The organism is Hymenobacter aquaticus, assembly GCF_004765605.1.
GTDB lineage: Bacteria > Bacteroidota > Bacteroidia > Cytophagales > Hymenobacteraceae > Hymenobacter > Hymenobacter aquaticus.
Genome location: NZ_SRLC01000001.1, coordinates 2,064,080 through 2,177,787 on the forward strand (window position 1 = coordinate 2,064,080; position 113,708 = coordinate 2,177,787).

Annotated in this window: 102 protein-coding genes, 2 tRNA genes and 1 pseudogene (2 of these 105 running past the window's edge); 80 read left to right on the forward strand and 25 right to left on the reverse strand. The window is 62.9% G+C overall.

What is annotated here, in order from left to right; genetic code table 11:
- Positions 1-229: the end of an ATP-binding protein gene (locus tag E5K00_RS08425; RefSeq protein WP_135462787.1), read on the forward strand. Its footprint begins 4,559 nt before the window's first position; 229 of the gene's 4,788 nt are visible here — the last part of the coding sequence; the start codon falls outside the window, past its left edge; it ends in the stop codon at positions 227-229.
- 12 nt (positions 230-241) lie between these two features.
- Here E5K00_RS08425 and E5K00_RS08430 read toward each other — a convergent pair whose 3' ends face one another.
- The 3 genes from E5K00_RS08430 to E5K00_RS08440 form a co-directional block, all read right to left on the reverse strand.
- Positions 242-5,227: a DUF3883 domain-containing protein gene (locus tag E5K00_RS08430; protein ID WP_135462788.1), complete on the reverse strand. Its 4,986-nt coding sequence runs from the start codon at positions 5,225-5,227 to the stop codon at positions 242-244.
- A gap of 272 nt (positions 5,228-5,499) precedes the next feature.
- Positions 5,500-6,624: an RES domain-containing protein gene (locus tag E5K00_RS08435; protein ID WP_135462789.1), complete on the reverse strand. Its 1,125-nt coding sequence runs from the start codon at positions 6,622-6,624 to the stop codon at positions 5,500-5,502.
- Positions 6,625-6,964: 340 nt separating this feature from the next.
- Positions 6,965-7,507 carry a helix-turn-helix domain-containing protein gene (locus E5K00_RS08440; RefSeq protein WP_135462790.1) on the reverse strand — a complete coding sequence of 181 codons (543 nt, stop codon included), beginning with the start codon at positions 7,505-7,507 and terminating at the stop codon, positions 6,965-6,967.
- A 504-nt stretch (positions 7,508-8,011) separates the two neighbouring features.
- Here E5K00_RS08440 and E5K00_RS08445 point away from each other — a divergent pair.
- Both E5K00_RS08445 and E5K00_RS08450 read left to right on the forward strand, forming a co-directional pair.
- Entirely contained in the window at positions 8,012-9,157 is a 1,146-nt protein-coding gene (locus E5K00_RS08445) for a recombinase family protein (RefSeq protein WP_135462791.1), read from the forward strand.
- Positions 9,158-9,172: 15 nt separating this feature from the next.
- Positions 9,173-9,610, forward strand: coding sequence for a hypothetical protein (locus tag E5K00_RS08450; protein ID WP_135462792.1), 438 nt, complete (start codon positions 9,173-9,175; stop codon positions 9,608-9,610).
- On the opposite strand, the gene E5K00_RS08455 is transcribed toward E5K00_RS08450, so the two are convergent.
- Positions 9,576-9,649, reverse strand: a tRNA-Ile gene (locus tag E5K00_RS08455). The two genes, E5K00_RS08450 and E5K00_RS08455, sit on opposite strands and share 35 nt — an antisense overlap.
- Positions 9,650-9,782: 133 nt before the next feature.
- On the opposite strand from E5K00_RS08455, the gene E5K00_RS08460 reads away from it, so the two are divergent.
- Genes E5K00_RS08460 through E5K00_RS08475 form a run of 4 tightly spaced genes read left to right on the forward strand, consistent with a single transcriptional unit; the run spans position 9,783 to position 12,880 of the window.
- Positions 9,783-10,436, forward strand: coding sequence for an HAD family hydrolase (locus tag E5K00_RS08460; protein ID WP_135462793.1), 654 nt, complete (start codon positions 9,783-9,785; stop codon positions 10,434-10,436).
- Positions 10,414-11,619 (forward strand): site-2 protease family protein, encoded by a 1,206-nt coding sequence (locus E5K00_RS08465; RefSeq protein WP_245328241.1) that lies wholly within the window; start codon positions 10,414-10,416, stop codon positions 11,617-11,619. Before E5K00_RS08460 ends, E5K00_RS08465 begins: the two co-directional genes overlap by 23 nt.
- Positions 11,620-11,650: 31 nt before the next feature.
- On the forward strand, positions 11,651-12,286 hold the full coding sequence (locus tag E5K00_RS08470; protein WP_135462794.1) for a hypothetical protein: 636 nt from the start codon (positions 11,651-11,653) through the stop codon (positions 12,284-12,286).
- A 12-nt stretch (positions 12,287-12,298) separates the two neighbouring features.
- Positions 12,299-12,880 (forward strand): hypothetical protein, encoded by a 582-nt coding sequence (locus E5K00_RS08475; protein WP_135462795.1) that lies wholly within the window; start codon positions 12,299-12,301, stop codon positions 12,878-12,880.
- 126 nt (positions 12,881-13,006) lie between these two features.
- Here E5K00_RS08475 and E5K00_RS08480 read toward each other — a convergent pair whose 3' ends face one another.
- A complete protein-coding gene (locus E5K00_RS08480) occupies positions 13,007-14,203 on the reverse strand; it encodes a phosphoglycerate kinase (protein ID WP_135462796.1) in 1,197 nt (398 codons plus the stop codon).
- Between the two features lie 542 nt (positions 14,204-14,745).
- Here E5K00_RS08480 and E5K00_RS08485 point away from each other — a divergent pair.
- The 11 genes from E5K00_RS08485 (at position 14,746) to E5K00_RS08535 (ending at position 26,609) form a co-directional block, all read left to right on the forward strand.
- Positions 14,746-17,538, forward strand: a complete 2,793-nt coding sequence (locus tag E5K00_RS08485; RefSeq protein WP_135462797.1) for a D-alanine--D-alanine ligase family protein — start codon at positions 14,746-14,748, stop codon at positions 17,536-17,538.
- 329 nt (positions 17,539-17,867) lie between these two features.
- Positions 17,868-18,653, forward strand: a complete 786-nt coding sequence (locus E5K00_RS08490) for a PASTA domain-containing protein (RefSeq protein ID WP_135462798.1) — start codon at positions 17,868-17,870, stop codon at positions 18,651-18,653.
- 166 nt (positions 18,654-18,819) lie between these two features.
- Complete coding sequence (locus E5K00_RS08495) at positions 18,820-20,709, forward strand: T9SS type A sorting domain-containing protein (RefSeq protein ID WP_135462799.1); 1,890 nt, start codon at positions 18,820-18,822, stop codon at positions 20,707-20,709.
- Positions 20,710-20,791: 82 nt separating this feature from the next.
- Positions 20,792-21,091 (forward strand): rhodanese-like domain-containing protein, encoded by a 300-nt coding sequence (locus tag E5K00_RS08500; RefSeq protein WP_135462800.1) that lies wholly within the window; start codon positions 20,792-20,794, stop codon positions 21,089-21,091.
- 172 nt (positions 21,092-21,263) lie between these two features.
- Positions 21,264-21,713, forward strand: coding sequence for a MarR family winged helix-turn-helix transcriptional regulator (locus E5K00_RS08505; RefSeq protein WP_135462801.1), 450 nt, complete (start codon positions 21,264-21,266; stop codon positions 21,711-21,713).
- Between the two features lie 41 nt (positions 21,714-21,754).
- Complete coding sequence (locus tag E5K00_RS08510; protein ID WP_210114287.1) at positions 21,755-22,189, forward strand: organic hydroperoxide resistance protein; 435 nt, start codon at positions 21,755-21,757, stop codon at positions 22,187-22,189.
- Positions 22,190-22,286: 97 nt separating this feature from the next.
- Positions 22,287-23,285 (forward strand): NADP-dependent oxidoreductase, encoded by a 999-nt coding sequence (locus E5K00_RS08515; RefSeq protein WP_135462802.1) that lies wholly within the window; start codon positions 22,287-22,289, stop codon positions 23,283-23,285.
- A 112-nt stretch (positions 23,286-23,397) separates the two neighbouring features.
- The gene (locus E5K00_RS08520; RefSeq protein WP_135462803.1) at positions 23,398-23,706 is read left to right on the forward strand and encodes a putative quinol monooxygenase; all 309 of its coding nucleotides are present in this window, start codon (positions 23,398-23,400) and stop codon (positions 23,704-23,706) included.
- 37 nt (positions 23,707-23,743) lie between these two features.
- The gene (locus E5K00_RS08525) at positions 23,744-24,424 is read left to right on the forward strand and encodes a type 1 glutamine amidotransferase domain-containing protein (RefSeq protein ID WP_135462804.1); all 681 of its coding nucleotides are present in this window, start codon (positions 23,744-23,746) and stop codon (positions 24,422-24,424) included.
- A 186-nt stretch (positions 24,425-24,610) separates the two neighbouring features.
- Entirely contained in the window at positions 24,611-25,606 is a 996-nt protein-coding gene (locus E5K00_RS08530) for an aldo/keto reductase (RefSeq protein WP_135462805.1), read from the forward strand.
- Positions 25,607-25,694: 88 nt separating this feature from the next.
- Positions 25,695-26,609 carry a helix-turn-helix domain-containing protein gene (locus E5K00_RS08535; RefSeq protein ID WP_135462806.1) on the forward strand — a complete coding sequence of 305 codons (915 nt, stop codon included), beginning with the start codon at positions 25,695-25,697 and terminating at the stop codon, positions 26,607-26,609.
- 68 nt (positions 26,610-26,677) lie between these two features.
- On the opposite strand, the gene E5K00_RS08540 is transcribed toward E5K00_RS08535, so the two are convergent.
- The 3 genes from E5K00_RS08540 to E5K00_RS08550 all read right to left on the reverse strand — a co-directional run bounded on the left by E5K00_RS08540 (position 26,678) and on the right by E5K00_RS08550 (position 30,716).
- Positions 26,678-28,600, reverse strand: coding sequence for a RecQ family ATP-dependent DNA helicase (locus E5K00_RS08540; protein ID WP_245328242.1), 1,923 nt, complete (start codon positions 28,598-28,600; stop codon positions 26,678-26,680).
- Positions 28,601-28,913: 313 nt separating this feature from the next.
- Positions 28,914-29,726, reverse strand: a complete 813-nt coding sequence (locus E5K00_RS08545; RefSeq protein WP_245328243.1) for a hypothetical protein — start codon at positions 29,724-29,726, stop codon at positions 28,914-28,916.
- Between the two features lie 333 nt (positions 29,727-30,059).
- Positions 30,060-30,716 carry an ABC transporter ATP-binding protein gene (locus E5K00_RS08550; RefSeq protein ID WP_135393791.1) on the reverse strand — a complete coding sequence of 219 codons (657 nt, stop codon included), beginning with the start codon at positions 30,714-30,716 and terminating at the stop codon, positions 30,060-30,062.
- Between the two features lie 172 nt (positions 30,717-30,888).
- Between E5K00_RS08550 and E5K00_RS08555 the strand changes: the two genes are divergently transcribed.
- The 3 genes from E5K00_RS08555 to E5K00_RS08565 all read left to right on the forward strand — a co-directional run bounded on the left by E5K00_RS08555 (position 30,889) and on the right by E5K00_RS08565 (position 34,536).
- On the forward strand, positions 30,889-32,037 hold the full coding sequence (locus E5K00_RS08555) for a glycoside hydrolase family 113 (protein WP_135462807.1): 1,149 nt from the start codon (positions 30,889-30,891) through the stop codon (positions 32,035-32,037).
- Between the two features lie 180 nt (positions 32,038-32,217).
- Entirely contained in the window at positions 32,218-33,417 is a 1,200-nt protein-coding gene (sucC, locus tag E5K00_RS08560; RefSeq protein ID WP_135462808.1) for an ADP-forming succinate--CoA ligase subunit beta, read from the forward strand.
- Positions 33,418-33,639: 222 nt separating this feature from the next.
- A complete protein-coding gene (locus E5K00_RS08565) occupies positions 33,640-34,536 on the forward strand; it encodes a transglutaminase-like domain-containing protein (protein WP_135462809.1) in 897 nt (298 codons plus the stop codon).
- 72 nt (positions 34,537-34,608) lie between these two features.
- Here the strand turns inward: E5K00_RS08565 and E5K00_RS08570 are convergent, their stop codons facing one another.
- Positions 34,609-35,058, reverse strand: a complete 450-nt coding sequence (locus E5K00_RS08570; protein ID WP_135462810.1) for an organic hydroperoxide resistance protein — start codon at positions 35,056-35,058, stop codon at positions 34,609-34,611.
- A gap of 177 nt (positions 35,059-35,235) precedes the next feature.
- Between E5K00_RS08570 and E5K00_RS08575 the strand changes: the two genes are divergently transcribed.
- The 11 genes and pseudogenes from E5K00_RS08575 to E5K00_RS08625 all read left to right on the forward strand — a co-directional run bounded on the left by E5K00_RS08575 (position 35,236) and on the right by E5K00_RS08625 (position 46,320).
- Positions 35,236-35,310 (forward strand) — tRNA-Arg (locus tag E5K00_RS08575).
- Positions 35,311-35,674: 364 nt separating this feature from the next.
- A complete protein-coding gene (locus E5K00_RS23320) occupies positions 35,675-35,947 on the forward strand; it encodes a transposase (RefSeq protein ID WP_167856806.1) in 273 nt (90 codons plus the stop codon).
- A 21-nt stretch (positions 35,948-35,968) separates the two neighbouring features.
- Positions 35,969-36,388 (forward strand): annotated as a pseudogene (locus tag E5K00_RS23325) (transposase); the annotation flags it as partial.
- Positions 36,389-36,973: 585 nt separating this feature from the next.
- On the forward strand, positions 36,974-37,459 hold the full coding sequence (locus E5K00_RS08590; RefSeq protein ID WP_135462812.1) for a hypothetical protein: 486 nt from the start codon (positions 36,974-36,976) through the stop codon (positions 37,457-37,459).
- Between the two features lie 311 nt (positions 37,460-37,770).
- The gene (locus E5K00_RS08595) at positions 37,771-38,715 is read left to right on the forward strand and encodes a heavy metal-binding domain-containing protein (protein ID WP_135462813.1); all 945 of its coding nucleotides are present in this window, start codon (positions 37,771-37,773) and stop codon (positions 38,713-38,715) included.
- A gap of 30 nt (positions 38,716-38,745) precedes the next feature.
- On the forward strand, positions 38,746-39,570 hold the full coding sequence (locus E5K00_RS08600; protein ID WP_135462814.1) for a DUF305 domain-containing protein: 825 nt from the start codon (positions 38,746-38,748) through the stop codon (positions 39,568-39,570).
- 88 nt (positions 39,571-39,658) lie between these two features.
- Complete coding sequence (locus tag E5K00_RS08605) at positions 39,659-40,903, forward strand: TolC family protein (protein ID WP_135462815.1); 1,245 nt, start codon at positions 39,659-39,661, stop codon at positions 40,901-40,903.
- Between the two features lie 9 nt (positions 40,904-40,912).
- The gene (locus E5K00_RS08610; RefSeq protein WP_135462816.1) at positions 40,913-41,533 is read left to right on the forward strand and encodes a hypothetical protein; all 621 of its coding nucleotides are present in this window, start codon (positions 40,913-40,915) and stop codon (positions 41,531-41,533) included.
- Positions 41,517-42,665, forward strand: coding sequence for an efflux RND transporter periplasmic adaptor subunit (locus E5K00_RS08615; RefSeq protein ID WP_135462817.1), 1,149 nt, complete (start codon positions 41,517-41,519; stop codon positions 42,663-42,665). Before E5K00_RS08610 ends, E5K00_RS08615 begins: the two co-directional genes overlap by 17 nt.
- 4 nt (positions 42,666-42,669) lie before the next feature.
- On the forward strand, positions 42,670-45,918 hold the full coding sequence (locus E5K00_RS08620; protein ID WP_135462818.1) for an efflux RND transporter permease subunit: 3,249 nt from the start codon (positions 42,670-42,672) through the stop codon (positions 45,916-45,918).
- 69 nt (positions 45,919-45,987) lie between these two features.
- A complete protein-coding gene (locus tag E5K00_RS08625) occupies positions 45,988-46,320 on the forward strand; it encodes a four-helix bundle copper-binding protein (protein ID WP_135462819.1) in 333 nt (110 codons plus the stop codon).
- A gap of 333 nt (positions 46,321-46,653) precedes the next feature.
- On the opposite strand, the gene E5K00_RS08630 is transcribed toward E5K00_RS08625, so the two are convergent.
- Together E5K00_RS08630 and E5K00_RS08635 are read right to left on the reverse strand one after the other, a co-directional pair.
- Positions 46,654-47,289 carry a DUF6134 family protein gene (locus tag E5K00_RS08630; protein WP_245328244.1) on the reverse strand — a complete coding sequence of 212 codons (636 nt, stop codon included), beginning with the start codon at positions 47,287-47,289 and terminating at the stop codon, positions 46,654-46,656.
- 38 nt (positions 47,290-47,327) lie between these two features.
- Positions 47,328-48,119 (reverse strand): DUF547 domain-containing protein, encoded by a 792-nt coding sequence (locus tag E5K00_RS08635; RefSeq protein WP_135462820.1) that lies wholly within the window; start codon positions 48,117-48,119, stop codon positions 47,328-47,330.
- A gap of 111 nt (positions 48,120-48,230) precedes the next feature.
- Between E5K00_RS08635 and E5K00_RS08640 the strand changes: the two genes are divergently transcribed.
- The 7 genes from E5K00_RS08640 (at position 48,231) to E5K00_RS08670 (ending at position 54,214) form a co-directional block, all read left to right on the forward strand.
- A complete protein-coding gene (locus tag E5K00_RS08640; RefSeq protein ID WP_135462821.1) occupies positions 48,231-49,316 on the forward strand; it encodes a BamA/TamA family outer membrane protein in 1,086 nt (361 codons plus the stop codon).
- A gap of 59 nt (positions 49,317-49,375) precedes the next feature.
- A complete protein-coding gene (locus E5K00_RS08645) occupies positions 49,376-50,068 on the forward strand; it encodes a TIGR04283 family arsenosugar biosynthesis glycosyltransferase (protein WP_135462822.1) in 693 nt (230 codons plus the stop codon).
- Positions 50,068-51,054, forward strand: coding sequence for an NAD-dependent epimerase/dehydratase family protein (locus tag E5K00_RS08650; RefSeq protein ID WP_135462823.1), 987 nt, complete (start codon positions 50,068-50,070; stop codon positions 51,052-51,054). The genes E5K00_RS08645 and E5K00_RS08650 overlap by 1 nt, the downstream gene beginning before the upstream one ends.
- Entirely contained in the window at positions 51,047-51,943 is an 897-nt protein-coding gene (locus tag E5K00_RS08655) for an SDR family oxidoreductase (RefSeq protein WP_135462824.1), read from the forward strand. Before E5K00_RS08650 ends, E5K00_RS08655 begins: the two co-directional genes overlap by 8 nt.
- Positions 51,944-52,013: 70 nt before the next feature.
- Positions 52,014-52,346 (forward strand): arsenosugar biosynthesis-associated peroxidase-like protein, encoded by a 333-nt coding sequence (locus E5K00_RS08660; protein WP_135462825.1) that lies wholly within the window; start codon positions 52,014-52,016, stop codon positions 52,344-52,346.
- Between the two features lie 46 nt (positions 52,347-52,392).
- Complete coding sequence (arsS, locus tag E5K00_RS08665) at positions 52,393-53,439, forward strand: arsenosugar biosynthesis radical SAM (seleno)protein ArsS (RefSeq protein ID WP_135463713.1); 1,047 nt, start codon at positions 52,393-52,395, stop codon at positions 53,437-53,439.
- Between the two features lie 364 nt (positions 53,440-53,803).
- Positions 53,804-54,214 (forward strand): hypothetical protein, encoded by a 411-nt coding sequence (locus E5K00_RS08670; protein ID WP_135462826.1) that lies wholly within the window; start codon positions 53,804-53,806, stop codon positions 54,212-54,214.
- A 174-nt stretch (positions 54,215-54,388) separates the two neighbouring features.
- Here E5K00_RS08670 and E5K00_RS08675 read toward each other — a convergent pair whose 3' ends face one another.
- The gene (locus tag E5K00_RS08675; RefSeq protein ID WP_135462827.1) at positions 54,389-55,657 is read right to left on the reverse strand and encodes a cation:proton antiporter; all 1,269 of its coding nucleotides are present in this window, start codon (positions 55,655-55,657) and stop codon (positions 54,389-54,391) included.
- Positions 55,658-55,898: 241 nt separating this feature from the next.
- Between E5K00_RS08675 and E5K00_RS08680 the strand changes: the two genes are divergently transcribed.
- Positions 55,899-57,269, forward strand: coding sequence for a DUF389 domain-containing protein (locus E5K00_RS08680; protein ID WP_135462828.1), 1,371 nt, complete (start codon positions 55,899-55,901; stop codon positions 57,267-57,269).
- Positions 57,270-57,272: 3 nt separating this feature from the next.
- Here E5K00_RS08680 and E5K00_RS08685 read toward each other — a convergent pair whose 3' ends face one another.
- Entirely contained in the window at positions 57,273-58,664 is a 1,392-nt protein-coding gene (locus E5K00_RS08685) for a chloride channel protein (RefSeq protein WP_135462829.1), read from the reverse strand.
- A 442-nt stretch (positions 58,665-59,106) separates the two neighbouring features.
- On the opposite strand from E5K00_RS08685, the gene E5K00_RS08690 reads away from it, so the two are divergent.
- The 15 genes from E5K00_RS08690 to E5K00_RS08760 all read left to right on the forward strand — a co-directional run bounded on the left by E5K00_RS08690 (position 59,107) and on the right by E5K00_RS08760 (position 74,478).
- Positions 59,107-59,379, forward strand: a complete 273-nt coding sequence (locus tag E5K00_RS08690) for a hypothetical protein (protein WP_135462830.1) — start codon at positions 59,107-59,109, stop codon at positions 59,377-59,379.
- A 68-nt stretch (positions 59,380-59,447) separates the two neighbouring features.
- Positions 59,448-60,125, forward strand: coding sequence for a response regulator (locus E5K00_RS08695; protein ID WP_135462831.1), 678 nt, complete (start codon positions 59,448-59,450; stop codon positions 60,123-60,125).
- Between the two features lie 4 nt (positions 60,126-60,129).
- Positions 60,130-61,497 (forward strand): HAMP domain-containing sensor histidine kinase, encoded by a 1,368-nt coding sequence (locus E5K00_RS08700; RefSeq protein WP_135462832.1) that lies wholly within the window; start codon positions 60,130-60,132, stop codon positions 61,495-61,497.
- Positions 61,498-61,570: 73 nt separating this feature from the next.
- On the forward strand, positions 61,571-61,813 hold the full coding sequence (locus E5K00_RS08705) for a hypothetical protein (protein WP_135462833.1): 243 nt from the start codon (positions 61,571-61,573) through the stop codon (positions 61,811-61,813).
- A gap of 167 nt (positions 61,814-61,980) precedes the next feature.
- Positions 61,981-62,325: a four-helix bundle copper-binding protein gene (locus E5K00_RS08710; protein ID WP_167856808.1), complete on the forward strand. Its 345-nt coding sequence runs from the start codon at positions 61,981-61,983 to the stop codon at positions 62,323-62,325.
- 136 nt (positions 62,326-62,461) lie between these two features.
- Positions 62,462-63,622, forward strand: a complete 1,161-nt coding sequence (locus E5K00_RS08715; RefSeq protein ID WP_135462835.1) for an efflux RND transporter periplasmic adaptor subunit — start codon at positions 62,462-62,464, stop codon at positions 63,620-63,622.
- A gap of 58 nt (positions 63,623-63,680) precedes the next feature.
- Positions 63,681-66,854 carry an efflux RND transporter permease subunit gene (locus E5K00_RS08720; protein ID WP_135462836.1) on the forward strand — a complete coding sequence of 1,058 codons (3,174 nt, stop codon included), beginning with the start codon at positions 63,681-63,683 and terminating at the stop codon, positions 66,852-66,854.
- Positions 66,855-66,863: 9 nt separating this feature from the next.
- The gene (locus E5K00_RS08725) at positions 66,864-68,333 is read left to right on the forward strand and encodes a TolC family protein (protein ID WP_135462837.1); all 1,470 of its coding nucleotides are present in this window, start codon (positions 66,864-66,866) and stop codon (positions 68,331-68,333) included.
- Positions 68,334-68,678: 345 nt separating this feature from the next.
- Complete coding sequence (locus tag E5K00_RS08730; RefSeq protein ID WP_135462838.1) at positions 68,679-69,056, forward strand: hypothetical protein; 378 nt, start codon at positions 68,679-68,681, stop codon at positions 69,054-69,056.
- A gap of 139 nt (positions 69,057-69,195) precedes the next feature.
- On the forward strand, positions 69,196-69,603 hold the full coding sequence (locus tag E5K00_RS08735) for a hypothetical protein (RefSeq protein WP_135462839.1): 408 nt from the start codon (positions 69,196-69,198) through the stop codon (positions 69,601-69,603).
- An 18-nt stretch (positions 69,604-69,621) separates the two neighbouring features.
- A complete protein-coding gene (locus tag E5K00_RS08740; RefSeq protein WP_135462840.1) occupies positions 69,622-70,605 on the forward strand; it encodes a hypothetical protein in 984 nt (327 codons plus the stop codon).
- Positions 70,606-70,637: 32 nt separating this feature from the next.
- Complete coding sequence (locus E5K00_RS08745) at positions 70,638-71,312, forward strand: response regulator transcription factor (protein WP_135462841.1); 675 nt, start codon at positions 70,638-70,640, stop codon at positions 71,310-71,312.
- A gap of 225 nt (positions 71,313-71,537) precedes the next feature.
- Positions 71,538-72,869 (forward strand): sensor histidine kinase, encoded by a 1,332-nt coding sequence (locus tag E5K00_RS08750; protein ID WP_135462842.1) that lies wholly within the window; start codon positions 71,538-71,540, stop codon positions 72,867-72,869.
- A 271-nt stretch (positions 72,870-73,140) separates the two neighbouring features.
- On the forward strand, positions 73,141-73,998 hold the full coding sequence (locus E5K00_RS08755; RefSeq protein ID WP_167856809.1) for a T9SS type A sorting domain-containing protein: 858 nt from the start codon (positions 73,141-73,143) through the stop codon (positions 73,996-73,998).
- Positions 73,999-74,085: 87 nt separating this feature from the next.
- Entirely contained in the window at positions 74,086-74,478 is a 393-nt protein-coding gene (locus tag E5K00_RS08760; RefSeq protein WP_135462844.1) for a hypothetical protein, read from the forward strand.
- Positions 74,479-74,604: 126 nt separating this feature from the next.
- On the opposite strand, the gene E5K00_RS08765 is transcribed toward E5K00_RS08760, so the two are convergent.
- Positions 74,605-74,991 carry a hypothetical protein gene (locus tag E5K00_RS08765; protein WP_135462845.1) on the reverse strand — a complete coding sequence of 129 codons (387 nt, stop codon included), beginning with the start codon at positions 74,989-74,991 and terminating at the stop codon, positions 74,605-74,607.
- 387 nt (positions 74,992-75,378) lie between these two features.
- Here E5K00_RS08765 and E5K00_RS23080 point away from each other — a divergent pair, with 387 nt between their 5' ends.
- From E5K00_RS23080 to E5K00_RS08780, 3 genes are all read left to right on the forward strand, one after another.
- Positions 75,379-76,101, forward strand: a complete 723-nt coding sequence (locus E5K00_RS23080; protein ID WP_245328245.1) for a fasciclin domain-containing protein — start codon at positions 75,379-75,381, stop codon at positions 76,099-76,101.
- 251 nt (positions 76,102-76,352) lie between these two features.
- Complete coding sequence (locus E5K00_RS08775; protein ID WP_167856810.1) at positions 76,353-78,629, forward strand: endonuclease; 2,277 nt, start codon at positions 76,353-76,355, stop codon at positions 78,627-78,629.
- A gap of 221 nt (positions 78,630-78,850) precedes the next feature.
- Entirely contained in the window at positions 78,851-79,267 is a 417-nt protein-coding gene (locus E5K00_RS08780) for a hypothetical protein (RefSeq protein WP_135462847.1), read from the forward strand.
- Between the two features lie 12 nt (positions 79,268-79,279).
- Here E5K00_RS08780 and E5K00_RS08785 read toward each other — a convergent pair whose 3' ends face one another.
- Complete coding sequence (locus E5K00_RS08785) at positions 79,280-79,558, reverse strand: GNAT family N-acetyltransferase (protein WP_135462848.1); 279 nt, start codon at positions 79,556-79,558, stop codon at positions 79,280-79,282.
- Positions 79,559-79,751: 193 nt separating this feature from the next.
- Here E5K00_RS08785 and E5K00_RS08790 point away from each other — a divergent pair, with 193 nt between their 5' ends.
- From E5K00_RS08790 to E5K00_RS08800, 3 genes are all read left to right on the forward strand, one after another.
- Positions 79,752-80,246 (forward strand): hypothetical protein, encoded by a 495-nt coding sequence (locus E5K00_RS08790; RefSeq protein WP_135462849.1) that lies wholly within the window; start codon positions 79,752-79,754, stop codon positions 80,244-80,246.
- An 18-nt stretch (positions 80,247-80,264) separates the two neighbouring features.
- Positions 80,265-80,543: a hypothetical protein gene (locus tag E5K00_RS08795; protein ID WP_135462850.1), complete on the forward strand. Its 279-nt coding sequence runs from the start codon at positions 80,265-80,267 to the stop codon at positions 80,541-80,543.
- 214 nt (positions 80,544-80,757) lie between these two features.
- Positions 80,758-81,576, forward strand: coding sequence for a universal stress protein (locus E5K00_RS08800; RefSeq protein ID WP_135462851.1), 819 nt, complete (start codon positions 80,758-80,760; stop codon positions 81,574-81,576).
- Between the two features lie 281 nt (positions 81,577-81,857).
- Here E5K00_RS08800 and E5K00_RS08805 read toward each other — a convergent pair whose 3' ends face one another.
- From E5K00_RS08805 to E5K00_RS08815, 3 genes are all read right to left on the reverse strand, one after another.
- A complete protein-coding gene (locus E5K00_RS08805) occupies positions 81,858-83,969 on the reverse strand; it encodes a TonB-dependent receptor (RefSeq protein ID WP_135462852.1) in 2,112 nt (703 codons plus the stop codon).
- Between the two features lie 376 nt (positions 83,970-84,345).
- Positions 84,346-84,765, reverse strand: a complete 420-nt coding sequence (locus E5K00_RS08810; protein WP_135462853.1) for a hypothetical protein — start codon at positions 84,763-84,765, stop codon at positions 84,346-84,348.
- Positions 84,766-84,905: 140 nt separating this feature from the next.
- A complete protein-coding gene (locus E5K00_RS08815) occupies positions 84,906-85,496 on the reverse strand; it encodes a helix-turn-helix domain-containing protein (protein WP_135462854.1) in 591 nt (196 codons plus the stop codon).
- Positions 85,497-85,783: 287 nt separating this feature from the next.
- On the opposite strand from E5K00_RS08815, the gene E5K00_RS08820 reads away from it, so the two are divergent.
- The 5 genes from E5K00_RS08820 to E5K00_RS08840 all read left to right on the forward strand — a co-directional run bounded on the left by E5K00_RS08820 (position 85,784) and on the right by E5K00_RS08840 (position 90,395).
- Positions 85,784-86,560 carry a DUF2490 domain-containing protein gene (locus tag E5K00_RS08820; protein WP_135462855.1) on the forward strand — a complete coding sequence of 259 codons (777 nt, stop codon included), beginning with the start codon at positions 85,784-85,786 and terminating at the stop codon, positions 86,558-86,560.
- 191 nt (positions 86,561-86,751) lie between these two features.
- A complete protein-coding gene (locus E5K00_RS08825; RefSeq protein WP_135462856.1) occupies positions 86,752-87,984 on the forward strand; it encodes a PQQ-dependent sugar dehydrogenase in 1,233 nt (410 codons plus the stop codon).
- A 171-nt stretch (positions 87,985-88,155) separates the two neighbouring features.
- The gene (locus E5K00_RS08830; RefSeq protein WP_135462857.1) at positions 88,156-88,872 is read left to right on the forward strand and encodes a hypothetical protein; all 717 of its coding nucleotides are present in this window, start codon (positions 88,156-88,158) and stop codon (positions 88,870-88,872) included.
- Between the two features lie 72 nt (positions 88,873-88,944).
- Positions 88,945-89,499 (forward strand): hypothetical protein, encoded by a 555-nt coding sequence (locus E5K00_RS08835; RefSeq protein WP_135462858.1) that lies wholly within the window; start codon positions 88,945-88,947, stop codon positions 89,497-89,499.
- Positions 89,500-90,026: 527 nt separating this feature from the next.
- On the forward strand, positions 90,027-90,395 hold the full coding sequence (locus E5K00_RS08840; RefSeq protein ID WP_135462859.1) for a VOC family protein: 369 nt from the start codon (positions 90,027-90,029) through the stop codon (positions 90,393-90,395).
- Between the two features lie 292 nt (positions 90,396-90,687).
- Here the strand turns inward: E5K00_RS08840 and E5K00_RS08845 are convergent, their stop codons facing one another.
- Positions 90,688-91,134 carry an energy transducer TonB gene (locus E5K00_RS08845; protein ID WP_167856811.1) on the reverse strand — a complete coding sequence of 149 codons (447 nt, stop codon included), beginning with the start codon at positions 91,132-91,134 and terminating at the stop codon, positions 90,688-90,690.
- Positions 91,135-91,321: 187 nt separating this feature from the next.
- Between E5K00_RS08845 and E5K00_RS08850 the strand changes: the two genes are divergently transcribed.
- The 7 genes from E5K00_RS08850 to E5K00_RS08880 all read left to right on the forward strand — a co-directional run bounded on the left by E5K00_RS08850 (position 91,322) and on the right by E5K00_RS08880 (position 96,072).
- Positions 91,322-91,627: a hypothetical protein gene (locus tag E5K00_RS08850; protein WP_135462861.1), complete on the forward strand. Its 306-nt coding sequence runs from the start codon at positions 91,322-91,324 to the stop codon at positions 91,625-91,627.
- 9 nt (positions 91,628-91,636) lie between these two features.
- Entirely contained in the window at positions 91,637-91,951 is a 315-nt protein-coding gene (gene bamE / locus E5K00_RS08855) for an outer membrane protein assembly factor BamE domain-containing protein (RefSeq protein WP_135462862.1), read from the forward strand.
- 196 nt (positions 91,952-92,147) lie between these two features.
- Complete coding sequence (locus E5K00_RS08860; RefSeq protein WP_135462863.1) at positions 92,148-93,089, forward strand: alpha/beta fold hydrolase; 942 nt, start codon at positions 92,148-92,150, stop codon at positions 93,087-93,089.
- Between the two features lie 88 nt (positions 93,090-93,177).
- The gene (locus E5K00_RS08865; protein WP_135462864.1) at positions 93,178-93,765 is read left to right on the forward strand and encodes a DUF7010 family protein; all 588 of its coding nucleotides are present in this window, start codon (positions 93,178-93,180) and stop codon (positions 93,763-93,765) included.
- A 44-nt stretch (positions 93,766-93,809) separates the two neighbouring features.
- Entirely contained in the window at positions 93,810-94,883 is a 1,074-nt protein-coding gene (locus tag E5K00_RS08870; protein ID WP_135462865.1) for a sensor histidine kinase, read from the forward strand.
- A gap of 38 nt (positions 94,884-94,921) precedes the next feature.
- On the forward strand, positions 94,922-95,659 hold the full coding sequence (locus tag E5K00_RS08875; RefSeq protein WP_135462866.1) for a LytR/AlgR family response regulator transcription factor: 738 nt from the start codon (positions 94,922-94,924) through the stop codon (positions 95,657-95,659).
- A gap of 149 nt (positions 95,660-95,808) precedes the next feature.
- Positions 95,809-96,072, forward strand: coding sequence for a hypothetical protein (locus E5K00_RS08880; protein ID WP_135462867.1), 264 nt, complete (start codon positions 95,809-95,811; stop codon positions 96,070-96,072).
- Positions 96,073-96,156: 84 nt separating this feature from the next.
- On the opposite strand, the gene paaN is transcribed toward E5K00_RS08880, so the two are convergent.
- Positions 96,157-97,827, reverse strand: a complete 1,671-nt coding sequence (gene paaN, locus E5K00_RS08885; protein ID WP_135462868.1) for a phenylacetic acid degradation protein PaaN — start codon at positions 97,825-97,827, stop codon at positions 96,157-96,159.
- 139 nt (positions 97,828-97,966) lie between these two features.
- Between paaN and E5K00_RS08890 the strand changes: the two genes are divergently transcribed.
- Positions 97,967-100,789 carry a S8 family peptidase gene (locus tag E5K00_RS08890; RefSeq protein WP_135462869.1) on the forward strand — a complete coding sequence of 941 codons (2,823 nt, stop codon included), beginning with the start codon at positions 97,967-97,969 and terminating at the stop codon, positions 100,787-100,789.
- Positions 100,790-100,919: 130 nt separating this feature from the next.
- On the opposite strand, the gene E5K00_RS08895 is transcribed toward E5K00_RS08890, so the two are convergent.
- Positions 100,920-101,195 carry a hypothetical protein gene (locus E5K00_RS08895; protein WP_167856812.1) on the reverse strand — a complete coding sequence of 92 codons (276 nt, stop codon included), beginning with the start codon at positions 101,193-101,195 and terminating at the stop codon, positions 100,920-100,922.
- 588 nt (positions 101,196-101,783) lie between these two features.
- On the opposite strand from E5K00_RS08895, the gene E5K00_RS08900 reads away from it, so the two are divergent.
- The 3 genes from E5K00_RS08900 to E5K00_RS08910 all read left to right on the forward strand — a co-directional run bounded on the left by E5K00_RS08900 (position 101,784) and on the right by E5K00_RS08910 (position 102,854).
- On the forward strand, positions 101,784-101,999 hold the full coding sequence (locus E5K00_RS08900; protein ID WP_135462871.1) for a hypothetical protein: 216 nt from the start codon (positions 101,784-101,786) through the stop codon (positions 101,997-101,999).
- A 152-nt stretch (positions 102,000-102,151) separates the two neighbouring features.
- Positions 102,152-102,556, forward strand: a complete 405-nt coding sequence (locus tag E5K00_RS08905) for a hypothetical protein (RefSeq protein WP_210114288.1) — start codon at positions 102,152-102,154, stop codon at positions 102,554-102,556.
- A gap of 22 nt (positions 102,557-102,578) precedes the next feature.
- Positions 102,579-102,854, forward strand: a complete 276-nt coding sequence (locus E5K00_RS08910; RefSeq protein ID WP_135462872.1) for a hypothetical protein — start codon at positions 102,579-102,581, stop codon at positions 102,852-102,854.
- Positions 102,855-103,034: 180 nt separating this feature from the next.
- Here E5K00_RS08910 and E5K00_RS08915 read toward each other — a convergent pair whose 3' ends face one another.
- Positions 103,035-105,893: an MSEP-CTERM sorting domain-containing protein gene (locus E5K00_RS08915; RefSeq protein WP_167856813.1), complete on the reverse strand. Its 2,859-nt coding sequence runs from the start codon at positions 105,891-105,893 to the stop codon at positions 103,035-103,037.
- A 144-nt stretch (positions 105,894-106,037) separates the two neighbouring features.
- Positions 106,038-108,317: an aconitate hydratase gene (locus E5K00_RS08920; RefSeq protein ID WP_135462874.1), complete on the reverse strand. Its 2,280-nt coding sequence runs from the start codon at positions 108,315-108,317 to the stop codon at positions 106,038-106,040.
- Positions 108,318-108,476: 159 nt separating this feature from the next.
- Here E5K00_RS08920 and E5K00_RS08925 point away from each other — a divergent pair, with 159 nt between their 5' ends.
- Complete coding sequence (locus E5K00_RS08925; RefSeq protein ID WP_135462875.1) at positions 108,477-109,808, forward strand: peroxiredoxin family protein; 1,332 nt, start codon at positions 108,477-108,479, stop codon at positions 109,806-109,808.
- 159 nt (positions 109,809-109,967) lie between these two features.
- On the opposite strand, the gene E5K00_RS08930 is transcribed toward E5K00_RS08925, so the two are convergent.
- Complete coding sequence (locus E5K00_RS08930; RefSeq protein WP_167856814.1) at positions 109,968-111,419, reverse strand: cytochrome P450; 1,452 nt, start codon at positions 111,417-111,419, stop codon at positions 109,968-109,970.
- Positions 111,420-111,583: 164 nt separating this feature from the next.
- On the opposite strand from E5K00_RS08930, the gene E5K00_RS08935 reads away from it, so the two are divergent.
- Positions 111,584-111,886: a hypothetical protein gene (locus E5K00_RS08935; protein WP_135462877.1), complete on the forward strand. Its 303-nt coding sequence runs from the start codon at positions 111,584-111,586 to the stop codon at positions 111,884-111,886.
- A gap of 424 nt (positions 111,887-112,310) precedes the next feature.
- Here the strand turns inward: E5K00_RS08935 and E5K00_RS08940 are convergent, their stop codons facing one another.
- The gene (locus tag E5K00_RS08940) at positions 112,311-113,291 is read right to left on the reverse strand and encodes a polyprenyl synthetase family protein (protein WP_135462878.1); all 981 of its coding nucleotides are present in this window, start codon (positions 113,289-113,291) and stop codon (positions 112,311-112,313) included.
- A 181-nt stretch (positions 113,292-113,472) separates the two neighbouring features.
- Here E5K00_RS08940 and E5K00_RS08945 point away from each other — a divergent pair, with 181 nt between their 5' ends.
- On the forward strand, positions 113,473-113,708 hold the start of the coding sequence (locus tag E5K00_RS08945; RefSeq protein WP_135462879.1) for an alpha/beta hydrolase family protein. The gene runs 649 nt beyond the window's last position; only the first 236 of its 885 coding nucleotides appear in the window; its start codon is at positions 113,473-113,475; its stop codon lies beyond the right edge, outside the window.

Genomic DNA, 113,708 nt, shown 5'->3' on the forward strand with positions numbered 1-113,708 from the left:
TGGGAAATTTGAACCGGAATTGATCTGGGACGAGGTGTTCGGCTACGTGCAGCGGCTTTTCGCGACCAGTAAGCCCTTGTCCGACGTCCCCGAGTTAACTCCCGGGTCAGAACAATTGGAAACTGTACTGGCAGAGTTAGTGGGCTTCCTAACTCGCTGGCCTCTGCCAGCAGTCAAACACGCAGCCCGTGCCCTGTTACCTACGCTAATGGATCGGCCCTCGGCTTAGCCTACACGGTTCTCATATAGCTTGACGAACTTCTTGAAAACGCACGCGGAAGGTGTCATGTTCAACAGTAAAACGAGGATTATGGAGAAAGCCTTGTCCTTGACTGTACACAAACGGATTACCTAAGCTCTCGTAACGCGGCCCCGTAGCCTCTTGAATGCCAGTAACCAGCAACACCTCGTAATTACCTGGGTGCTGCTCTCCAAACTGCACTTCGTTTTGCGACATGTAGAATTGTCGATTGCCGGCTACCGTGCTGGTTTTTACCTCCACGTAGTGCAGCCCCTGCTCATCTATGTACGTTAGGTCGTAGCCCAGGCCTTTTTGCCCGGGCAGGCGACCGAGTTTAACCGCATTCTCCGATTTAATTTCTACCAGGCGAACACCGGGCCGGCGGCGAAGGGCTTCGTAAGCTAGGCCTTCGCCAATGGCTCCGGTCAGCGCCTGATCTTCCGGCCGTTGGTAGCCGCGCCCGGCGCCCCCAGAGGTGCCTATTCCTCCCCGCTCCCTTGCCTCATTGGTCGGCTCAGGCAAGGCCTCGATGTTGAGCAGGTGAATAGTTGTGTCGTGCCCCTGCCAGCGGGTGAGCAGCTGGCCTAGCAAGTCCTGAGCCGTGTCGAAGGCTACGTCCGAGTTACCCACTGCAAACACGTTGCGAATGGGCTGGCCGGTGTTGGTTTGGACAGTGGGCTTGGGCAGTTTGGATAGCAGCTCTGTCACACGGCCGAACAAAAGCAGGCTGCGCCGCTCGAGTGTTCCGCTGACAAAGTCGCGCACGTAATCGGGGGCAAAGCCCCGGGCAACGGCTCGCTGCACTAGAGTCCGCTCGTGCTCAGCGGCGCGTTCGGACAAATCCACGGCCTCCGATGCACCGGTCAGCGTAACATGCCAGCGGGTGAGCACCTGCTGCCGAAAAACGGTTTCCGCCGCGAAATCCGATGGAATGGGCACAGGCACCCGCAAGGCCCGGTACGCAACTCGAGCGGCTTCAAATCCGCGCTGCTCCCGCAGAGTAGCCGTGGCCAACTGGGCATAGAGCTGTTGCTCGAAGAAGGGTTCGTAACGCGCAATCAGTTCGTCGTACTCAGCCTGAAACAGCAAGCTAAAATCAACCGGCTGCGCAGCCCGTCGATTGTAAACGGCTGCACTCAGCCCTAGAGCGCCAAATAACTGAAACAGCACGCGCAGGTCGCTGTGCTGCCAGGGTAAGCTCGGGTTTAGCTGGGAAAAGGCTGCCAATACTAAGGCGCTAAGGCGCGTGCCAAAGGTTTGGCGCAGCCAGGCGGGCCATTCTGCTTCCCGCACAGGCGCCCGACGGATCGCTTTGCCTTTCGGCCGGGCGAGGCTTGCCAAGTGCAACCAGAAAAGCTGCCGATTCTCGGCGGGCTGGGTCATCACTTCCCGCACTTGGTGCAGCGTGGCGTGCACCTGCTCCAGCGTAGCTCCCTGCCGCAGAGCGAGCAATTCGTCCCTCTGCGCGGCCGGGGCGGCAATAAAGCGCATGAACACTTCCCGTAATGCATCCGCTTCGAGCAGCACGCTCAGGATTTCCGCCAGCGCGTCTTGGAAGCGAGGCTGCTGCTTCAGGGTTGCCAGGCTCACGTCTTCGGGTACTACAATCCAGGCCGCCAGCTTATTGGGGGTCAACAGGTAGGCATACGGGGCATAGCTCTCCGTGTCGGAGGAGCCTGGTGAGAGCGTGTGGGCTACGCGCAACTGAGTAGTCAACTGCACTCGCAGGCTTTTCAGCACATCGCCTTTGTCAGCGATGACCGTGTTTTGCGGTAATAGTGCGTACAGGTACAGCAGCAGCAGCTGCCAATCCTGGGCAAAGGCCTCCCGCAGGGGATGGATCGGGGGTGAGCCTACCACTGACGATGCCAAGCGGTCGAGGGGCGGCACACCAAATAACCGCAGCATCTTGTCAGCATTGCGCTTGGGCGGTACGTCCAGCAGGATAAAACGCGCCAGCAGGCGCGGGCTGTATGTGGCATCGGCCGCATAGCGGACCTGGTTGCTGGCCAACGGCACGTAGCGACTCCCGCCGGGAGCGGTACACCATACCTGACCACGGCGGATAAACTCCTCGCGGGCTGGGTCCTGATCTGACAGGTTACTCGCCTCTAGATTGGTAGCTAATTCTCGGTACAGCGAGCTGGCCCGGTCGCCCTTGGGATTACGCTGGGGCAGCTCTAGCAACACCTGGTAGAGTAGTTCGGCGGGCAGCTCGCTTAAGGCCAAGTTCACGCCCAGACTGGTGAGCAGTTCCCGCGCTTCGCGCAAGCCCTCAGTAATTTTCTTTTGCTGCAGCAGCCGCTGGCTCGGGGCAGCCCCATACAAAACGGGGCTGAACTCGCCGTCCTGCTGCCCGCGGGCGGGAAGCAGCATGCGCTGGGGCGCTACACGTTCCTCATTGGGCCCAGGCAACCACTTACTGGTCGCAAACTTCCAACGTACGTATGCAGGCATCTGGCTGGCATTTAGAACTGGGTGATAATTGTACTGTCCCGCTTGCAGGAAGCTGGCGGGCAAGCCTACACTCGTTGGCTCCCGGTCCTTCTTCAACACATCCGCCAAGCCCTGAGTAGGCGACTCCCAGACCCAGCGCAGAATCGCGGCTGGATCCGCGTGCGACAGGATGCCATCTAACCCGTCCAACGACGCCACATAGCACCGGTCCTTCCCCGGTGGGTTAACCTTACGGAAGTCCACATACCCGTCGTACCGGTGCCCACCCAATCGGGTACGCCGGTAGTCGAACCGCCGCAACGCATGGTCGACATAGGCTTTGCCAGGGCTGCTCTCAACCACCCACCGGGGCCACTCCCGCACACCGCACCACTCTAGGTAGCTGCGCACTTCTCCATCTTTGTCGCGGGTTCCCCCAAGGCCCAGCGCCGCACGGGAGCCAACCAATCGCTCGGGGTCGTGGGCGTACAGATCCGCGCACAAAGAGCGCGTGTTATCCGGGTTACGGCTAAAATACAGCGTGCAGCCCGGGGCCGTGCCGTGGGCCTGGGTGGGCAGGGGAATGTCCTGCGCTAGCGACGGCACCGGTTGCCGCTTTTGACCCCGACCGTTCCGTACGCGCTCTGCCTGGTACAAACGGAAGAGCATTGGGTGCAGCGTTTTAACGCGCTGGCCGTGCTGACGCAGCACGTAAAGGGCTAGTTCGGCAAACTCGTAGGGCCGTACGTTGAAGGCCGGAAGGGACAGGGGACCGCTCAGGGCCTGGTAAGTAGGTAGGGCAAAAGCCTGTAGCAGCGCGGCCGATAGGGCCGGGTGCAACACGTTGAGCCCGGCCATCCCTAGCTTGCACTCACCATCCGGCGGCAGAAAGCTCACCTGCCCGGGTGACAAAGCCCGGCCGGCCTGGTCAATCAGCAGTGCGGGCCAGCCGCCGGCCTGCAGTTGGAGCTGCGCGGCCGGGCGTGAGCGAAGCTCCGCTTCCACAAGACGCAGCAGCTCGGCGTACCGGGTAAAATCGTCTGTAGCACCAGCGGGGCGCGCTGCCGCCACCCGGGCCAGCAAAGCAGGCAAAGGGTAGGAGCCAGATGTCGGTCCCAGTCGAGTCAGCAAGTGCGTTAAGCCAGCAAGCACCACTGTTTGGTTGTCTCCCAGCGGCCAGCACAATAACTCGTCCAGGCCTAGCGGGGGTAGATAGCAGGCGAAAGGCTGTGCCAGCAGCCGGATTTCCGAAAAGCGCCGGTAGTGGCCCGAAATAACTGGAAAAACGGCCGCTTTGCGCAGAGCCTGTGTCAGCGCCACCTCAAAGCCTAGCGTGCTCAACTCTGCGTGAAAATCCCAGTCCTTCGCGGCGCCGTGCCAGAGCAAGCGCAAAGGCAAGTAGGGATCGGCCGGTCGGCTGCGCGCCATCACTTCGGCCGCTTCGACCAATAGCTGGGCCGCTTCGCTCAGCAGCATCCGGTTGGTAGCCGTTGGCTGCAGACTCTGCCGACTAGCGTTGAGGTTAAACGTGGCGTGCACCAAACATGGCAGGGGCCAATCTACGCCGGTGCGGAAATACGAAAACAGCCTGCCTGGCCCTGGAGCCAAGTCCGCCTTCCACGCTACTTTCACTTCGTAGGGTGTAGTCGCTGCAACTGTCCGCAAGGCCTTATCCTCAGGTGCGGGGAGGCAGTCGGTGCGGGCCAGCACCTGCCAGTTGTGCCGGGTGCGGGCACCATCGGCCTCTTGGCGCGTCACCCGCACGTGCTGCACGCCGTCCGCGCCCTCGCTCTGTGCGCGCTCCATATGCCAGCCTACCCCGTCGCATTCCACGTGCAGGAGGGTCAGATGGGGTAGAAACACCAGGGCCTCGGGCAGCAGCTCCTCTACTAGCTGCTGGCGCAGCGCGGGCAACTGTTCGGCCTTCATGTGCACCCGGATCAGGGTGTTGTAGCCGGCTAGACCTGCCCTTGGTTCTGTCTCGGCGCCGAGCAACTCGGCGCAGCGCAGCACGGCAATGGGATGCTCCGCCGTGGTCGTTTCCTCCCGGGCCAGGCGCAGCATGCGCAGCACGGCCTGCTTATTGTCGCCGCTGCGCAGCTGCTGCAAAACCTTCCGGGCGTAGGCCGCGGAAAAGGCAATGCGCAACTGTCCGCTATGGATTTCCAGCCTGTCGGACCAGCTGAGCACGGCCCGGAACCCCAGACCTTTAGCCCCGATCTGGTCGGCGTCCAGGGATTTGGGGCTCAGATTACTGTAGAGTAAGGATTGCACGCCCGCTTCGGTGAAGATAGCCCCGGTGTTGGCTACTTCCAGGATGCGTCCCTGCAGTCGGATAGACACTTGCCCGGCTCGCTTTTTAGGATCGCGCCCGGCGGCATCGTCGGCGTTCTGCAGGAGTTCCAGCAGTTGCCGCCCGTCGTAATCGGCGCTGACTTGCTGCTCCAACATGTAGTCCTGTAGAATAAGTATAGGATCTCGCCGGTACACATCCAGGCGTTCCTGCATTTTTTTCTCGACAAATTGCTGAAGGGATTGGTGTTTAGCCACAGACAGTGTAAATAAACGATTGAAGGATATGGAACATAATTAAGATGGTCAGCCAGCTACTACATTGCTCAGCAATATTCCGATGACACGTCAAGAGCAGCAGATCAGTATTCGCCATTATTGATGGCTATATTGGATTGTCTGACCTTCACAGCAAGAATTACAAAGGCGGGAGTAATTGATAGGGGCGGTTTCCTTCTTAGAAACTATTCTCCTACTGTTTTTCTACTGTTCCAGTATTCAAGCAGCCTAGGATATTGCTCAACAACCTCTTACGCAACGACTGCATAAGGTGATTTCGGAGACAAGGTCTGAAACTCTTGGTGCTGCAACGCTTGCTGCACCAAGTCCGCTATTTCTTCGGGCGGCGTACTTGCCGACGTTTCAACAGTCAACATGGCGCGGGTTATGGGAGAAGATACTTGTAGCTGTGACGTTCGGACGCGGCACAGGCCTTCATCATCCCAATGATGCACTGGTATGACCACGTTGTAAGCGTTCAGGTAGTTTGGATCAGACGGAGATTCTAGCGAAGAAGAAAACATTAATCCGTCTAGCCGAGGACTATTTTTGGGTTGGCTACTTCTGACCCACTCTAAAAACAGGTGTGGTATCTGATATTCTGCGTGAAAGTTGTCTTTTGGATTCTTCGGTACGCTGGTAGCCATTACTAAAGGCCAAGTCACGAGGAATTTTATTAAGTCGCCATCGTAATAGTTAGGCCTGCCTAGGTACTTCTTTCGCACGCCTTGAACGCGGTTGCGCAGGTCGACCAGAGTTACTGGGGCATAGTCTGATTCAACATTAGCACGAAGCTTGACGGCGTGCAAGGATAATCCATACGACGTAGCTCTGATTTCCTTGTAAGCAAGATAAACCGAGCTGGCAGCATAGATGCAAGGCTGCCCCGCAATACTGAATCGTTGAGAGGTGACTAAGGAGCGCAGTTCGTAAGGAATGTGTAGCATCTGGCGAGCCTGCAGGGGCATATCATCTTTGCGCAGGCGGTACAACAAGGTGTTTCCGGACAAGAATACCCTGCTCAAATGAACAGCAGGCGAGTAGAGCTGCTTTCGGCGAGGGAGGTCGAAGTGCTTGGCCATTATGGCTAGCGCATTACCAGGACTGCCTTGGTTAGCTAAAGCTTGTAGGGCTCGAATGATACCAAGGCGGACTTCGTGCACTGCCTTTTGCACTAGTTCTGTATTGGGCAACGTCCCCAAGGGCCCTATGTACTCTGTGCGGTGGTCGATAACGATAGGTCCCAGCTTCTTGAGCAGAGCTACATAAGCATTCAAAGTATGTAAGACGAAGTGATAATAATCCCCGTCGTTTGAATCGCGCCAATCTTTGGGCAGGTCAAATATGTAGTTTTTAAGCAGTTCTTCGACAGTCATCCTGGGTAAAGGAAGTAGTACTGCAAGTTAGTTATAGAGCGCTACCAGTTCAGCAATAATACTCTAGCTCTATAATCTGTGTTTCTATATAAAAATGGAGCGAATTGACCGGACAGATCCGGTCAATTCGCTCCATTCAGCGTTTTTCGGTGATTTTATATTTTTTTAATATATCCTACCTCTACTGACCGGCGCTCTGACCGGAGCTTTTGCCGGGAATTTGACCGGAGGCATCGCCAGGCTTTCTGCCAATAATACATAGAGTAAATCTAAGATATTCAGTTACTTACAAGCATTTATTCAGTTATGCTAAATCTCATTCTGATTGCTCCAGCTTCAATTATTGAATTTTTCCTTTTTCATGGTGCAAAAACTGTTGTCGCATTCCCATCACTGCACTATCTAAATCGCGCTGTTTCGCAATGCCAAGCGGGGACTCATGGCGATGAGCTTCATACTCTTGGATAGAGAAACTCACCAGCCTTGCCCATTCTTGGTTGAGTTGAGACAAAGAAATGAGTTTTTCCCCACCACCAGGAAAGTTCTGCTTTAGTAGTTCAAATAAGTAGCGGAAGAACGTTTGAGACTCGGTGAGCAGATCATCGGTCTGGCTGATGTAGCGCTTCAACTGGGCAATCTCATTCCTGAGGTGCTCTGCTTCAGCTTTTGCTTTTTCTGTCTCGGATTGAAAGTTTTCGACTTGGGCTCTGGTCATTCCAAACAACTCCGCCAGCTTGTCCAGCTTGGCTGGACTCACATCCACATGCCCTTTCTCGATGCGGTTGTAGTTGGCTTTAGTGGTACCTAAATATTGACCGGCTTTCTCCTGCGTAATGCCTTTCAGTAACCTGATGGCTCGCAGTTTCTCATTGATTGTCTGCATGAAGCAAATATAAAATAAAACTTTTGTTAACTTGTTACACTAAGTTATTTATGTTTGCATCACTTCTGGAGACAATCAAACAGTAAAACACTGTCACACGGCAACGACACTTTTCAGCAACTAAGCAACACCCCCAAATGCATTCTTCCATTCATACCCATCTAGCAGTTCTAGCGCGCCCTCCCCCACTACAATGCTACTTCCTGACATAGCCTCCTGATAAAGGCACCAAATGCACTTTCATTTTTCGCGGAGCATAGCGGGCAAGGGTATGCTCCCCAACCTTAGGACCAGTAGCTACTATTGAGTCCGTCTTCAACGGTAACGCCGTGAAATCCAAATCCCATTCTTGCCCTGCCCCTTTCCTCACTCCTGAGCAGTTGCGCCAATATCCTGGCTGCCAGCATTACACGAACGACGAAGCAGAGAATATTCTCGAACAGCTGAAGGTCTTGGCCACCATTGCCTATCACACGGTAAAACCCTCGCTTACTCCCCGTGCCCATGTCTAATCACTCCTTCTTCCGGCAGTTTGCCAAACGGAGCGTTAAGTCTTCGGCAGCAAACAACAATGCGGTCATCTATACGCGGGTTTCGACCAAAGAGCAAGCGGATAATAACCAGAGCTTAGACATCCAACGGCGCAAGTGCCTGGAACACGCTACTTCGCGAGGATACACCATCATGGGTATGTTTGGTGGCACCCACGAAAGCGCCAAGAACGACGAGCGCAAAGAGTTTAACCGCATGCTGCGCTTTGTGAAGCAAAAGAGCAGCGGCGTCAGCCGCATCATCGTACTCACGCTTGACCGCTTCTCGCGCTCTGGCGCCAATGCCATTGCCATTGCGGAAGAGCTTAAGCGCGAAGGCATATTCATTGAAGCCGTCACGCAGCAGATCGATACCCGTACGACCCAAGGCCAGCTCAGCCAAAACATAAATTTGGTACTGAGCCACTTTGAGAACCAGCAGCGCCGCGAACGTGCCATCCTCGGCATGACAGAGAAACTGCTCAAAGGCTACTGGGTAGGCAAAGCACCGCTGGGCTACACCATCACCAAAGTCGGCAACGAGCAGAAGATCATCATCAACGAACAGGGCCGCGCGCTGCGTAAGGCCTTTCACATGAAGGTTGAGCTGCAGCTCGACAATACGGAAATTGCGCGCTGGCTGCGTGGCCAAGGCGTAAAGGTGTCGCCGCAGCTGCTGACGTTGACCTTTCGGAACGTTTTCTACTGCGGGTTCCTTAGCCACAGTTTGCTGCCAGACCAAGTAGTTCCGGGGCGCCATCCCAAACTCATCAGCGAAGAGATGTTCCGCCGGCTGAACGACCTGCAAGCGTCCAAGCCGCAGGGCTATGTGCATGCCAAGGAAGCACCCGCCGTTCCGCTGAAGAACCACGTACGCTGCCACCGCTGCGACCGGCCGCTTACGGCCTATATCGTCCGCAAAAAAGGGCTCTGGTACTACAAGTGCAACACGGTCGGCTGCAAGATGAACGTGAGTGCCCGTGCCTTGCACCAGGGCTACAAAGGCCTGCTCAGCGAACTGGTGCTGGAGCCGCACTTGGTCGAACCCTTCAAGGCTCAGGTAGAAGCCGTGTTCCATTCGCTGAATCAGGAAAGCGCAGAGGCGCGCCGGGAGGTTTAGCAGAAAATTAAGTGTGTGGAACTGGAACTCGAAGACATGGAGCGCCGCTACGCCATGGGCAACCTCAAGGAAGCTTCTTACGAGAAGTTCAGCCAGGAACTGCGCGAGCAAAAGCTGCTGCCGCTGGAGGCCGAGCGCCAGCGCCTGGGCGCGGAATTATCGAACCTGCCCAAATACGTGGCGCTGGCGCTGGCAATTGCCGCTCAGTTGCCCGTATTGTGGGAAAAAGCCGATTTGAGCACCCGTCACCAACTCCAAAAAATGGTCTACCCCAACGGGGTGGCGTATGCGCCTGAAAAAGGCCTGTATCGAACCGGTCGCCCGAACGTGGTATTTGACCTAATTACCAGAAAACCAATGACGAAACAGAACAAAAAAAATGGTTTGTGCCCCTCTCCGGGGGCACAAACCACTTGGGTGGGCCCAACTGGAATCGAACCAGTGACCTGCTGATTATGAGTCAGCTGCTCTAACCGATTGAGCTATAGGCCCGGCTAAAACCTTCCGGAGTTGGTTTCGGCAGCGCAAACTTCGAAGTTTGCGGCCGGATTTCCAATTCTTAAATCAGCGGCAGCCTTTTTAGGCGGCTTGCTGTTGTATTCACTGGTCGCCTGTTTCCACTGCTATGCCTGCTCAAAAGCCCAACCTGCTCTTCGACTTTGGAGGCGTCATTATCAACATCAACTACCAGCTGACGGTGGAGGCCATGCGCGCCCTGAGCCGGGCCAGCAGCACCATAGAGTTCAACCAGCAAAGCCAGTCGGAGCTGTTTGACCACCTGGAAACCGGCCGCCTGACGCCGTCGGAGTTTCGGCAGGGCCTGCGCCGGCACTACGACCTGGAAGCCACCGACGAGCAGCTGGACGCGGCCTGGAACGCCATGCTGCTCGACGTGCCGGCCGAGCGGCTGGCCTTCATTGCCGAGCTGCGCGCCCAGGGCCACCAGACGGCCTTGCTCAGCAACACCAACCAGATTCACATCGAGGAAATCAACCGGCGGCTGAAAACCCAGTACGGCTTTGCCCACGGCATTGCCGACTGCCTTGATCGGGTCTTTTACTCCCAGCAGGTGGGACTGCGCAAGCCGGGGCCGGAGATATTTGAGCACGCCCTGCGCGAAATGAACTGGAAGGCCGACGAAACGTTGTTTATTGAGGACAGCATCCAGCACATCGAAACGGCCCGGCGCCTGGGGCTGCCCACGCTGTTTCTGACCCCGCCCCTTACGCTCACCGACGCTCTTCCCGCTGCCATCCGTGCCTTCTCTTCCCCTGCCTGACGCCCCCGCCCCCGCCCCTGTTTCGGAAATTGAGTTTGACCGCTACGAGCGGCCCGAGCCGCCGCGCTGGCGCGTCTACGGGCTGCACCTGCTGCTGTTTGTCATCACCCTGATTACCACGACCCTGGCCGGGGCCGAATGGATAACCGGCCGGGCCTTTTTTGATCAGGGCCAGGGCGTGAAGCTGACGGGCTGGTTTAGCCAAGCCGAGGTGCTGCGGGGCCTGTGGTTTTCCCTGCCGTTTCTGGGCGTACTGACGGTACACGAGTTTGGCCACTACTTCACCGCCCGGCACTACAAGGTACGGGCGACGCTGCCCTACTACATTCCGTTTTTCACGGGCTTTTTCAATACCATCGGTACGTTTGGGGCTATAATCCGCATCAAAGACCGGATATTTTCCCGCAAGGAGTTTTTTGATATTGGCCTGGCCGGGCCGCTGGCGGGCTTTCTGGTGGCCGTGCCGGTGCTTATCTATGGCTTCACCCACCTACCGCCCTGGGACTACGTGTTTCAGATTCACCCCGAGTACCGCCAGTTCGGGGCCGACTACGCCCGTCATGTGTACGACGACGGCTCAGGCCTGACGCTCAGCCGGCCGCTGCTGTACCAGCTGCTGGAATACTGGTTTGCCGACCCGGCGCGCCTGCCCCACCCCAATGAGCTGATACACTACCCCGTGCTGCTGGCGGGCTTGCTGGCGCTGTTTTTTACGGCGCTTAATCTGCTGCCCATCGGCCAGCTCGACGGGGGACACATCCTGTACGGCCTGCTGGGGTTCCGGCGCTTCAACCGGCTGTCGGCGGTGTTTTTCGTGGGCTTTATCTTCTACGCCGGGCTGGGGCTGTTCACCTTGCACACCACCGGGGAAACGTGGCTCTACGGTGGTATTCCCTATGCGCTGTACCTGCTGGTGGTGTTTCGGCGGGTGGTGCCCACGCTGCGCCGCACGGTGCTGCTGGCCTTGAGCGTGGTAGCGGCCCAGCTGGCCCTGACCTTGGCCGTGCCCGGCATTTTCGGCAACCCCGGCTGGCTGATTTTCGGCTTGCTCCTGAGCCGTTTTATGGGCATTTTTCATCCCCCGGCGCCCGACGAGCGGCCCCTGAGCCCGGGGCGCAAGGTGCTGGGCTGGATCATGCTTGCTATTTTTGTCCTCTGTTTTTCGCCCTCACCTTTTCAGTGAGCTTCTTCGCCGGCCCCCGCCGGCAATCCTTATGTTTTTCGAACAACGTCAGCTTACGCGTACCACCCAACTGGCACTGCGGCCCCACGGCCTGTATGTGTGCCAGCGGACCCGCCAGGGAAAAACGATTCTGGAGTTTGAAATGCCTTACGAGGAGGTGCTGCCCGTGCGCGTGGAGCGCACCACCACCACGCCCCAGCTGAAATGGCTGCCCTTCGCCCTGTTCTGGATTGCCTCCTCGGTGCTGCAGCACGCCGGCCGCCGCCTCGACGGGCTGACGAATCTGGAGTGGGCCGTGGCGTTCGGCGTGGGTATCCTGCTGATTGGGGGCTACCTCTACGGGCAAAACAACTGGTGGAAGCACTTCACCCTGGGCACGGCCCGGGCCAACATCCAGCTGGCCGACCGCAGCAGCCAACAAAACGAGCTGAACAACTTCGCCGAAGCCCTCGACCAGCGCACCAAAGCCTATTTGCGGGAGCACTACGCGGCCGTCAACCCGCTGGGAATTATTGAGCCGCAGCTGCAGCGCCTGCACTGGCTTAAGCACCTCAACGTCGTGTCGGAGGCCGAGGCCCGCGCCCTTTCCACCCGCCTTACCGGGCAGGTGCCCATGCCCCCGCTCATCAGCATGGGCCAGGTGCTGGAAACGCCGTACGTGAATTAGACGCTGAGCTTTATGGAAATTTACCAGCGGCATCCTGTCAAGGGCTACACGCAATTGCGCACCACGGACGATGGCCTTTCGATTGAGCAGGAAGGTATTATAAACCAGCTTCGCGTCGAAATTCCGTACGAAGAGCTGCTGCCGGTTCGAACGAAAGCCCAAACCTCTTTTCCCGTTGCGCTGACTTTCTTCGTGGCGCTTATATTACCTGGGTTTTACCAGGAGTGGCTGGAGCAAACTTATCTACCTTGGGAAGAGCAGATTGGAATGGCTTTGCTCGGCTTCCTGATGCTGGGATTGTGCTATTTCACCTACACCCGGTGGCGGTGGTCGATAACGGTTACAACCGGGTGGGGCAATATCGTTCTACCCAACCGGGACAAAGAGCGCCCCGAGGTTGAGCAGTTCGTATCCGACCTGCGCGACCACACGAAAAGCTACTTGTACACGCGGTACGCCCTTTTCGACCCTTTTCAATCCGTAGAGCAACAGTTGGAGATGTATGCTTGGCTCTTTGAGCGCAAAGTCATTACACCGGAGCAACTGCTGACACTTCAGCAGCAAGCAACCCGTGCGGCCACCCGCAGCTCCTGATGCGCAGCTTTCCTTGGTTCTATTTCCCTGAGCCAGCCAATTGATACCATGCTTCTTCCGGCAGCTTCACAAAAAGGCCCCATTCCTGATGCAGGAATGGGGCCTTTTCATTTCAATTTACCACTACTACCGGCCTTCCAGCGCGGCTACGCCGGGCAGCTCCTTGCCTTCCATGTACTCGAGCAGGGCCCCGCCGCCGGTCGAGATGTAGGACACCCGGTCGGCGAAGCCGAGCTGGTTGACGGCCGCGGCCGAGTCGCCGCCGCCGATGAGGCTGAAGGCGCCGTCGGCGGTGGCGTCGGCAATGGCGCGGGCCACGAACTCGGTGCCCACCGAGAAGTTGCTCATCTCGAATACGCCCATCGGACCGTTCCACAGGATGGTTTTCGACTGGCGGATGATGTCGGCAAACGTCTCGCGCGAGTCGGGGCCGATGTCGAGGCCCATCCAGCCGGCGGGAATGCTCAGGTTGCCGGCCACGTCGATGTCGGCGTCGTTGGCAAACTTGTTGGCGATGATGCTATCCACGGGCAGCACCAGCTGCACGCCTTTCTGCTTGGCTTTCTCAATCAGGCTGGCCGCCAGCTCTATCTTGTCGGCCTCCAGCAGGGAGTTGCCGATGCTGCCGCCCTGGGCCACGGCGAAGGTGTAGGCCATGCCGCCGCCGATGAGCAGGTAATCGACTTTGTCGAGCAGCTGCTCGATAATGAGGATTTTGTCGGAAATCTTGGCCCCGCCCATGATGGCCGTGAACGGATGCTCGGGGTTGGTCAGCACCTTGTGGGCGTTGTCCAGCTCGCTCTGCATCAGGTAGCCGGCAATGCGGTTTTCGGGGGTGAAATACTGGGCCATAACGGCCGTGGAGGCGTGCTTGCGGTGGGCCGCCCCGAAGGCGTCGTTCACGTACACATCACCCAGCTTGCTGAGCTTTTCGGCGAAGGCGGCGTCGCCTTTTTCCTCTTCGGCGTGGAAGCGCAGGTTGTCGAGCAGCAGGATTTCGCCGGGCTGCAGGCTGCTAGCCAGCTGGGCCGCTTCCTGGCCGATGACGTCGCCGCCAAATTTGACCGGGGTGCCGTACTCCTGCCCGAGGCGCGCCACAAGGTTGCGCAGGGAGTTTTTCTCGTCGGGGCCGCCTTTGGGCCGGCCCATGTGCGAGAGCAGCACCACCGAGCCGCCGTCACGCAGGATTTTCTGGATGGTGGGCGTGGCCATCCGGATGCGGGTGTCGTCGGTGATGTGCAGCGAAGCATCGAGCGGCACGTTGAAATCGACGCGCACCACGGCCCGCTTGCCGGCGAAGTTGTACTGGTCCAGGGTTTTCATGGGAAGGAATAGGGTTGGAAGAGGTCTTACTACGGGGCGAATGTAAGCAGGGTCGGCAATTGGTAGCACAAACAAGGCCTGCGGGCGAGGAGAAACAGCTTGTTCAAGCTCTACGGAGGTATCCTGGCAGATAGAAACTGGTTTGGAGAGTTCCTCAAACGACTTTTGGCACGTCAAAACTGATTTGAGGACGCCTCAAACCAGTTTTGGAAGGTAAAAAGAGCTTTGAGGCGTCCTCAAACGACTTTCCGTCCGTCAAAACCGGTTTGAGGCATCCTCAGAGCAGTTTTGAACTGCTGAAACTACTCTGAGGGTGCCTCAAACCGGTTGTGGCAGGTCAAAACGGCTCCGGGGCTTCCCCAATTGGCTTTCGGCAGATTGTAGCGCGAACTTTAACTTCGTTGACCTTCGGTTGTAGTTCGCGCACCAGAACGATTCGGACGGCGCGGGGCACGCGAACTGCAAAGTTCGCGCTACGGGCCGGGGCGTCTTGCTTACGGCGCGTCGCCAATCCCCCAATGACTCGTACCTTTGCCCTACGTATGAAAATAGGCATCTTCTTCGGTGGCCCGTCGCGTGAGCGGGAAATTTCCTTTGCGGGCGGCCGCACGGTATATGACAACCTGGACAAAGCGCTGTTCCAGGCCGTTCCCATCTTCGTGGACAGCCGCGGCAACTTCATCCTGCTCGACTGGCACTACATCTATAAGGGTACCATCCGCGACTTTTACCCGCCCGTGTCGGCCCTGCCCGACTCGCGCCACAAGCTGCAGGTGTACCTGGAAAGCCTCGGCGAGCTGAGCCCGCCGGAGCAGGACCGCATCATCGCGGAAGTGGGCCGGCGCGTGCTACCCCACGAACTGCGCGAGCTGATGGACTTTGCCTTCCTGGCCCTGCACGGCCCCGGCGGCGAGGACGGCGTCATTCAGGGCCTGCTCGAATGGTACGGCATTCCCTACTCCGGCTCCGGCGTGCTGCCCTCGGCGTTTGGCATTGATAAGATTGCCCAGAAAAAGCTGCTCAAGGCCCTGCACAAGCCCACCCCCGACTACCGCGTGCTGACCGCCGAGGAGTGGGACTCGGCCGCCAGCCAGCCGGCCATCCTCGACTATCTGGTGCGCGAGCTGGGCTTGCCGCTGGTGTTCAAAGCGCCGCGGCAGGGCTCCAGCATCGGTATCAGCATTCTGCGCGAGGCCAACGCCGAGCAGTTTGCACGCGCCGTGGAGCGCAGTCTGTTCCGCAAAACCGTGACCCGCGCGGAGTGGCAGCGCCTGGGTGAGCAGGACAAGATTGCCTGGGTGCAGCACCTGACCGACATCCGCGACGGTATCGGCCTGCCGGTGGTTATTGACGCAGAAGCCGAACTCATCTACCACCCCGAAGCGCTACTGAACACGCTCAACGAGCGGCTGCAAACGGCCGAAACCGTGCTGCTGACCAACGTGGACGGCGAGGCCCAGGTGCTGGTCGAGTCGTTCGTGGCGGGGCGCGAGTTCAGCTGCATCGTGGTAGAGGACCCCAGCGGCAACCCGCTGGCCCTGCCCCCGACGGAAATTGTGAAGGGTGAGGAAATGTTCGACTACCGCTCGAAGTACCTGCCCGGCCTCTCGCGTAAAATCACCCCGATTGACCTGCCCGAAGCCGAAATTCAGCGCATCCGCGAAGCCTGCGAGGAAATGTTCCGCACCTTCGGCTTCCAGGTCTACGCCCGCATTGATGGGTTTATTTCAATGAGCAATGAAGAATTAAAGATTGAGAATTCTTCCGCTGCTGCTGAAACCCCAGGCACCGAGCACCAGGCACTAAGCACTAAGCACCAGGCACCAAGCACCATTTTCCTCAACGACCCGAACACTACCTCGGGCATGCTGCCGGCGTCGTTCTTCTTCCACCAGGCCGCCGAAATCGGCCTGAACCCGTCCCAGTTCCTGACCTACCTGATCCGCACTTCCCTGGCCGCCCGCCGCCGGGCCGGCATGAAGCCGGTGCAGCTCGGCGGCCTGCTCCGCCAGCTCGACGAGGCCGTGGCCTCGCGCCAGCACGAGGAAAAGCAGCGCCTCAAGGTGGCCGTGATTATGGGCGGCTATTCCTCGGAGCGCCACATTTCGGTGGAAAGTGGCCGCAACATCTACGAGAAGCTCAGCTCCAGCGTGAAGTACGAGCCCGTGCCCGTGTTCCTGACCGGCAACAGCCAGGAGTTCCGCCTCTACGTGCTGCCCATCAACGTGATGCTGAAGGACAACGCCGACGACATCCGGGAGAAAATCGAGTACGCCGAGGCCGGCCACAGCCTGCACCCGGTGCTGGAGCGGATTCGGACGGAGGCCAGCGCCATTACCAGCACCTACGCCGGACAGGCCACGGCCCAGCCCCGCCGCCTCTCGTTCGAGGAGCTGGCCCACGAGGTCGATGAGGTGTTTATTGCCCTGCACGGCCGCCCCGGCGAAGATGGTGCCCTGCAGAAGCAGCTGGAGCAGTACGGCCTGCCCTACAACGGCTCGGGCGTGGAAAGCAGCAGCATCACCATCAACAAGTTTGAGACGAACCGCCGCCTGCGCGAGGCCGGCCTGCGCGTAGCCGAGCACCGCATGGCCGCCCGCCTGGAGTGGGAAGCCGACGCCGAAAGCTTCTACCGCAGCCTGGAAACGCAGTTTCACTACCCCTTCATTGCCAAGCCCGCCGACGACGGCTGCTCCTCGGCCGTGAAGAAAATCAAGAACCGCGCGGAGCTCGAAGCCTTCACCCAGCTCATCTTCCGCGACCAGGAAGACCTGCTGCCCGCGCCCGCCACCGTGCTGAATCTGGGCTTCAAGGAGGAATTTCCGCAGAAGGATGCCTTCCTGGTCGAAACCCTGATTGCGCGCGACGGCGCCCGGCACTTCCTGGAAGTCACCGGCGGTTTGCTTACCCACTGGAAAGAAGACGGACAGCTGGAAATTGAGGTGTTCGAAGCCTCCGAGGCCCTGGCTACCGGCGAAGTGCTCAGTCTGGAAGAGAAGTTCCTGGCCGGCGAAGGCCAGAACATCACCCCCGCCCGCTACGCCCCCGACGTGCAGGAGCGCCAACGCATCAGTGAGGAAGTGAAAGCCGAGCTCAAGCGCGTGGCCGAGGTGCTCAACATCCAGGGCTACGCCCGCATCGACGCCTTCGTGCGGGTGCGGGAAACGGGCGCCGTGGAGGTTATCATCATCGAGGTCAACTCGCTGCCCGGCATGACGCCCGCCACCTGCATCTTCCACCAGACGGCCCTGAGCGGCTACACGCCCTACGACTTCATCGACCGGATTCTGGAGTTCGGCAAGGCGCGCGCCGCCAAGCTGACCGCCGCTGGCTAGAACGAAACTCCCCTCCTTTTTTCAAGGAGGGGTGCCCGCAGGGCGGGGTGGTTCAATCGTTGCACGACACCATTGAACGTCATGTCGAGCAGCGCGAGACATCTCGCGTGCTGACGTTGGGGTAGTAATCAAACGAGGCCACGCGAGATTGGCTACGCCTTCCTTCGATTCCTCAGCAAGCTCGGAATGACTGTCAATACTATCGTTCCAACGGTTTCAACCACCCCTAGCCCCTCCTTGAAAAAAGGAGGGGAACTAGTTTTCTAGCTTTTAGCAGTAGATTTCCCGGGAAATTCCGGCTAGCAACTTTTAGCATTTTCTTTCTCCCAATGTCATTTCTCAAATCGGATACGCCCGTTGATGTCGTCAAGCACCTGCTGGTGATTGGGGCCGCGGGGGCGCTGCTGCTGTTCGGCTTCTTCTTCGTGTACCTGCCCATCACCACCAACCACGGCGAAACTATCGTGGTGCCCAAGATTACGGGCATGAAGCAGGAAGCCCTGGAAGACTACCTCGACGAGCGGAACCTGCGCTACTTCGTGGACGACAGCAGCTACAACCCGACCATCGCGCCCTTCACCGTACTGACCCAGGACCCCGCCCCGGGCGAGCGGGTGAAGGAAGACCGCAAAATCTACATCTCGGTGAGCATGAAAAACCCGCCGGTGATTAAGATGCCCAAGCTGGTGGACGGCTCGGTGAAAAACGCCCAGATGATTCTGAAAAGCTACGACCTGGTGGTCGGCGAAATCAAGCTGGTGCCCGATCTGGCCCAGAACGCCGTGCTCAAGCAGCTGGTGAACGGCAAGGAAATCGCGCCCGGCGCCCCCATTGCCAAAGGCACCCGCGTGGACCTAGTAGTGGGCGACGGGCAGGGCAACCAGGAATTCCCGGTGCCCAATGTGGTGAATATGCCCCAGGATGAGGCCGCGACGCTGCTCGTGGGCCAGGGCCTGCAGGTGGGCGAAATCTTCTACCAGCCCGCCGAGGAAGGCCAGACCGACGGCACCGTGGTAAAGCAGCGCCCCGTGCCCTCACCCGGCGCGACCATCCGCATGGGCCAGCTCGTCGACCTGTGGATTGCCGGCGAGGCCCCGCTTAAATCGGTGGACTAGCTACCTTTTAGCCGCCACTTATTCTCTGACAAAAGACCTTTTCGGCGCAACCGGAAAGGTCTTTTGCGTGTAGGCTGAACCAAACCCCGGCCCTTGTCCTTGCAGAGAGTCAGCCCGTTGAAATATTCCGTGGGCTGCCCACGTTTGGCTTCCGTAACTTGCCCTTATGACCCGTTCATTACGCTTACTACCGTCTTTGTTGCTAACGGCCGGCCTGCTGCCCCTGGCCGCCCGGGCCCAGGTGCTGGGTTCCCTGACCAGTGACCCCAGCCGGGCTACTGCGCCGCTGCCGGCCACGGCCAGCCGGGCCGCCGCCCTGACACTGCCCTTCTTCGACGATTTCTCGACCCAGCGCGAGGGTGCGCCGGCCGTGGAGCGCTGGCAGCCGGGCGGCGGCACGCTGGTCAACAACCGCTTCGTGCTGGCCCCGCCCTCCCGCGGGGCCGTAACCTTCGACGGCCTCAACGGCAAAGGCCAGCCCTACGGCAGCTTTTTCAGCGACACCGACACGCTTACCTCCCAGCCCATCGACCTGGGTGGCCTCACGGCGGCCAGCAACGTGTATCTGAGCTTTTTCTGGCAGGCCGGCAACATCTTCTCGGCCCCCACCAATGCCAGCAGCTCCCGGCCGGTGTTCATCCAGCTCGAATTTCTGGGCAATGACGGGCTGTGGCGGCAGATCTGGCAGCAGCGCAGCCAGGGCGTGCGCACCGGGTTCCGGCAGCTGCTGTTCCCGGTCACTGACGCGCGCTACCTGCACCCGGGCTTCCGCTTCCGGTTTCATACCTCCGGCAACCAGTCGAACGTGGACAACGACGACGCCTGGAGCATTGACTACGTGCGCCTGGACCGCAACCGCTCGGCCGCCGACTCGACCAACCGGGATATTGCCACCAGCCGGCCGCTGGGCAGCCTACTGAAGCGCTACACGGCCATGCCCGTGTGGCAGTTCAACGCCAACCCGACGCCGGCCAACGAGTTGAACAACGTCATCGGCACCACCATCAACAACCTGGGGCCGGGGCCGGCCAGCACGCCCGTCGACTGGCTGGGCACGGTGCAGGTGCTGCCCGCCGGCCCGGTGGCCACCACCGCGAAAGGCGGCGCCAACCTGGACCCGCACCGGCGCCAGGTGCCGGCCACGGTGGATGCCCGCAGCCTGAGCATTCCGCTGACGCCCGAGGAGAAAATCCTGCGCCACTCGCTCTACCTGCTCACGGGTGAAACGGCCAACTCCCTGACCGTGCGCAACGACACCATTTCGCGCGTCACGGAGCTGAAAAACTACTACGCCTACGACGACGGCACCCCGGAAGGCACGCTCAGCATCGAGCGGTTTTCGAGTGCCGGCATCCGCTACCGCGCCTACCGCTTCGATTTGAACAAGCCCGACCAGGTCCGCAGCCTGCGCCTCTACCCGATTCTGCCGGCCGCGGCGGGCCGCGTTATTTCGGCCAACGTGTGGGACGACGTGAGCGGCAAGCCCGCCGCCACGCCCAAAGCCACCCAGAGCATCACCATTCCCAACTCCCTGCCGGCCGGGCAGAACTACATCGACATCATTTTCTCGGCTCCCGTGCCGGTGTCGGGCACGTTCTACGTGGGCTACGGTCACGGGCAGTTTGGCAATTCCGTGGTACCCTTCGCCCTGGACCTGAACAACGCGCCCCCGGACGGCTACTTCCTCAAAAACACGTTCGGCACCTGGGAAAACGCGGCCTTCGACTATTCCAGCGTGGGTGGGGCCCCTTCCGGCTCCGTCATCATGCGGCCGGTAATGACCAACAACCTGACCGTGACGGGCACCACCGAAGCGCAGACGGCCGCCGCTTACGCGCTGTACCCCAACCCCAGCGCGGGCCTGGTGCGCGTGGAAGGTGCTTACCGCCAAGCCGCCGTGCTCGACGCGCTGGGCCGCACCGTCTGGACGCAGCCGGCGGGTCAGGCCCGGGACGGCCAGCTGGATTTGCGCCAGCTCCCGGCCGGAGTATACTTGGTACAGCTGACCGTGGCTAATGGGCAGCTCGTGCACAAGCGCCTGGTGCTGGCCCGGTAGCCGGCTTCACCCATTCTTCAGTTGAATTGGCTATTGTTGCGGCCTCCAACGTACTTTTTCATTTATCATCCGCTCCTACCCTATGAACGACATCACCCCCGAAGAGCTGAAGCAGCGTAAGGCCGCCGGCGAGCAGCCGATTATCCTGGACGTGCGCGAAACCTGGGAAAACGAAGAGTCCCGCATCGACGGCAGCCAGAATATTCCGCTGGGCACGCTCCCCGATAAAATTGCCGACCTGGAAGAGCTGAAAGACCAGGAAATCATTGTGCATTGCAAGGGCGGCGGCCGGTCGGCCACGGCCAAGGCCCTGCTCACCCAGCACGGCTTTACCCACGTGCGCAACCTGCTGGGCGGCATTACGGCCTACCAGGCTCAGTAGCGCCCCCGTTATTCTCCGCTTTCGAAAGCCGGCTTTCTGCACCGCAGAGGGCCGGCTTTTTTGCGCGCCAACTTTTTTCAGACTGATAACGAATACGTTATAGAGAATAAGTAAATTTAATTGTACACAATTAAACATTGCGCAATCAAACGCGTTATACCTGCATCATCCTATGAGTAACCCGAGCGAACATTCTTCTGCGGCCCTTCTTCAGCTGGAAAGCCAGCTGTGCTTTCCGCTCTATGCCGTGTCGCGCCTGCTCACCAAGGCCTACCAGCCCTACCTGCAGGCCCTCGACCTGACCTACCCGCAGTACCTGGTGTTTCTGCTGCTGTGGGAGCACGGCGAGCTGACGGTGAAGGCCCTGGGCGAAAAGCTGCTGCTCGACTCGGGCACGCTCACGCCCCTGCTCAAGCGCATGGAGCAGAAACAGTGGCTGAGCCGCCGCCGCGACCCGCGCGACGAACGCTCGGTCATCATTGCCCTGGCACCGGCGGGGCGGGCCCTGCGCGAGCAGGCCTGCCACATTCCCGAGCAGCTGTTTGGGCACCTGGGCATGTCGCCGCAGGAATTTGAAACGCTCCGGACCCAATTGCACACGCTTCTTCTCAAGCTCTCCTGATCGGCGGGCTGTTTTTTACCAATTCCCCTTTTTCTACTCCGATGAAAATCGAAAAAATCTTCACGGCGCAAGCCAAAGCCAAAGGTGGCCGCGACGGCCAGGTAACCACCGCCAACAACGTGCTGACCGTTGACCTGAGCACGCCCAAGGAAATGGGTGGCCCCGGCAAAGCGGGTGCTACCAACCCCGAGCAGCTGTTTGCCGCCGGCTATGCCGCCTGCTTCGAAGGCGCGCTGGGCGTAGCCGCCCGGCAGGCCCAGGTGAAGCTGGAAGGCGTGACGGTGGAAGCCTTTATCGGCTTTGGCAAGGCCGAAGACGGCGGCTACGGCATTTCGGCCGACCTGCACGTGAACATTCCCGGCGTGGAGCAGGCCCAGGCCGAGCAGCTGGTAGAAGCCGCCCACGGCATCTGCCCCTACTCGCGCGCGACCAAAGGCAACATTGAAGTAACGCTGAACACGACCACCAACGCGTAGGCAGCACGCTGGTGCGCCGGTCGTCGGGGGCCTTACCGCTCCCGACGACCGGCGTTGTTGTTCCTATTCTTTTCCTGCTTCCCCCACAAACGCAGCTATGAAAACGAAAGTCATCCGGCTGGCCAGCCGCCCCCAGGGGTTGCCCACGGCCGCCCAGTTCCAGTTTGATACCCTCGACCTGCCCGCAACCGGCGCCGGCCAGGTGTTGCTCAAGACCCGCTACGTGTCGGTCGACCCCTACATGCGGGGCCGCATGAACGAGGGCAAATCCTACGTGCCGCCGTTTGAGGTAGGCGCGCCCCTTGCCGGCGGCGTGGTGGCCGAGGTAATTGAAAGTCAGCACGAAGCTCTGCCGGTGGGCAGCGTGGTGGTCGGTAACCTGCCCTGGCAGGAATATATTCTTTCCGATGGCAAGGGCCTGAACCGGATACCCACCGACAAGGCCCCGGTGAGCTACTTTCTGGGGCTGCTGGGCATGCCGGGGCTCACGGCCTATTTCGGCCTGCTCGACATCTGCCAGCCCAAAGCCGGCGAAACCGTGGTGGTATCGGGGGCGGCCGGGGCCGTGGGCCTGATTGTGGGCCAGCTGGCCAAGATTCAGGGCGCGCGGGTGATTGGCACGGCCGGCTCCGACGAGAAGGTAGCCTACCTGCGGCAGCTGGGCTTCGACGAGGCCATCAACTACAAAACCACGCCCGACATTGCCCAGGCCCTGGCCGCGGCGGCCCCGGCCGGCGTCGACTGCTACTTCGACAACGTAGGCGGCGCCATCACCGACGCGGTGTACGATTTGCTGAACAAACACGCCCGCATTGCCCTGTGCGGCCAGATTTCGAGCTACAACGACACCGAAACGCCCGTGGGCCCGCGCCCCGAAACCAAGCTGCTCAAAACCAGCGCCCGGCTCCAGGGGTTTATCGTGGGCGACTACTTCAGCCGCTGGCCCGAGGGCGTGCAGCAGCTCACCGAGTGGTATAGCCAGGGCAAGCTGCAAACGGAGGAAACCATTACCGAAGGCTTCGACCAGATTCCGGCCGCTTTCCTGGGCTTGTTCAAGGGCGACAACACGGGCAAAGCCATTGTGAAAGTCAGCTGAATTCATTTCACGCAGGGTCTCGCAGTGGCTCGCAGGGGACCATTGCACAACACTGCGAGACCCTGCGAAATCCACCCGCGAGACACTGCGTGAAACCCCTAAAAAGTCCATCATGACCAATCAAGCAGATATTTACTGCGTAGCAGCCGAGTGGCTGGTGCAGCCCGGCCACGAAGCAACGGTGCGCCGCCTGCTGCGCGAAGCCGCGGCGGCCGTGCGCCAGCACGAGCCCGGTAACCTGGTGTACACCGCCCACGAGTCGGCCGACGAGCCGGGGCGCTTTTTCATCTATGAGCAGTACGCGAACCAGGACGCGCAGATTGCCCACCGCGCCGCTGCCCATTTCCAGGACTTGGTGCTGGGCCAGATCGTGCCGTTGCTGGCCGAGCGCAAAACCACGTTTTACCGCCTGCTGGCGTAACGCTTTTTCCCTTTTCCATTCTGTAAAATAACTCGCCATGAACATCTTAATGGTATTGACGTCCCACGACCAGCTGGGCAACACGGGTCACAAAACCGGCTTCTGGCTGGAAGAATTTGCGGCCCCCTACTACGTCTTCAAAGATGCCGGCGCCACGCTGACCCTGGCCTCCCCGGCCGGCGGCCAGCCGCCCCTCGACCCCAAGAGCGACGACCCCAGCGCCCAGACCGACGCTACCAAGCGCTTCAAAGCCGACCCCGAGGCCCAGCAGGCCTTGGCCTCCACGGTAAAGCTCGACAGCGTACAAGCGGCCGACTACGACGCGGTATTCTACCCCGGCGGCCACGGTCCGCTCTGGGATTTGGCCGAAGACAAAAAGTCGATTGAGCTGATTGAAACCCTGTACGCCGCCGGCAAGCCCGTAGCGGCCGTGTGCCACGCGCCCGGCGTGCTGCGCCACGTGAAAGCGCCCAACGGCGAGCTGCTGGTGAAAGGCAAAAAAGTGGCCGGCTTCACCAACTCCGAGGAAGCCGCCGTGCAGCTCACCGACATCGTGCCCTTCCTGGTGGAAGACATGCTGGTGCAGGCCGGCGGCCACTACTCGAAAGGCGCCGACTGGCAGCCCTACGTGGTGCGGGAAGGCAACCTGATTACGGGCCAGAACCCGGCTTCCTCGGAGCCGGCGGCCGAAGAATTGCTCCAGCTGCTGAAGAAGTAGCTTGCCCCGCCGTACGCGGCAAAAAGCCCCGGCTGCTCTGATCTTCAGAAGCAGCCGGGGCTTTTTTTGGCGGGTGGGCGGCGGTTTGTGTTGCAGAAGCGGCGGTTTGTATAGCTCGGCCGCCGGGCCCGGGCGGCACCTTTGTAGGGTAAAAAAAGCACCTCATTTTTTCCTTACCAGCACAGTATGAGCACCATCAAGAAAGTAGCCCTGGGCAGCCAGGGTCTGGATGTACCCGTCGAAGGCCTGGGCTGCATGGGCATGACGGCCGGCGTGAACGGCATGAGCGTGTACGGCGCGGCCGACGAGGCCGAAAGCGTGGCCACCATTCACCGGGCCCTGGAGCTGGGCATCAACCTGCTCGACACAGCCGACCTCTACGGGCCCCTGCTCAATGAGCGGCTGGTGGGCCGGGCCATTGCCGGCCGCCGCCAGGAAGTCGTTCTGGCTACCAAATTTGGCTTTGAAGTCGATGACCACGAAGCCTGGACGGGCGGCTACAACGGCCGGCCCGAGTACGTGCGCAAGTCCATCGAACGGTCGTTGCGCAACCTGGGCACCGACTACGTGGACCTCTACTACCTGCACCGCCTCGACCCCAACACGCCCATTGAGGACACCGTGGGGGCCATGAGCCGGCTGGTGGCCGAAGGCAAAGTACGCTTCCTGGGGCTGAGCGAGGTGAATGCCGACGTATTGCAGCGCGCCCACCAGGTGCACCCCATCACGGCCCTGCAAACCGAGTATTCCCTTTTCGACCGGGGTGTGGAGGAAGACGGCATGCTGCAAGTTACCCGGGCCATGGGCATCGGCTTTGTGGGCTACTCGCCCCTGGGCCGCGGCTTTCTGTCGGGCGACATCAAAAGTCCCGACGACTTCGAGGCCAACGACTCGCGCCGGTTGTTTCCCCGCTACCAGGGCGAGAATTTTTACCGGAACCTAGCCCTGGTCGAGAAGCTGCAAGCCCTGGCCCAGGCCAAGGGCGTAACGGCCGCGCAGCTGGCTTTGGCCTGGGTGCTGGCCCAGGGCGTGGTAGCCATTCCGGGCACCAAGCGCCGCAAGTACCTGGAGCAGAACGTGGCGGCCGCCAGCCTGACGCTCAGCCCCGCCGAGCTAGCGGAGCTCGAAGCCATTATGCCGGTGGGCAGCTCGGCCGGGGCCGCGTATCCGGCAGGTTTTTAATCCATTGCGGTGACTTTCCGGCCGGCCGCGGGTTGAAAGCATAACTGCCTTCAGCCTGCGGCTGGCCCAACTGTTTTCCTCCCTCCCGATGAAATCTATTGCCAAAGAATTCCTGGTTCTGAACACCGTCACGGACTACACGCGCTTCTACGGTCTGCCCGCGCCGGCTCACCCGCTGCTGACGGTAGTAGACCTGGAGCAGGCCCGCTGCCTGCCGCGCATCACCACGCCGGTGGTGCAGCAGCTCTACACCGTGTCGTTGAAGCGGGGCCTCAAGGGCACCATCATCTACGGCCGGCAGTCCTACGACTTCAGTGAAGGCCTGCTGTTTTTTCTCGGTCCGGGCCAGGTTTTCGCGGCCGATGACACGCTGGATGCCTCGGAGCTGAGTGGCTGGATGCTGATTTTCCACCCGGACTTGTTGCTGAAGCATCCGCTGGCCAAGAAAATGGCCAGCTATTCCTTTTTTTCCTACCAGGCCCACGAGGCGCTGCACCTCTCCGCCAAGGAAGAAACCCTGCTGGAAGGCCTGCTGCGCGGTATCCGGGCCGAGTACGACCAGGCCATCGACGCTTTCAGCCAGGAGCTGCTGGTATCCCAGCTCGACGTGCTGCTGAGCTACGCCAACCGCTTCTACCACCGGCAGTTCCTGACCCGCCGCACCGCCGAGCACGACCTGCTCACCCGCTTCGAAGAACTGCTCATGGCCTACTTTGCCCAGAATGGCAGCCAGCCCCTGCCCACCGTGCAGCACTTTGCCGACGCCCTGCACGTGTCGCCGGCCTACCTGAGCGACATGCTGCGGACCCTCACCGGCCAGAACACCCAGCAGCACCTGCACCACGCCCTGATCGAGAAAGCCAAGTACCTGTTGCTCAGCACCTCCCTATCGATCAACGAAACGGCTTTTCAACTCGGCTTCGAGTATCCGCAGTACTTCACCCGCCTGTTCAAAAGCAAAACCGGCCTGACGCCCGCCGCCTTCCGGCTGTCGGCGAATTAGCCATCTGAAGCACCCATATTGTCAGGCCCATTTTGCACTGACAACCAAAAACTGACAACCCCAAATACCTACCCCAGCCGCCCATCAGCCGCGTAGCGCAGCTCGCCCAGCTCCACCAGCTCCCGCAGCTGCTCCGTAACCACGGTAGCCTGGCCGGGGGCAAAGTGGCTGAGCACTTCGCGCGGCGTCTGGGGGGTGGCTTTCAGCAGCTGCACCAGCTGCTCGCGCAGCCCGGCCACCGGAGCCACGGGCTGTTTCGCCTTTTTCTGGGCCAGGCAATAGTCGCACACCTTGCAGGGCGCGGCGTCCAGCTCGCCGAAGTACTCCAGCAGCAGCTGCTGGCGGCAGCGCCCCCCATTGGCGTAGCGAATCACCGATTCGGTTTTGTGCACGGCCAGTTCCCGGGCTTGGTTGAGGCGCTTTTGGTCGAGGGGCAGCTTGTCGGCGTCGTAGCGGCCGGTGGTAAACAGTGCCTGGGGCGACTCGTGCTTGGGCTGGTACTGAATGATGCCCGAGCGGTGCAGAAACACGAGCATCTTGCGCACGTCCAGCACGCTTTTCTTGAGGTGCTGGGCCAGGCTGTTCTCCGAAATCCGCTGGAAGCCCACGAACAATTCGCCCCCGTTAAAGCGCAGCAGGCTTTTGATGAGCTGGTCGTGCTGGGCATTAGCCACCTGAAACCGGTACAAATCGGTATGGTCGATGGGGATATGCACGCGGGCCGGGTTGTTGACGGCCTCGTTTACCTGCACGAATCCTTCCCGCTCCAGGGTCCGCAGGCTGTTGTGCGCGTCCAGGGCCTTGATGCGGTAGGTTTCGGCGAACTGCTGCAAGTCGAAGTCGAAGGCCACCAACTCGCCGCCGCCCACGGCCGTGCGCGAGAAGTTGGCCAAGGCCTGGTACACCCGCCGCACCGTGTCCAGGGGCGGAAAAGCCTGCTGGGTGCGGCGGCGCAACTCGTCGGCATCGTTGGGGCCTTGCAGCAGCACGGCAAAGGCGTATTTCTCGTCGCGCCCGGCCCGGCCCGCTTCCTGGTAGTAGGCTTCCAGATTATCCGGCGCGTCGAGGTGGACCACCAAGCGCACGTCGGGCTTGTCGATGCCCATGCCAAAGGCGTTGGTGGCCACGATGCAGCGGATGCGGTTCTGCATCCATTCCTGCTGGGTGCGGGTGCGCTGCTCGCTGGGCAAGCCCGCGTGGTAGGGCGCGGCCTTGATACCAGCCTGCTGCAGAAACGCGGCCGTATCCTCGGTTTGCCGCCGCGTGCGGGCGTACACGATGCTGGTTTTGTCGGCCCCCACGCCCCGCACTACTTCCTCCAGCCGCCGCAGCTTGTCTTCGGTACTCAGCACCGAGTACGACAAATTAGGCCGGGCAAAGCTCTGCTGAAAAACGCGGTGGCTGGCCCCAAAATGGAGCTTTTCCACAATATCCTGGCGCACTTGCTCAGTGGCCGTGGCCGTGAGGGCAATGCAGGGCACGCCGGGCAGCAGCTCCCGCAGCTCGGCAATGCGCAGGTAGGGCGGCCTAAAATCGTAGCCCCACTGCGAGAGGCAGTGCGCCTCATCCACGGCCAGCAGGCTCACCTTCATCTTCCTGACCCGGGCCTGAAACATGTCGGTCAGCAGCCGCTCGGGGCTTACGTAGAGGAACTTCACCGGGCCATACACGCAGTTGTCCAGGGTCTGGTCGATTTCGGTGTGGCTCATGCCCGCGTACACCGCCTCGGCCTTGATGCCGCGCTTGCGCAGGTTTTCCACCTGGTCCTTCATCAGGGCAATCAGCGGGGAAACGACCAGACACAGCCCCGGCCGGGCCAGGGCGGGCACCTGAAAGCAGATGCTTTTGCCCCCGCCGGTGGGCAGCAGCGCCAGCGTATCCTGACCGGCAAGCACCGCACGGATAATATCTTCCTGCATCGGCCGAAACGCCGAGTGGCCCCAGGTCTGGCGCAAGACCAGCAGAATATCGTCGGTGGGCAGCTGTGACAAGGCGGGTAAGGATCTGGGCTAGAATAGTGAGGCGAAGGTAAGGCCACCCAGCCGGAAACGGAAGTGGCAGTTTTAGGACGTCTGTCATCCTGAGCAAAGCGAAGGACCTTCCTCACCTGCCCCACTGCCGCTTGTGCCAACGTGACAAAGCTCTTTTCGAGTGCTCGATCAGGGCTTTTTAACGTTGAATCACGCTTGTTACTCATCAGAGGAAGGTCCTTCGCGGGGCTCAGGATGACACTGCAAGGCAAACAAAAAAGCCCGGCTCCATAGTGGAACCGGGCTTTCGATATAGATAAGGATAGATAAAGTACTAGGCGGCAGCCGACTCGCCATTTTCACGGTCGTCGATGGCCTTCTTGAGCTTGGCAATGGCCTGGGTGGCACGCTCCTCGTCCAGCCGGTTGATGTTCAAGAGCATCTTGGTCTTTTCCTGCCGGGTAATCACCGGATGGTTGAGCAGGCGGATGATTTCCTCTTTCTGCGCCGCCGAAGCGTAGGCTACGGCGGGAGCGGCAGCTTCAGTGGCTACCGGCTCGGCGGGTACGGCCTTCATGGCCGCGGCTACGGCCGGAGCGGGAGCTTCCTGAGGAGCCGGAGCAGCAGCAACCACCTTCGCATCGGCCGTGTTGCCACCGTAGTCCATTTCCTCAGCCGGGGTGGGCTCGTAGCCCGCCGCCCGGATAATCCAGGCCAGGATGTTACGGTAGGCCTTACCAATAGCCCGCGTCTGGGCCATGCTCATAATGGCAAACTCCTGGTAAAACTTCTTGCCCTGCTCCTTATTGGAGCAGATGGCGAAGCCCGCGCCTACCGTGTGGCCGCTGCGCATGTCGAACAGCGTCACTTTGGCCTGATACTTTATTTCGGTTTCGGTGCTCACGTTGATGACGTGGTCGACGATGGGCACGATACCCAGGCGCGAGCCGGCGTACTGCCAGCCTTCCACGTTCACAAACTCTTTGCCCTGCACGGTGGTGCTGAGCTTATTCTCCTTGATGAACTTGGCCAGATCCGTGGCCAAGTGCAACGTCTCATCGGAGCGCGAAATGTCGTAGCTCTCGATTTTGGTCTTGTTGACCTGGGTTTTGGGGGCTTTGGTGGCTTCGTTCATGGCGGTTTCCATAAGTGTCCTGTAGTACGTTCTGTTGTTCTATTACTAAACTAAAGTACGGGGTTTTTGGTGCAAAAAACCAACACTTTTTTAGTAAATTTTATTATTGATAATCAAGCAGTTACAAAGCATTTTAAAATACCTCTCTTCTAACCCCATTAGCACAATAGCAAACGTAAGCCATATACTATGTGTTCCCGGACGGCCAACTACATGCTAAATATATTAGCCAGACCCAGCCCGCCGCGCTTTATGGGGCATGGGCAAAAAAGAAGCCCTGCCGGACCGGGATCCAACAGGGCTTTTAACGTTTTTATTCTGAGTGGGTTATCGACGCTGCCGCCGCTAGCCTTCCCAGATGTTGCCGTCCTTCATGGTAATCTTGCGGTCGGCCATTTCGGCCAGCTGGTCGTTGTGGGTCACGATGACGAAGGTCTGGCCCAGCTCTTTGCGCAGCAGGAAGAAAATCTGGTGCAGCTCCTGGGCATTCTGCGAGTCGAGGTTGCCGCTGGGCTCGTCGGCGAAGATGATTTCAGGCGAGTTGATCAGGGCGCGGGCCACGGCCGTGCGCTGCTGCTCGCCGCCACTCATTTCCGAGGGCTTGTGGTCGGCGCGGCGCTCCAGGTTCAGCATGCCGAGCAATTCGCGGGCCCGCACCCGGGTTTCTTTCTCGGAGCGGCCGGCCAGATACGCCGGTAAGCACACGTTTTCCAGGGCCGTAAACTCAGGCAGCAGGTTGTGAAACTGGAAAATGAACCCGATGTGGCGGTTGCGGAAGCGGGCCAGGTCGGAGCGGCCCAGGGAGCTGACGGAGGTGCCGTCGAAGAGCACCTCCCCCGAATCGGGGTTGTCGAGCGTCCCGAGGATATGCAGCAGCGTGCTTTTTCCGGCCCCCGAGGAGCCGACAATCGACACGATTTCCGATTTCTCAATCGTTAGATCAATGCCCCGGAGCACTTCCAGCGTGTTGTATTTCTTTCGAACGTTGATGGCCTGCAGCAAGGGAAAGCAGAATTGAATGGGCGCGTATGGAAAACAAATCTACGGAATGTAGGGAGTTGTCGGGTTTGAAGTGCAGATTAGCCTTCGTTTACCGCCCCGCTCCCGGCCCTGCTACGCATAAACGACTGGCGGTGCTGCTTCTGCGGCCAATTTCTTTTTCTACTCCGAGTCTATGCCCGCTCTGGTTGTGCCCTTCGCCGTCCGCCCGGGGCGCTGGTTCTGGTTGGCCGCCGCCCTGCTGGGGGCGTTGCTGGCCCTGGCGGCGCTGTGGTGGCAGTGGCCCCGGACGCCGGCCCCGCTGCCGGCCAGCACCAGTCCGGCCCGCCCCCTGCCCGAGCTGCTGGCCGATGGCCGGTTCCGGGGAGTGAGCTGGGTGGCCGGCGACTCCGTCACCGACGCCGACCTGGCCCCCCTGACTCAGGCCCACGTGACCTGGCTGGTCCAGACGCCCTTTGGCTGGCAGCCGGCGGCCGGGCAGCCCACCGTGCAGCTGCACACCGGAGCCGGCCAGCGGCGGCGCAGCCGGGGCGGCTACTGGGGCGAAACCGACTACGGCCTGGTGCATACGGCCCGCCTGGCCCGGGCCCGCGGCATTCAGACGCTGCTCAAGCCCCACCTGTGGGTGCGGGGCCCGGGCGCCTGGCCCGGCAGCATCGAGATGCAAACGCCCGCCGACTGGCAGGCCTGGTTTGCTTCGTACTCCACCTTTTTGCTGCACTACGCCCGGCTGGCCGAGGAAAACCACTTCGGCGGCCTGTGCATCGGCACCGAGCTGGAAAAAACCGTGAGCCACGAAAAGGAATGGCGCGCTCTGATCAAACAGGTGCGCCAGGTATACCACGGGCCTTTGACGTACGCGGCCAACTGGAGCGGGGAGTTCGAGCAGGTCAGGTTCTGGGACGCGCTGGACTTCATCGGGATTCAGGCCTACTTCCCGCTCAGCAAGCAGAATAGTCCGCCCAAAGCCGAGCTGCTGGCGGCCTGGCAGCCCCACAAGGCGGCCATCCGGCGGGTGCAGCGCCGGTTCCGCAAGCCGGTGGTGTTCACCGAGGCCGGCTACCGCAACACTGCCGACGCGGCCATTGAGCCCTGGACCTGGCCCGACCGCACGGCCGTATTTTTCACCGCCGACGAGCCCACCCAGGCTGCCTGCTACGAGGCGCTGTTCGAGACGTTCTGGCCCGAGCCCTGGTTTAAGGGGCTCTTTATCTGGAAGTGGTACCCCGGCCTGGCTCCCGATGGCCCGGCCCGTCGCCACGCCGACTTCACGCCCCAGCACAAGCCCGCCGAGCAGGTCATGGCCCGGTGGTTTGGGCAGTAGCCACTGCCTCAGCCCCACCCCGCCCGCAACAAAGGCCGCTGCCGGTGGTTACAGAGGCAATTTTCACCTCCTGCGGGCCGAATGCCGCCCCTTACTCGCATTGACAGCGAATAATGCCTACTTTCGTGGCCTAGTAGAACTAGAATACCACCCCGTCAACCCCCATTGAACTGACCCTCTATGAACATTCACGAGTATCAGGGTAAAGAAATCCTCAAAAGCTACGGCGTCCGCGTGCAGGAAGGCATTGTGGCCGACACCGCAGAAGAAGCCGTAGAAGCTGCCAAAAAGCTGACTGCCGACACCGGCACCAGCTGGCACGTGATTAAAGCCCAGATCCACGCGGGTGGCCGCGGCAAAGGGGGCGGGGTGAAACTCGCCAAAAACCTGGAGCAGGTAAAAGACATTGCCGGCCAGATCATCGGCATGCAGCTTGTGACCAAGCAAACCGGCGCCGAAGGCCGCAAGGTGCACAAGGTGCTGGTAGCCCAGGATGTGTACTACCCCGGCGCTTCCGAGCCCAAGGAATACTACATGAGCGTGCTGCTCGACCGTACTTCCGGCAAAAACGTCATCATCTACACCACTGAGGGTGGCATGGACATCGAGGAAGTGGCTGAGGCTCACCCCGAGAAGATCCACAAGGAAATCATCGACCCCCGCGTGGGTCTGCAGGGCTTCCAGGCCCGTAAAATTGCCTTCAACCTCGGCACCGAGGGCGAAGCCTTCAAGGAAATGGTGAAGTTCGTAACGGCCCTCTACAAGGCCTACGACGACACCGACTCCTCGATGTTCGAAATCAACCCCGTGCTCAAAACGTCGGACAACAAGATCCTGGCCGTGGACGCCAAGGTGACGCTCGACGAAAACGCGCTGTACCGCCACAAGGACTTCGTGGCCCTGCGCGACACCAACGAGGAAGACCCCTTGGAAGTAGAAGCCTCGGCCTCGAACCTGAACTACGTGAAGCTCGACGGCAACGTGGGCTGCATGGTAAACGGCGCCGGCCTGGCCATGGCTACCATGGACATCATCAAGCTGAGCGGCGGTGAGCCGGCCAACTTCCTCGACGTGGGAGGTGGAGCCAACGCCCAGACCGTAGAAGCCGGTTTCCGCATCATCCTGAAGGATCCGAACGTGAAAGCCATTCTGATCAACATCTTCGGCGGCATCGTGCGCTGCGACCGGGTGGCCAATGGCGTGGTGGAGGCCTACAAAAACATCGGCGACATTAAAGTGCCGATTATCGTGCGTCTGCAGGGCACCAACGCCGAAGAAGGCGCCCGCATCATCGACGAAAGCGGCCTGAAAGTATACTCGGCCGTACTGCTGAAAGACGCGGCCCAGAAAGTAAAAGAAGTTCTGGCCGCCCAGGCGTAGCCGTATCCGTTTCCGTAGCCGGAAACGACAAAAAGCCCGCTCGACTTTATCGAGCGGGCTTTTTATTGTCACATAATCATGTGGCTTCAGCTATGATAAAGACAAGTTATTAGTGAATTATTATTACTTTATCACTATGGTATAGCAACAACCTAAGAACTTATTTCACGTTAGAACTCTGCTTTCCCTCTGTTCAGTCCCTACTTGCATACACTCGTACCCATGATTTATAAGGCAATTGCAGGATTCGCGCTGTTCGCGGCGCTGGTCAGCCCGTATGCTGCGCCGGCGCAGCACAAGGCGGCCGCCGAAAAGCCGCTTGAATTTGCCCTGGCTCCCGACGATACGCCCTGCACGTTCCAATTCAGTGCCTCCGACGAAGCTTACCTGGTGACGCTGCGCGAAAACTACGCCCTGAACGACATCATTGCCGGCAGCCCCACCGACTTCGACAAGGCCCGTACCCTGTGCACGTGGGTGCACAACCGCTGGGTGCACGATGGCCACGTGCGGGCCAAAAAACCGGACCCGCTGTCTATTCTGAAGGAAGCGGATATGGGCAGCAACTTTCAGTGTATTGAATACAGCATCGTGCTGAGCGGCGTGCTCACGGCCGTGGGCATACCGGCCCGGGCAGTCTACCTGAAAACGGCGGATTCGGAAACCCGGCGCGAAGGCGCGGGCCACGCCGTTACGGAAGTGTGGCTGCGCGACCAGCAGAAGTGGGCCATGCTAGACGGGCAGTGGGATGCCGTACCCTTGCTGAACAACGAGCCTGTGAACGTTATTGAGCTGCAGAAGGCCCTGGCCACCAACAGCCCTGACCTGCGCATCGAAACGGCCTCGAACACCCGGGCCAAGGCCTATTTCAACTGGATCAGCCCCTACCTCTACTATTTCGATACGGTGCTTGACAACCGGTTTGGCGTCAAGACCCAGCCCAGCGGCGTCATGCTGGTACCAATGGGCGCCAAATGCCCCACCGTCTTCCAGCGCGACACGCCCATTCGGCGCATGCGCTACACCAACTCCGTGGCTACTTTCTACCCTCGGCCCCTGGAGTTCTTGGGTGGCGAGGCCAACAAGCCTATGGCGGCCGAGGACGGCCAGGCCAACTAGAAAAAGCCGTGCTGCAAGCATAAAAAAAGCCTCCGCTGTGCAGCGGAGGCTTTTTTTATGCTTGGCAAGGCGTTAGGCATTGTCGGCGGGCAGGGCAATGGGCTGGCCAGCGACTTTCAGCTCCACTTCCATGTTGCCACGCGTTCCTACCGAGTACGGGCAGATTTGATGGGCCCGGTTGACCATATCAGTCGCCTGTTGCTGATCCAGGCCTTTCAGATCAACATCCAGCACGGCACTCAGCCCGTAGCCTTCTCCTTCCTGAAACAACGTTACGGAGCACTGCACGGTGCTTTCGGGGTCCAGCTTCTGGTTGTCGCGCCCGGCAATGACAATCAGGGCCTGCTGGAAACAGGAAGCGTAGCCCGCCGCGAAAAGCTGCTCGGGATTGGTCGCGCCCTTTTTGCCGCCCAGCCCTTCCGGCACCGACATGTTCATATCAATCACGCTGTCGGAGGAGCGGACATGGCCACTGCGGCCGCCGGTGGCTGAGGCTTCGGCCGTATACAGATTCTTTTTCATGAGCAGGTGTTAAACGGTAGTGAGTAATTGGTTGTGTATCTGACTTAACTGCCTTCTGCCGAATTTGGTTATCCGCTTTTTTCGTTGCCTTCGCTCATCTTAGGCGGCAGCAAATGCGGTTTGCGTTTGGCAGGGCGCATTTTTCTCTCTACTTTTGCCCCATATCCGCTCCGGACTGGTCGCGTCGTACAACGGATAGTATAAGAGTTTCCGAAGCTCTTGATCTAGGTTCGATTCCTAGCGCGACCACCAAAAAGGCCCTCACGGTAGCGTGAGGGCCTTTTTTATTTGTTGGAATACAGCGTGGGGTACAGACTCTGTTCTTTACCTCCTCACCCGTAGCAGTCTGAAATATCCAGCATCTAAGCACTACACCCATGCTGATACTGAGAAGAATAAGTATCTACTTCCCAAATATCAGCTATTTCCGTAACGACGTGAGTGTAGCCAGCACAAATGCGCATATCTAGCAGCGACCAAGGTGCAAGAACACCATCGCCCCGTTCAACGCCCATGTTGCCCCAAAGGCTTTAAGAGGCTATATATAGAGTCAGGTTTGCGCGTATGCGCTTGGCATGAAACGAGTCAGGTACACGACGGATTTGACAGATGCGCAGTGGCAGGTCCAGGTCGCGCTACCGAGACCCTGCAACGGGCGGTATGGGACGCCATTTTCTACCAAGCACGCAACGGATGCACATGGCGCAATTTGCCCCACGACCTGCCGCCCTGGAACGTGGTATGGGCCAGCTTCCGGCACTGGCGCGACAAGGGTACGCTCGAGCAGGTTTCACAACGCCTTGCGGGCGTTTGTGCGGCAGCAAGCGGGCAAGGCCATGGAACCAACCGCCGCCATTCTCGACAGCCAGGCTGTGCGCACGGCGGGTGAAAGGGGGGCTGTTGGGGCTACGACGCAGGCAAAGGCATAATCGGCCGCAAACGCCAGTTCCTCGTTGACACCTTAGGCCTGGCCTTGGTGGCCCACGTGCAACCGGCCAGTGAGCAAGACCGACGCGGGACCGGGCCCGTGCTCGCCGAAGCCGCTCGTTGCTATCTAGCTCTGCGCCGGGTGTGGACCGATGGGAGCTACAGTGGGCCATTGGTGGCCAGCGCGGCCCCAGCAAGGTGCCAAGTGGTGATTGTGGCCAAGCCGGCGGGCTGCAAAACCTTTACCGCCCTACCCCGGCGCTGGGTCGTCAAGCGCACGTTTGCTTGGCTTAGCCGCTACCGCCGCCTCGGCACCCGCGACTTGGAACACCTCCACAGCAGCCGCGCCTGGGTTTTCGTCGCCATGATTCATCTCATGTGCCGCCGACTACAACCAGCCTGACTTTGTACGCAGCCTCTTAGGACCCAAGCACATGCTCTGGCTGATGTCCAACGCACATGATCTGCTCAAAAACCACATTACACGATGGTCTATGGGTGGCGACCAAGCCAAACTGGAGCGCATGGCCGCTAATATCACCCAGCAACGCAACGTCGAGAGATAGATATTAGGCAACCAAGAAGCCGTACAGCTTCACATCCGGGAAATAGTCGCCCTGCAACATGATCTTGATAACTCCTCCCCCAAGACCGACGTGCAATCCACAAATGCCCGAATGAAACGGCTGGTCTTTTTGTAAGCACTTTCTGTAGTTAGGAGTAACAAAAATACTTTGTCCAGTGGTTGACCCTATAAAATCCTGCTTCTGACTTGCATAATCTTGTTGCTTGCTGCGCCACCCGAATGGACCGAGTCCGCACGTTTTCGCCCCAAAATCAGTTACTAAAGCACCGCCCGCCCTCATTGGCAGCTCGTTGACTTGGGCAAGTGCCGAACCATTCCCCACCCAAAGCGGTAAAAGGGCAGGCTGACCGCTCTCGGGTTCTTTCCTACTTTTGCGGTTGCCCGTGTTTCATCCGGCCTGGTATGTTCCGTAGCCTCTTCCCCTTCCGCCGTTTGCTGGCGACGAGCTTCCTGCTTGTCTTCGTCAACGTGTTTGTGGGCCAGTGCTACTGCGCTACCCTGAACCCGACCACGCGCGGCGGAATGATGAGCATGCCCAAAGGCAGCCACTGCGCCGAAACGCCCCCCGTCAGGCCCAGCCACCCCGGCTGCCACGGCCACGGCAAGACCGCCAAGAAGGACGTAGCCGGACACTCGCACAAGAAATCCAGCCGCAGCCACGACTGCTGCAAAGACAAGTCGGCTTCGCTGCTCTCCTCGCTCACCACCCCAAGCCAGAAGCAGCTGCTCAGCCCCGCGCCCGTCCTGCTGCCCGAGGCCCAGGACTTCCAGTTCCGGCCTTGCGCCGGCTCGTGGAACCGCACCCTGGCGGTGCAGCTGGTGTCCCGGCGGCACCTGCCCCCCAAAATACCTGACATCCGCATTTTCATCCAGTCGCTGACTGTCTGATTCTTCCGACGCGCTAAGGCTCGCGCCGGCATAGCTACGCTATGCCCGGGGCGGGCCTTTTCGTTTGCGCGTCGCGCCGCCCCAGTGGCCCCTGATTATCCTTCCTTTTCCGGCTTTCCTCTCACCGCAATAAAAGATTGTTGCGAGCCGGCCGCTGGCCCGCCCCCGCGCGGCCCACTCTGCCACTTACTACGCGGCCAACTCTACGCCGCCTTAGCCCCCGCCGCTGTAGGCTTCATCCGCTGGCAGCAATTCCAGGCCTGAGCACCCTAACCGCTCGGTTTTACCATCCCCAGTCAGTTTCCGTTTTCATGAACCGTTTCCTCGTTTCTCTGCTGGCCAGCGCCAGCCTGTTCACCGTCGCCAGCTGCTCCTCTGATTCGTCTAGTAGCGCCACCAATACCGTCACCACCCCAACTGGCACCACGGCCGACGGCACCGCCGGCCACGCCGGTGGCCACACCTACGCCTGCCCCATGCACCCCGAGGTCACCAGCACCAAGGAGGGCGAAAAGTGCCCCAAATGCGGCATGGCCCTGGTACACAACGACCAGGTGAGCAACTGCAAAACCTACCAGATGCAGTTCGAGCCCAAGCCCATGCAGCTAGTCGCTGGCCAGCCCGTCACGCTCACTTACACGCCGCAGGAGGTGGGCAACGAGAAAGCTCCCGTGCCGCTGGCCGTGGTGCACGAGAAGAAAATCCACCTCATCATCGTGCGCAAAGACCTCTCGGCCTTCTACCACGAGCACCCCGAGTACACCGCCGAAGGCAACTACCGCGTGCCATTCACTTTCGCCAAGGGCGGCGACTACGTGCTGTTTCAGGACTACACCCCCGACGGCAGCGGCCACCAGCTCGGCCGCCAGCCCGTGACGGTACAGGGCCCGAATTACACGCCCGTTAAATTCAAGCAGGACCAGATGCAGTGGAGCCAGGACGGCTACCAGGCCACGCTTTCCTTCGACAAAGACCTGAAAGTGGGCCAGCTGCTGGCCATGAAAATCACCCTTACCAAGGGCGGCCAGCCCGTCACCGACCTCGACAACTACCTCGGGGCCCTCGGCCACGTGGTGGTCATCAGCGAAGACACCGAGCGCTACCTGCACGTGCACCCCAACGACCAGGCCGACAAAGGCCCCGCCATCGGCTTCAACACCAACTTCGAAGCCCCCGGCCTCTACCGCGTCTTCCTGCAGTTCAACCACGCCGGCACCATCCACACCGGCAACTTCACTGTCAACGTCAAAGCCTAACTCACCTCCTAACCTTTCAAGCTTAAACCCATGAAAAAGTCCGCTTTCTTCCTCGCTTCCCTCTGTATCAGCACCGGCCTGCTCAGCAGCTGCGGCGACGGCAACAAGGCTGCCGAAACCAGCACCACTACGGCCACCACCGAAACCACCGCCCCGGCTGATTCCGCCGGCAGCATGGCCGGCATGGACCACTCGGGCATGCGCCACGACGCCAGCGCCTCGGGCATGATGGCCGTGATGAACACCATGATGAAAAACATGGAGGCCTTCAAGCCCGCCGGCAACACCGACCACGACTTCGCCCACATGATGATGGCCCACCACCAGGGCGCCGTCGACATGTCGGCCCTGGAGCTCAAGGAAGGCAAAGACGCCACCCTGCGCGCCATGGCCCAGAAAATCAGCGACGACCAGCAAAAGGAAATCAAGGACCTCGAAGCCATTGCCACCCGCCTCGACGGTGCCCCCACCAACTACAAGCCCCAGGACCCCGCCGATCCGTTCACCAGCAAGATGAAAAGCTCGATGGACGGCATGATGAAGATGGGCCAGCCTACCGGCAACGTGGACCAGGACTACGCCCTGATGATGGTGCCTCACCACCAGAGCGCCATCGACATGGCCAAGGCCGAGCTGGCCCACGGCCGCGACACCAAGCTCAAGGAAATGGCCCAGGGCATGATTGACGCCCAACAGAAGGAAATCCAGCAGTTCAAGGACTGGCAGGCCAAAAACGGTGGCAAAATGAGCAGCTCGGCCGCCGTGTACGAATGCCCCATGGGCTGCGAGGGCAGCCGCAGCAACAAGCCGGGCAAGTGCCCCACCTGCGAAATGACGCTGGAAAAGAAAGCCTAAGCAGGCGCCGGGGCCTTACCTGCCCGAGCCATTCGGAATACCCGCCCCGCGCCCACCACCGGCGCGGGGCGTATGCCTCTCTACTCTCATGCAAACCCAACCAAGCACTTCCGGGCCCGCGCTGCTGCTGCTGCTGCTCCTGCTGGCCCTGTTTTCGGGGCCGGCCCTAGCCCAGCAGGTCGTGGTGCGCCCGGACAGCGCCGAAGCCCAGGCCCTGCGCCGGCACCCGCGCCTGCGCCAGTCTACCCAGGAAATTGAGGAGCAGCGCGCCCTGAAGCGCGGCAGCTTCTCGCTGCGCAACCCCGACTTCCTGTTTTCGGCCCCCACCGGCGAGCGGTGGGCCCCGGGTGTGGTGCAAACCATCGACTTCCCCACCGTGTACCGCCAGCAGGCCCGCAACGCCCAGGCCGGCATTACGCTGGCCGAGCGCGGCCTCGACGTGAACCGCGCCACTGTGCGCCGCGACGTGCGCCTGGCCTACCTGGCCCTGCAAGTGAGCGAAGCGCAGGTACGCCAGCTTACCTACCAGGACAGCCTCTACCAAGTCCTGCGCATCGCCACCGACCGCCTCTTCAAAGCCGGTGAAGTCACTTCCCTGCAGCGCATCAGCACCGAAGCCGAAGCCCGCCAGGTGGCCAACCAGCTGGCCCAGGCCCGCGTGGACCTGCGCTCGGCCCAGCGCCGCCTCGGCCTGCTGCTCGGCCAGCCCGACGCCGACCTGACCACCGGCACCGACCTGCGCCGCACCGGCCCGGAGCTGGCCCGCGTCGGAACGGGGCTGCTCGGCAGCCTGCCCGCCCAGGACAGCGCCGCCCTTGCCCAAAGTCCCACGCTGGCCTACGCCGCCCAAAACGTGGGTTTGAGCCAGTCGGGCATCAGCCTGGTGCGGGCCCGCCGCACGCCGGCCCTCACCGTGGGCTACCAGAATCAGGCCTTTGCCGATTCACCTTACAAATACCGGCTGCAGTTTGGCGTGTCGGTGCCCATCTACTTCTGGACCTACCGCTCGCAGCTGCAGGCGGCCACGGCCCGCACGAAAGCGGCCCAGGCGCAGGCCCAGGTGCAGCAGCTCGAACTCGGCACCCAGTACCAGCAGGCCCTGGCCGACACCCGCAAGTTTGCGGCCTCCCTGGCCTACTACGAGCAAACCGGCCTGCCCCAGGCCGCGGCCATCATCAGCCAGTCGCAGCGCCTGTTCCGGGCCGGTGAAATCAGCTACCTCGTCCTGATTCAGAGCCTCAACCAGGCCTTTACCATCCAGAACACCTACCTGACCACCATTCGCGACTACCGGCAGGCCCTCACCGAACTCAACTACCTCCGTGGCCAGTAACCCCAGCTTATGAGACCCTCCCTTAAAATCACGCTGCTGGTGCTGCTGGCCCTGTGGCAAGTCGGCCCGGCCCGCGCCCACGGCGGCGAAGACCACGGCGGCACCGCCAAAGCCTCCGGCGGCGCCTTTCCCACCACGTTTTCGGTGGCGGCCCTGTCCGAGAAGTTCGAATTGCTGCTCCGCTTCGAGCCCCTCGAAAAAGGCCAGGACGCCGACCTGCGCCTGTTCCTCTCCGACTACGCCACCAATGCGCCCATCAAAGGCGCCAAGCTCACCATCACCTGCCCCGAAGCGCCGACCCTCAGGTTTGCGGTGTCGGAGCAAGAGCCGGGCAGCTACCTTGTCGAAAGCCGCTTCCCGGAGAATAAAAAGTACAGCCTCGCCGTCAACATCGTGGCCGGCTCCCAGGCCGACCTGATGGCGCTGCAGGGCCTGGAAGTAGGCAAGAAGCTGCCCGTAGCCCCCGAAGCACCCGCCGCCGCCGGGTCTGTTTTCTCGTCCTGGAAAACCATCCTGGCCCTGGTCGGGGCCTTTGCCTTGGGCATCCTGCTCACGGTGCTGCTCCTGCGTCGCCGCGCGGCGGCACCCGTTTCCACCTCCACGCCTCCCGTTTATGAAAACCACGCCTAAACTCCTCGCGGCCACGGCCGCCGTGGCGGCGGTGCTCACCGTGCTGCTGCCCCCACCCGCCCGCCTGTTCGCTCACGGCGGCGAAGACCACGGCGCCGGCGCCCAGCCCACTGCCGGTGTGGGGCTGGTCGACGCCGTAGCCCTGCCCAAGGAAAGCCAGTTTCTCTTTGGGGTGCGCACCGCTCTGGCCGGCTATTCTGCCACCTACAACCGCCTCACGCTCTACGGCACCATTTCTTCGGCCGCCGGCGGCGAGGGCCGCGTGGTGGTGCCCCAGACCGGGCGCATCGTCAGCCTCTCGGCCCAGGTGGGCCAGCCAGTGCGCGCCGGCCAAGCCCTGGCCGTGGTCGACCAAACCCTCGACGCCACCCAGCAAATTGGCCTCAGCACCGAGCGGGCCAACGCCCAGGCCGAGCTGCGCGCCGCCCAGCAGGACTACGTCCGCCTGCAAAGCATTGCCGACATTGCCGCCCGCAAAGACGTGGTGGCCGCCGAGCTGCGCCTGCGCCAGGCCCGCCAGAACGCGGCCATCTACAACGGCCAGGCCAGCCGCCGGCGCGTCACCATCACCTCGCCCATCAGCGGCACGGTGGACGTGTTCAGCCTCGCCGTGGGCCAGCAGGTCACGCAGGGCGACGAGCTGTTTCGGGTGCTCAACCCCGGCAAGCTGCGCGTCACGGCCGAAGTCTTCGCCCAGGACCTGCCCAACATCACGCCCGGCGCCCAGTTTCGCATCGAAGGCCTGCAGGGCCAGGAGGGCAGCGCGCCCGCCCGGCTCGTCGTGTTCAGCAACGCCGTGAACCCCGTCAACCAGGCCCGCCAGCTCATTCTGGAGCTCGACGGCGCCAACAGCAACGCCTTCCGCGCCGGCCAGGCCGTGAACGTGCAGGTGATGGGCCAGGCCGGCAACGGCCCAAAGCAGCTCGTGGTGCCTACCTCGGCCCTCACCGACCTCAATGGCAAGCCCGTGGTGTTCGTGCACACCGACCCCGAAACCTTCAATATCCGCTACGTGCAGCCCGGCGCCGCCAACGGCGAGCAAACCGTGCTGCTCGGCGGTACGGTGAATGAAAACGACCGGGTGGTGACGGTGGGCACCTACCAGCTCAAATCCATCTACCTCAACCAATAGCCGGATGCTCGATAAAATCATCCGCTTTGCCCTGCAGAACCGGCTGCTCATGCTGGCCTTCGCGGCGGGCCTGCTTCTTGCCGGCACCTACACCGCCCGCCAGCTGCCCGTCGACGTGCTGCCCGACCTCGACCGGCCCCGGGTCACGGTCTTCCTCGAATCCCCCGGCATGGCTCCGGAGGAAGTGGAAGCCCTGGTGACCTTGCCCGTCGAAACGGCCCTCAACGGGGCCACCGGCGTGTCGGCCGTGCGCTCCAACTCCGCCATCGGCCTGGGGCTGGTGTTCGTGGAGTTCGACTACGGCACCGACATTTTCACGGCCCGCCAGATTGTGGCCGAGAAGCTGCAAACCGTGGGCGAGCAGCTGCCCACCGGCGTCACGCCCGTGCTCGGCCCCATTTCCTCGGTCATGGGCCAGATTATGCTCGTGGGCATGTCCAGCAGCACCGGCAAAACCACGGCCGCCGACCTGCGCACCCTGGCCAACTATACCGTGCGCCAGCGCCTGCTCAGCATCCCCGGCGTGGCCCAGGTCATCCCCATCGGCGGCGACAACCTGCAGTACCAGGTGCTGCTCGACATGCCCCGCCTGAATGCCGTGGGCCTTACCGTGACGCAGGTGGAAGACGCCCTGCGCCGCTCCAACCTCAACACCACCGGCAACTTCTTCGACCGCAACGGCTCCGAGGTGCTCATCCGCAACCTCGGCCGCCTGCGCTCGGTGCAGGATATTGAGAACATCATCGTCGGCTACCGCGAGAACTCGCCCGTCACCGTCAAGCAGGTGGCCACCGTGGCCTTCGGGGCCCGCTTCAAGCGCGGCGACGGCAGTGTGAACGGCCAGCCCGCCGTCATTCTCAGCATTGAGAAGCAGCCCGGCGCCGCTACCGTGGGCCTCACGGCCGCCGTGGAAAAAGCCATTGCCGAGCTGCAGCCCTCGTTGCCCAAGGATGTGCAGCTCAACACCCGCCTCTTCAAGCAGGCCGACTTCATCGAGTCGTCGATAACCAACGTGGAAGAGGCCCTGCGCGACGGGGCCATCCTGGTCGTCATCGTGCTGTTTGCCTTCCTGCTGAACGTGCGCACCACCTTCATTTCGCTGGTGGCCATCCCGCTCTCGCTGCTGGTCACGGCCCTGGTGTTCCGCTTCGCCGGCATCAGCATCAATACCATGACCCTCGGCGGCCTGGCCATTGCCATCGGCGAGTTGGTCGACGACGCCATCGTGGACGTGGAAAACGTGTTTCGGCGGCTGCGCGAGAATCAGCATTTGCCCCAGCCCAAGCCGGCCCTGCAGGTCATCTACGCGGCCAGCTCCGAGGTGCGCAACTCCATCGTGTACGCCACTATCATCGTGGTGCTGGTGTTTCTGCCGCTGTTTGCGCTGGAAGGCATGGAAGGCCGCATTTTCGCCCCGCTCGGCATTGCCTACATCACCAGCATCGTCGCCTCGCTCTTCGTGTCGCTGACGGTCACGCCGGTGCTCTGCTACTACCTGCTGCCCCGCATGAAGCAGATTCGCGAAGCCGAGCAGGAAGGCCGCCTCATCCGGTGGCTCAAAGGCAAAGACACCCGCCTGCTGCATTGGGGCCTCACGCACCCGAAAGCCATTCTGACCACTACGGCCGTACTGTTTCTGGCTGCCGCGGCCATGGTGCCCTTCTTCGGCACCGAGTTTCTGCCGCCCTTCAACGAAGGCTCCCTGACGGTCAACTTCTCGGCCCCCGCCGGCACTTCGCTCACCGAGTCCAACAAGCTCGGCACCTTGGGCGAGCAGCAGATGCTCAAGATTCCGGAAGTGGCCTACACCGCCCGCCGCACCGGCCGCGCCGAGCTCGACGAGCACGCCGAGTCGGTGAACAACTCTGAAATAGAAGTAGCCTTCAAAACCGAGGAGGAGCTTGCAACCGAAGGCCGCGAGATGCGCAGCCGCGACGAAATCCTGGCCGACCTGCGCCAGCGCCTCAACCTCATTGCCGGCGTCAACGTCAACATCGGCCAGCCCATTTCCCACCGCCTCGACCACCTGCTTTCGGGCGTGCGGGCCCAGGTGGCCATCAAAGTCTTCGGCAACGACCTGCTGGAGCTGCGCCGCTACGCCAATGACATCCGCAACGCCGCCAGCGCCGTGCCCGGCGTGGTGGATTTGCAGGTGGAAAAGCAGGTCCAGATTCCGCAGCTGCTGGTACGCCCCCGCGACGCCGCCCTGCGCGCCTACGGCCTGGAGCGCGGCCAGGTGGTGGCCACGCTGGAAACCCTGTTTCAGGGCGACGTGGTATCGCAAATGCTCGACGGCCAGAAACGCTTTGACCTTATCGTGAAGCTGCCCGAAGCCCAGCGCAGCGACGTGGCCACCATCGCCAACACCCGCATCGAAACGCCCTCCGGCGCCCTCATCCCCGTGAGCCAGGTGGCCGACGTGAGCTACGAGCCCGGCCCGAACACCGTGAACCACGAAAACACCCAGCGCCGCATCACCATCTCGATGAACGTGGCCGACCGCGACTTGGGCAGCACGGTGAAGGAAGTGCAGGCCCGCATTGCCCAGCAGGTGAAGCTGCCCGCCGGCTACTACCTCACCTACGGCGGCCAGTTCGAAAGCCAGCAGTCGGCCAGCAGCAAGATTCTGTGGCTGAGCCTGTTTTCGCTGGCCGGCATCTTCCTGGTGCTGTACTCGCACTTCAAGTCCACGCTCATGGTGGGCCAGATTATGCTCAACATTCCGCTGGCCCTCATCGGCTCGGTGGTGGCCGTGCTGCTCACGGGCGGCACATTCAGCATCGCCTCGCTGGTGGGCTTCATCACCCTCACCGGCATTGCCTCCCGCAACGGCATCATGATGATTTCGCACTACATCCACCTCGTCGAGCACGAGGGCGAGCAGTTCGGCAAGCCCATGATACTGCGCGGCTCGCTCGAACGTCTGGTGCCCGTGCTCATGACGGCCCTGGTGGCGGCCCTGGCCCTGGTACCGCTCACGCTGGCCAAGGACGCGCCGGGCAAGGAAATTCTCTACCCCGTGGCCACCGTCATCCTCGGCGGCCTGCTCAGCTCCACCTTCCTCGACATCATCGTGACGCCAGTGGTCTTCTGGCTGTTCGGCGAAAAGGCCCTGGCCCAGTACCGCGCCGGCCACAGCGACGTCAGCCTCGACGCCCACAGCGACGTCAGCCTCGACGCCCACCCCCAGCAGCTCGACGCCCAGCCCCTTACGCCCCCCGGTGACCTCAACCCCGTGCAGCCCGCCGGGTAGGTCAGCTCCCCTGAAAAGGTATTCAGCACTATTTGCTTCGTCTCATTTTTCAACCCTAAACCCTTTCCCATGACCAACCAGCATCAATCCCTCCTCGACGCCCTCAACGCCTGCGTTGCCGCCTGCGAGAACTGCGCCACCGCCTGCCTGCAAGAACAGGACGTGAAAATGATGGTAAACTGCATCAGCCTTGACCGCGACTGCGCCGACATCTGCGCCCTTACCGCCCGCCTCGTCGCCCGCGGCTCGCGGCACGGCATGCACCTGCTGCGTGAGTGCGCCGAAGTCTGTAAAGCCTGCGGCGACGAGTGCGAGAAGCACGGCGCCCACATGCAGCACTGCAAGGAGTGCGCCGAGGCCTGCCGCCGCTGCGAGCAAGCCTGCCGCGCCATGACCGCCTAGCCCCGTCATTATTCGTCAAACAAAAAGAGTCAGCCTGCTCCGGGCTGGCTCTTTTTCATTTGCCTCAGTTGGAAAATCATGCCACTGTCCGGCGCAATTCCGTCCCCACCCGCGCGTCCCTGCTACTGGTGCTTTTGCCAGCGTCCGCCGCTGCTCCAGGCCCTGGCGAAAATGGTAAGCACATGTTTCACCCGGTAGAAGTCCCGGTTGCGCCACAGAAAACTATATCCAAAGCAAGCTTAACCATATCAATACATTAGCCGACAACTCACGCGAGTACGCGGCGGAATCGGGGGCGCTCAATTCTACCTTTCAGATGCGGTGCGGGGAAGCTTACGGCAGCAACCGGATAACGAAGTTTTTGAGCGGGTTCTTCTTGATGATGGTCACCAGCTGCCCGCCGCTATAATGGTACTCATCTTCGCGCCCGGCGCGCTCGGCGCGGTAAGCTCCCGGGGCGGTGGGGCTGAGGCTGAAAAAATCGCCGAAATACTCCGCATAAGCCCGGCCGCGGCGGCCCGGCTCGCCAAAGAACTGGTCGCTGACGGTGTAGGTGATGGGCTGCGCTTCGGTGCCACGGTACTGATGCTTGTACTGGTTGGCCACGATGACGTAATGGTCGCCCTGCCACTCCGTGCGCGAGGCGAAGTCGCCCTGGTTGGTATGGGCCTTCACCGTGGAGAGCAGCAGTTGACCATTCCGGCTGCGGTTCACCACCTGGTAGTACACCTTCAGGTGGTAGAGCAGAAAGTTCACCTGCACGTCGCTGGTGAGCGTGGTCAGGACTTCGGGCCCGTTGGCTTGGCGGGTGGCCGTCATGGTGCCCACGCGCAGGCCGGCCACCTCGATGGCGTAGCGCCGGGTTTCGACGGGCGGAGCACTCTGGGCCCGCAGGCGCGCCGGCCCGGCCAGCAGCCCCATCACTGCCCCCACGACGACCACGCCGCCACGGCACCCGGGCCTAGTCATGACGAAAACGCCCGGGCCACCCCGGCGCGCCGGGTCCGTTACTGCTCATTAAGGCGCCAATTGTAGTCGAGGTACGTGACCTTGGCGGCCGGGTCCATCTTCGTGGCGGCGTACCGGTTCACCCAGCTGGCCACCGACTGGCCGTTTTCCTCCCAGTCGCCCTTGTACCAGTCGAAGTACTTGGAGAGCTGAGCACTGGCTTTGCCTACCTTGTTTTTGGCCGAGTTGTTCAGAAAGTCGCGGCCCTGGTCGTCGAGTTGGCTGTCCAGCTTGGCGGCGGTGTAGGCCTCATTGCGCAGCTTGGGGCAGGAAATGGAGGCGCAGACCAAGGCAAAGTGAATGCGCGGGTCGTCGTAGCGCTTGCGCAGAATGCCGTGCTCGATGTTGTCGAGGCTCATCTTCTCGCCCCCGATGCTGAAAAACTTCGAGGCCCAGGGCGTGGTCACGAACGGAATCTGGATTTTGGTGCCAATATCCTTGATGCTTTGCAGCGGGTAGTGGTCCAGAATCAGGCGGATGGTGTAGGCGTTGTAGGCGTTAATCCAGAAGGCCATCTGCTCGGCCTTGGGGGCGCTGTCGGCGGGCTTATTCTTGCTCAGCTGGGCCAGATACTGGTTAAACGCCGCCTGGTCGGCCTTGAAGCCCTTGTAGTCGACCAACCCTTTCGCATTCACGTGCTTCTTCAGCAGCTTGTCGAAAGCCGAGTGGTCGACGGCCGCGGCCACCGAATGCCGGGCAGCGGGGGCGGGCTCGAAAGAGTAGGACTTGGCTGGCAGGGCCGGGCCGGCCAGGGCAGTCCAGTAGCAGAGCACGAAAGTGGGTAGGTTCATAAGCAGGCGCGTGTAGTGGGCATATACGAGTGCGGCGGGCCGGAAAGATTGTGGCTTGCGCAATCTTCTCCCCGCCCGCATTGCGTACCGTTGTAGAACCGTTTTCGTTGCATGCTCCTGCTCACCGCATTTCTGGGCCTTACCCCGCTGGCGCCGCCCGACAGCCTGCCCCGGCGCGTGGCCCTGATTCCGCTGCCGCTGGTGTACTACACGCCGGAAACGCGCCTGGCCTACGGCGCGGCGCTGACGGCCACCCTGCGGTTTCGGCGCGACGCGGCGTACGCCGATGCCCGGCCCTCGCAGCTCACGCTCGGGGCGGCCTACACCCAGAACCGGCAGTTGCTGCTCTACCTGCCGTTTCAGCTGTTTTATGCCCGCAACACCTACTACGCCTACGGCGAGGTGGGCTACTACCGCTACAATTACTACTTCTACGGCCTGGGCCAGCGCGAAGTATCCCGCGAGCTGTACGGGGTGAATTTCCCGCGCGTGCGCCTCAATGCCTTCCGCCGGGTGCTGCCCGGGCTCCCGCGCGGCAAGCTCTACGCCGGCTTGCGTTATCAGTACGAAGACTACGAGGTGACGAGCGTGGCCCCCGGCGGGCTGCTGGCCAGCGGCACCGTGCCCGGCGGACTCGGCAGCCAGCTACGGGGCGGCGGCCTGGGGGTGTTTTATGATTCGCGCGACAACGTCTTTTTTCCCACCACGGGCGTTGTCGCCGACCTGACGTACCTGCACCGTAACCGCGCCACGGCTTCCGACGGGCCAACCACGCGTTTTAGCCGCTACGTGGCGGACGTATCCTCCTACCACCGGCTGCACCCGCATGCCATCCTGGCCCTAAACTACCTGACCAGCTTCACCGTGGGCACGGCGCCCTTTAATGCTCTTTCTCTGTTGGGGGGAACAAAACGCCTGCGGGGCTACTACGAGGGCCGTTTTCGCGACCAGAACGCGGCCCTGCTGCAAAGCGAGCTGCGCCTCGACGTGTACCGGCGGCTAGGGGCGGTACTGTTCGGCGCGGTGGGCACCCTGGGCGATGAGCAGGCCCTACTGCGGCTGCGGGCGCCCAAAGGCGCTTACGGTGCCGGCCTACGCTTCACCCTGACCCGGCGCGACCACCTGAACCTGCGCCTCGACTACGCGCTGGGCAAGCAGTCCACCGGCTTTTACCTGACCATCGGCGAAGCCTTTTAGCCCCTTGTGCGGATGATTTGCTAAAATCAAGCTACTTGCATCTTCCATCCCGCTGCCCTATGCCCATTAGCGTCATTATTCCGACTTACAACGAAGCCGCCCACATTGCCACTCTGGTGCAGCAGCTGAACCGCAATGCCCCCGCGCAGACCGTGGAAATCCTGGTCGTGGATGCCGGTAGCACCGACGCGACTGTGGCGCTGGCGCGGCAGGCCGGCGCCAAGGTACTACGCAGCCCCCAGCCGGGCCGCGCGGCCCAGATGAACTACGGGGCACGGCACGCCACCGGCGACATCCTGTACTTCGTGCACGCCGACGTGGGCATTCACCCCGACTACGTGGCTACCATCCGAGCGGCGGTCGGCCAGGGCTACGCGGCTGGCTGCTACCGCTTCCGGTTTGATTCGCGGCATCCGCTGCTGCGCCTCAATAGCTACGGCACCCGCTTCGAGGGCATCATGAGCCGGGGCGGCGACCAAACGTTATTTATCACCCGCAGGCTGTTCGAGCAGTTGCAGGGGTTCGATGAGCACTACTGCATCATGGAAGACTTCGACATTATCCAGCGCATTCGGCGGGTGGCGCGCTTCCTGATCGTGCCCCAGGACGTGGTGGTGTCGGCCCGCAAATACGAAACCAACAGCTGGCTGCGGGTCCAGCTGGCCAACCTGACGGCCTTTTCGATGTTCTTTCTGAAGGTGTCGCCGGCCCGCATTGCCCGCACCTACAAAACCCTGCTCAACTACCGCTGATGCCCGATACCGTACTCGTCACCGGTGCCGGCGGCTTTCTGGGCCGCCACCTCGTGCAGGAGCTGCTGCGGCGGGGCTACCGCGTGCGGGCACTGGTGCGGCCGGGTAGCCCCGTGCCACCCGATGCCCGGCCGGTGGAATGGCGAACCGGCGACCTGACCCATCCCGCCACGCTGGCGGGCCTGGCTGACGGGTGCACTGCCGTTATTCACGCCGCCGCACTGGCCCAGGTCAACCCCGCCCGCAACCCGGCCGTGTGGGCCGCTAACCTGGGCGGCACGGAGGCGGTGCTGGCGCTGGCCCGGCAGGCGGGGGTCGGCCGCTTCGTGTACGTAGGCACGGCCAACGTTTTCGGCTTCGGCAGCCGCTTGCACCCCGGCGACGAAACCCGGCCGTACGCCGGCCAGCGCTACGGCCTCGACTACATGGACAGCAAGCAGGCCGCCACGCAACGGGTGCGGCAGGCGGCGGCGCAAGAGCAGCTGCCCGCGGTGCTGGTCCACCCCACCTTTATGCTTGGTCCCGGCGACGCCAAGCCCACTTCCAATGCCCTGCTGCTGGAGCTATACCGGGGCAAGCTGCCCGGTTACCCACCCGGGGGCAAGAACTACGTGCACGTGCGCGACGTGGCGGTGGCCACCGTCAATGCCCTGACGATGGGGCGGGTGGGCGAGTCTTACATCCTGGGCAATGAGAACCTGAGCTACCGGGAAGCCTTTAGCCTGATGTCCCGGCTGATGGGGGTGCGCCCGCCGGCCTACGCGCTGCCGGCCTGGCTATGCCAAGCCTACGGAACCATCTGTGACATGCAGGCCCGGCTAACGGGCCGACCGGCCCAGCTGAATACCGCCATGACCGCCGTGGCAAACGATGGGCACTACTTCACGCCGCAGAAGGCCCGCGTGGAGCTGGCCCTACCGCAAACGAGTGTGGAGCGCGCCGTCGCCGACGCGTTTCACTGGTTTAAAGTTCATCGGTATGTCTGATACCCAACTGGCCTCGTCCGGCGCGGCGCCGCTCCCCCACCCGGTGCGCCCTTCCGTACCGGCTTTACCAGCGGGCACCGCTTTCTTCGCGGGGCAGGTAGCCCTGGTTACCGGCTCGGAATCGGGCATCGGGCGCGAAACCGCCCGCCAGCTCTGCCAGCAGGGGGCGGCCGTGGTGCTCAACGGCCGCAACGCCGAGCGCCTGGCCCAGACCCGGCAGGAGTTTGAGGCCGCCGGCTACGCCGTGACCAGTTGCGTGGCCGACGTGACGGATTACGCGGCGTGCGAGGCGCTGGTCGGCACGGCCCTGGAAGCCTTCGGCCGGCTCGACATCCTCATTGCCAACGCCAGCATCTCCCAGCGGGCCTACTTCGCCGACATGCAGCCCGGGGTGTTCCGGCAGGTGCTCGACAGCAACGTGTACGGCACGGTCTTTCCGCTCAAAGCGGCCTTGCCGCATCTGGTCCGCTCGCGGGGCAGCGTTACGTTCATTTCGTCTATTTCGGCCCTCAACGGCATGCCCAGCGGCTCGGCTTACTGCGCCGGCAAAGCCGCCGTAGCCAACCTGGCCCACACGCTACGGCTGGAGCTGGCCGATACCGGCATTCATTTCGGGGTGGTGCACATCGGCTTCACGCAAAACGACCCGGACAAGCGCGTCTTGGCCGCCGATGGGCAGCCGGTGCCCATTGCCCACCGTCCACCGCGCTGGCAAAAGTCGCAGGCGGAAGTAGCGGCTATCATCCTGCGCCACATCCGGCGGCGGCGGCGGCGCACGGTCATCTCGGCCCTGGGCCGGCTGATTGTGCTGGTGCACACCTGGCTGCCCCGCCTCGGGGATTGGATAGTGCTGCGCACCTTGCGGCGGATGCGCCACTTCTACGAGTGAGCCCGCAAACCGGGCCGGGCCCCTTCTTCGTATTTTATTCCCCTTCTTCGTACTTTCTTATACAGCGCCCATGAGCACTTACTACAACCCGGCCGATCTGGCCAAGTTTGGCAACATCACCGAATGGCAGGCCGAAGCCGGCCGCAAGTTCTTCGACTACTACGGGGAGGTGTTCAAGGAGGGTGCCCTCACGGAGCGCGAAAAAGCCCTGATTGCCCTGGCCGTGGCCCACGCCGTACAATGTCCGTACTGCATTGATGCCTACACCACTGACTCGCTGCAGAAAGGCGCCGACGAGGCCCAGATGATGGAGGCCGTGCACGTGGCCGCCGCCATCAAGGGCGGGGCGGTGCTGGTGCACGGCGTGCAGATGATGAACAAAGCCAAGGAACTGTCCATGTAGCCGGACGCGGCCTGGCGCTTTCCGACGTTGTAGCTACCCGTATATGATAAAATCCCTCAAAGCCACCGGCAACCAACTCGCGGACCCCGCCTTTCAGCTCACGGTCCTGAGCCGGGACGAAACCGAAGCCCAGCACCTGCCGCGCTTTCACGAGAAGCTGCGCGGGGCCGGGCTGTTTCCGCTCGTGCCCGTGGCGCCCTCGGTCCTGCAAATCAACGTGGGCAAGATGTGCAACCAGGTGTGCAAGCACTGCCACGTGGACGCGGGGCCCGACCGCAAGGAAATCATGACCCGCGAGACGATGCAGCTCTGCCTCGACGCGCTGGCCCAGACCGACATTCCCACGGTGGATTTAACCGGCGGCGCCCCGGAAATGAACCCTGACTTCCGCTGGTTCGTGGAGGAAATCAGCAAGCTGGGCCGCAAGGTGCTGGTGCGCTGCAACCTGACCATCATCGTGGCCAACAAGAAGTACCACGACCTGCCCGAGTTTTTCCGGCGGCACGGCGTGGAAGTCGTCAGCTCCCTGCCGTTCTACAGCGCGGCCAAAACCGATAGTCAGCGCGGCGACGGGGTGTTCGAAGACTCCATCCGGGCGCTGAAAATGCTCAACGCCGTGGGCTACGGGCAAGAAGGCTCGGGCCTGGTGCTCAACCTGGTGTATAACCCCGCGGGGGCCTTCCTGCCGGGCCCGCAGAAAGGTTTACAGGATCAATTCAAGCGGGTGTTGCTCAAAGACCACGGCATCGTTTTCAACGAGTTGTACGCCATTACCAACATCCCCGTGAGCCGCTACCTCGACTATCTGATTGAGTCGGGTAACTACGCGGGCTACATGGAAAAGCTGGTGGGCGCCTTCAACCCCGTGGCGGCGGCCGGCGTGATGTGCCGCAACACGATTTCGGTGGGCTGGGACGGCAGCCTCTACGACTGCGACTTCAACCAGATGCTGGAGCTGCCCGTGGCCGGCCCCGTGCGCCACATCCGCGACTTCGACGCGGCCGTGCTGGCCCGGCGCGGCGTGGTGGTCAACCAGCACTGCTACGGCTGCACGGCCGGGGCCGGCTCCAGCTGCGGCGGCACCGTGGCTTAGCTACCAAAGTCTTGCACCGACCATTCTACTGCAAACGCCACGGTCAACTCCAGGGTGTTTTTACATTCCGTGGTTGCAAAGAACTGCATTGCGCCGTTGCACCTTACGCTGCCCACTCCGACAGCCAGTGAGAGTGGTTTGCGCGTTACGCCCCAGCAAATTCTGTTTCAAGAGCAAACTAAAACTACCGGCAGCACCAGCGCGGAGGCTGGCCAGCACCAACCACCCGCGCACGAATAGCCGCTACGGCCGCGCCCGACATTGCAATTTCTTTTCCCTGGCCGCAACCGATGCGGGCCCGGAACGTTTCGACGAGGCCCGTCGTCAGTGGCGGGTTCCCTTTGCATAGTCTTAGCTAATTCTTGTGCTTCCTACTCGTTTCTATTTTTCCAATGCCGTGGGCGCGGTTGATTTCGTGCCCCGCGGCTACGTGTACCTGCACTGGTCGGGCACGCCGCTGACCAGCGTCGAGTTCCGGGCCCTGTACATGCACGTCCGCAACCTCTTGCAGCGGCACAAGCTCCAGGCCATTTTAGCCGACCACCACGCCATGCCCGCGGCTCCCGACGAGGCGGACCGGGAGTGGCTGCTCGACCAGTGGCTGCCCGAAACGCTGGCCGTGACAACCCTGACGCGCTACGCGGCGCTGCCCACGCCCGACCCCGGCCGGCGCCTGCACACCGAAACCGTGCTGCAAGGCCTGGCCCGCCACGTGCGGGTAGCAGTATTTGACGACCTGGAAGAAGCCTCAGCGTGGCTGACGGCCACCGAGTAGGCTACGGCCCCTGATTACCGGGGCTGATTATTTTTCGTCACGCTCCCGCGGCTCCCTGCTGTCAGGCACTCAACTCCCTAACTCCGGAAGCAGCTCTTCCAACCCTTGGCGTACCTGTTCCCGCTCATCGTCCGTGGGCAGGGTGCGCCGGGCGGCTTCCCGGATCAGATCCGCTTAGTGCCCGGCGTCGGCCGGCGCCTCGCCGGTGCTCAGGCCGAGCTTTTTTACCAGGGGCCCGATGCTGAGCCCCTGCACGATGATGCTGAAAATCACGACGACGTAGGTAACGCCCACCAGCAGGTCGCGGGGCATGGACTCGGGCAGCGACAAGGCCAGGGCCACCGAGATGCCGCCCCGCAGGCCGCCCCAGGTCAGTACCCGCAGGGTTTGGCGGTCGAAGGGGTAGTAGCGTTGCAGCAGCGCCAGCGGCAAGCCCACCGACGCCCAGCGGGCCACCAGCACCACCACGATGCCCACCACGCCCACCAGCAGCGTAGTGCGGCTGATGTCGAGCACCAGCATTTCCAGGCCGATGAGCACGAACAGCACCGCGTTGAGTATCTCGTCGAGCAGCTCCCAGAACTTGTCCAGGTATTCCCGCGTCACGTCCGACATGCCCAGCGCCCGGCCTTTGTCGCCCACAATCAGGCCCGCTACCACCATAGCCAGGGGGCCGGAGGTGTGCAGGGCCGCCGCCAGAGCCGTGCCGCCCATCACCAGGGCCAGGGTTATCATCACCTCCACCTGGTAGTGGTCGATGCTGCGCAGGGCCCAGAACCCGGCGTAGCCCAAAACCGCGCCCAGCACGATGCCGCCCACGGCTTCGTGCAAAAACAGCTGGCCAATAACGGCGGGCGTGGCCTGTTCGGCCCCAAACTGGGCAATCTGGAACAAGCTTACGAACACCACCACCGCAATACCGTCATTGAAGAGCGACTCGCCCACGATGCGGATTTCCAGCCGCTTGTCGATGCGCGCCTCCTTGAGAATACCGAGCACGGCAATGGGGTCGGTGGGCGAAATCAGGGCCCCAAACAGCAGGCAGTAGATAAAGTCGGTGGGCAGCCCGAACAGAGGCAGCAGGTAGTAGAACGCCGTACCGACCAGGGCCGTGGACAGCAGGGTGCCGGCCGTGGCCATCGCCGCCACGGCTATTCCTTCCCGGCCCAGGGCCCGCACGTCGACGTGCAGGGAGCCGGCAAACAGCAGAAAGCTCAGCATCACCTGCATCAGCACCGTGTGGAAGTCGATGCCGCGCACCAGCTGGCTGACGGTGAGCACCCACGACACCCCGAGCTTGCCCAGCCCGATGGCCAGCAGCGACGATACCAGGGCCAGCACCATTAGCCCAATGGTGCCGGGCAGCTTCAGAAAGCGGTGGTTGACGTAGCCAAACACGGCGGCTACGACGATCAGCAGCGCCAGGGTGTTGTATAATTCCATCAAATGGGGTGTACGGGTAAAGAGAAGCCGGGGTGAATCAGGCTTTGGTAAAACGATACGCAAGGTGTCTTCCGTCCTCCTAGATACGGCTAAGCGGGGAAGAGTTGACCGGCAAGGCGGTACTTTGTCGGGCTTGAACGCCCCGAAAAACGTATGCTTCGTTCCGGCTTGGGGTAGCTGCTACGAAAAGCCGGGGTAGTCGTCAACCCGTATCCTTACCGCCCACCCCTATTTTGCGCGTATGAATAATCCGCTTTTCCGCTGGCTGCGTGGGCGTTTCGACCTGGTGCACGACATGGCCGACCCGGCCGACATCGTGGCCAACGTGGAAGAGGGCGTCAGCTTTCGGGGTACCAATCTGTGGGTGCTGATGTTCGCCATTCTGGTGGCTTCGGTGGGGCTCAACGTCAACTCCACGGCCGTTATCATCGGGGCCATGCTGATTTCCCCGCTGATGGGGCCCATCGTGGGCATCGGGTTCGGGGCGGCCACGGTGGAGGTCGACTTGGTGCGGCGGGGCCTGAAAAACCTGCTGATTGCGGCCGGCATCAGCCTGCTGATTTCTACGCTGTATTTCCGGCTCACGCCCCTCACCGACGCGGGCTCCGAGCTGCTGGCCCGCACCCAGCCCACGGCCTGGGACGTGCTCATTGCCTTGTTTGGCGGGGCCGCCGGCGCTGTGGGCCTCACCCGCCGCTCCCGGGGCAACACGATTCCCGGCGTAGCCATTGCCACGGCCCTGATGCCGCCGCTGTGCACGGCCGGCTACGGGCTGGCCACGGCGCACTGGGGCTACTTTTTGGGGGCACTGTACCTGTTTTTCATCAACAGCGTGTTTATCAGCCTGGCCACGTTTCTGGTGGCCCGCCTCCTGCCCCTGCCCCGCCACACGTTTGTCAGCCCCCAGCGGGCCCGGCGGGTGCAGCTCACCATCTGGGCCCTGGCTTTGCTCACGAGCATCCCCAGCGTGTACCTGGGGGCGCGCATCGTGCAGCGCACCGTATTTGCCCACAACGCCCAGCAGTTCGTGGATGAGCAGCTCAACCTGCCCGGCACGTTTGTCGTCACCCGCCGCATTGAGGCCGACGCGCGCACCATCAACGTGCTGCTCAGCGGGGAAACCCTGACCCGGGCCCAGCTGCTGGCCGCCCGCAGCCAGTTGGCCCGCTACCGCCTGCCCGATGCCCGGCTGACCGTGCGCCAGGGCCTGGCCCAGCTCGATTCGGCCGACGCCCAGACCATGCGCAACAGCCTGCTCGAAGACGTGCGCAGCCGCAACGAGCAAACCCTGGCCGGCTACGACACCCGCCTGGCCCAGCTCCAGCAGGTACTCACCCAGGCCGATAACCCGGCCGTGACGGGTTTGCCCACGGGCCCGGCGCTGCTGAAGGAAATCCAGGTGGAGCACCCCGCCGTGCGCCAGCTGGGCCTGAGCCGCCTGGTGCGCCCGGCCGCCGATTCGCTCCGGGCCGATACGGCGGTGGTCGTGTCGCTGCGGACCGCCGGGACGCTGCCGGCCCCGGAGCAGCAGCGCCTGCGCCAGTGGCTGACCTTGCGGGCCGGCGGCAAGCGCACCGTGGAAGTGCTGCTCAGCCCGGCGCCGGACAAGTAAGAGTTACGGGCGGTTGTCTCTTTGGGGCGCCGGCCTTTCCTGTTCCAGCGCTTCGCGCAGAAAACCCATTTTCAGGTGCTCGTAGAAAGAATGCGGGTCGACCAGCGAGGCCACGGCCTGGGCCATCATGCCGCTGAGCAGCAGCTGGAAGATGGCCGAGTGCCGGTCCGTCATTTCCAGCACCAGGATGGCCGCCGTGAAGGGCGAGCGGACCACGCCGGTCAGAAAGCTGACCATGCTGACCAGAATCAGCAGGTTGTGGTCGGCGGCGGGCACGCGGCCGAGCCGGCACAGGGCGTCGCCGAGCACGGCCCCCGCGCTGAGCGAAGTGGCGAAAATGCCGCCCGCGCCGCCGCCGCAGTAGCTCAGGGCCATGCCGATAAAGCGCGTGGGAAACAGGTACCAGGGCGTCTGCCCATCGTTTGCGAACAGCAGGCGGTTGATAATGGGCTTGCCGGTGCCCACGCCTTCCTGGCCCACGCAATACGCCAGCGCCGCCAGCAGCAGCCCGCAGCCGACCACCCAGCCCGCCTGCTGCCCCCAGGTGGTGAGCCGCTTGCGGTAGACATTGAGCCAAAGCAGGGTTTTGGCAAACACGGCCCCCGCCAGGCCGCAGATGACCGCCACCAGCGCCACTGTGGCCAGAAACCAGCCCGCGTGAGCCGTGACCTTCGGGAAACCCAGGTACAGGTACGGCCCCAGCAGCGACTGGGCCGTGAGCCCGGCCACGATGACGGCCGAAAATACGGCCATGCGGAAGCGGGCCATGTGCATCTGGGTCAGCTCTTCCACCACGAACACGATGCCACCCAGCGGGGTGTTGAAGGCGGCGGCCAGTCCGGCGGCCCCGCCCGTGACGAGGGCAATCTGCCGGGAAAGCTGGGGCCAGCCGGCCGGCTGCAGGCGGTTGATGGCCCGGAAAATGGCCGCTGAAATCTGAATCGTGGGCCCTTCCCGCCCGATAACCCCGCCGCCGAGCAGCAGGGCCACGCTGCTGAGTACCTTGATGATGGCCACCTTCAGGCTCAGCAGGTAGCCGGTGCGGTGGTGCTGGCTGGGGTTGGACAGCTCGATGCCGGCCATTACCTGCGGAATCCCGCTGCCCCGGGCGGCCGGCGCCCAGCGCTGCACCAGCCCCCACGACACCAGAAACGCCAGCGGCGTAAGAATAAAGGCCAGCAGGGGCTGGTGTCGCAGCCAGGCAAAGCTGGTTTGCTCGGCCCACACAAACAGCCTTTCGTAGCCCACGGCCACCACCCCGACGACAACGGAAGCAAACCAGAAAGGAAAGCTTTGTAGAATCAGCCGGCGCACCCGGTCGGTGTATAAGCGGCGGATGACGTGCCGGTCGAACCAGGTCAGCAGCCGGGCGTAGCGGGTAGGTGAGTCGGACATTGCAGGGAAATACAGAAGGCAGTGGGCGGCTTGGCCCGCCTTGCGGAAGCCACGGCTCGGGCTTGAGCCGGACGGCTAATAAGGCCAGGAGGGCCAAAGCTACGCCGGGCTGCATGAGCCCCGCGTGAGCCGGCGGGGTTGCTACCCGGGCTTCGGGTATACGGCGGGGCCAGCCGGAAAGTCCGGGCCAACGCTCAGCTTCGGGCGAGTTTTAATGTTTTTTAATGTGGAGTTCACCTCGTGCTAATGCGCCGGTTGCTCCTTACCTAAACCTGCTGCTGGCTTACCCCCGGCTGCCACTGCGGCCCGCTTCTTGTGCGCTGACTCCAACATAGAAGTTCAAAGCCCCCGCTCACCGCCCTGGTTGTGAGGAGCCGGGCGGCTTGTTTTCCACCGTTAGCGAGCTTAGCCCACCCAGGCCCGCTACTAACCGCCTCCGCTTATGTCCGTCACCGCCTATGAACGCCTGCGCATTGCCCACCGCGCCCTGCTCCAGAGCCCGCCAACTCCGGTAGCGCTGGAGCAATTGCTGGAAACCCTGCCGGCCTCGCTACAGGACATTGCCCGGATGCGCCCCGCCCTGATGGACGAGGTAGACACCTGCCAGCAGCACCTGCACCAGGTTCGCCAGCAGCTCCGCCGCCCCGAATCGGTGGACGTGGATACGATTATCGAGGACTTGCACCACAGCCTCTCGCCCCTGTTTGCCGGCTAACCGGCCGCTTTTTCGCGACCCGACCGGCTGCGGCTGCGTATCCTAAGCTTTCCGCCTGTACTGACTTTATGAAACTGCTGCTCGTTGAAGATGAACCCAAGCTAGCCTCCTTCGTCAAGAAGGGCTTCGAGAACGAAGGCTACGAAATCGAGGTGGCCTACGACGGCCGCATGGGCCTTTCCCTGGCCCAGAAGCAGCCCTACGACCTGGTCATTCTCGACGTGAACCTGCCCTACATCAACGGCTTTGAGCTCTGCCGGCTCATCAAGCAGCAGGTGCCCCACCAGCCGGTACTCATGCTCACGGCCCTCGACAGCCTCGACGACAAGGTCAGTGGCTTCGAGGCGGGCACCGACGACTACCTGGTCAAGCCCTTTGCCTTTCAGGAGCTGCTCATGCGCACCCGGGTGCTGACCCGCCGCTACGCCGACGCGGCGGCCGGGCAGCGCCTGCTGCGCATTGCCGACCTGGAGTTTGACCTCGACTCCAAGGCCGTGACCCGCAACGGGCAGCGCATCGACCTGACCACTAAGGAATACTCGCTGCTGGAATACCTGCTACTCAACCGCGGCAAGGTCATTTCCCGGGTCGATATTGCCGAGCGGGTCTGGGAGCTCAACTTCGATACCAACACCAACGTCATCGACGTGTACGTAAGCCACCTGCGCAAAAAGCTCGACAAGGGCTACGACGTCAAGCTGATACACACCGTGGTGGGGATGGGCTACGTGCTGCGCGAAGGCTAGCCCGATGCTGATTCGCAACAAGCTCATTCTGCGCTTTACCCTGCTGGTGCTGCTGATTCAGCTCTGCCTGTCGGGCTTCATCTACTACTTCTACGCCACTTCCCGGCAGCAGCGCTTCGACGACCGGCTGCGCGGCAAGGCCCTGATGACCACCCGCCTGCTGCTGCGCCAGTCGCCCCACCCGGCCGATGCCGAGCGCAACTTCCGCCGCCGCGACCTGATGACCATCGTCGACGAGCGGGTGAGCATCTACGGGCCCGGCGGGCACCTGCTCTACACCAGCGCCGACTCGCTCAGCCAGAAGCACAACTCGGCCCAGCTGGAACGTATCCGGCCCGGGGCCCCGGTCAGGTTTCGGGACGGCAACCTGGAGGCCGTGGGCGTGTATTACCTTTTCGACGGGCAGCCCTACCACGTTTTTGCCGCCGGGCGCGACGCATTCGGCTACCAGCAGCTGGCCAAGCTGCGCCTGATTCTGCTGGTCGGCAACGTGGGCGGGCTGGTGCTGATTGTGCTGGCCGGCTGGTACTTCGCCGACCAGGCCCTGCGCCCCATGGCCCGGGTGGTGCGGCAGGTGGAAAAGATTACGGCCAGCCGCCTGAACACCCGGGTGCACGAAGGCAACGGCACCGACGAAATTGCCCAGCTGGCCATTACCTTCAACGGCATGCTGAGCCGGGTGGAGCAGGCCTTCGAGATGCAGAAAAGCTTCCTCTCCCACGCCTCCCACGAGCTGCGCACGCCCCTGGCCACCCTGCGCGGCACCCTGGAAACCTCCCTGGCCTACGACCAGAACCTGGCCGAAGCCAAGCAAAGCCAGGCCACGGCCGTGGAGGAGCTCAAGAAGGTAATTGAGCTGACCAATGGCCTGCTGGCCCTGGCCAAGGCCGACGACGCCTCTTTCCGCCGGGAGCCGGTGCGTCTGGATGAGTGCCTGGCCCGGGCCCTGCAAATCAGCGCCGCCACCTACCCCGCCCAAACCCTGCACCTGGAATACGGCGACTTGCCCGCGGAAGTCGAAGACGTGTTCGTGGTGCCCGGCAACGAGCATTTGCTCACCACCAGCCTGCTCAACCTGCTCGACAACGCCTGCAAATACTCCAGCGGCGCGGTCTGGGTGGTGCTGGGCTACGACTCGCCCCGGCAGCTGCGCGTGACCGTGCGCGACGCGGGCATCGGTATTGCCGCCCCGGACTTATCCCGGGTGTTTGAGCCCCTGTACCGGGCCGCCAACGGCAAAAGCCGCCCCGGCTACGGCATCGGGCTGGCTTTGACCAAGAAAATCGTGGAGCTGCACGGGGGCCGTATCGAGCTGACTTCGGCCGAAGGCGCGGGCACGACGGCCACGCTCGTGCTGCCCACGGCGGCTTAACCTTTTCTAATGCGGCGTTCATACGGTTTTAATACCGCCCCGCTTGCTTTGCCACTCTATCACGCCAACCGCCATGGACCGGACAAACCGCAACCGTCTGCTGCTGGCTCTGTTGCTGGGCGCCCTGGTGCTGTCCACCGCGCTGAACGTTTACTTTCTGAAGCAGCAGACCGACCGGCCCCTCGACTACGAGTTCGAGGCCGGCCTGCCCACCTCCGTCACCGAAATGGAGCTGGTGCGGGCCCGGGCCCAACTGGCCGAGTGTCAGCGCCAGCACTCCGCCCCCGACTCGCTCGGCGGGGTGACGCGCCGCTGAGCCCAGTTTTTAATGTTTTTTAATACGGCTGTAATCTGGCCCTAATGCGCGGAGCGGAGTTTTCGGCCCTTTCCTTCCCCGGCGGCCCGCCAGCTCTGGTCGTTCCGCGGCACCTGTACCAGTTGCCCGACGACCCGGCATCCGTCTGTCCCACTTACTGCCTTTGCATGCTGCCCCGTCAACAACACGTTTTAGATGCTTTATACGCCTGCTTCGTCGCCTGCGAAGCCCAGGCCACGCACGGCCTTAATCACCCCGAAGCCCCGGCCCTGAGCCGCAGCGTGCGCCTGAGCCGGGACTGCGCCGACCTGTGCCGGCTGTCGGCCGCTTTCGTCGGGCGCGGGTCTGAGCACACGGCCCACATGCTGCGGGAATGCGCCGAGCTGTGCCGGGTGTGCGCCGACGAGTGCACGCAGTTCAGCGACGAAGCCTGCCGCCTCTGCACCGACGCCTGCCGCCGGGCCGAAGACGCCTGCCGCACGGCCTTTGTGCGCCCGGCGGCTCTGGTATAAAATAGCTATGCAACCGGCTGCACTACGCCAGAACCAGGATTCTTAATGTATTTTAATGCAGTCGTAATCTGGTGCTAATCTGGCACCGGGAGCTTTGGGGCATCACCAGCGAGAATTTCGCGCCTTCCGACGTCCCATGCCTCCACACCTGTTTTCTTCCCCGTTCAGAGCAACCACCGCCTGGCTGCTGGTTCCGCTGCTGGGCCTGGGCCTGAATAGCTGCGGCACCAACAGCCAAGCCGACACCGCCCCGCCCACCGAGCAGCTCACCTTGCCCGTGGCCCGCCTGCAAGCCCGCGACACGACGCTACTCCACGACTACGTGGCCGATATTCAGGCCGTGCGCAACGTCGAAATCCGGGCCCGGGTGGCGGGCTTCCTGGAGCAGATCTACGTGGATGAGGGCCAGACCGTGACGAAAGGCCAGCTCCTGTTCCGCATCAACGACGCCGAGTACAAAACCCGCCTGGCCCGGGCCCGCGCCACGCTGAGCAGCGCCACCGCCCAGGCCCGCATTGCCGGCCTGGAGCTGGACCGCGTCCGGCTGCTGACCCAGAAGAAAATCATTACCGACACGGAGCTGGACGTGGCCCAGGCCAAGCTCCACGCCGCCCAGGCCCGCATCGAGGAAGCCCGCTCGGCCGCCGCCAATGCCGCTTTGCAGCTCTCCTACACCCTGATTCGGGCGCCCTTCGCCGGCACCATCAACCGTGAGCAGCTCAAAGTCGGCAGCCTGGTCAGCGACGGGACGCTGCTCACGACGGTTTCGGACACGCGGGAGCTGTTTGCCTACTTCAACGTGTCGGAGGCGGAGTATTTGGAATACGCCAAGTCCCGGCCCGCGCCGGGCAGCCCGGAAAACAACGTGCGCCTGGTGCTGGCCGACGGCTCGCTGTATGCCGCGCCGGGCAAGATTGAAACCGTGGAAGGTCAGTTTCAGGCTTCCACCGGCTCCATTGCCTTCCGGGCCCGCTTTGCCAATCCCCGGCAGCTGCTCAAGCACGGCGCCACCGGCAAGGTGCGCCTGGGCAACCCCGTGCCCGACGCTTTGCTCGTGCCCCAGAAGGCCGTGTTCGAGGTGCAGGACAAAAACTACGTCTACGTCGTGAACCGGCAGGGCGTGGTGCGGCGCAAGAACTTCGTTCCCCAGGCCCGCCTGGCCGCTTTCTACGTGGTGGAAAAAGGCTTGCAGGCCGGCGACCAGGTCGTGTGTGAGGGAATCCAGGATTTGCGCGACGGGGCCCGCATTACGGCCCGGCCCGTGACCCTGCAAAGCCTGCTGGCCTCGGCCGACTAGCTGCCCCCGGCCCCGAAACCGCGCCCGGCGCGGCATGTGCTACCCCTACCCTTTTCTGATGTTCGATATTTTCATCCGCCGGCCGGTGTTGTCGCTGGTTATTTCGCTGTTTCTGACCTTGCTGGGTTTGGGCGCGCTCTACACGCTGCCCGTCACCCAGTTTCCCGACATCGTGCCGCCCTCCGTGACGGTGCGGGCCAAGTACAACGGGGCCAACGCCGAAGTCTGCGCCAAGGCCGTGGCCACGCCCCTGGAGCGGGCCATCAACGGCGTGCCGGGCATGACCTACATGAACACCGTAACGACCAACAACGGCACCACCCTGGTCGAGGTGTTCTTCGAAGTCGGCACCGACCCCGACCTGGCCGCCGTGGCCGTGCAGAACCGCGTGACGACCGTCATCGACGAGTTGCCCGAGGAGGTTATCAAGGCCGGCGTGGCCACGGAGAAAGAGGTGAACAGCATGCTGCTCTACCTCAACGTGGTCAGCGACGACCAGAGCGTGGGCGAGGAATTCATCTACAACTTCGCCGATATCAACGTCTTGCAGGAGCTCAAGCGCATCAAGGGCGTGGGGCTGGCCGAAATCATGGGCAACCGCGAGTACGCCATGCGGGTGTGGCTCAAGCCCGACCGGATGCTGGCCTACCGCCTCGGGGCCGACGAAATCGTGCAGGCCATCCAGAGCCAGAGCGTGGAAGCCGCGCCGGGGCGCACCGGGGAAAGCTCGGGCCGCTCGGCCCAGGTGCTGCAGTACGTGCTGCGCTACACTGGCAAGCTCTTCAAGCCCGAGCAGTACCGCAACATCGTGGTGCGGGCCAACCCCGACGGCTCCGTGTTGCGCCTGCAGGACGTGGCCGACGTGGAATTTGGGGTGCAGACTTACCGGATGCTGTCCAAGTCGAACGGCAAGCCCTCGGCGGCCATCATGCTCAAGCAGCTGCCCGGCTCCAACGCCTCCGACGTTATTGCCGGGGTGAAGGCCCGCATGGCTGAGCTGCAGAAAACCAGCTTCCCGCCCGGCATGCGCTACACCATCAGCTACGACGTGTCGCGCTTCCTCGACGCGAGTATTCACGAAGTGCTGCGCACCCTGTTCGAGGCCTTTTTGCTGGTGTTCGTGGTGGTCTACCTGTTTTTGCAGGACTGGCGCTCCACGCTCATTCCGGCCCTGGCCGTGCCGGTGGCGTTGATTGGCACCCTGTTTTTCATGCAGCTGCTGGGCTTTTCCATCAACCTGCTCACCCTGTTTGCCCTGGTGCTGGCCATTGGTATTGTGGTCGACAACGCCATTGTGGTGGTGGAGGCCGTGCACGCCAACATGCACGACAAGCACCTGGGCCCGCGCGAGGCCACGTTTGCGGCCATGCACGAAATCAGCGGCGCCATCGTGGCCATTACCCTGGTCATGTCGGCCGTGTTTATTCCCGTGTCGTTTATGGCGGGGCCGGTGGGCGTGTTTTACCGGCAATTCTCCCTGACGCTGGCCATTGCCATTGTCATTTCGGGCCTCAACGCCCTGACGCTCACGCCGGCGCTGTGCGCCCTGCTGCTCAAGGAAGTGCCGGCCGATGAGCCGCGCCGGGGCTTGCTGGGGCGGTTTTTCTCCGGCTTCAACCGCCGCTACGAAGCCTTTGCCGACCGGTACCAGGGCCTGGTGCGCTGGGTGGCCTCGCGCCGCATTCTGACGGCCGGGCTGCTGCTGTTTTTCTTCGTGGCCACCTGGGGCGCCAACGCCATTCTGCCCACTGGCTTTATTCCCAGCGAAGACCAGGGCATGATTTACGTGAACGTAACCTCGCCGCCCGGGGCCACGATGGAGCGCACCCAGCGCGTGCTCGACCAGGTGCAGCAGGTGGCCCGCACGCTCCGGCCCGTCGAGTCCATTTCGACCCTGGCCGGCTATAGTCTGATGAACGACGTATCGGGGGCCAGCTACGGCATGGGCATGATTAACCTCAAAAGCTGGGACGCGCGCCAGGAGTCGGTAACCGAGCTGATGGAGCAGCTGCGGGCCAAAACCCGGCACATTACCGGGGCCCAGGTGCAGTTTTTCACCCCGCCCACCGTGCCCGGCTTCGGCAACGCCGGCGGCTTCGACCTGCGCGTGCTGGACCGCACCGGCCGCGGCGACCTGCACCAGACCGACGAAGTTACCAAGCGGTTTGTCAAGGCCCTGAACAACACCCCGGCCATTGAAAACACCTTTTCCGGCTTCGACCCCAGCTTTCCGCAGTACCTGATTCACCTCGACGCAGACCTGGCCGCCAAGAAGGGCGTGACCGTGGAAAAGGCCATGAGCACCCTCCAAACCCTGATGGGCTCGAACTACGCGGCCAGCTTTATCCGCTTCGGGCAGATGTACAAGGTGATGGTGCAGGCCCTGCCCGGCTACCGCACCAAGCCCGAGGACTTGCTGAGCCTCTACGTGAAAAACGACCGGGGCGAAATGGTGCCCTACTCCACCTTCGTGCGCCTGGAGCGGGTGTACGGCCCCGAGCAGTTCACGCGCTACAACATGTACACCTCGGCTATGGTCAACGGCGACGCGGCCCCCGGCTACTCGTCCGGCGACGCTATCCGGGCCGTGCAGGCCGTGGCCGAGCAGGAGCTGCCGCAGGGCTACACCTTCGAGTGGAGCGGCATGACCCGGGAGCAGATTATTTCCGGCAACCAGGCCCTGTACGTGTTCGGCGTCGTGCTCATTTTCGTGTATCTGCTGCTGGCGGCCCAGTACGAAAGCTTCGTGCTGCCCCTGCCGGTGCTGCTGAGCTTGCCAACCGGCATTTTCGGGGCTTTCCTGTCTTTGAAGCTGCTGGGCCTGGAAAACAACATCTACGCCCAGGTGGCCCTGGTCATGCTGGTGGGCCTGCTCGGCAAAAACGCCATTCTCATCATCGAATTTGCGGTGCAGCGCCGCCAGCAGGGCTTTTCGGCCCTCGAGGCGGCCGTGGCCGGGGCCCGCTCCCGCCTGCGGCCTATCCTGATGACCTCCTTTGCCTTCGTGGCCGGCCTGATTCCGCTCTGCGTTGCCTCGGGCGCGGGGGCTATGGGCAACCGCAGCATCGGCACGGCCGCCGCCGGGGGTATGCTCATCGGCACTTTGTTCGGGGCCGTGCTCATTCCGGCCCTGTACGTGCTGTTTTCGCGGGACAAGAAGCCCGCCGCCACCGAGCCCGCGCCGGCCCACGCTGAACCCGCGCCGGCCCACGCTGAACCCGCCGTTGTCTGACCCTGCCGTATGAATCTTCTCCAAATCCCGCAACGTTTTGCCGCCCGCTGGCTCCCGGTGCTGACTGCCGCCGCCCTGGCCGTGAGCAGCTGCCAGGTTACCAAGCCGCTGCCCGTGCCCACCGCCGCCCGGGTGCCGGCCACCTTTACGCCCGGCACCACCCACCCCGACACGGCCAGCATCGCCACGCTGTCCTGGCGCCGCTTCTTTGCCGACCCGAACCTGGTGGGCCTCCTCGACACCGCCGTGCAAGCCAACCCCGACTTGCAGATTGCTTTGCAGCGGGTGGAAATTGCCCGGTCGGGCTACGTGGCCGCCCGCGGGGCCCTGCTGCCCACCGCCAGCGCCGTAGCCGCCGCCAGCGTCGACCGGTTTGCCGACTATAGCGGCACGGGCTTCACCGACACCAACAACGGCCGCCAGCTGCCCACGCCCACCCCCGACTACTTCCTGGGGCTGCGCAGCGCCTGGGAAATCGACGTGTGGGGCAAGCTCCGTAGCCGCCGCAAGGCCGCCTACTCCCGGGTGCTGGCTTCCGAGCAGGGCCGCCGCCTGGTCCAAACCGCCCTGGTAGCGCAAGTTGCCCAGCTGTATTACGAGCTGCTGGCCCTCGACAGTGAGCTGGCCGTGCTGGGCAAAAACGACACGCTGCAGGCCCGGGCCCTGGAAATCGTGCGGGTGCAGAAGCTCGGCGGGCGCGCTACGGAGCTGGCCGTGCAGCAGTTTACGGCCCAGCTGCTGCGCACCCGGGGCCTGGAAGTGGAAGCCCGGCAGCGCATCGTGGCCGCCGAAAACCAGCTCAACCGCCTGCTGGGCCGCTACCCCCGCCGCATTGCCCGGGGCCGGCCCATCCGGGAGCAGCAGCTGCCGGCCGCCGTAGCCGCCGGCCTGCCCGCCACCATGCTGCTGCGCCGCCCCGACGTGCAGCAGGCCGAGCTGAAGCTGCTGGCCGCCCGGGCCGACGTGGCCGCCGCCCGGGCCGCGTTTCTGCCTTCGCTCACGCTCACGCCCTACGTCGGGCTGAATGCCTACCGGGCGGCCCTGCTGTTTTCCACGCCCGGCTCTTTAGTGTTCGGGGCCCTGGCCGGCGTGGCGGCGCCCTTGCTCAACCGCAGCCCGCTCAAGGCCGAGTACGGCCGGGCGGCGGCCCAGCAGCAGGCGGCTTTTTACGGCTACCAGCGGGCCATGCAGGTCGGGTTTGAGGAAGTAGTGACCAGCCTGCGGGGCGTGGAAAACTACCGGCAGCTGTACGGGCTCCAAACCCAGGAAGTAGCCGCCCTGAACCGGGCCGTGGCCATTTCCAACGACCTGTACACGGCCAACTACGCCACCTATATTGAGGTCATCACGGCCCAGCGCAGCGCCCTGGAGGCCGAGCTAAAGCTGACCACGACCCGGCGGGAGCAGTTCCAGCGGCTCATTGATCTGTACCGGGCCCTGGGCGGCGGCTGGGATGCGGCGGCAACGGCGGCCAACTAACGGCTGGAGCCCCACAGGCCAGCTTAGTGTTTTTTTGACGTCGTGTTCATGCCGGGCTAGCTTCCCGTTGGCTACTCGGTGAGGCTGCCCCGCTGCTACCGTCTGCGGCCTTCCGGCCGAAAAGCCCGATTACCCGGTTTAGCTACGGCCCTGGTGGTGACGGGTCCGCTTTTGCGTTTCCATCCTTGGCCTGCTCACTTTACCGCCCCGATACCCGAGGCTTATTCCCACCAACCCCAGGATTCAGTACCGGGTGCGGCCGGCAGCCCCGTTGAGGTTATCATATTCACATCATGTTGCCAAGCTAGGTTTGACCACCGTTCACGTGGTTTAGCCTTCCTGGTCATGAAAAAGCTCCTTTCCTTTGCCGCTGCCGGGCTGTGCTCCGTGGCAGTCCTGGCCCAGACCGAGTCGCCCACGGCCCAGGCCCAGGTGCTCGATAAACCAATTGCCGCCGACAACCGCCGCACAGATGATAGAGGGCCTACCCACCGGCCGCCCCGCCAGCACCAGCTGACGGCCCGGGCAGCGCACGGCCAGCTGGTACGCACCGTGGCGCATAGCCCGGTGGCCGACGGCGCGCGCCGGGGCCCGGCCGTTAGCGCCGTAGCCAGTGGCGACAGACGCCCGGCCCGCACCCTGCGGCCCGCCCGGCGGGAGCGAAGCGCCGGGCGGCGCGTGGGTACTGCGGCCTCCCGCCCCGGCCACCACCCGAAGCAGTAGCACCGCGTGGCCGCCCGGTCGGCTGCGCGCTGGGGCTGTTTAGCTGCGCCCCGGGCACTGTTTGGCAGGTTTTGGGTGTTTCAATGCGTAAAATGCAGTAGGTTGCTGCTGCGCCCCATTTGTTTTGGCTTATTCCTGCATGAGACTTTCCTTTTCCGGCTTCTTTCTGTTCCTGCTGACCGTGGTGGGCTTGCCGACGCCCGGCCATAGCGCGCCGGGTGCGGTGGCGGAGGGCAGCGCGGAGCGGCTGGCGCTGGCACCCGGCCCGGCCGGGCAAGGCGACAAGCCCGGAGCCCGCGGCCGGAGTACAACCTTACCCGTGAAGTCGGTGCCCCACACCCAGCGCCAAAGCAAGCCGCAGCGGGTGGAAGCCGGAGCCCGCTCGGCCCGGGCTGCCGTGGGCTCGGCCCGCGGCGAACGGACCGAACGCACGGCCCGTAGTGCGCGTAGTAGTCGGGGGGCCGAAGGTGGCCGCGGAGCCCGGAGCGGCGGCAGTAGCCGCAGCATGGGCGGCGGCGCTGCCCGGGGCCACGGACGCGGGCACTAACTTCTTGACTGAACGGATATGGCGGTTTCATCTGGGCTTCGCTGGGCATTCGGCGCGCTGCTGGCCGGCTGGCTGGGCGGTGCCCCGGTGGCCGTAGGCCAGGATGTGGGCAGCAGCAAACCCAAGCCCCGCCCCACCACAACCGTGAAAAAGCCGCTGGCCCCCGCGCCGGGCAAAGCCCCGACCAAGGCGAAAGTCGCGCAGAAGAAACCACCGCCGCCCCCACCGCCCCCGCCGAAGGACACCCGCCACGACAGCTTCCGATTTGAGCTGACGTACGGCACCAACTCGTCCTTTTTCGGCCGCACCCAGCCCCAGCGCTACCCCTTCGTCTCGGGCGAGGCCACCTACACCAGCAAGTACGGCGTGTGGGGCTCGGTGGTAAGCTACAACCTCTTCGATACGCCCAGCTTCGTGGATGAAGCCGACCTGGCCGTGGGCTGGGACGGCGACCTGTCGAAGACCGTGGATGCCTCACTGAGCTACTCCCACTTCCTGTTTGCCGACGACAGCCCGCTGGTGAAGTCCAGCGTGAACAACTCCCTCGACGGCTACGTGGGCTGGGACTGGGGCTACGTGTATTCGCGCCTGAACGCGGCCTACCTGTTTGGCGACAGCAACGACTTTTTCCTGGTGCTCGACAACTCCCGCTACTTCGAGCTGCCGCACGTTCTTACGCCCAACGACTACGTTTCCATCGAGCCCCGCGTGAGCATGATGGCCGGCACCCAGCACTTCGTCGAAACCAGCATCGAGCAGCAGGTTCAGCGCGGCAACAACGGCAAGGGCAAAGGCAAAACCACGACCGTCACGACGGTAGTCGAAACGCCCATGACGCGGTTTCGGGTGCTGAATTACGAGTTGCGCGTGCCCGTGACCTACTCGCTGGGCATGGTGTCGGTGCAGGCGGCCTGGCGCTATTCCATTCCGGTGAACCTGCTGCCCGACGACGTGTCGCACGCCCGCTCCTACTTCACGACCAGCGTGGCCTTATATTTATAGCCGGTAATTCCGCCTTGCATTCTGCCCCGTCTATGACCGTTCTTATCGTGGAAGATGAGCGCACCCTGGCCCGCGAGCTGGGCATCTTCCTGCACCAGCACAGCTTCACCTGCACCGTGGCCCGCACCGCCCACGAAGCCCGCGCCCAGCTGGCCGATACGCCGTTCGACTTCGTGCTGCTGGACCTGGGCCTGCCCGACGGCGACGGGCTGGACGTGCTGGCCGAGGCCAAGCAGAACGAGCTGACGGCCGCCGTCATCATTCTCACGGCCCGGGGCGCGGTGGAAGACCGGATTGGGGGCCTGGAGCTGGGCGCCGACGACTACCTGGCCAAGCCCTTTTCCCTGCCCGAGCTACTGGCCCGCATGCACGCCATTACGCGCCGCCGCTTTGGCCTGCACAAGCCCCTGGCCAGCTGCGGGGCCTTCAAGCTGGATCTGCAGGCCCGCCGGGTGCTGCACCAGGGCCAGGAAGTAAGCTTGTCGGTAAAGGAGTTTGACGTGCTGAGCTACCTGGTGCTGCACAAAAACCGGGTGATGACGCGCCTGCAGCTCACCGAGCACATCTGGGGCAACCTGCCCGAGGCCGGCTTCGACTCCAATTACATCGACGCCCACATCAAGAACCTGCGCAAAAAGCTGGGCCAGCTGGCCGACGTGGAGTGGCTGGAAACGGTGCGCGGCCTGGGCTACCGGGCCCGACTGTAAGTGCGGGAGTTGTATGGTTAAACTGTCATCCTGAGCCCCGCGAAGGACCTTCCTCACCTACCCCACTACCGTTTGTTGCCAACGTACAAAAGCCCTTTACGGCTGATAGAGCAAAAGGCTTAGTACATTGACCTGACCTTGTCACTGAGGCGAGGAAGGTCCTTCGCTCCACCGTGTTACGCTCAGGATGACCGGCAAAAACAACCGTATTACTCTTCTTCCCGCTTGAAGCTCAGCACCAAGTTCTCCCTGTTCAATGCTCTGTCGCGGGTGGCTATTCTGCTGCTGCTCGTGGGCGTGCTGCCGCCGGTGATGAGTCGCCTGGCCCTGGTAGCCACCGACAGCCGCCTGGCTCAGAAAAAGGAGAAGGTACTGCGCCTGATTCGCCGCAACGGCATTTCCACCTTTATCGAGGGCGACCAGTCGTCGTACGGCAGCTACAACCTGCTCAAGGAGGAATTTATTTCGCTGGAGGAAATTCCGCCCGGCCCCCGCATCGACGTGATTGAGGACTCGAAGCGGGCCGTGGAAGATGAGATTGTGGAGTACCGGGTGCTGAGCTACTCCTTTGCCCAGGGCGCGAAGTACTACCTGCTCGAAATCGGGCGCAGCACGGGCAGCATCGACGAGACGGAGCGCAACTTCCGCACCTACGCCCTCTACATGCTGCTGGTGGCCGTCGCCCTGACCACGGCCGCCGACCTGGTGTTCTTCCGGTATCTGCTTGAGCCGTTTTACACCATAATCCGCCAGCGCCTGAAAAACGGGCACCACCCGGCCGCCTTCAACTTCGCCCCCATTGCCACCGGCACCGACGATTTCCGCTACCTCGACGAGAGCCTGCGCGAAATGATGACTACCATTCAGGCCTCGTTTTCGAAGGAGCGCAAGTTTATTGCCGACGCCTCCCACGAGCTGCTCACGCCCCTGGCTGCCCTGCAATACCGCTTCGACAATATGCTCTCGGACGAAAGCCTCTCGGACGAGAACCTGCTGCGCGTGGTGGAGTCGCAGCGCACGGTACACCGGCTGCGCACCATCATCAAGTCGCTGCTGATGATTTCCAAGATTGAAAACGACCAGTTTCCGCGCACCGAATCGGTGTCCTTGGCCCAGCTAGCGGCCGAGGTGAGCGAGGAAGTGCAGGACCGGCTGTCGGTGCTGAACCTGACGCTGACCCAGGAAATCGAGCCCGACTTTGTGGTGGCTGGCAGCAACCGGGGGCTGCTCTTCACGCTGCTGTTCAACCTGGTGACGAATGCCATTAAGTACAACCGGGAAGGCGGCCAGATTTTTCTGCTGGGCCGTCCCGCCGCCGCCGCCGGAAGCTACGTGCTGGAAATCCGCGACACGGGCCGGGGCATCAGCAAGGAGCAGCTGCCGCGCCTGTTTCACCGCTTCGATAAAGGCGCCGGCACCGACCCCGACAGCTACGGCCTGGGGCTGTCCATCGTGCGCACCATTGCCGATCTGCACGGCATCCGCATCGAGGTAAACTCCATTGAGGGGCTGGGCACGTCATTTCTGCTCACGTTTCCGGCGGCGGGTACCGTCTAAGAGCCGGCCCTGGGCTCCGCACCGCCGCACAACAGAAGGAGCCACTCCAGATTTCGGGTGTCGGGCAAGTGACGCTTATCATATTCACATCATGTTGGCGCAGTACCGTTGTGGAATCAACCTTTCAGTGCGTTTCCACGCTGCCTACCCTAACACCTGCGCTATGCCTGCCTTGTCCATTCCTGCTCACGCACCTGCCCGCGCCGTTCCTTCAGTTCCCTCAATTCCTTCGGTGTCGTGGTCGTGGTCGTTGTGGGGGCGTTTTTTACTGTTGCTCAGCCTATTGGTAGTGGCCCGCGCTAGCCGCGCCCAAAGTCCCGACTCGGAAAACGGTACGCTGCGGGCCGGCGGACCCGTAGTGGCCCGCAGCCAGGCCGCCCGCGCCAGCTTTGCCTACTACGAAGGCAGCCGCTGCACCGGCACCGTGGGCACGCTCGTCCCGACCATCGCCACCGGGGCCACGGGCGGCACCTTCTCGGCCAGCCCCGGCGGCCTGCGCCTCGACCCCGCCACCGGCAGCATTGATCTGGCCCAGAGCCAGCCCGGCACCTATACCATTGTCAACCAGCTGGCTGAAGCCGTAGCGGCCAGCACTACCCTGGAGCTGCACGCGCTGCCCAGCCCGGTGCTCACGGCCAGCGGCGCCACGGCCCTCGCACCCGGCGGCTCGGTGCAGCTGGTGGCCAGCGGCGGCCAGCCCGGGGCCAGCTACCAGTTTTTCAACGACGGGCAGGCCATTAGCGGCGCTACCACCAGCACCTACACGGCCACGGCCGGCGGCTCCTACACCGTGCTGGTCATCAACCCCGGCAGCTGCGTAGCGGCTTCGGCCCCCGTGGCCATCACCGCCGCCCCGGCCCGCGCTACCAGGGCCGCCGCCGCCAGCCCCGTAACGCTCCAGGTGTTTCCTAACCCTAACACGGGCAGCTTTGTCGTGGCCATTTCGGGTAGTGCGGCCTCCGCCGAGCTGGCCGTTTTCACGTCCGGTGGCCAGCCGGTCCAGACGCTGGTGCTGCCCCTGATTGCGGGTTCGGCCAAGGCAGACTTAAGCAAGCTGGCCCCGGGCACCTATCTGCTGCGGGCCACTACGGCCGGCGGCACCGTCACGCGCCGCGTGGTGCGCGAGTAGTCCGGCCCCGTATCTGCCGCCTTCTGGTCTTCTTTTTTCGCATTGGGTTTTCCGTATATTGGAGTCTCGCCCTCAGCCAGCTTCCGGATGGAAATCCTGTATCACACTTCTGCTCTTTCCATCTCCTATGACCCGAGCAACCATTGGTTGTACGTCGAGTGGAAAGGGCAGCACAACGAAGTGTCGGCCGTAACCGGGGGTGACCTGGTGCTGCGTTTTCTGCAGGATCATCCCTGCGAGAAAATGCTCAATGACAACAGCCAGGTTACGTCCGACTGGGACAAGGGGGCTGCCTGGGTGGGTGGTCATTACTACGAGCAGCTGGCCTGCCGGGGCGTGCGGTACGTGGCCTGGGTGTACCCGCCCCACTGGCAGGCCCGCAAATCAATGGACCGGGCCATGCTGTTTGTCACCCGGCCCATGGTCGTCACCTTCGACGACGTAGCCACGGCTTACGAATGGCTGCGCACGAGCACCTGAGCCAGCCACTGCCATAAAAACCCAAAAGGGCCCGTACTTGCCAGTACGGGCCCTTTTGGGTGGTAAGAACAGCTACCAGCGGAACGTTTGTTTAGGCACAGCTCAGAAATCAGGACGGGGAAATGCTTAGGCGGCCTGCTCGCGGGTGGCCGACAGCGGCAGGTAAGTAACGCGGCCCTGGGCCGCGGGCTGCAGCGAGGGCAGCGCGACGCCGCCGTGCTGTACAAAGAAGTTCTCAATCTGCTGATTCAGCAGCATCGGGTCGTCGGAGTCGAGCTCGGCCACGATGTCGTTCATGCTGGCGATGTTCTCGCAGGTGGTCAGCATGTAGCCCGGCTCGTACAGCCACGAATACACGAACAGCGTGGCCCCATCCTGCGCGGTGTACACGTGCTGGTAGCGCACGTCCGTGGGCGGAATGTAAGCTCCCTGCCCACCGCGCGCCGAGTGGAACAACGAGTAGCTGGGTACCAGTGGAACAAAGCCGAGGTTGTGCAGATATGTGTCTTTCATGGTTGTGGTCAGGTGGAAGCCTGTGGGAGAACCAGGCTGGTTGAGGCTTCCAAGATTGCCTACTTCTGGCCCGATAGAAAGGAAAATTTCCTGCCAATTGTGACTTCATCCAGCACCCAGTTTGCTCCGAAATAAGGCATATACTCTGCTGTTTATCTTTAAATTAGGCCTAACCAACGCTCTTTACGCTATCAAAATGTGACATCATAAAAGCCTAATTTTTTCTTTCAATCCGTAGGTTTTCAGGCTTCCCGGCAGCTATCTATGCCGGTTGAAAGTCGCCGCGCCCGGAATTATCCGGCCCGGCGCTCCGGCGGGGGCGCGGCCAATCCATCGCCGGGGCCCTACCGTATAGCGGGCATCTTTTCCTTTCTTTTCTGCCTACGCATGACGAAGCAATTTATTCCGCTGCTGGCCCTGCTGGTCTTCCTCGGTACCGGGGCCTGCCCGGGCGCCGGGGCGCAGCAGGGCCCGACGACCAAATCGGACGGGGCGAAAACCAAAACCCGGGCCGCCGGGGCCACGACCAAATCGAAGGTGGGAGACGATGGTAAGCGAAAGCGCAAAAGCAAAGCGGGCAACAGCAGCACCAAGTACAAGGTGAAGGCCCCCGCGGCCGGCGCCGGCCAGGCCCCGCCGGCCGCGGCGGGCGTGCTGGTGGGCGGCACCCTGATGACGCCGGACAAAGACCTGGTCAACAATGCGGTAAACTCGACCGACCACACCACGCTGGTGTCGGCGCTGGCGGCGGGCGGCCTGGTTGAAACCCTGAAAAGCGCCGGCCCCTACACCGTATTCGCGCCCACCAACGCGGCGTTCGACAAGCTGCCGGCCGGGGCCGTGACCACCCTGCTGATGCCCGAAAACAAGCAGCGCCTCTACACCATGCTGGCCTATCACGTGGTGCCCGGCAAGCTCAAGGTCGACGACCTGGCGGACGGGCAGACCCTGACCACCCTGCAGGGCGAACCCCTGACCGTGGTGAAAAAAGGCCCGGCCGTGCTGCTGCGCGACGGGAAAGGCGGCACGGCTACCATCCTGATTCCGAACGTCGTATCCAGCAACGGCATCACCCACGTCGTCGACCAGGTGCTGCAGCCCGCCAAATAACCCGGCTCCGGACGGGTACCGGCTAGACTCTTACTGTTCAGGAAGTTATTCCTCACCCGGACACAAAAAAATAATATCACCCGGGAAAAAGCCTGCCAGCATGTTCTGGCGGGCTTTTTTGTGCGGGCCGCCCCCGAAACAATGAACTGTTTTCCCGCCGCTACCAAATGATTTTCGGATATTAGTGCCATCATTCATTCCGTTTTTAGTAACACATGAAACACCTCTTCGCATGGGCTTTTGCCGCTGCAATGAGTTTGAGTCTGGCCTCGACGGCCCAGGTGATGCCCGCAGCACCACCTTCCAACTTGCAGGGCCAGGCATTGAAAGACTGGCTGCGCACCAACTGGTACGACGGCAAGCGCGTTGACCTGGGCTACGACGTGGCCCGCGGCAAAATGTACAACTACGTCGACGTATTCGACGGAAAGCTGACCTGCGTGTACTCGGGCTACGCGGTGCCGAAAACCATCGACTCGGCCGCCACCAGCACCAGCAACGTGGGCCTGATCAACTGCGAGCATACTATTCCGCAGTCGTGGTTCAACGAGGTGAGCCGGATGAAGTCCGACATTCACCACCTGTTTCCGACTTATACGCAGTGGAACTCGAACCGCGGCAGCGACATGTTTGCCGATATTCCCGACAACCAGACCCAGATCTGGATGCGCGGCACGGTGGGCCAGTCGACGATTCCGACCAGCAACATCGACGAGTGGAGCGAGGACACCAACACCGCTTTTGAGCCCCGTGAGGACCACAAGGGCAACGTAGCCCGGTGCGCGTTCTATTTCTACACCATGCACCAGGGCCAGACCTTCGACCCCGGCAAGGACGTCATTACCGGCCTGGCCGACCTGCAGACCCTGTACCGCTGGCACCTGGCCGACCCAGTGGACGCCCGTGAGCGGGAGCGGAACCGCCGCACGGCCAAAAGCCAGGGCAACTTCAACCCCTTCATTGCTTACCCCGAGCTGGTAGCCCGCGCCTACAACCTGACGGTGCAGCCGATTTTCGGCTTCTCGACGCCTTCGGGCACCATCGTGGAAGGCAACAGCGGCACGAAAACCTACACCACCACCGTCACGGTGAGCCCCGCCCCGACGGCCACGCTCACGGTGCAGGTAGGCGCGGATGCTTCCTCGACGGCCACGGCCACCGAGGACTACGTTTTCCCGACCCAGACGCTGACCTTCGCCGCCGGCGAAACCACCAAGACCATCACCGTCACGGTGAACGGCGACACCAAGCCCGAAGCCGACGAAACCCTGCTGCTCACGCTGACTAACCCCAGCACCGGAGGCTCCATCGGCGGCTCTTTCTCGCACGCGCTGGTCATTACCAACGACGACGGCCAGGCCCCGACGGTGGCCTTCGCCGCCGCTACCAGCTCCCTGATTGAAGGCAACACCGGCACCCAGACCTTCCAGATCAGCGTGACGCTGACTGGCACGGCCCCGACCTCGGCCGTAACGGTACCGCTCACGGTTGACGCCGCTTCGACGGCCAACGCCACCGACTACAGCCTGAACGTGACGTCCTTGAGCTTCGTGGCGGGCCAGACCAACCAGACCCAGACCATCACGGTGACGGTAGTGGGCGACGTGACGCCCGAAGCCAGCGAAACCGTGCTGCTGCGCCTGGGCACGCCCACCGGCGGCGGCGCCGTGCTGGGCACCCCGGCTACGCATACGTTCACCATTACCAACGACGACCAGGCGCCCACCAGCGGCCCCTGCACCCGCCTGTATTTCTCGGAATACGTGGAGGCTGCTACCGGCAACACCAAGGTGCTGGAAATCTACAACCCCTCCCCGTTTGGTGTTGATTTGACCGGCAAGCGCGTGGCCCTCTACGCCAACGGCAACACGGCCAACCCCACCATTCAGACCCTGACCGGCAGCATTGCCGCCGGCGACGTGTACGTTATTGCCAACGCCGGCTCGGCACCGGCCGTGCTGGCCCAGAGCGACCTGACCTCCGCCGTAACGTTCTTCAACGGCGACGACGCCATTGCCCTGTTTGACGGCACCGACACGCTGGACGTAATCGGGGTAATCGGGCAGCGCCCGGCTACGACGGGCTGGGTAATTCCCGGCGGCGGCACCACCACCGACAACACCCTGATCCGCCGACCGAACGTAACGGGCGGCTCCACGCGCTGGGCTACCGGCGCGGCCACCTGGCAGGCCGTGGGCACCGACGTGTATACCAACATCGGCAGCCACACTTCCACCTGCATCAACCTGGGCACCAAGGCTCCGGTGATTACCAATAAGCTGGAAGTATATCCCACGCCCACGGCGCACCTGCTGCACGTGCGGCTGCCCGAGCTGACGGCCCGTACCCAGGCCACCATCAGCGTGTTCAACGCCCTGGGCCAGCAGGTCCTGACGCAGCAGCACACGCTGGGCGGCACTGCCTCGGAAGCTACCCTGAACGTGCAGAGCCTGCCCGCCGGCCTCTACACGGTGCGCGTGGCTACCGGCAACGCCTTCTACACCAGCCGCGCCGTCGTACAGCACTAGTATCGGCAGCCAGGCCCCCGGCCTGACACCCACGAAAAGCCCTGATTCCATGCCTGGAGTCAGGGCTTTTTTGTAGCTGGGCGGGCCTCCGGCAAATAGCGGCCCGGGCGCTGATATGTTGCCCGGGTGTCGTAGTTTTGCAGGGCAAGCAGCAGCGGCTTTCCCGGTAGGAAGCCCAGCGTACCGGCCACCGGGCCAGCTGCCTTGCTGCCGACTGCCCTATGCCTTTTTCCTCGCCCAGCGAAACCCTGTATTTTTCCAACGCCGCTCTGCAGCTAACCCACGACCCGGCCGGGGGTTACCTGCGCCTGCGCTGGACGCCCAAGGGTGGCACGGAAGCCGAGCTGCGGGCCGCTTACCAGCAGGTGCAGCAGGCCATGCAACACTTCCGCACGGGCCGAACGATGAGCATTCATCAGGAGCGGCCCCTGATACCGGTGGCCGTGCAGCAGTGGCTGGCTACCGAGTGGATACCCGGCAGCGTGCGCCTGGCCGGCTACAGCCACTGCGCCATCGTGGAAAGCCACAACCCCATGGCCCGGCTGGCCTCCCAGGGCGTGGCCCTCAGCGCCCCGGCCAGCCTGGCCTTCCGCCACTTCCCGACTGAGGCCGACGCCGACGCCTGGCTGCGGGCCTAGCCGCCTGGCCGGCTATTCGCGCAGGTCCTGGTACTCGGGGTGTTGCTGCACGTAGGCTTTCATAAAGCTGCAGGAAGTGCGGATGCGCAGCTTGTGGGCGCGGGCATACGCCAGGGCCGTGGTGGCCAGGGCCTCGCCCACGCCCTGCCCGCGCAGGTTTTCGTCCACGAAGGTGTGGGTAAAATCGACCACGCCCTCGGCGGGCAGGCTGTAGGCAAGCTCGGCTTCGTAGCCTTTGACCGTGGCGTAAAAGGCTTGGTCTTCTTCGTTGTGGGTGACGGTAGGTTGCATCGGGGAAAGTCAGTGAGAATAGGCGGAAAATAGTCCCGGCGGGGCTGGCTACCCATACGCGGACTAGGGGGCCGGGGATGGGCCGGGCGCCGAAATTTGATTTTGCGCGCGGGTGTAGCCAAATCGGGGCCGGCTCCGTACACAGGGGCAGCAGCCGGCGTGCCGGCTATTCCACCCTCACTCTTCTTTCGCCATGCAAAATCACCCCAACGACGGCAGCAACGATAATCCGGACGAATTCAGCGAGTTCCGCAAAGACAAAAACCAGGAGCCCGAAAACCACCGCGAAGGAGCGGCCCGGGCCGGAGCCTCGGCCGAAAACGGCGCGGATATGACGGCCGCCCCCAAGCCCAACACCTCGACGGGCACGCCTTCCTATGGTGAGTTCGGCGGCGCAGCCCCGGCGGCCGCCACTACCGGCTCCGACGTCTACTCGCACCCGGCCGGCAACAACCCCGGCGGCATAGCCGCCCCCAACGTAACGGAGCCCGACCAGCGCGGCGCCGCCCCCCAGAACCGCGCCACCGACACGGTAGTAGCCAGCCAGAACGACGACGCGGAAAGCCGCCGCGAAGCGTATAAGGAAGACGACCCGCGCTACGGCAGCGGCACCCGCAACTGGGCCAGCGAGGAACCGGCCAACCGTAGCACCGGCCCGGAAGACCCCAACGACAACGCCCTGAACTAGCCCTCAACCTTCTCTGGTATGAATAAGAACAAGAAACCGGCCGCCGCGAATGAGCCCCAGTCGGATGGCGCCAAGATGAGCCCCGAGCAGCAAAAGCACCACGACGAGCTGTATACCTACAAGCGCGACGAGGAAGGCACCCTGGACACCTCGGCCCGCCTGGAGCAGGAAACCACCGGCATTCCGGACGACACCACGGTGCCCGGCGCCACCGGCGACCTGGCCGCCACCGGCGACAAGCGCGACGACATCATCATCGAGTCGAACAACAACTTCGAGAACGACAACAACCGCTAAGCCCTGCCCATTTGGGGCAAGTGCCCGCACGAAAAGCCGTTTTGCCAGTAGGCAGAGCGGCTTTTTGGCTGCCGGCCAGCGGCTGACCGGCAGCCTGATTTCTTCCCGGTTTACCGGCTTCATGCTAGGCCCAGCCTTGCTAATGCCGTATCTTACCAACAGCTCAGCCCTATTGCAGTATACTTAAGCGTCGTCACTTCTAACCCCTGCCCGTATGCCCGCTCCCTTGCTCGTGCTGACCGACTTTACACCCGCCGCCGACGCGGCCCTGCAGTATGCCGCGGCCCTGGCGGCCCAGCTCCACACGCCGCTGGTGCTGCTGCACGTAAACCGCAACTCGATTTTCGACCCCGAGTCCTTCACCGGCAAGCTGCCCCAGCGCACCGAGGGCGAAATTGCCGTGGCCCTGGACGAGCGGATGAGCCGCCTGACGGTGCCGGTGGTGCCGGCCGTGACGGCGGGGCGCTCCACGGCGGCCATTCTCGAAGTGGTCGAGCAGCACCGCCCCGCCCTGCTGGTGCTGGGCCGCCCGGAGGTAGACGAGCTGCCCGACGAGCTGGTGACGACGACTTCCCTGGACTTGTTGCAGGCCTCGCAGTACCCGCTGCTGGTCGTGCCGGTGGCCACGGCGGCTACCGCGCCGCGCCGCCTGTCCCTGGCCGCCGATGGTAACCCGTTTCAGCTGGCCGCGCCGGCTCAGGCCGTGCAGGAAGTGTTGCAAAAGCTGCAGGCCCGGCTAACCATCGTGCACGTAGTAGAGCCCGAAGACGACGACTCCTGCACCAAGGCCCTGGAAAGCGTGCGGACCGCCGGGCTGCTGACCGGTATTGAGGACAAAGTACATACCCAGGGCGTGCGCAACCTGGACGTGGCCAAGGGCATTGAGCAGGCGGCCCACACGGCCCATGCCGAGCTGCTGGTGCTCGTGGCCCGGCGGCACAGCGTGCTGGGGCGGCTATTTCACCGCAGCATCACGGCCCAGGTTATCCGGCACGCGCGCCTGCCGGTGCTGGCCCTGCCCACGGGGCGGTGAAACGGTGAGATGGTGAGGTGGTGAAATGGTGAGTTTGAGGTTCCCGGGTCTCACGACGTCGGTCATTTTGAACGTCGCGAGGCAGAGTGCAGGAACTTCCCCACCTGGCCCACGGACGCTGGTACCAACGTGACAACGCCCTTTTTCCGCGCGGAAGAAGGGCGTTGTCACGTTGGTACTGACTTGTCACTACTCAGAGGAAGGTCCTTCGCTGCGCTGCGCTCCACTCAGGATGACACATCAAACAACGGACAAACTCACCACTTCACCACTTCACCATTTCACCACCTCACCGCCACCGTCGTGCCGGCGTAGAAGTTGCGGGCGGGGGCGGGCTGGTAGTAGCGGCCACCGAAGGCGTTCAGGTCGTTGCCGAGGCTGTAGTGGCGGTCAGTGGCGTTTTCGAGGCCCGCGTAGACGTCCAGCTCCAGGTGGGCCAGCAGGGTTTGGCGCCAGCCGCCGCGGGTGGCGAAGGTCCAGTAGCCGGGAGCGTAGGCCGTGTTGGCGTCGTTGAGGGGCAGGCGGGCCTGGTGGCTGAGCGTGGGGTGCAGGTAGAACCCTTGCGGTACCGCCAGGTCGAGGCCGGCGCTGAGGGTGTGGGGCGCGGTGCCGGGCAGACGGTTGCCGCTGAAATTGTCGGCGTTCGGCTGGTAGTCCTGGAAGCGGAAATGGTTGTAGGCGTAGCTGGCCCAGGCCCGCAGGCCGGCGGCTGGCGCGGCCGGCACGCTGCCGGCGGCGGGTGCGGGCTGCCAGAGCCAGCCGCTCAGGGCCGCTTCCACGCCCCGCTGCCGGGTGGCGCCGGAGTTGGCAAACAGCTGCGCGCCCAGCTCGTTGGTGCGCGTCACGATGGTTTGGCGCAGGCGGAAGTCGAAGGCGGCCACGTCGAACTGCACCCGGCCGCTCAGCGCTTTGCCCCGCAGGCCGACTTCGTAGCTGGTGCCCCGCTCGGCCTGTAGGTCCTGGTTGAGGCTGCCGTCGGAGGGGCGGATTTCCTCCTCGGTGGGCGGCGAGAAGCCGCTGCTCACGCTGGCGTAGGCCGAAATCAGGGGCGTAAGCTCCTTGAGCAGGGCCACGCGCGGCGACACCTCGGGCCGGAAGCGGCGGGGCAGCTCGTAGCCGGCGGGGGTAATGGTGCCGCCCGGCAGGCGGGTGATGCGGTAGCTGAGGCGGTTGTAGCTGGCCCCCACCGTAGCCAGCAGCCCGGCCGGCAGCTCCAGCTCGGCCTGCCCGAACACAAACCCGGTGGCCGTGCGGATGTCGTCGTCGTAGCGCAGGGCCCCGGTGCTGCCGGCACGGTTGGCGTAGTTGCGGGCGTTTTCGAAGCTGCCCTGCCACTCCCCGCCCCCGCTCAGGCGCAGCAGGCGGCCGGCCAGCACGCGTTGGTAGGCAAACACCGTCCGCCCGCCGCCGCCCACGGCGGTGTTGCGCTCATAGTCGACCAAGTAGGGCGTGCGGATGGTGGTGCCGGTAGTGTAGAGCGTGGTTTTGTTGGAGAAGGCCGGCGTGAAGCGGTACTCGTGCGAGAAACCCAGCAGGGCCGTGCGCGAGGCGTAGGCCGCCTGCTGCTGCACCGTGCCGGGGCTGGTGGCCGTGCCCGGCCGCGCCTGCCGGGGGTTCTGCTCGAACTGGGCCCGGGTGAGGCCACCGGGCAGCTGGTAGCTCAGGTCGGTGTAGAGCAGGTGGGCCGCCACGGTGCGCTTCTCCGAAACGCGGAATTCACCGTCGAGGGTCAGCACGTCGCGCAGGGCGGCGCTGTTGTCGCGGTAGCCACCGAGGCTCTGGTGGGCATACTGGGCCCGCACCGTGCTGGCGGTGGTACCGGCTTCGGCCGCCACGGAGTAGCGCCGCAGCCCGAAGCTGCCGGCCGTGGCGCTTACCTGGGCGCGGACTTCGCCGGGCGCCGCCTGGCGGTTGGTGAGCAGGATGGCCCCGCCGGTACCGGCCCCGTACACGCTGGCCGCCGGGCCTTTGATGACTTCGAGGCGGCCGATGGTGGCGGGGTCGAGCAGGTTGAAGGGCGTGCTGCCGCTGGCCTCGGTGAAGGGAATGTCGTGGTAATACACCTTCACGTTGCGCACCCCAAACGGCGAGCGGAGCGTGCTGCCCCGCACGCTGATGCGGTAGCTGGCCGTGGCCCGCTCCTCCAGCCGCACGCCGGGCAAGGTGTTCACGGCCGCCGCCAATGAAGCCTGGTTGAACCGCTCGATGCCGCTGGCGTCGAGCACACTCACGCCGGCCGCCGTGCGCCGCAGCGGCAGGTTGGTGCCGTAGCCGACCACGGTGGCCTCGGGCAGCTTTATGGGGCGGGTGGTATCGGCGGCGGCGGGCAGCTGGGCCAGGGCGGGCAGGGCCAGCAGACTCAGGGGCAACAGTAGAAAGTAACGAACGGGCATATGCGCTGGGCAGGTCAGAGCCTTTGCAAACGGCAAAGCGGGCCGGATGTTCAGGGTGGGAAATAAAGCCGGGCTGCCTATCTTAACCGCCGGCCGCTTCCCATTCTGCTATTCACCCCTATCTACTTCGCTATGTACGCCCTGCGCCGTCACCGCTTGCCGCCCCTTGCCACCGGGCTGCCGGACGGCTGTAGAGACGCAACATCTTGCGTCTCGTCGTCGCACGACCCGGAACCGCGCCGTGTACCAGGGCAACCGCCATCCACCATCGTTCAACGACGAGACGCAACATATTGCGTCTCTACTACGCCCACAAAAAAGCCTGCCCGGTTTCCCGGGCAGGCTGTTGCATAGGCATAGCGTAGTCTGGAAGAGGTTAGGCCGACAGCCCGTCGTGGCGGGCCTGCACCTGGGCTTTGCAGTCCTGGTAGCCGGCGAGCTGGCGCTGGGCGGCGTCCAGCTCCCGGGCCCGGCGGAAGGCCCCGCGGCCACCCTGGCCGCTGAGCTGCTCGTCCTGGAGCTTTTCCCGGTCGCGCTTGAGGGCGCGCAGCTTCACCTCCTCCTTGGTGCGGGCCTCCCCGGCGGGCATCGTCGCGACGCGGGCTTCCAGGGGCCCGATCTGGTCGGTGAGGGAGCTGATTTCGTTGGCATCGGCCGTGGCCTCGTCGGTTTGCAGGCTGGCCGAGCGGGTGGCGGCCAGGATGCGGAACGAGGCCCGGTCGATGTCGGCCTGGGTGTCGGCGAGTACCAGCTGGCACTCGGGGCGGGTAGTCAGTAATGCAACGGGGTAATCCATACTAGAAACGGTAGATAAAGGGTTAACGCGCTGTGGCTTCGTGCCACGAGCTGCTAACGCGCCGCACCCGCCGGGCTATATAGTCCTCAGCCGATTTATTTTGACCCCGCTCAACGGCAGAAACCCACGCCTGGGCCGCGCTACGACGGTGCCCCACCGGCCAGCCAGGCCCGCAGCGCGGCGGCCTCGTGCCGGCAGGCCGCACCCCGGATGCCGAGCAGGGCGGCGGCCGTGGGTCCGGTGGCAGCCTCGGGGCGCAGGGCATCGGTAGCGGCTTCCAGCAGGCGGGCCAGCCAGCGCCGCCGCAAGACTATCCCCACGGGCTCGGGGAGTGCGGTGGCCGCGGGCAGGGATGGCAGGGAAGCCAGCAGCAGCGGGCCGGCGGCCAGGTGCCGGGCGGCCAGCCGGTGCCGGCCGAGCAGGGCCAGGTGCTGCTGGTGCAGGCGGTGGGCCTGGTAGTCGCACTCCAGCAGGCGGGCTACCGCCGCCGCCGGCCCCACTGGTGGCGCGGGCACCGCAGCGGGCGGCGGCGGCACGGCGGTGGGGTCATCGGGCAGGTCCAGGGCCGTCAGCCAGGGATGCAGCCAGGGCCGGGCGTGGCGGGGCAGGGCCTCCCGGCCGGTTTCGACCAGGGCCAGCAACGAGCGGCTGATGCCCAGCCAGCCGGCCAGGGCGGGCTGGGAAAGACCAAAATGGACGCGCACGTCGCGCAGCAGTTGGGCGTGGCTCACGGCAGGGCAGCTAGTGGTGAACCTAACGGCGGCGGGCCTCCGCTCAAAAACCGTTAGGTAGTCCCTAACCTAACGGTTTTTCTGGTCGTCACAAAAACCGTTAGGTCTGGCCTTACCTAACGGTTTTTCCAACCGTCGCACAAACCGTTAGGTCAGCGGCGGGCTTGCCCCCAGACCGGGCGGGCCGGAGTTGGCCGGCGGCCGGCTGACGCGCCAACGCGGCGGAAACCGGCCGTGCGGCGGCACGGGCCGGATAACCCCCGGCGGCCGGGCTGCGTCTAACGGGTATGCACTTCCTCGGGCCCGGCGCGGCCGCTCTTTTTTTTCTGGGCTCTTTCGCGGCTTTCGGCCAGACCCAGCGCATCCCGGACCGCAACAACATCGGCTGGTACGTGTACGAGGGCGACCATCCACTGAGCAAGCGCTGGACGCTGCACACCGAGTACCAGTGGCGGCGCACCCACTTTCTGACCAGGCCCCAGCAGCAGCTGGCCCGCCTGGGCGCGGCCTACCAGCTGCGGCCCCGCGTGCAGGTGGCCGCCGGCTACACCAACCTGATTACCCGCCCCTACGGCGACTTTCCCACCGCCGACACGGGTGTGCCCTTCCCCGAGCACCGCCTCTACCAGGACGTGCAGCTGAGCGACACGCTGGGCCGGGTGGTGCTGGAGCAGCGCGGGCGGCTGGAGCAGCGCTGGCAGGGCCAGCTGGAGGAAGGCCAGGGCCGCCGCGTGCAACGCTGGGAATACCAGAACCGCATCCGCTACCAGCTCTCGGCCGTGCTGCCGCTGCAAGGCCCGCGCCTCGACGCGCGCGAGTGGTACCTGACGGGCTTCGACGAGGTGTTTCTGAGCTTCGGCCGCAACGTGGGCAAGGTGTTCAACCAGAACCGCCTGGCCGGCGGCGTGGGCTACCAGGTGCAGGACAACTTCCGCCTAGAGCTGCTGTACCTGAATCAGATAACCCAGCACGCCGACGATGAGCCCGTTTCGGGCCTGCCGGTGTTCGAGTTCAACCAGGGCTTCCGGCTGGGCGTGAACTACAACCTGACGCTGGGGAAGTAGAGACGCAATATGTTGCGTCTCGTCGTTGAATGAAACTGGTGCAGGACACTGAACGAAACCGTTGAACAATCCTTTCGCGAGTCGTTCAACGACGAGACGCAATATGTTGCGTCTCTACCTCGTGCTGCCAGCGCAACCCCGGCCGGCTGCCAGCGGTAAACCCACTCTATTCGTTTTCAACGCTCTGCTGTATGAACTTCCGCTTCACCCCTTGCATAACGGCCGCCGCCCTGCTGGCCTCCCTCACGGTCCAGGCCCAGAATGACTATGAGAAGACCGTGAAAGACGGTTTCGCCGTCAACGTGTTCAAGCCCGGCAAGGTCGACGCCACCGAGGCCTACGTGGCCCAGCTCAAGGCCCCGGCCGGCTTCACGGTTACCAAGTTTGCCGAGAAAACCGGCAACCCGCGCATGCTGGCCGTGGCCCCCAACGGCGACGTGTACGCCTCCGACCGCACCAAAGGCACCGTCATGCTGCTGCGCGACACGAACAAGGACGGTAAATCGGATGTGATGCGGGAAGTGGCCCGCCGCCCCGATTTGCACGGCCTGGCCCTGAAGGACGGCAAGCTCTACCTCAGCGCCATCCGGGAGCTGTTCGTGGCCGACATCAAGGCCGACGGCACCCTGGGCGAGCTGAAAACGCTGTATAAAGACCTGCCCGACGCCGGCCAGCACCCCAACCGCACCCTCAACTTCGGCCCCGACGGCCAGCTCTACCTCTCGGTGGGCAGCACCTGCAACGCCTGCGACGAGCGCAACAAGGAACAGGCCACGCTGCTGGTGGTGAACACCGACGGCTCGGGCCGCAAGGTGTTTGCCAAGGGCCTGCGCAACACCATCGGCTTCGGCTGGCACCCCGCCACCAAGGCCCTCTGGGGCTTCGACCACGGCATCGACTGGCTCGGCGACGAAGACCAGCGCGAGGAGTTGAACGAAATAAAAGAAGGCGCCGACTACGGCTGGCCCTACGTCTACGCCGACGGCAAAATCCCGCCCCACCCCCAGCCCGCCGATATGACGCCCGAGCAGTACGCGGCCAAAACCGTGCAGCCCGTGCAGCTCTACGCCGCCCACGCCGCCCCGCTGGGCATGGTGTTCAACACGGGCCAGCAGTTCCCGAAAGAGTACCAGCACGACGCCTTCGTAACTATGCACGGCTCCTGGAACCGGGCCGAGCCCTCGGGCTACCGCATCGTGCGCGTCAAGTTCGACGCCCAGGGCCGGGCCACCGGCATCGAGGACTTCGTGACCGGCTGGTTGGTGAACAACAACAAGGAGCAGTTCGGCCGCGTCTGCGGCATCGCCCAGCACACCGACGGCTCGTTATTGATTTCCGACGACTCGAACGGCGTGATTTACCGCGTAGCCTATGCGGGCGGTAAGCCGGCAGAGAAGGGCAGGGCGAAAGGGAAGAAAGGGTAAGCTGAAGCCCTAACACGACCGTCATGTCGACCAGCGGGAGACATCTCGCGTGCAATGGTAATCTAATTACTACTGCACGCGAGATGTCTCCCGCTGGTCGACATGACGTTCTTTTTTCCTACTATGAGCACCCTTTCGAACGTTACCTGTTGGTTTAACCTTCACCCGGCCATGCTGCTCTACCCTATTCGCCGCTACCGTCGGCCTCTGCTGTTCCCGCCCGGCCTGCTGGCGCTGGCGTTTTTGCTGTTGCTGGGCTGCTGGGTGATAAATAGGAATACCGAACGATGGCAAACACGATATGCACTTAGGTTGACGATGCCACAGTTAACTTATAAAGCATATCCCATAACAGGTATCCACTTTTTTGCGCCCTACAACTCTCGGTTAGAATTGGAGCGTTTTCGCCCTTGGCAGACGATTACCTTTTCCGGCAATATTTGGCAGGACTATTTTAGTCTGCACGAAGCCCGGCTACGAACCCAACAGCTACAGGAGTATCCGAGCCAAAACGTTGGACTTCGGATTCAATTTACGGACCATGCAACTTATAGTGACTTAATTCAGATGCTGGATCAGGTGCAGGGCCTAGCTTTAAAACACTACTGGCTGGATATTCTTTATAAACCGACTACGCTATTTGTTTTTGGAGTTAATCCTCAATCATCGGCAACCGAAACAGGAATCTTTTCCTGTGACAATGAGATTGTTCCTGATGCCTATGAGCCTTTGTCTTTTTGGAAGTGGTTGGGTAATTATTTCACCCAATCTCATATTCTAAGCACTTGGGCCCCGCTCCTCCAGCCCGACTGGCGCAACTCGCTGTATATGCTGCTACTACTTGCTCTGGTTTCCGTCGGCCGACTACTCCGGCTTCGTAGCCTTTAGTGCTGGAAAGCGCTGCGCCGCTGGCACCTGACGTAAATTGCAGGTGTTATAAGCTATACTGTTTTCACCCGCATGCCTGCCCTTTCCCCCGACCTGCGCAAAGCCCTCTTCAACTTACCCCAAAAGGAAAAAGACCAGCTCCTGGCCCGCCTCGTGGCCCAGGATTCGGTGCTGACCGAGCAGCTGGCCTACCGCCTGCTCGAAGGCCCCGACGCGCTGGAAGACCGCCGCGCCCAGCTCCGCACCCAAATCGACGACCCGGTGCGCGGCTACCACCAAACCCCCAACGATTTGCTGGTCATCGTGCGCCAGCTCCAGGCCCGTATCGGCTACCACGCCAAGATTACCGAGGATGCCTTCGGGGAAGTGGAGCTGACGCTGCGCCTGCTCAACCGCGTTTTTGAGCACCAGCCCCAGCTCGTAGCCAGGCTGCACGGCCCCACCCAGCCCCTGCTCCAGCACTTGGCCAAGCGCACCCACGAGGCCCTGCGCCAAACCGAAAAGCTCCACGCCGACTACCATTTGGAGCTGGCCGAGGCCATCGGGGAGCTGCTGCGGCGTCTCTGGCAGTCGGGCGCCGCCCCCCTGGCCCGGGAGCTGGGCGTGCCGAAGGAGTTTAGTTGTTAGTTGTTGGTTGTTGGTTGTCCGTTGTTGGTTGTTAGAGCTGTCATCCTGAACCTTAGCGAAGGACCTTCCTCGCACACCCCACGGCGCGTAGTACCAACGTGCAAAAGCCTCTTTCCCACGCACGAGTAAAGCGACTTGGGCATTGCATCAGGCTTGTCACCTGGGCTGAGTGGCCAGCAAGGCTTTTGCTCTTATTCCGGCCGTCATGCCGAGCATGTGGCGCCTCAAGCCAGGAACCAAGCAGCTGGCGGGCTGCCGTTGCCAGAGTAACCATATACCATTGCCCGCGAGATGCTTCGGCTGCGCCTCTGCCTGACGTTCCGTTGACTTGCTGGCCACACCGCCAGTTAGAGGAAGGTCCTTTGGCAGCGCCTCGGGATGACAGATACCTCCTGCCAGGCGGCGAGTGAGCAGTAGGCAACACGATAGTTTTCGTCCTTTGCCTGAGTGTTTGGTTGGGAAAGAACTCCCATCTTGCCCCGCAATTCTGGCCCCCTCCCCCAAACGCCTTTTCAACTTCTGACCACATGCCCGCACAAGCCCTTTCCATCCGTCCCTTTGTTGGCGCCAAAGACTTCGCCGTTTCGCGCAGTTTCTACCGCGCCTTTGGTTTCACCGAAGTGGTACTCTCCGCGGGCATGTCATATTTCGTGCTGCGGGGCGTCGGCTTTTACTTGCAGGATGCCTACGTGCAGGACTGGATTGGCAACACCATGCTGTTTCTGGAAGTGGCAGATGTAGAGCAGTACTGGGCGGAGCTCACGGCCCTGGACTTACCCAGCAAGTACGAGGGCGTACGCATTCTGCCGATCAGGCAGGAAGCCTGGGGCAAGGAGGGTTTCCTCTTTGACCCCTCCGGCATCCTGTGGCACATCGGCGAGTTTAACAAAGAATAGCCACTGAGGAGTTTGGTTGTTAGTTGTTAGTTGTTGGTTGTTAGTTGTTGGTTGTCCGTTGTTAGAGCTGTCATCCTGAGCCTTAGCAAAGGACCTTCCTCGCCCACCCCACGGCGCGTGGTACCAACGTGCAAAAGCCCCTTCCTACGCTGGTAGGGAAGGGCTTTGTGCGTTGAATCAGGCTTGTCACTCAGGCGAGGAAGGTCCTTCGCAAGCTCAGGATGACAACTCTAACAACGGACAACTAACAACCAACAACCAACAACTAACAACCAAACTCACCACCTCACCGCTACTCCAGCGCCCGAAACACGATAGGGAGCGTGTAGGCCACTTTCACGGGCTGGCCCTGCACGCGGCCGGGGTTCCACCAGGGCATGATGCGCACCAGGCGCAGGGCTTCCTCGTCGAGGCCGTAGCCCAGGCCCTTCACCACTTTCGCGTCGAGGATGTGGCCCTGCTCGTCGACCACGAAGCTGACGTGCACTTTGCCGGAAGCGCCGTGGCTGAGGGCTGCGGCCGGGTACTGGATTTTGGCCCGCAGAAACTTGGTGAAGGCCGCTTCGCCGCCCGGGAAGCTGGGCATTTCCTCGGCTACGTGGTAGACAACGGGCGCGGCCGGCGTGGCCGTACCGGCGCTGGTACCCGAGTCGGAGAGGGCGGCGGTGAGCTGGTGCTGGGCGGCGACGGGGGCCGCCGCCAGCAAAAAGCCGGCAAGCGCGAAAAGCAGTCGGGGCATGGCGAAGAGCGTATCAGACAGTGGCCCAAAGCTATCCGCCGCCGGGCGCCGGGCCGTAACGCCACGGTTATGCTTGTGTTGCCGTTGTGTTGGTAACATTGCCGGTATCCTTTGCCGGGAAAAAGCAGTACATTATTCTACCAAACGCCCGGAGCGTTTTTCGCGCCTCCCCCTAGCTTTCACCGCCATGTCCTACACTCCTCACCCCGAAAATATGCGCGTGCCCCAGCACCTGAGCGAAGCCGAGCTGCACCAGGCCCTGGACGAGCTGGATGCCAAGATCAAGACGCTGCGCAACCGCGCCCACGCCACGGCCGTGGGCTCCGAAAACACCTACCACGAGCACATTGCCGCCCTGGAAGTGAAGCGGGCCAAGCTGGCCGAACTGGTCGGCCCCGCCGGCCGCCCCGCCCCCGACCGGCCCACCAGCACCTGGGACGAAATCCGGCGCGGCATCGACACCCTGCGCGAGGATCTGCGCAACATCATCTAACCGATTTTCATGAAAGTATTCGTTTCGCTCGTGGCCCTGGCCGCCACGCTGCTGCTGCCGGCCTGCACGGCCCAGGAAAGTTTTCAGAACGCGGAGAACTGCGTCAAGGTCAAAATCGGGATGAGTGAGCAGCAGGTACGCGGCATCATGGGTGCCCCGACCGGCGAAGACGCGGCCGAGGGCAGCGGCAAAACCTGGTCGTACCTGTTTGGCAGCGCCACCGACACCCAGCCCATCCGCATCCAGTTCGACGCCAGCGGCAAGGTCACTGCGGCCACCTGTGCGCCCGAAGCCTCGGGCTCGGAGCGGCCCACGGGCAACTAGCCCGCTTTTGCCAGCAAGGCCACGCGGCCCCGACCCCTGCGGGAGTCGGGGCCGCGTGCGTTTGGGGCCGCGCCATTCGGCCGGGTTAAAAGCAGGTCAGCGGCCGAATTTACCGTTCGCCCAAAAGTTGTTCCGTTCGGGGCCGGCACCCGCTAGGTTTGAGCCATCATTCACCACCAACCTAGCTCTTACTCCGATGAACTTCTCCGCTACCCTCCGCCCCATCCTGGCCGCCCTCCTGCTGGCCGCCGCTCCCCTGGCCACCGCTCAGGCCGCTACTGCTCCGGCAGCCGCCGCCGCCCCGGCCGATAAGGCCGCCGCCCACCCCAGCTTCACGGTGCGCGTGGTGGGCAAGGGCCGGCCCATGCTGCTGATTCCGGGCCTGACCTGCCCCGGCGCGGTGTGGGACGAAACCGTGGCCCACTACCAGAAGCAGTACCAGTGCCACATCGTGTCGTTGGCGGGCTTCGGCGGCCAGCCCGCGGCGGCCACGACCACCGACTTCCTGCAAGGCGTGCGCGACCAGCTGCTGACCTACGTCAAAGCCCAGAAGCTCACGAAGCCCGTGGTGGTGGGTCACAGCCTGGGCGGCTTCCTGGCCCTGTGGATGAGCACCACCCAGCCCGAGGCCGTGGGCCCGCTGGTTATCGTCGATTCGCTGCCGTTTATGTCGGCCATCCAAAACCCCAACCAGACGGCCGAAGGCGCTAAGCCCATGGCCGAGGGCATGCGCCAGCAAATGAGCAAGGGCCACATGCCGCTGGCCGCCCAGCGCCAGATGGTCAGCAGCATGGTAACCGACTCGGCCCGCGTGACGCAGGTGGCCCGCTGGGGCACGGCCTCCGACCCGGCCACCGTGGCCCAGTCCATGTACGATATGATGACCACCGACCTGCGCCCGGCGCTGGCCCGCGTGCAGCAGCCCACGCTGGTCCTCGGGGCCTGGGCCGCCTACAAGCAGTTCGGCTCGACCAAGGAAAGCACCCGCGCCATCTTCACCCAGCAGTACGCCAAGCTGCCCCAGGTGCGCATCGAAATGTCGGAGGCCGGCAAGCACTTCCTGATGTACGACGACACCCAGTGGTTTTTTACCCAGGCCGACGCCTTCCTGAAGCAGACGGCGGTAGCCAAAAAGTAAGTTTTCGGACCGGGGCGGCAGGCTTTTTGGCCCCGGCTTACTAGTTTGCCGCCCGATTTGTCTGTTCTCCTTTCCTCTTCCCTTCTTTATGTCTACTGCTCAGCTTAACCTGGATGCCCTGCGGCTGGAATTATCGGTGAAAGCCAAAAACGGCCTCGACTTTATCGTGGCGGCCAGCCTGGTCTGGTCGGTTATTACCCTGATCTGGCTGCTGCCCGGTAGCCCCAGCCGCCACGGCCTCTACACCTTCTTCATGGGCGGCGCGATGGTGCCCCTGGCGCTGTTGTTTTCCAAGGTGCTGCGCACCACCTGGACCATCAAGGACAACCCGATTCAGCCCCTGGGCCTCTGGCTGAACTTCGCCCAGCTGTTCTACTTCCCGATTCTGATTTTTATCTACGTCCGTTACCCGCAGCATTTCGTGATGACCTACGGCATTATCACCGGGGCCCACTTCTTTCCCTACGCCTGGTTTTACAACACCAAGTCGTTTGCCGTCATGGCCGGGGTTATTGCCGGGGGCTGCCTGCTGCTGGGCTCCCGCCTGCCCGTGGAAAAGCTGTACTATATTCCCGGCTTCATCGTGGGCAGCCTGCTGGTGCTGGCCGGCTGGCTCTACCTCGACTACCAAACCAAACGCCAGCAAGTCCCGGCGCTGGTCGCTGCTGCCGCCTAAGCGCGCCGGCCCTGTATTCGTCCGCTTCTCCAATTTAGCCGCTTATGCGCCCTTTTACCCGCCGTCGGCTCTACTGGCTGCTGCAAGTCATCTGCTGGGGACTGTACTCCCTGCTGGGCATCACCATTTTCAAGGTGATGGGCCAGCTCACGGTCAACTACGCGCTGGCCCAGCTGTTCATTCTGGCGCTCAACATCGGGGCCTCGCACGGGCTGCGGGCCATCATCCGGCGCGGGGGCTGGCTGCGGCTGCCGGTGCTGGCGGTGGTGCCCCGCCTGCTGGTCGTCAACTTCCTGCTGTCGTTGGCTACGCAGGTCGTCATTTCGCTGCTGATGATGTACGTGGTGCGCATTTTCACGCCCGCGCAGTTCAGCTGGATGGCGCTGGTGCTCTACACCCTATACGGCAACTTCGTGTTCTGGCTCTGGTCGGTGCTGTACTTCGGCCTGCACTACCTCGACAGCTACAAGCAGGCCGAGGTGGATAAGTGGAAGCTGGCCGCCGCCGTGCAGGAAGCCGAGATGCGCATGCTCAAGGCCCAGATCAACCCGCACTTTATGTTCAACGGGCTCAACAACATCCGGGCCCTGGTGACGGAAAACCCGGCCCGGGCCCGCGACATGATAACCCACCTGTCGGATCTGCTGCGCTATTCCATTCAGCTCAACAGCACCGAGAAAGTGCCCCTGGCCCGCGAGGTCGAAATCGTGGAGCACTACCTAGCCCTGGAGGCCATGCAGCTGGAGGAGCGCCTGCGCTACCACCTGGCCGTGGCCCCCGACACGCTGGCCGTGCCCATTCCGCCCATGACGCTGCAGCTGCTGGTCGAAAACGCCATTAAGCACGGCATCGCGCCCCGGCCCGACGGCGGCCAGATCGAGCTGACGGCCCGCCTCGACGGCACCGAGTTGCGCGTGACGGTGCGCAACACCGGCCAGTACCAGCCCCGGCCCGGCCACCAGGGCGTGGGCGTGCGCAACGCCCGGGAGCGGCTGCAGCTGCTCTTCGGCTCCGCCGCCAGCCTCCGCATCCACGAGGCCCCCGACGCGCCCGAAACCGTGGTGGCCGAGCTGCGCCTGCCCGCCGGCCGCCCCCAGCCCGCCCTTGTTTCCGCCTGAGTTGTTTCCGATTTCCTGCCCCTCCCTTTCTTCTGCCCATGAATGCCCTGTTGGTTGACGATTCCCGCCTTGCCCGCACCGAGCTGCGCCACTTGTTGCAGGCTTTTCCCGACGTAACCATCGTGGGCGAAGCCCGGCACGCGGCCGAAGCCCGGGAGCAGCTAACCCAGCTGCGGCCCGAGCTGCTGTTTCTGGATATTCACATGCCCGGCGAAACCGGCTTCGAGCTGCTCGAGTCGCTGGACGCGGCCCCGCACGTCATTTTCACCACCGCCTACGACGAGTATGCGCTGCGGGCCTTCGAGGTCAACGCGCTGGACTACCTGCTCAAGCCCATCAGCGAAGCCCGGCTCACGGCGGCCCTCGACAAAGCCCGCGCCCAGCTCCTGGCCCCGGCCGCCGCTCCGGCCGCGCTGCCTGAAGAGCCGGCTCCTACCCCGCTGACTGCCCAGGATCAGGTGTTCGTGAAGGACGGGGAGCGGTGCTGGTTTGTGCGCCTCTCCGACATCAAGCTGTTCGAAATCAACGGCAGCTACACCCAGATCTACTTCGAGCAGCACCGCCCCCTGATTCCGCGCACCTTGCAGCACCTGGAGGCCCGCCTCGACCCGAAAGTATTTTTCCGGGCCAACCGCCAGCAGATCATCAACCTGAAGTGGATTGAAAACATCGAGCCCTGGTTTAGCAACACGCTCAAAATAAAGCTGCGCGAAGGACCCGAGGTGGAAGTTTCGCGCAAGCAGTCGGTGCTGTTCCGGGAGCTGCTGAGCTTGTAAGGCCGGTTTGGCACGGAAGCGCGGCGGCAAAGCCCCGACGGGGCGGCCAATTTCACCGGCCCCGGCTGCATCCTTTCCGTCTCATTATTAGTATACAACAAGGCAATAATCCAGCCCCGCCGAATGGGCTGCTCTCAGTTGCCTTTGCCATGAAAAAACTACTAAACCTATTCGCGCTGGGCTTGCTACTCACCGGCGCTGCCTGCTCCCAGGACACCGTCAGGCAGGGTGGTAATCCCAAGAAATACAAAACGTCCTACTCCGAAGCCTCACGCCGCAACAACGACAAGTCCCGCTTCAGGAAGCGCCGCAACCCGGGCTTCGGCATCGATCTAAACGCCCGCAACCCCTACAAGTCCGGCACGGTAACGGCCCCGAAAGACTACAAGTTCGACAACAAGGCGGGCCGGTAAATCCCCGGTTGCGCAGTCTGCATTCACCAAAAAAAGCCCCGCTGGCGCACTGCCGGCGGGGCTTTTTTGTGGATGAAGCACTGGCTACGAGGCCAGCGGCTCGCGGAAACCCACCCAGGTGAAGCGCTTGATGACGAACTCGGGGTTGGTGAAGGAGGCGTTGCCGGCCGGGTTGCCGCCCGTCACGTGGAAGTCGGAGAAGCCCGCGTTCTGGTTCACGTAGATGCCGCCGGTCAGGTTGAAGCTGACGGGCGTGCCGGCCAGGCCCATTTCATCCATGATCTGCTCTTTCACCTGCGCATCCGTCGTGTAGGCCCCGCAGCTGATGGCCCCGTACTCCCGGGCCAGCTGGGCGGCCAGCCGGATGCTTTCCTGCGTGTCCCGGGTTTTGATAACCAGCATAATGGGCCCGAACAGCTCCTGGCTAAACTGCTCGATGCGGGCCGCCTCCACCTCGTGAATGCAGGGCGAGCAGGTGCGCGCGTTTTCGTACACCGGGTGGGCCACCGGGCCGTAGGGCAGAATGCTGCGGCCCCCGTCCAGGGTCAGCTGCTGCACGCGGGCGTAGGTAGCGGGGCTCTGAATGGCGCCCAACACGTGCGGCCCGGCTTTGGGGTTGGTGGCCAGGCTGGTCACGGCGGCGGCCAGCTTCTGCACCACTTCCTCGTAGGGCACCACCGTGCCGGCCACGCGCACGCCGCCGGCCGGAATAAAGAAATTCTGGGGCGCGGTGCACATCTGCCCCGAGTACAAACTCACCGAAAAGGCCAGGTTCTGGGCTACCTTGTCCAGGTCGTCGCAGGAGTCCAGAATGACGGAGTTAACCCCGGTTTTCTCGGTAAACACGGTTTTGCCCTTCAGGCTTTCGATGTAGTCGCCAAACTGGGCGCCGCCGGTGTAGTCGATGAGCTTCACGGCGGGGCTTTCGGCCAGGTCCCGGGCAATCAGCCGGTCGGCGGCATCCACGCCGAGCTGGCAGACGTTGGGGTCCAGGTCGTAGGCGGCCAGCACCTTCTGCACCTCCGCCACCACAATGGCAATGGGCAGCACGGCCTGCGGGTGGGGCTTCACGATAACCGGGTTGCCGGTTACGAGGGAGGCAAACAGGCCCGGCACCGAGTTCCAGGTGGGAAAAGTGGAGCAGCCAATGACCAGCCCTACGCCCTTGGGCACGGCCCGCCAGGTTTTCATCAGCGCCAGGTTATACTTGCCCATGGGCTTTTCCCAGCGGGTTTCCTCCGGGAAGCGGGTCTGCTCCTCGTAGCCGGCGGCAATGGCCTCCAGGGCCCGGTCGGCGGCGTGGGGGCCGCTGGCCTGAAACGCCATCAGAAAAGCCTGCCCGGTGGTGTGCATGGTGGCGTAGGCAATTTCGAAAAACCGGTCCTTGATGCCGTCGAGGGCCTCGGTGAGCAGGGCCGCGCGCTGGGCGGGCTTGAGCTTGCGCCACGGGTCGAAGCTGGCCTGGGCGCGCTGCACCAGCGTTTCGGGCGCGAAGTACGGGTAGTGCACCCCCAAGGGCTGCTGCTCCCACGGCGACTCCTCCTGCCCCACCCAGGCTTCGGCCCCGGGCTGGCGCAGCTCGGCGAAGCGCTGATTACGCTGGCGCTCAAAGGCTTCGCGGCCCAGCCGGTCGGCGTCGGGCCCGTAGATTTCGGGGGAGGGGTTTTCGGGAAAGGCGGCGAAGAAGGTGCGGCCGTGCAGGGCCCGGATGGCGGTGTCGATGGTATCCTGGTGGCGCTGGGCGGGAAGAGTCATAAGAACTTGGGAAAGAGACAAAACGGTGGTTGGCGGCGAATTTGGCGGGGTTAGTCGAAAACTGTAGCGCCGGGCTCCGCAACTACGCCCCGGCAGGGCTAAATTTACGTACCTAACGGCGAACCCCGAAGTCCCTGCTATGCCCCAACTGCTACGTTTCCTGCTTCTTTTTGGCTTACTCTGCGGCGTATTGCCGGGCCGGGCGCAGTCGGTCGGGGCCCCGCAGCTGCCCTGCACGCTGGTTTTTAAGCTCCGGCCCGAGCTCAAGGGCCTGGGCACGGCCACCGACGTCGCCCACCCGGCGCTGCGGCAGGCGCTGGCGCAGATCGGAGCCGCCGGCATCCGCCAGAAGTTTCCGCGCACCCTGCCCGCCAGCCCCGAAGTGCCCGGCTCCGTGGATTTGCAGCTGGTGTACCAGGTAATGCTCAAAGGCGACGTGCCGCTGGCCAAAGCCTGCCGCACGCTGCTGCAAACCGGCCTGCTGGAATACGCCGAGCCCCTGAACTACCGCGCCCCGCTCTACCAGCCCAACGACCCGCTGTCGGATTCGACCAACACGGCCGGGCAGTTTTACCTGAAAAACATCCAGGCCTACCGCGCCTGGGACGTCACGAAGGGCGACACGAGCATCGTCATCGGCATCACCGATACGGGCACGCGCTACAGCCACGAGGATTTGCGCAACCAGCTCAAGAAAAACTACGCCGACCCCATCGACGGCCTCGACAACGACAACGACGGCTACGTCGACAACTTCCGGGGCTGGGACCTAGCCGACAACGACAACGACGCCTCCATCAACATGGCCGTGTTTCAGCCCGTGCACGGCATTCTGGTGACGGGCTGCGCCGTGGCTCAGCCCGACAACGGCGTGGGCCTGGCCGGCGTCGGCTTCAAGTGTAAGTATCTGCCGCTCAAGATTTACCCCAACACGGCCACCGGCAGCTTCGCCGGCTTCGAGGCCATCGTGTACGCCGCCGACCACGGCTGCCAGGTTATCAACCTCTCGTGGGGCAGCCCCGGCAGCCGGTCGCAGTTCGAGCAGGACGTCATCACCTACGCCGCTCTCAACCGCAACGCCGTGGTGGTGGCCGCCGCCGGCAATACCAACGCCGAGCTGGACTTTTACCCCGCCAGCTACGACCATGTGATTTCGGTAGCGGCCCTGGCCCCCAACGATGAGAAGTCGGGCCCGGCCACCTACAGCAGCCACGTGTCGCTGAGCGCGCCCGGCGAGCAGGTCCTCACTATTCTGGGCAACAACGACAGCGACTATTTCCCGGTGAACGGCTCCTCGTTTGCCTCGCCGCTGGTAGCCGGCGCGGCGGCCCTGGTGCGCAGCCGTTTCCCGCAGTTCACCGCCGACCAGGTAGCGGCCCAGCTGCGCCAGACCGCCGACGACGTGTATGGCCTGCCCGGCAACACGACTTTGCGCGGCAAGCTCGGCACCGGCCGCCTCAACGTGCACCACGCCGTGAGCCAGAATACGCAGCGGGAAGCCCGGATTCTGAGCAGCCAGCTGCTGCCCGCCCGCCAGGCCTACCAGCCCAACGACACGTTTCAGGTGGTGGTGGCCCTGCAAAACCTGCTGCAGCCGGTAACGGGGCTGCGCGTCACGCTCACGTCCCTTTCGCCCTACCTGACGGTGCGGCAGGGTACCTTCGCGACCGGCACGCTGGCCACGCTGGCGCGCGCCACTAACGCGGCGGCCCCGTTTCGCCTCGTGGTGGCCGGCGCGGTGCCCATCAACACCCGCGTCGAGCTGCGCTACCGCCTCACGGCCGACAACGGCTACCAGACCGACCAGTTTCTGACCGTGACGCTCAACCCCGACTACGTGGTGCTCGACGCCAGCGACCTGCACCTGACGCTGACCAGCCGCGGCAGCCTGGGCTACGACGGTATCGGCTCCGACCTGGGCCAGAGCGTGACCTACCAGGGCAGCGCCCCGCTGCTCTACGAAGGCGGCCTGATGGTAGCAACTTCGCCCACCAGGGTAGCCGACCGGGTGCGCAACGAGCGAAATGCCGCCAGCCCCGACTTTTACTCCCTCACCCAAATAGCCCTGAGCCGCCAGCCGGCGCGGGCCACGCAGGAGGCCTACGGGGTCTTTCAGGATTCCGTGCCCACGGCCAAGCGCACCGGCACGGTCGGCGTGCGGATCCGGCAGCGCGGCTACGCCTGGGCCTCAGCGGCTGACCGGGACTATGCCATTGTCGAATACCAGCTCAAAAACGTAACGCCCGATACGCTAAAGCCTTTGTACGCGGGCCTGTTCATGGATTGGGACGTGCTGCCCGACGCCAACCGCAACACGGCCGCCTGGGACTCGGTGCGCGCCCTGGGCTACGTCCACGACCGGGAAAACCCGACCGTATTCACTGGGGTGAAGCTGCTAGGGGGTGGAACGCCGGCCTGCTATTCCATCAACAACGGGGCCCCGGCGGGTTCTGCCGTGCGCCTGGCCGACGGGTTCAGCAGTGCCGAAAAGTTTCTGACCCTCAGCAACAAAGCCCGCCAAAGCAGCGCGGGGCTTACCGCCGGCACCGACGTGTCGCAGGTGGTAGGCGCGGCCCTGCGGCCCCTGGCGCCCGGCGACTCATCCGTCGTGGCTTTTGCCGTGCTGGGGGCCCCTACCCTGGCCGCACTCCAGGCCGCCGCCGACGCGGCCCAGGCGCGCTACAACGTAGTGTTGCCCACGCGTAGCCCCGCTCAGCAGCAGGCCAATTGGCAGGTGTACCCCAACCCGGCCCGCACCCAGCTGTGGGTTGACGTGCCAGGCGCGGCCGCAGCCACCGAGGTAACGCTGCTGACCAGCCTGGGACAGGTGGTAGCCCAGCAGCGTATTTCCGGCGTTCATAGTCGGCTGAACGTACGCCTGCTGCCCGCCGGCATGTATCTGCTGCGCGTTGCCGGGCCGCAGGGTGTATGGTCGCGCCGCGTGATTATCGGGCTTGAATAAGACCGCGCATTTTCTCCCCAACTAGTGACTCAGCGGCATGTTTTCCGGCCGGTTTGGTTTTTCATTCACGCAAAAAGCCGCTCCCAGTAGCACTGAGAGCGGCTTTTTGTATGTAGTAGACGAAGCGAAGTTAAAGCGCCAGCGCCAGCCATTCCTCATCGGTCAGGCCGTAGTCGGCGGGGTTGGCGCGCAGCAGCTGGTGCCGGTCGAGCAGCTCGGCTACCGGGCGGGGCACCACCAGGAAATGGCGGGCCATGTTTTCCAGGGCTTTGCGGCCCCGGCGAATCCAGAAGGTACCGCGGGCCGGATGCACCTGCACGGTCGGGTCGACGACGAGGGCGGCCTGCAGCCAGTCATCGGGCGAGGCCAGGGTGGTGTTTTGGCCACTCCCGAGCTCCTGACGCAAAAACTGAACAAAGCGGCTTTGCAGTGCCGACGGCAAGGAAGAGAACAGGCAAGGTGCGGTGGTGTTCATAGCGGAGCAGACTATCAGTAAGGTAGGTCAGTATCCGATACGGATGCCGGCCGTTAGGGATACGCCAAGATGAAGAGAATCTGAGAAGAAATCAGGAAAATTTCAACTTATGTTGTTTGGCTGCTCGGCTGGCGGCCCGGGCTTGCTAGCCGCCGCCCGCTCCATTGGTTGCCGCGCCACCGTTACCGTCCCGCCCAAATATTGGTGATATCAGGTCGAACCGGGCTTTTCGCGGGGTCGAATACCTAATATTCTTACTATCAACGGTTAGCGGCTTACGCAAAACATCAAGCCAATGATATTAGCAATTACGGATTCAAAGAACCGAAATAAGTTCCCAACAAGCTAAAAATAGGAAACCCATATATACACTTTAATATCATTTTAATCCTACCAATACCCCAATTAAAAGCGCAAATCCTTATTTATTTTCTACCTAATATTTTTAGTTAAAAAATAATATCCGTATTTTTGGATATGCGCAGAACGAAGAAGACCAGCCTTCCTTTTCCTCTCCCCATGCAGCAGTACGCCCGCTGCATCGACGCCTCCAGCCGCCCCGCCGACCACATCGGCGACTGGCCCGAAATGGGTTTTGTTTATCCGGTGCAGTATCGGCCCAACGCCCGCACCGGCCAGCTGCAGGTGCACGTCCTGGGGTTTTATGCCGAGCGGCCGTACGGCGCCTTTAACTGCCGGCGGTTCGAGCCGGTAGCTCATATCTGGCTCAACTAGCCGGGAGCCACCTATTCTCCATTAGCCACCTTCCGGGGTGGCTTTTTTATTGCCTGCCCCCTGCCCATCGGGTCGGGGAAGCAGGCCGCGCCGGGCGCTGGTAACTTCTGGCCCACCTGCTACTTTTACGCACTTTACCCGCGCTTTACCAGATGACCGACCCCACCAACGCCGAACAGCTCTATAGTATCCCGGCACCATACCGCCGCATGGAAAACATGCACATTCTGTTCTGGCTGCTCAAGGACATCGGCTGGTGCATGATCTGGAAGCCCCTGGGTATCACGATGATATTTCCCACGCTCATCATTGCCCTAGTTATCACCTGGCGCACCCGCGACATCCGGGCGGAGCTGGCCCACAACCTGGCCATCGTGTTCTGGATTTCGGCCAACTCCTACTGGATGATCAGCGAGTTTTTGGGCTTCGACACGGTGCGGGTCTGGGGCAGCCTCACGGGCAAGCACCTAGCCCTGCTGCCCTTCCTGACCGGCCTGTTCATCCTGCTATATTATTATCTGGTGCAGAAACCCCGGGAACAACCAGCAGCAACCTAAATATTCATAATTCCAGCCTATCATGTACCTTCTCTACTTATTTCCAGCCCTCATTACAGTGGCCCTTGTTATGGTGCAAACGAAGGCCCAAGCCCACAAGAACGTAGCGCTTGAGTTGCACATGCTGCGTCATATAGTCCTGGTAAGCAGCGGCGTGGCCGTGCTTGGTCACTGGCTGCTGTTCAGCTCGTGGTATCTGGCACTGGCAGATACGGCGTTTGTCTACGGGGCTTTCTTAGCCATACTTATTCTGCTGCCCTTGTGCCTCAACTACTGCGTTATCAAACTATTCTATTAACCTCCCAGTAGCACAGCACGCTGGCATTGATAACTACCCTGCCCAAAAACCAGGAAAGTAAAAAGGCCGCCTCATTGGTTGAAGCGGCCTTTTTACAAGTAATGAAACCAGCATTACTTCGGCGACAACTGCGCCTAGCCCGACTCTTTCCGACGGATCAGGTTCAGGGCCGAGCCGGCTTTACCCAACCTGCCAGGTGCGCCGCAGCTGCCCCACGGCCAGCGCCAGTCCGCCCGCCAGCAGCACCCACACCTCCCCGTCGATGGGCACGTCGGTGACCGGGGCGGCCGGACCTTCGTCGACATCCAGGGTAGCGGTGGCCTGCAGCACTTCCTGCTGCTTGCGGCTGAGGGCAGCTTTCTGCGCTTCATTTTCCAGGGCCAGGTAGGAAGTGAAGCGCGTCATGATACCGGCTCGGAAGCTGGCCTGCACGAAAGGCACCCGCTCAGCTTCCGTGGCTTCAGGATGAAACTGCTGCCACTGCTGGTAGCCGTGCAACAGCAAGCCCGTTTGCCAGCGGCTGGCGCCACGCGGCTGCGGCACGCCTACCGTGGGTTGATTGAGCACGATGTCGGCGGTGGCATTATCGGGGAGGTAGGCCTGGGCGTGGGCAGCATTCGGCCAGGCCCGGACCGCTATGGGCTGGCCCGGCGCGGGAGTTGCGGGCTGCCCGAACCGGCTGTTGGTCAGCAGGGAATGGGCCTGCGTTTCCCCCGTGGCCCCCAGCACGTAAAACAGGCTGCTTTCCGGATAAGCGCTGCTCAGCTCCTCCAGGTTTGGCCCCAGAATAGCCTCGCTTACCTCATCGGTTACGACCACGATAACCGGGTACGTGGGCCCCGGGTGCTGCCAAGCGTCGAACAACACCTGCCGCAGGGCACCTTCCAGGTAAAAACCGCCCCGGCCAGTATGCTGCGCCAGCTCCTGCGCCCACTGGTCGGCGGGCACGGGCGTGGCGTAAGCATCTACCAGCGTGAAGCGGGCGTGGGCGTAGGCCGCATCGTGGGCAAAGCGGCTGGCAATGCGGCGCGCGTAGGCTGCTTTGCCGGCAGCCTGCTTGGCTGATACGTTCAGCAGAAAATGATAGTAGGGCGTGCGCCTGACCAGGGGTAGGGCCTGCTTGGCCGCCGCACTGACGAATACCACCTCATTGCCCGGGGTGGCCACCGGCTTGGCCAAGGGGCGGGCCGTGGTATCGCCCAACGTCACGCGGCGGCCATCCACCGTCAGCGTAAGGGGCTCCTTGTGCAGCAGTTGCAGGCCCGTGGTGCGGGCGGCGCGGCGCACCACCGGGTACACGCGCAGGTTCACGTGGCGGCTGTCGGTGTAGGCCAGCAGGCCAGGGTCGCGCACCTGGGTTTCGCCCACAATCTGCGCGTAGACCCAGGCGGCGGCTTTTTTCTCGGCCAGAATCCCCATTTCCCGCCGGCCGTTCATATCCAGGTAGTAGTTGCCCACCCAGCAGCCCACCGGCAGCGCCAGCGTGGTGGCATATTCCCCGGCCCGCTGACTGGTATCGGTGTTGCTCACCCGCAGATCCAGCCAGCTCACCCAGGTCTGCTGCCTGGCATCGTAGGTGCTGCGCGCGGAAAGGCCGCTCAAGGCCGGAGCGCCGCCCGTAGGGGCCGCGGCGGGCCGGGTAAATTCCGGCTCCCGCGCCCCGGCCGCGCCCAGAAAAAGCTGCTCGAGGTCGGCAATTTTATCGTCCGAAATCGTGAGGTTGTCGAGCACCAGCCAGTTGAAGTACGTGGCCAGGTAGGGCACTTGCCGGCTGAAGGCAAGGCCGTTAGCACGCTCCTTGTGCTGTTTTACGACCTCCAGCGTACTGACCAGGGCCTGTTCGTCGAGGTCGTAGTGCTGGCGGTAGTCGGGCGTGTAGCGGTAGGCCAGCGCTTGGTGCAGCACCCGGCGGTTGTGCCAGTAGCGGGCCGTGATAATGAGGGGCAGCGTGAGCACGCCGGCCAGCAGGCCCGCGCGCAGCCAGCGGCGGGGAAACTGGCCGGCCAGAAACTCCAGGTCGGCCCCCAGCTCGCGCACGTGCACCACCAGCAGAATCAGCGGAGTGAGCAGCAGCAGCCCGAGGCCCAGCAGAATAATGGCCAGGATGGACAGCGGCAGGTAGGGCAGAAAGACGATGAAAAAGTAGAAGGTGTAGCTGAACAGCACGCTACGGCCCAGGAAAATCAGCAGCCGCGGCCACTTGCCGGCCTGGTCGGGCAGACACAGCAGCACCCCGTTCAGCACCGCCAGCATGTAAAACCAGGGGTTATGGAAGTTGCCAAAAACACCCTCTTCGTGGCTCCGATACCCGCTAAAGCCGCCCCAGAGCAACCCGTTGTTGAGCAGCAGCCCGGCCAATGGCAGCAGCAGGCTGATGAGCACCTTCCAGACCATCGACAGCTCCGCGTCCTCGGCCCGGTTCAGCCCCATGATGTACGCCCCGCGCACGATGAAAAACAACGAGCCGATGGAGCCTACCACCCAGGAAGCCGCGAATAAAAAATTCCAGAGCCAGTGGGTATGCCAGCCCTGCAGAAACGAAAAAGGCAGCAGCAGCACGATGCCCCAGGCCAGGGGCGCGGCAAAAGCCAGCAAAAAGCTCATGGCGGCCGAGTGCCGCCGGTCGGCCGGGGTGGTGTGCACGACCAGCACAAACAGCGCGTGCGCCAGCGTGGGCATGCTGAAGGTGAGAACGTAGAGAGACAGGTCGGCAGGTACCATCCAGCGCGGCACCGACCAGGGTATCAGCTGCTGCTCCTGATTGAGGTACACCAGCAGAAAGCCCGAATAGGCGGCCAGCGCCAGCAAACTGTACAGCACGCCCAGCGGCCGGCCCCTACCCTGCTGCACCAGGGCATAGGCGAGCGTAGCAGCCCCCAGTACCGCCAGCGCCAGCGCAAACCACCGCCACAGCTGCAGACTTTCGGCCGGCAGCAGGGTATGAATAACGGCGTACTGCCCGGCGCACAGCACGGCCAGCAGCACCAGGGGCAGGGTATTGAGTAGCAGCAGCCACTTCGGATTCAGGAAATTGCGCATAGCAGGGTAATCATCGTTTGTACTTGGTGAGTCAAACATAAACCAAAGAACTTTGCAATACAAAGTATATGTACAAAAAGAGGCCGCCCCAGCAGTTGAGGCGGCCTCTTTTACAATGCTAAGCCAGAGTTACCTGGGCGACAATTACGCCTGACCGGCCTCTTTCAGGCGGATCAGGTTCAGGGCCGAGCCGGCTTTAAACCACTCAATCTGACCCTCGTTGTAGGTGTGGTTCAGATAGATGAGGTCCGTGTCGCCGTCTACGTGGTGCAGGCGGGCCTGCAGCTGCTTGCCGGGGGCAAACGTGGTCAGGCCGAGGATGTCGATGGTGTCGCCTTCCTCAATCAGGTCGTAGTCGGCCTTGTTGGCGAAGGTCAGCCCCAGCATACCCTGCTTCTTGAGGTTGGTTTCGTGAATCCGGGCAAACGACTTCACGATAACCGCCCGGACGCCCAAGTGGCGGGGCTCCATGGCGGCATGCTCGCGCGACGAGCCTTCCCCGTAGTTCTCGTCACCCACGACCACCGTGCCGATGTGCATCGACTTGTAGTTACGGGCTACCTGGGGCACCGTGTTGTAGGTGTCGCCCTGGGCCACGAAATCCCGAACCTTGTTGGCTTCACCGTTGAAAGCGTTGGTGGCGCCGATGAGCATGTTGTTCGAGATGTTGTCGAGGTGGCCGCGGTACTTCAGCCAGGGGCCGGCCATAGAAATGTGGTCGGTGGTGCACTTACCCTGGGCCTTGATGAGCAGGCGCAGACCCATCAGGTCGGTACCTTCCCAGGGCTTGAAGGGCTCGAGCAGCTCCAGACGGTCGGACGTCGGGTCCACGAGTACCTGCACGCCCGAGCCGTCTTCGGCGGGAGCCTGGTAGCCGGCATCTTCCACGGCGAAGCCCTGGGGCGGCATTTCCACGCCGCGGGGCTCGTCGAGCTTCACCTGCTGGCCGTCTTTGCTGGTCAGCGTGTCGGTCAGGGGGTTGAAGGTCAAATCGCCGGCAATGGCGAAGGCCGTCACGATTTCGGGCGAGGCCACGAAAGCGTGCGTGTTCGGGTTGCCGTCGTTGCGCTTAGCGAAGTTGCGGTTAAACGAGGTGATAATCGAGTTGCGACGCTTGGGGTCGTCGGTGTGGCGGGCCCACTGGCCGATGCACGGACCGCAGGCGTTGGCCAGCACCACGCCGCCCATCTGGGCGAAGGTGTCGAGCAGCCCGTCGCGCTCCACGGTGTAGCGCACCAGCTCCGAGCCGGGCGTTACGGTGAACTCGGCATTCACGGTCAGGCCCTTGGTTACGGCTTGCTCGGCAATGCTGGCGGCGCGGGTGATGTCCTCGTACGAGGAGTTGGTGCAGGAGCCAATCAGGCCTACTTCCAGCTTCTCGGGCCAGCCGTGCTCTTTCACGGCGGCGGCAAACTGCGAAATCGGCCAGGCGGCGTCCGGGGTGAACGGGCCGTTCACGTAGGGCTCCAGCGTGTTGAGGTCGATTTCGATGAGCTGGTCGTAGTAGGCCTCGGGGTTGGCGTACACCTCGTCGTCGGCGCGCAGGTGGTGGGCCACGGCGGCGGCGGCTTCGGCAATTTCGGCCCGGCTGGTGCCGCGCAGGTAGTCGCCCATCTTCTCGTCGTAGCTGAACACCGAGGTGGTAGCCCCGATTTCGGCGCCCATGTTGCAGATGGTACCTTTGCCGGTGGCCGAGAGGTTGTTGGCGCCTTCGCCGAAGTACTCGACGATGGCCCCGGTGCCGCCTTTCACGGTCAGGATGCCGGCCACGCGCAGGATTACGTCTTTGGCTGAAGTCCAGCCGTTCATCTTGCCGGTCAGCTTCACGCCGATTACTTTCGGAAACTTCAGCTCCCAGGCCATGCCGGCCATTACGTCCACGGCATCAGCGCCACCGACGCCGATGGCAATCATGCCCAGGCCGCCGGCGTTGGGTGTGTGGGAGTCGGTGCCGATCATCATGCCGCCGGGGAAGGCGTAGTTTTCGAGCACCACCTGGTGAATGATACCGGCGCCGGGCTTCCAGAAGCCGATGCCGTATTTATTGGAAACCGAAGCCAGGAAGTCATATACTTCGCGGTTTTCGTCGTTGGCCACGGCCAAGTCCTCGTTGGCACCGTCGCGGGCCTGGATGAGGTGGTCGCAGTGCACGGTGCTGGGCACGGCCGCCTGGGCCTTGCCGGCTTGCATGAATTGCAGCAGCGCCATCTGGGCGGTGGCGTCCTGCATTGCGACACGGTCGGGGGCAAAATCGACGTAGGAAACGCCCCGCTCGAACGACTGAGTTACGTTACCGCCATACAAGTGAGCGTACAGGATTTTCTCAGTCAGCGTGAGCGGGCGGCCAACGGCGGTACGAGCAGCTTCAATACGCTGGCCCATACCGGCATACACGGCCTGAATCATTTCTAAGTCAAACGCCATAGTCAGAAGGGAAAAAGTGAAATAGGTAAGGCTCCGAAGAGCAGGTACGCAAATATAGGCGGCAGTCGTTGCGCTACCCAAAATTTATCTTAGCCGCCTATCTTTAAAACCAAGTGGCCCCGGTGGTAGTTTTGGGCCGAATACCTTTTTCCACTTTCTATGTCCTCTCCTATTTCTTTTCGCGCGGCCGCCGCTGGGTTTAGCCTCGCTCTGGCCCTGGGTGCCTGCCAGTCCAATTCGAAGCCCGAAGCAGCGGAAGGCGGCGACGCGGCCACTTCGGCCGGCGGCAGTGCCAGCGTCCTTTCGGCCGGCACCTGGCGCGGGGTGCTGAGCGCCCAGGGGCAGGAAATTCCGTTTTTGTTCGACGTGGCCCAGGATGGCGGTAAGCCCACCGTGACGCTGCGCAACGGCGAGGAGCGCCTCAAGCTCGACGAAATCAGCACCGCCGGCGACTCGACGACCATCCGCCTGGGCGTGTTCGACGCGGCCCTGGTGGTGCGGGCCGACGGGGAAGGCAAGCTGAAGGGCAGCTGGGTGAAGTACGACGGCAAGGAGCCCTACCGGGTGCCGTTTGCGGCTTCGAAGGGCGAGCAAAAGCTGTTTCCGGCGGCTTCCAATAGCAAGCCGCTTTCCTTCGCCGGCACCTGGAAAGTAACTTTCCGGGGCGACGACGGAGAAACTTACCCGGCCGTAGGTATTTTCCAGCAAAACGGCGCCGACGTAACCGGCACGTTCCTGACCACCACCGGCGACTACCGCTACCTAGCCGGGCAAGTGGAGGGCGCGAACCTGCGAGTAAGCACGTTCGATGGCAGCCACGGCTTCCTTTTCACGGCCCACAACGGCCCCAAGGAGCCTATTGATATTACGAAGGACTACGCTCCCAATACCTTGTTCGGCGACTTCTACTCGGGCAAGAAAGGCCACGAAACCTGGACCGCCGTGCCGGACCCCAACGCCAAGCTGCCCGACGCCAACACGCTCACCGGCATGAAGCCCGGCCAGAAAAAGCTCGACTTCAAGTTCCCGAATATCTACGAGGGCGGCAGCATCTCCCCCACCGACCCCAAGTACAAGGGCAAAGTGGTGGTGCTCCAGATTCTGGGCTCGTGGTGCCCCAACTGCATGGATGAAACCAACTTCCTGGCCCCCTGGTACGAGAAAAACAAAAGCCGGGGCGTGGAAATCATCGGCCTGGGCTACGAGCGGACGCCCGACCAGACCCTGGCCTCGAAGAAGCTCATCAAGATGAAGGAGCGCATGAACGTGGGCTACGACCTGGCCGTGGCCGGCATTGCCGACAAGGACGCCGCCGCCAAATCGTTGCCGCAGCTGCAAAGCGTACTGGCTTTCCCCACCACCATTTTCCTGGACAAAAAAGGTGAGGTGCGCAAGATTCACACCGGCTTCTCGGGCCCCGGCACCGGCAAATACTACCAGCAGGAAATCGACGACTTCAACAAGACCGTGGATATGCTGCTGAAAGAATAGGGCCTCGTGGGCCTCACCCCGGCCCTCTCCCGAGGAGAGGAAGCCTGATGGCATGAACGGGCGAAAGCCGCAGCTTCTCAGCTGCGGCTTTCGTGTTTTTAGGGAGTTCGGTAGCAGTTGCGGGGGCGCGAGCCGACGTGGCTGCGCAGAACAATATCGTCAGGCTCCCTCTCCTCGGGAGAGGGCCGGGGTAAGGCGCAGCCGCACCCCAAAATCCCCTTTGGGCCGCAGGGTAATCAGGGGCAGGGTGGGCACGGGCGGCCGGCCGGCGACTGGCTCCACGGTGAAGTGGCGCAGCAGCTCCAGGGTTACGAGCTGCATTTCGGTGAGGGCAAACTGCATTCCGATGCACAGGCGCGGGCCGCCGCCGAAGGGCAGGTAGGCGCCGGGCACCAGCGGCTCCGCCGTCGGGGCGAAGCGCGAGGGCCGGAACTCGGCGGGCTGCGGCCAGTGCCCGGGCGCGTGGTGCAGGCCGTAGATGTAGAGCGAGAACAGAGTGCCTTTGGGGATGCGCAGGCCCTGGTACTCGTCGTCGGCCAGGGCCACGCGGTCCACCATCCAGGCGGGCGGGTAGAGGCGCATGGCTTCCTGCACGGCGTACAGGGCGCGGGGCAGGCGGGGCAGCTCCTCAAACGCGAAAAGCGCTTCGCCCTGCCCCGGGGGCCGGGCCGCCAGCACGGCGGCAGTTTCGGCCCGGATGGCCTCGGCTTCGGCCGGGTGCCGGGCCAGCAGGTAGAGCAGCCAGGTCAGGGCGTTGGCGCTGGTTTCGTGGCCGGCAATGAGCAGAATCAGGGCTTCGTCGAGCACCTGCTCATCGGTCATGGGCTGGCCGGTGTCTTCGTAGCGCACGTCGAGCAGCATTTGCAGCAGGTCGTCGGGCGGGGCGCTGCCCGGCGCGGCGTTGGCGGCCCGGCGCCGGGCAATGTAGCCGCTGAGCACGGCACGCAGCTCCCGGGTAAGCTGGTCGTGGTAGCGGAACTGCCCGCGCAGCCGAAACCACGGATTCAGGTAGGGCTGGCGGATGGTGCGCACGTAGAACGCCTGGATTTCGGTAATCAGCCGGGCTACGTGGTCCAGCTCGGCGGCCCCGAAGTTGGTGCTGAACACCGAGCGGGCAATGATGCGGAAGGTCAGCTCGGTCATCAGCTCGTGGGTGGCCACTTCCACCGCGCCGCCCTCAGCGGCGGCCCGGGCGCGGAGCGGGGCCAGGGTTTCGGCAATAATCTGCTGCATCAGCCCCGCGAGGCCGGCCACGCGCTGCCGGTGGAAGCCGGGCTGAATCAGGCGGCGCTGCCGCAGCCAGTCGGGGCCGTCGTTGGTGAGCAGGCCGTGGCCGATGTAGCGCGCGAAGCCCTGGGTGAACTTGGACTTGCGGTAGTTGCGGTGATTTTTCTGCAGGATGTGGTTGATCAGGCCCGGGTCGCGGGTCAGAACGGAAGGCTGCACGCCCCCGATAAACAGGTGGACCGAGTCGCCGAACCGGGCCAGGGTGTTATCCAGGATGGGCAGCGGGTCCTTGGCCAGGGCAAACGAGCGGAGCAAGGATTGCCAGCGGGGCACGCGCGGCAGGCGCACCCCGGCCGGGGCAGCGGGAGAAGCAGAGGAAGCCATAGTAGATTCAGCAGAACACCAGGTGACGGCCAAAAGTAACCCGCCCGGCGGCACGGCGGCACCGGCGCCATCCATCTTTTTTCGGAACTACCTCGTAAGCCTGTTGGGCTGCGGCCCCGCTCCCAGTCCGCCCTACTCTTTCCAACAACCAAACCTCTTACCCTATGTGGATTCAGCAAAAAGCCAACTCGCCTGCCCCCGTCGATGAGCTGCAGGGCCGCACCGTCGGGCTCAAATTCGAGTGCAACCAGTGCCAGACCGAAGTGTTCACCGACCTGATCGGCGTGCCCGCCCCCGACCATCTGGCCAACTCGACCGAGGACGACGGCCAGTTTGAAACCGAAGAAATCAAGTGCCCCGGCTGCGACATGACCCACGAAATCACCGTGAAAAGCACCTTCGACGGGGTGATGTTCGACGTGTCGGACGTGAAGCCCGAAAGCGTAGCCTACCAGGTGAAAGCCTAGTTAATGTGCTGATGTGGGGAATGTGCTAATGTGCTAATTTCCTGTCACTGCGAGGCGTAAGCCATTCTGCGCATCAAGCGGCGTCAATCCGCCCTCTGCGGAGTTAGTCACGCCCTTTTACCAAAAAGCCCTTTCCCTTATCACCGGGGAAGGGCTTTTTTGCTTTAGAAGCAGTCTGAGTTAGCCGTGAACAATGTAGAGACGCAACATTTTGCGTCTTCGTGTTGAACAGTTGGCAGTAGGGGTAACAAATTCAGCAACGACGAGACGCAAAATATTGCGTCTCTACATCGTGCCGTCAGCTTCTTAGGAGCCGGATGGCTTCGGCTGCGCTTCCAGGGCAGGGAAATCATGAGCCCCGGCACATGTGCCCACATCGAGAATTAGCACATTCCCCACATTAGCACCTGAGCACATTACCCTCCTATTTCTCCCGCTCGATGGTGTAGTTGATGAGCTGCTCCAGCGAAGTGCGCGAGGGTGATTCGGGGAAGGTGTGCAGGATGCTCAGGGCCTCGTCGCGGTAGCGCTTCATCACGGTGACGGCGTAGTCGAGGCCGCCGGACTTTTTCACGAAGTCGATGACGGCCTGCACCCGGTCGCGGCGGCCTTCGTTGTTTTTCACGTTGAAGATGACGCGGCGCTTGGTGAGCCAGTCGGCCTGCTGTAGGGCGTAAATCAGGGGCAGCGTCATCTTTTTCTCCTTGATGTCGATGCCCACGGGCTTGCCGATTTCGTCGGTGCCGAAGTCAAACAGGTCGTCCTTGATCTGAAACGCCATGCCCACTTTCTCCCCGAAAAGCCGGGCCCGCTCAATCGTATCCTTGTCGGCCCCGGTGGAGGCGGCCCCCACGGCGCAGCAGGAGGCAATCAGGGAAGCCGTTTTCTGGCGGATGATGTCGAAATAAATATCCTCGGTGATGTCGAGGCGGCGGGCTTTTTCGATTTGCAGCAGCTCTCCCTCGCTCAGCTCGCGCACGGCGTTGTTCACGATTTTGAGCAGCGTGAAATCGTCGTTTTCTAGGGCCAGGGCCATGCCGCGCGAGAGCAGGTAGTCGCCCACGAGCACGGCAATCTTGTTTTTCCAGAGGGCATTGATGGAGAAGAAGCCGCGCCGGTAGTTGGATTCGTCCACCACGTCGTCGTGCACCAGCGTGGCCGTGTGCAGCAGCTCAATCAGGGCCGCGCCCCGGAACGTGGCTTCGGGCAGCGGGTCGCCGCCGCTGATTTTGGCCGTGAAGAACACGAACATGGGCCGGATCTGCTTGCCCTTGCGCTTCACGATGTAGCCCATGATTTTGTCGAGCAGCAACACCTTGGTTTGCATGGACGCGCGGAATTTGCGTTCAAATTCCTCCATTTCGGCCGCAATAGGGGCCTGTATGACATCCAGGGTACTTTTCATGCAAGGGCTTGAGCAACTCAAAGCGGCCCTGGGCCACCACCGCGGCTCAAAGCGCTGCAATGATACGGGGCCGCACGGCGGTTTCCTAACCGATAATGCCGCTCAACGGTTTTAGCCGCGTACTTTAGCCCCGCTCCGGCCCTGCTGCCCGTTTTCTTCGCCTCCTAACCCGCCTGTCGCCATGTCTGCCGCCCCGTTGCCCATCACGGTTGAGTTTCTGCTCACCTCGCCCCACCACCGCCGGCAGTTTGCCGCCGACGCCCGTTTCGTGCCCGACGGGCACCCCAAGCCGGTGGTCGTATTCGTGCACGGCTTTAAGGGCTTCAAGGACTGGGGCCACTTCAACGTGCTGGCCGACTACTTCGCGGCCCACGGCTTCGTGTTTGTGAAGCTGAATTTGTCGCACAACGGCCTCGT

Bases quoted from the DNA above. Each gene is read 5' to 3' on its own strand.
- E5K00_RS08515 (WP_135462802.1), top strand. From the start codon at position 22,287: ATGAAAACGAAAGTCATCCGGCTGGCCAGCCGCCCCCAGGGGTTGCCC.
- E5K00_RS08880 (WP_135462867.1), top strand. From the start codon at position 95,809: ATGAAAAAACTACTAAACCTATTCGCGCTGGGCTTGCTACTCACCGGC.
- E5K00_RS08730 (WP_135462838.1), top strand. From the start codon at position 68,679: ATGAAAAAGCTCCTTTCCTTTGCCGCTGCCGGGCTGTGCTCCGTGGCA.
- E5K00_RS08650 (WP_135462823.1), top strand. From the start codon at position 50,068: ATGCCCGATACCGTACTCGTCACCGGTGCCGGCGGCTTTCTGGGCCGC.
- E5K00_RS08615 (WP_135462817.1), top strand. From the start codon at position 41,517: ATGAAAACCACGCCTAAACTCCTCGCGGCCACGGCCGCCGTGGCGGCG.
- E5K00_RS08800 (WP_135462851.1), top strand. From the start codon at position 80,758: ATGCCCGCTCCCTTGCTCGTGCTGACCGACTTTACACCCGCCGCCGAC.
- E5K00_RS08920 (WP_135462874.1), bottom strand. From the start codon at position 108,317: ATGGCGTTTGACTTAGAAATGATTCAGGCCGTGTATGCCGGTATGGGC.
- E5K00_RS08930 (WP_167856814.1), bottom strand. From the start codon at position 111,419: ATGGCTTCCTCTGCTTCTCCCGCTGCCCCGGCCGGGGTGCGCCTGCCG.
- E5K00_RS08890 (WP_135462869.1), top strand. From the start codon at position 97,967: ATGCCCCAACTGCTACGTTTCCTGCTTCTTTTTGGCTTACTCTGCGGC.
- E5K00_RS08605 (WP_135462815.1), top strand. From the start codon at position 39,659: ATGCAAACCCAACCAAGCACTTCCGGGCCCGCGCTGCTGCTGCTGCTG.
- E5K00_RS08810 (WP_135462853.1), bottom strand. From the start codon at position 84,765: ATGGATTACCCCGTTGCATTACTGACTACCCGCCCCGAGTGCCAGCTG.
- paaN (WP_135462868.1), bottom strand. From the start codon at position 97,827: ATGACTCTTCCCGCCCAGCGCCACCAGGATACCATCGACACCGCCATC.
- E5K00_RS23080 (WP_245328245.1), top strand. From the start codon at position 75,379: ATGACGAAGCAATTTATTCCGCTGCTGGCCCTGCTGGTCTTCCTCGGT.
- E5K00_RS08640 (WP_135462821.1), top strand. From the start codon at position 48,231: ATGCTCCTGCTCACCGCATTTCTGGGCCTTACCCCGCTGGCGCCGCCC.
- E5K00_RS08555 (WP_135462807.1), top strand. From the start codon at position 30,889: ATGCCCGCTCTGGTTGTGCCCTTCGCCGTCCGCCCGGGGCGCTGGTTC.
- E5K00_RS08660 (WP_135462825.1), top strand. From the start codon at position 52,014: ATGAGCACTTACTACAACCCGGCCGATCTGGCCAAGTTTGGCAACATC.
- E5K00_RS08680 (WP_135462828.1), top strand. From the start codon at position 55,899: ATGAATAATCCGCTTTTCCGCTGGCTGCGTGGGCGTTTCGACCTGGTG.
- E5K00_RS08740 (WP_135462840.1), top strand. From the start codon at position 69,622: ATGGCGGTTTCATCTGGGCTTCGCTGGGCATTCGGCGCGCTGCTGGCC.
- E5K00_RS08775 (WP_167856810.1), top strand. From the start codon at position 76,353: ATGAGTTTGAGTCTGGCCTCGACGGCCCAGGTGATGCCCGCAGCACCA.
- E5K00_RS08820 (WP_135462855.1), top strand. From the start codon at position 85,784: ATGCACTTCCTCGGGCCCGGCGCGGCCGCTCTTTTTTTTCTGGGCTCT.
- E5K00_RS08690 (WP_135462830.1), top strand. From the start codon at position 59,107: ATGTCCGTCACCGCCTATGAACGCCTGCGCATTGCCCACCGCGCCCTG.
- E5K00_RS08495 (WP_135462799.1), top strand. From the start codon at position 18,820: ATGACCCGTTCATTACGCTTACTACCGTCTTTGTTGCTAACGGCCGGC.
- E5K00_RS08520 (WP_135462803.1), top strand. From the start codon at position 23,398: ATGACCAATCAAGCAGATATTTACTGCGTAGCAGCCGAGTGGCTGGTG.
- E5K00_RS08745 (WP_135462841.1), top strand. From the start codon at position 70,638: ATGACCGTTCTTATCGTGGAAGATGAGCGCACCCTGGCCCGCGAGCTG.
- E5K00_RS08480 (WP_135462796.1), bottom strand. From the start codon at position 14,203: ATGAAAACCCTGGACCAGTACAACTTCGCCGGCAAGCGGGCCGTGGTG.
- E5K00_RS08900 (WP_135462871.1), top strand. From the start codon at position 101,784: ATGCAGCAGTACGCCCGCTGCATCGACGCCTCCAGCCGCCCCGCCGAC.
- E5K00_RS08545 (WP_245328243.1), bottom strand. From the start codon at position 29,726: ATGGAAACCGCCATGAACGAAGCCACCAAAGCCCCCAAAACCCAGGTC.
- E5K00_RS08620 (WP_135462818.1), top strand. From the start codon at position 42,670: ATGCTCGATAAAATCATCCGCTTTGCCCTGCAGAACCGGCTGCTCATG.
- E5K00_RS08535 (WP_135462806.1), top strand. From the start codon at position 25,695: ATGAAATCTATTGCCAAAGAATTCCTGGTTCTGAACACCGTCACGGAC.
- E5K00_RS08840 (WP_135462859.1), top strand. From the start codon at position 90,027: ATGCCCGCACAAGCCCTTTCCATCCGTCCCTTTGTTGGCGCCAAAGAC.
- E5K00_RS08470 (WP_135462794.1), top strand. From the start codon at position 11,651: ATGTTTTTCGAACAACGTCAGCTTACGCGTACCACCCAACTGGCACTG.
- E5K00_RS08530 (WP_135462805.1), top strand. From the start codon at position 24,611: ATGAGCACCATCAAGAAAGTAGCCCTGGGCAGCCAGGGTCTGGATGTA.
- sucC (WP_135462808.1), top strand. From the start codon at position 32,218: ATGAACATTCACGAGTATCAGGGTAAAGAAATCCTCAAAAGCTACGGC.
- E5K00_RS08910 (WP_135462872.1), top strand. From the start codon at position 102,579: ATGTACCTTCTCTACTTATTTCCAGCCCTCATTACAGTGGCCCTTGTT.
- E5K00_RS08460 (WP_135462793.1), top strand. From the start codon at position 9,783: ATGCCTGCTCAAAAGCCCAACCTGCTCTTCGACTTTGGAGGCGTCATT.
- E5K00_RS08850 (WP_135462861.1), top strand. From the start codon at position 91,322: ATGTCCTACACTCCTCACCCCGAAAATATGCGCGTGCCCCAGCACCTG.
- E5K00_RS08590 (WP_135462812.1), top strand. From the start codon at position 36,974: ATGTTCCGTAGCCTCTTCCCCTTCCGCCGTTTGCTGGCGACGAGCTTC.
- E5K00_RS08760 (WP_135462844.1), top strand. From the start codon at position 74,086: ATGGAAATCCTGTATCACACTTCTGCTCTTTCCATCTCCTATGACCCG.
- E5K00_RS08675 (WP_135462827.1), bottom strand. From the start codon at position 55,657: ATGGAATTATACAACACCCTGGCGCTGCTGATCGTCGTAGCCGCCGTG.
- E5K00_RS08565 (WP_135462809.1), top strand. From the start codon at position 33,640: ATGATTTATAAGGCAATTGCAGGATTCGCGCTGTTCGCGGCGCTGGTC.
- E5K00_RS08510 (WP_210114287.1), top strand. From the start codon at position 21,755: ATGAAAATCGAAAAAATCTTCACGGCGCAAGCCAAAGCCAAAGGTGGC.
- E5K00_RS08940 (WP_135462878.1), bottom strand. From the start codon at position 113,291: ATGAAAAGTACCCTGGATGTCATACAGGCCCCTATTGCGGCCGAAATG.
- E5K00_RS08485 (WP_135462797.1), top strand. From the start codon at position 14,746: ATGAAAATAGGCATCTTCTTCGGTGGCCCGTCGCGTGAGCGGGAAATT.
- E5K00_RS08525 (WP_135462804.1), top strand. From the start codon at position 23,744: ATGAACATCTTAATGGTATTGACGTCCCACGACCAGCTGGGCAACACG.
- E5K00_RS08505 (WP_135462801.1), top strand. From the start codon at position 21,264: ATGAGTAACCCGAGCGAACATTCTTCTGCGGCCCTTCTTCAGCTGGAA.
- E5K00_RS08715 (WP_135462835.1), top strand. From the start codon at position 62,462: ATGCCTCCACACCTGTTTTCTTCCCCGTTCAGAGCAACCACCGCCTGG.
- E5K00_RS08805 (WP_135462852.1), bottom strand. From the start codon at position 83,969: ATGCCCGTTCGTTACTTTCTACTGTTGCCCCTGAGTCTGCTGGCCCTG.
- E5K00_RS08700 (WP_135462832.1), top strand. From the start codon at position 60,130: ATGCTGATTCGCAACAAGCTCATTCTGCGCTTTACCCTGCTGGTGCTG.
- E5K00_RS08610 (WP_135462816.1), top strand. From the start codon at position 40,913: ATGAGACCCTCCCTTAAAATCACGCTGCTGGTGCTGCTGGCCCTGTGG.
- E5K00_RS08500 (WP_135462800.1), top strand. From the start codon at position 20,792: ATGAACGACATCACCCCCGAAGAGCTGAAGCAGCGTAAGGCCGCCGGC.
- E5K00_RS08865 (WP_135462864.1), top strand. From the start codon at position 93,178: ATGTCTACTGCTCAGCTTAACCTGGATGCCCTGCGGCTGGAATTATCG.
- E5K00_RS08435 (WP_135462789.1), bottom strand. From the start codon at position 6,624: ATGACTGTCGAAGAACTGCTTAAAAACTACATATTTGACCTGCCCAAA.
- E5K00_RS08695 (WP_135462831.1), top strand. From the start codon at position 59,448: ATGAAACTGCTGCTCGTTGAAGATGAACCCAAGCTAGCCTCCTTCGTC.
- E5K00_RS08860 (WP_135462863.1), top strand. From the start codon at position 92,148: ATGAACTTCTCCGCTACCCTCCGCCCCATCCTGGCCGCCCTCCTGCTG.
- E5K00_RS08570 (WP_135462810.1), bottom strand. From the start codon at position 35,058: ATGAAAAAGAATCTGTATACGGCCGAAGCCTCAGCCACCGGCGGCCGC.
- E5K00_RS08720 (WP_135462836.1), top strand. From the start codon at position 63,681: ATGTTCGATATTTTCATCCGCCGGCCGGTGTTGTCGCTGGTTATTTCG.
- E5K00_RS08835 (WP_135462858.1), top strand. From the start codon at position 88,945: ATGCCTGCCCTTTCCCCCGACCTGCGCAAAGCCCTCTTCAACTTACCC.
- E5K00_RS08830 (WP_135462857.1), top strand. From the start codon at position 88,156: ATGCTGCTCTACCCTATTCGCCGCTACCGTCGGCCTCTGCTGTTCCCG.
- E5K00_RS08790 (WP_135462849.1), top strand. From the start codon at position 79,752: ATGCAAAATCACCCCAACGACGGCAGCAACGATAATCCGGACGAATTC.
- E5K00_RS08915 (WP_167856813.1), bottom strand. From the start codon at position 105,893: ATGCGCAATTTCCTGAATCCGAAGTGGCTGCTGCTACTCAATACCCTG.
- E5K00_RS08845 (WP_167856811.1), bottom strand. From the start codon at position 91,134: ATGCCCCGACTGCTTTTCGCGCTTGCCGGCTTTTTGCTGGCGGCGGCC.
- E5K00_RS08780 (WP_135462847.1), top strand. From the start codon at position 78,851: ATGCCTTTTTCCTCGCCCAGCGAAACCCTGTATTTTTCCAACGCCGCT.
- E5K00_RS08645 (WP_135462822.1), top strand. From the start codon at position 49,376: ATGCCCATTAGCGTCATTATTCCGACTTACAACGAAGCCGCCCACATT.
- E5K00_RS08710 (WP_167856808.1), top strand. From the start codon at position 61,981: ATGCTGCCCCGTCAACAACACGTTTTAGATGCTTTATACGCCTGCTTC.
- E5K00_RS08440 (WP_135462790.1), bottom strand. From the start codon at position 7,507: ATGCAGACAATCAATGAGAAACTGCGAGCCATCAGGTTACTGAAAGGC.
- E5K00_RS08490 (WP_135462798.1), top strand. From the start codon at position 17,868: ATGTCATTTCTCAAATCGGATACGCCCGTTGATGTCGTCAAGCACCTG.
- E5K00_RS08635 (WP_135462820.1), bottom strand. From the start codon at position 48,119: ATGAACCTACCCACTTTCGTGCTCTGCTACTGGACTGCCCTGGCCGGC.
- E5K00_RS08655 (WP_135462824.1), top strand. From the start codon at position 51,047: ATGTCTGATACCCAACTGGCCTCGTCCGGCGCGGCGCCGCTCCCCCAC.
- E5K00_RS08935 (WP_135462877.1), top strand. From the start codon at position 111,584: ATGTGGATTCAGCAAAAAGCCAACTCGCCTGCCCCCGTCGATGAGCTG.
- E5K00_RS08685 (WP_135462829.1), bottom strand. From the start codon at position 58,664: ATGTCCGACTCACCTACCCGCTACGCCCGGCTGCTGACCTGGTTCGAC.
- E5K00_RS08595 (WP_135462813.1), top strand. From the start codon at position 37,771: ATGAACCGTTTCCTCGTTTCTCTGCTGGCCAGCGCCAGCCTGTTCACC.
- E5K00_RS08875 (WP_135462866.1), top strand. From the start codon at position 94,922: ATGAATGCCCTGTTGGTTGACGATTCCCGCCTTGCCCGCACCGAGCTG.
- E5K00_RS08785 (WP_135462848.1), bottom strand. From the start codon at position 79,558: ATGCAACCTACCGTCACCCACAACGAAGAAGACCAAGCCTTTTACGCC.
- E5K00_RS08725 (WP_135462837.1), top strand. From the start codon at position 66,864: ATGAATCTTCTCCAAATCCCGCAACGTTTTGCCGCCCGCTGGCTCCCG.
- E5K00_RS08445 (WP_135462791.1), top strand. From the start codon at position 8,012: ATGTCTAATCACTCCTTCTTCCGGCAGTTTGCCAAACGGAGCGTTAAG.
- E5K00_RS08475 (WP_135462795.1), top strand. From the start codon at position 12,299: ATGGAAATTTACCAGCGGCATCCTGTCAAGGGCTACACGCAATTGCGC.
- E5K00_RS08625 (WP_135462819.1), top strand. From the start codon at position 45,988: ATGACCAACCAGCATCAATCCCTCCTCGACGCCCTCAACGCCTGCGTT.
- E5K00_RS08705 (WP_135462833.1), top strand. From the start codon at position 61,571: ATGGACCGGACAAACCGCAACCGTCTGCTGCTGGCTCTGTTGCTGGGC.
- bamE (WP_135462862.1), top strand. From the start codon at position 91,637: ATGAAAGTATTCGTTTCGCTCGTGGCCCTGGCCGCCACGCTGCTGCTG.
- E5K00_RS08735 (WP_135462839.1), top strand. From the start codon at position 69,196: ATGAGACTTTCCTTTTCCGGCTTCTTTCTGTTCCTGCTGACCGTGGTG.
- E5K00_RS08630 (WP_245328244.1), bottom strand. From the start codon at position 47,289: ATGACTAGGCCCGGGTGCCGTGGCGGCGTGGTCGTCGTGGGGGCAGTG.
- E5K00_RS08600 (WP_135462814.1), top strand. From the start codon at position 38,746: ATGAAAAAGTCCGCTTTCTTCCTCGCTTCCCTCTGTATCAGCACCGGC.
- E5K00_RS08825 (WP_135462856.1), top strand. From the start codon at position 86,752: ATGAACTTCCGCTTCACCCCTTGCATAACGGCCGCCGCCCTGCTGGCC.
- E5K00_RS08925 (WP_135462875.1), top strand. From the start codon at position 108,477: ATGTCCTCTCCTATTTCTTTTCGCGCGGCCGCCGCTGGGTTTAGCCTC.
- E5K00_RS08765 (WP_135462845.1), bottom strand. From the start codon at position 74,991: ATGAAAGACACATATCTGCACAACCTCGGCTTTGTTCCACTGGTACCC.
- E5K00_RS08795 (WP_135462850.1), top strand. From the start codon at position 80,265: ATGAATAAGAACAAGAAACCGGCCGCCGCGAATGAGCCCCAGTCGGAT.
- E5K00_RS08905 (WP_210114288.1), top strand. From the start codon at position 102,152: ATGACCGACCCCACCAACGCCGAACAGCTCTATAGTATCCCGGCACCA.
- E5K00_RS08870 (WP_135462865.1), top strand. From the start codon at position 93,810: ATGCGCCCTTTTACCCGCCGTCGGCTCTACTGGCTGCTGCAAGTCATC.